90 protein-coding genes (2 of these 90 only partly in view) are annotated in these 115,343 nt (G+C 59.7%); 47 read left to right on the top strand and 43 right to left on the bottom strand.

Translation table 11 applies throughout. The features are described 5' to 3' along the window. The 4 genes from J0G10_RS13950 to J0G10_RS13935 all read right to left on the bottom strand — a co-directional run. On the bottom strand, nucleotides 1-705 hold the 5' portion of the coding sequence (locus tag J0G10_RS13950; protein ID WP_016774450.1) for a GntR family transcriptional regulator. Its footprint begins 48 nt before the window's first position; only the first 705 of its 753 coding nucleotides appear in the window; its start codon is at nucleotides 703-705; its stop codon lies beyond the left edge, outside the window. Nucleotides 706-926: 221 nt separating this feature from the next. After that, nucleotides 927-1,895, bottom strand: a complete 969-nt coding sequence (locus J0G10_RS13945; protein ID WP_220558711.1) for a Gfo/Idh/MocA family protein — start codon at nucleotides 1,893-1,895, stop codon at nucleotides 927-929. A 10-nt stretch (nucleotides 1,896-1,905) separates the two neighbouring features. Beyond that, on the bottom strand, nucleotides 1,906-2,793 hold the full coding sequence (locus J0G10_RS13940) for a Dyp-type peroxidase (RefSeq protein WP_095126454.1): 888 nt from the start codon (nucleotides 2,791-2,793) through the stop codon (nucleotides 1,906-1,908). 317 nt (nucleotides 2,794-3,110) lie between these two features. Next, the gene (locus J0G10_RS13935) at nucleotides 3,111-4,208 is read right to left on the bottom strand and encodes an AraC family transcriptional regulator (RefSeq protein ID WP_220558710.1); all 1,098 of its coding nucleotides are present in this window, start codon (nucleotides 4,206-4,208) and stop codon (nucleotides 3,111-3,113) included. Between the two features lie 210 nt (nucleotides 4,209-4,418). Between J0G10_RS13935 and J0G10_RS13930 the strand changes: the two genes are divergently transcribed. The 3 genes from J0G10_RS13930 (at nucleotide 4,419) to J0G10_RS13920 (ending at nucleotide 6,131) form a co-directional block, all read left to right on the top strand. Next, the gene (locus tag J0G10_RS13930; RefSeq protein WP_095049844.1) at nucleotides 4,419-5,366 is read left to right on the top strand and encodes a SphA family protein; all 948 of its coding nucleotides are present in this window, start codon (nucleotides 4,419-4,421) and stop codon (nucleotides 5,364-5,366) included. Nucleotides 5,367-5,668: 302 nt separating this feature from the next. Next, entirely contained in the window at nucleotides 5,669-5,863 is a 195-nt protein-coding gene (relB, locus tag J0G10_RS13925; RefSeq protein ID WP_095049843.1) for a type II toxin-antitoxin system RelB family antitoxin, read from the top strand. Beyond that, nucleotides 5,844-6,131, top strand: coding sequence for a type II toxin-antitoxin system RelE/ParE family toxin (locus J0G10_RS13920; protein ID WP_342593401.1), 288 nt, complete (start codon nucleotides 5,844-5,846; stop codon nucleotides 6,129-6,131). The genes relB and J0G10_RS13920 overlap by 20 nt, the downstream gene beginning before the upstream one ends. A 53-nt stretch (nucleotides 6,132-6,184) precedes the next feature. Here the strand turns inward: J0G10_RS13920 and J0G10_RS13915 are convergent, their stop codons facing one another. The 9 genes from J0G10_RS13915 to gspG form a co-directional block, all read right to left on the bottom strand. Beyond that, nucleotides 6,185-18,679 (bottom strand): filamentous haemagglutinin family protein, encoded by a 12,495-nt coding sequence (locus tag J0G10_RS13915; protein ID WP_220558709.1) that lies wholly within the window; start codon nucleotides 18,677-18,679, stop codon nucleotides 6,185-6,187. A gap of 191 nt (nucleotides 18,680-18,870) precedes the next feature. After that, nucleotides 18,871-19,980, bottom strand: coding sequence for a substrate-binding domain-containing protein (locus J0G10_RS13910; RefSeq protein ID WP_095049840.1), 1,110 nt, complete (start codon nucleotides 19,978-19,980; stop codon nucleotides 18,871-18,873). 612 nt (nucleotides 19,981-20,592) lie between these two features. Next, nucleotides 20,593-21,804, bottom strand: a complete 1,212-nt coding sequence (gene gspF / locus J0G10_RS13905; protein ID WP_016985711.1) for a type II secretion system inner membrane protein GspF — start codon at nucleotides 21,802-21,804, stop codon at nucleotides 20,593-20,595. Then, nucleotides 21,804-23,210 carry a type II secretion system ATPase GspE gene (gene gspE / locus J0G10_RS13900; RefSeq protein WP_122605145.1) on the bottom strand — a complete coding sequence of 469 codons (1,407 nt, stop codon included), beginning with the start codon at nucleotides 23,208-23,210 and terminating at the stop codon, nucleotides 21,804-21,806. The genes gspF and gspE overlap by 1 nt, the downstream gene beginning before the upstream one ends. A 151-nt stretch (nucleotides 23,211-23,361) precedes the next feature. After that, the gene (gspD, locus tag J0G10_RS13895) at nucleotides 23,362-25,734 is read right to left on the bottom strand and encodes a type II secretion system secretin GspD (RefSeq protein WP_220558708.1); all 2,373 of its coding nucleotides are present in this window, start codon (nucleotides 25,732-25,734) and stop codon (nucleotides 23,362-23,364) included. Then, entirely contained in the window at nucleotides 25,731-26,279 is a 549-nt protein-coding gene (gene gspM, locus J0G10_RS13890; protein ID WP_220558707.1) for a type II secretion system protein GspM, read from the bottom strand. Before gspM ends, gspD begins: the two co-directional genes overlap by 4 nt. Next, nucleotides 26,272-27,450 carry a type II secretion system protein GspL gene (gene gspL / locus J0G10_RS13885; RefSeq protein ID WP_220558706.1) on the bottom strand — a complete coding sequence of 393 codons (1,179 nt, stop codon included), beginning with the start codon at nucleotides 27,448-27,450 and terminating at the stop codon, nucleotides 26,272-26,274. The genes gspM and gspL overlap by 8 nt, the downstream gene beginning before the upstream one ends. Continuing rightward, a complete protein-coding gene (gspK, locus tag J0G10_RS13880; protein ID WP_220558705.1) occupies nucleotides 27,447-28,406 on the bottom strand; it encodes a type II secretion system minor pseudopilin GspK in 960 nt (319 codons plus the stop codon). The genes gspL and gspK overlap by 4 nt, the downstream gene beginning before the upstream one ends. A gap of 8 nt (nucleotides 28,407-28,414) precedes the next feature. Further along, nucleotides 28,415-28,873, bottom strand: coding sequence for a type II secretion system major pseudopilin GspG (gene gspG / locus J0G10_RS13875; protein WP_122660866.1), 459 nt, complete (start codon nucleotides 28,871-28,873; stop codon nucleotides 28,415-28,417). 147 nt (nucleotides 28,874-29,020) lie between these two features. On the opposite strand from gspG, the gene gspI reads away from it, so the two are divergent. Continuing rightward, a complete protein-coding gene (gene gspI / locus J0G10_RS13870) occupies nucleotides 29,021-29,407 on the top strand; it encodes a type II secretion system minor pseudopilin GspI (RefSeq protein WP_220558704.1) in 387 nt (128 codons plus the stop codon). A gap of 309 nt (nucleotides 29,408-29,716) precedes the next feature. On the opposite strand, the gene J0G10_RS13865 is transcribed toward gspI, so the two are convergent. After that, nucleotides 29,717-30,175: a winged helix-turn-helix transcriptional regulator gene (locus J0G10_RS13865; protein WP_220558703.1), complete on the bottom strand. Its 459-nt coding sequence runs from the start codon at nucleotides 30,173-30,175 to the stop codon at nucleotides 29,717-29,719. A 96-nt stretch (nucleotides 30,176-30,271) separates the two neighbouring features. On the opposite strand from J0G10_RS13865, the gene J0G10_RS13860 reads away from it, so the two are divergent. Further along, complete coding sequence (locus tag J0G10_RS13860; protein ID WP_220558702.1) at nucleotides 30,272-31,213, top strand: aromatic alcohol reductase; 942 nt, start codon at nucleotides 30,272-30,274, stop codon at nucleotides 31,211-31,213. A gap of 177 nt (nucleotides 31,214-31,390) precedes the next feature. Here the strand turns inward: J0G10_RS13860 and J0G10_RS13855 are convergent, their stop codons facing one another. Then, the gene (locus J0G10_RS13855; protein ID WP_220558701.1) at nucleotides 31,391-31,750 is read right to left on the bottom strand and encodes a DUF6124 family protein; all 360 of its coding nucleotides are present in this window, start codon (nucleotides 31,748-31,750) and stop codon (nucleotides 31,391-31,393) included. A gap of 591 nt (nucleotides 31,751-32,341) precedes the next feature. Between J0G10_RS13855 and J0G10_RS13850 the strand changes: the two genes are divergently transcribed. Next, on the top strand, nucleotides 32,342-32,683 hold the full coding sequence (locus tag J0G10_RS13850; RefSeq protein ID WP_245398046.1) for a hypothetical protein: 342 nt from the start codon (nucleotides 32,342-32,344) through the stop codon (nucleotides 32,681-32,683). A gap of 130 nt (nucleotides 32,684-32,813) precedes the next feature. Further along, a complete protein-coding gene (locus J0G10_RS13845; protein WP_220558700.1) occupies nucleotides 32,814-33,203 on the top strand; it encodes a hypothetical protein in 390 nt (129 codons plus the stop codon). Nucleotides 33,204-33,360: 157 nt separating this feature from the next. Here J0G10_RS13845 and J0G10_RS13840 read toward each other — a convergent pair whose 3' ends face one another. After that, complete coding sequence (locus J0G10_RS13840; protein WP_220558699.1) at nucleotides 33,361-33,720, bottom strand: DUF6124 family protein; 360 nt, start codon at nucleotides 33,718-33,720, stop codon at nucleotides 33,361-33,363. Nucleotides 33,721-34,555: 835 nt separating this feature from the next. Between J0G10_RS13840 and J0G10_RS13835 the strand changes: the two genes are divergently transcribed. The 4 genes from J0G10_RS13835 (at nucleotide 34,556) to J0G10_RS29975 (ending at nucleotide 37,451) form a co-directional block, all read left to right on the top strand. Then, complete coding sequence (locus J0G10_RS13835) at nucleotides 34,556-35,023, top strand: TIR domain-containing protein (protein WP_220558698.1); 468 nt, start codon at nucleotides 34,556-34,558, stop codon at nucleotides 35,021-35,023. Beyond that, nucleotides 35,017-35,649, top strand: a complete 633-nt coding sequence (locus J0G10_RS13830; RefSeq protein WP_245398045.1) for an Nmad2 family putative nucleotide modification protein — start codon at nucleotides 35,017-35,019, stop codon at nucleotides 35,647-35,649. The genes J0G10_RS13835 and J0G10_RS13830 overlap by 7 nt, the downstream gene beginning before the upstream one ends. A gap of 3 nt (nucleotides 35,650-35,652) precedes the next feature. Then, a complete protein-coding gene (locus tag J0G10_RS13825; protein ID WP_220558697.1) occupies nucleotides 35,653-36,789 on the top strand; it encodes a nucleoside triphosphate pyrophosphohydrolase family protein in 1,137 nt (378 codons plus the stop codon). 302 nt (nucleotides 36,790-37,091) lie between these two features. Beyond that, nucleotides 37,092-37,451 (top strand): uracil-DNA glycosylase, encoded by a 360-nt coding sequence (locus tag J0G10_RS29975; RefSeq protein WP_245398044.1) that lies wholly within the window; start codon nucleotides 37,092-37,094, stop codon nucleotides 37,449-37,451. Between the two features lie 159 nt (nucleotides 37,452-37,610). On the opposite strand, the gene J0G10_RS13815 is transcribed toward J0G10_RS29975, so the two are convergent. The 3 genes from J0G10_RS13815 to J0G10_RS13805 form a co-directional block, all read right to left on the bottom strand. Further along, nucleotides 37,611-38,180, bottom strand: coding sequence for an SLOG domain-containing protein (locus J0G10_RS13815; RefSeq protein ID WP_220558696.1), 570 nt, complete (start codon nucleotides 38,178-38,180; stop codon nucleotides 37,611-37,613). A gap of 2 nt (nucleotides 38,181-38,182) precedes the next feature. Beyond that, nucleotides 38,183-39,325, bottom strand: coding sequence for a toll/interleukin-1 receptor domain-containing protein (locus J0G10_RS13810; protein ID WP_220558695.1), 1,143 nt, complete (start codon nucleotides 39,323-39,325; stop codon nucleotides 38,183-38,185). 236 nt (nucleotides 39,326-39,561) lie between these two features. Then, nucleotides 39,562-39,993 carry a type II secretion system protein N gene (locus J0G10_RS13805; protein ID WP_220558694.1) on the bottom strand — a complete coding sequence of 144 codons (432 nt, stop codon included), beginning with the start codon at nucleotides 39,991-39,993 and terminating at the stop codon, nucleotides 39,562-39,564. Nucleotides 39,994-40,113: 120 nt separating this feature from the next. On the opposite strand from J0G10_RS13805, the gene gspH reads away from it, so the two are divergent. Together gspH and J0G10_RS13795 are read left to right on the top strand one after the other, a co-directional pair. Continuing rightward, nucleotides 40,114-40,560, top strand: a complete 447-nt coding sequence (gspH, locus tag J0G10_RS13800; protein ID WP_007913940.1) for a type II secretion system minor pseudopilin GspH — start codon at nucleotides 40,114-40,116, stop codon at nucleotides 40,558-40,560. Further along, a complete protein-coding gene (locus tag J0G10_RS13795) occupies nucleotides 40,557-41,165 on the top strand; it encodes a prepilin-type N-terminal cleavage/methylation domain-containing protein (protein ID WP_122843706.1) in 609 nt (202 codons plus the stop codon). Before gspH ends, J0G10_RS13795 begins: the two co-directional genes overlap by 4 nt. 739 nt (nucleotides 41,166-41,904) lie before the next feature. Here J0G10_RS13795 and J0G10_RS13790 read toward each other — a convergent pair. The 3 genes from J0G10_RS13790 to J0G10_RS13780 are packed head-to-tail and all read right to left on the bottom strand — an operon-like array spanning nucleotide 41,905 to nucleotide 44,088. Then, nucleotides 41,905-42,843, bottom strand: coding sequence for a FecR family protein (locus tag J0G10_RS13790; protein WP_220558693.1), 939 nt, complete (start codon nucleotides 42,841-42,843; stop codon nucleotides 41,905-41,907). Nucleotides 42,844-42,874: 31 nt separating this feature from the next. Next, the gene (locus J0G10_RS13785) at nucleotides 42,875-43,426 is read right to left on the bottom strand and encodes an RNA polymerase sigma factor (RefSeq protein ID WP_007913935.1); all 552 of its coding nucleotides are present in this window, start codon (nucleotides 43,424-43,426) and stop codon (nucleotides 42,875-42,877) included. Next, complete coding sequence (locus tag J0G10_RS13780) at nucleotides 43,423-44,088, bottom strand: secretin and TonB N-terminal domain-containing protein (RefSeq protein ID WP_220558855.1); 666 nt, start codon at nucleotides 44,086-44,088, stop codon at nucleotides 43,423-43,425. The genes J0G10_RS13785 and J0G10_RS13780 overlap by 4 nt, the downstream gene beginning before the upstream one ends. A 207-nt stretch (nucleotides 44,089-44,295) precedes the next feature. Between J0G10_RS13780 and J0G10_RS13775 the strand changes: the two genes are divergently transcribed. Continuing rightward, a complete protein-coding gene (locus J0G10_RS13775; RefSeq protein WP_220558692.1) occupies nucleotides 44,296-44,607 on the top strand; it encodes a hypothetical protein in 312 nt (103 codons plus the stop codon). 182 nt (nucleotides 44,608-44,789) lie between these two features. Here the strand turns inward: J0G10_RS13775 and J0G10_RS13770 are convergent, their stop codons facing one another. Further along, nucleotides 44,790-45,230, bottom strand: coding sequence for a carboxymuconolactone decarboxylase family protein (locus J0G10_RS13770; protein WP_095050123.1), 441 nt, complete (start codon nucleotides 45,228-45,230; stop codon nucleotides 44,790-44,792). A gap of 309 nt (nucleotides 45,231-45,539) precedes the next feature. Here J0G10_RS13770 and pdxR point away from each other — a divergent pair, with 309 nt between their 5' ends. From pdxR to J0G10_RS13750, 4 genes are all read left to right on the top strand, one after another. Then, nucleotides 45,540-46,973 carry a MocR-like pyridoxine biosynthesis transcription factor PdxR gene (pdxR, locus tag J0G10_RS13765; RefSeq protein ID WP_186624275.1) on the top strand — a complete coding sequence of 478 codons (1,434 nt, stop codon included), beginning with the start codon at nucleotides 45,540-45,542 and terminating at the stop codon, nucleotides 46,971-46,973. A 123-nt stretch (nucleotides 46,974-47,096) separates the two neighbouring features. After that, the gene (locus tag J0G10_RS13760) at nucleotides 47,097-47,390 is read left to right on the top strand and encodes a putative quinol monooxygenase (RefSeq protein ID WP_095125660.1); all 294 of its coding nucleotides are present in this window, start codon (nucleotides 47,097-47,099) and stop codon (nucleotides 47,388-47,390) included. A 226-nt stretch (nucleotides 47,391-47,616) separates the two neighbouring features. Further along, nucleotides 47,617-48,021 (top strand): cupin domain-containing protein, encoded by a 405-nt coding sequence (locus J0G10_RS13755; protein WP_095050121.1) that lies wholly within the window; start codon nucleotides 47,617-47,619, stop codon nucleotides 48,019-48,021. A gap of 216 nt (nucleotides 48,022-48,237) precedes the next feature. Further along, nucleotides 48,238-48,951 carry an ATPase gene (locus J0G10_RS13750; protein WP_220558691.1) on the top strand — a complete coding sequence of 238 codons (714 nt, stop codon included), beginning with the start codon at nucleotides 48,238-48,240 and terminating at the stop codon, nucleotides 48,949-48,951. Nucleotides 48,952-49,121: 170 nt separating this feature from the next. Here the strand turns inward: J0G10_RS13750 and J0G10_RS13745 are convergent, their stop codons facing one another. Then, nucleotides 49,122-54,017, bottom strand: a complete 4,896-nt coding sequence (locus J0G10_RS13745; RefSeq protein WP_220558690.1) for an NAD-glutamate dehydrogenase — start codon at nucleotides 54,015-54,017, stop codon at nucleotides 49,122-49,124. Nucleotides 54,018-54,521: 504 nt separating this feature from the next. On the opposite strand from J0G10_RS13745, the gene J0G10_RS13740 reads away from it, so the two are divergent. The 7 genes from J0G10_RS13740 to J0G10_RS13710 all read left to right on the top strand — a co-directional run bounded on the left by J0G10_RS13740 (nucleotide 54,522) and on the right by J0G10_RS13710 (nucleotide 62,011). Next, on the top strand, nucleotides 54,522-54,875 hold the full coding sequence (locus tag J0G10_RS13740; protein ID WP_220558689.1) for a hypothetical protein: 354 nt from the start codon (nucleotides 54,522-54,524) through the stop codon (nucleotides 54,873-54,875). Between the two features lie 290 nt (nucleotides 54,876-55,165). Continuing rightward, nucleotides 55,166-56,125: an AAA family ATPase gene (locus tag J0G10_RS13735; protein ID WP_007913915.1), complete on the top strand. Its 960-nt coding sequence runs from the start codon at nucleotides 55,166-55,168 to the stop codon at nucleotides 56,123-56,125. 5 nt (nucleotides 56,126-56,130) lie between these two features. After that, on the top strand, nucleotides 56,131-57,075 hold the full coding sequence (locus J0G10_RS13730) for a DUF58 domain-containing protein (protein WP_095050117.1): 945 nt from the start codon (nucleotides 56,131-56,133) through the stop codon (nucleotides 57,073-57,075). Beyond that, nucleotides 57,072-57,569, top strand: coding sequence for a DUF4381 domain-containing protein (locus J0G10_RS13725; protein ID WP_038369283.1), 498 nt, complete (start codon nucleotides 57,072-57,074; stop codon nucleotides 57,567-57,569). The genes J0G10_RS13730 and J0G10_RS13725 overlap by 4 nt, the downstream gene beginning before the upstream one ends. Further along, nucleotides 57,562-58,641, top strand: coding sequence for a vWA domain-containing protein (locus J0G10_RS13720; protein ID WP_095050115.1), 1,080 nt, complete (start codon nucleotides 57,562-57,564; stop codon nucleotides 58,639-58,641). Before J0G10_RS13725 ends, J0G10_RS13720 begins: the two co-directional genes overlap by 8 nt. After that, nucleotides 58,638-60,377, top strand: a complete 1,740-nt coding sequence (locus J0G10_RS13715) for a tetratricopeptide repeat protein (protein ID WP_220558688.1) — start codon at nucleotides 58,638-58,640, stop codon at nucleotides 60,375-60,377. Before J0G10_RS13720 ends, J0G10_RS13715 begins: the two co-directional genes overlap by 4 nt. After that, on the top strand, nucleotides 60,374-62,011 hold the full coding sequence (locus J0G10_RS13710; RefSeq protein ID WP_220558687.1) for a BatD family protein: 1,638 nt from the start codon (nucleotides 60,374-60,376) through the stop codon (nucleotides 62,009-62,011). The genes J0G10_RS13715 and J0G10_RS13710 overlap by 4 nt, the downstream gene beginning before the upstream one ends. A gap of 215 nt (nucleotides 62,012-62,226) precedes the next feature. Here the strand turns inward: J0G10_RS13710 and J0G10_RS13705 are convergent, their stop codons facing one another. The 3 genes from J0G10_RS13705 to J0G10_RS13695 form a co-directional block, all read right to left on the bottom strand. Further along, nucleotides 62,227-62,529, bottom strand: coding sequence for a hypothetical protein (locus J0G10_RS13705; RefSeq protein WP_150652190.1), 303 nt, complete (start codon nucleotides 62,527-62,529; stop codon nucleotides 62,227-62,229). A 36-nt stretch (nucleotides 62,530-62,565) separates the two neighbouring features. After that, nucleotides 62,566-63,006, bottom strand: coding sequence for a hypothetical protein (locus J0G10_RS13700; RefSeq protein ID WP_220558686.1), 441 nt, complete (start codon nucleotides 63,004-63,006; stop codon nucleotides 62,566-62,568). Nucleotides 63,007-63,335: 329 nt separating this feature from the next. After that, nucleotides 63,336-76,514, bottom strand: a complete 13,179-nt coding sequence (locus tag J0G10_RS13695; protein WP_220558685.1) for a hemagglutinin repeat-containing protein — start codon at nucleotides 76,512-76,514, stop codon at nucleotides 63,336-63,338. Between the two features lie 347 nt (nucleotides 76,515-76,861). Between J0G10_RS13695 and J0G10_RS13690 the strand changes: the two genes are divergently transcribed. Genes J0G10_RS13690 through J0G10_RS13680 form a run of 3 tightly spaced genes read left to right on the top strand, consistent with a single transcriptional unit; the run spans nucleotide 76,862 to nucleotide 82,325 of the window. After that, complete coding sequence (locus J0G10_RS13690) at nucleotides 76,862-78,106, top strand: exonuclease SbcCD subunit D C-terminal domain-containing protein (protein WP_093437857.1); 1,245 nt, start codon at nucleotides 76,862-76,864, stop codon at nucleotides 78,104-78,106. Beyond that, the gene (locus tag J0G10_RS13685; protein WP_220558684.1) at nucleotides 78,103-81,744 is read left to right on the top strand and encodes an SbcC/MukB-like Walker B domain-containing protein; all 3,642 of its coding nucleotides are present in this window, start codon (nucleotides 78,103-78,105) and stop codon (nucleotides 81,742-81,744) included. Before J0G10_RS13690 ends, J0G10_RS13685 begins: the two co-directional genes overlap by 4 nt. Beyond that, on the top strand, nucleotides 81,741-82,325 hold the full coding sequence (locus J0G10_RS13680) for a glutathione S-transferase (RefSeq protein WP_220558683.1): 585 nt from the start codon (nucleotides 81,741-81,743) through the stop codon (nucleotides 82,323-82,325). The genes J0G10_RS13685 and J0G10_RS13680 overlap by 4 nt, the downstream gene beginning before the upstream one ends. A gap of 126 nt (nucleotides 82,326-82,451) precedes the next feature. On the opposite strand, the gene J0G10_RS13675 is transcribed toward J0G10_RS13680, so the two are convergent. The 8 genes from J0G10_RS13675 to J0G10_RS13640 form a co-directional block, all read right to left on the bottom strand. Continuing rightward, nucleotides 82,452-82,709 carry a hypothetical protein gene (locus tag J0G10_RS13675; RefSeq protein WP_220558682.1) on the bottom strand — a complete coding sequence of 86 codons (258 nt, stop codon included), beginning with the start codon at nucleotides 82,707-82,709 and terminating at the stop codon, nucleotides 82,452-82,454. Further along, the gene (locus tag J0G10_RS13670; RefSeq protein WP_093437841.1) at nucleotides 82,706-82,918 is read right to left on the bottom strand and encodes a hypothetical protein; all 213 of its coding nucleotides are present in this window, start codon (nucleotides 82,916-82,918) and stop codon (nucleotides 82,706-82,708) included. Before J0G10_RS13670 ends, J0G10_RS13675 begins: the two co-directional genes overlap by 4 nt. Nucleotides 82,919-83,269: 351 nt before the next feature. Further along, the gene (locus tag J0G10_RS13665) at nucleotides 83,270-83,449 is read right to left on the bottom strand and encodes a hypothetical protein (RefSeq protein ID WP_007917967.1); all 180 of its coding nucleotides are present in this window, start codon (nucleotides 83,447-83,449) and stop codon (nucleotides 83,270-83,272) included. Nucleotides 83,450-83,605: 156 nt separating this feature from the next. Further along, entirely contained in the window at nucleotides 83,606-84,781 is a 1,176-nt protein-coding gene (locus J0G10_RS13660; RefSeq protein WP_220558681.1) for a lactonase family protein, read from the bottom strand. Next, entirely contained in the window at nucleotides 84,768-85,079 is a 312-nt protein-coding gene (locus J0G10_RS13655) for a DUF5629 family protein (RefSeq protein ID WP_220558680.1), read from the bottom strand. Before J0G10_RS13655 ends, J0G10_RS13660 begins: the two co-directional genes overlap by 14 nt. A 156-nt stretch (nucleotides 85,080-85,235) precedes the next feature. Then, complete coding sequence (locus J0G10_RS13650; RefSeq protein WP_220558679.1) at nucleotides 85,236-86,816, bottom strand: aldehyde dehydrogenase (NADP(+)); 1,581 nt, start codon at nucleotides 86,814-86,816, stop codon at nucleotides 85,236-85,238. Between the two features lie 9 nt (nucleotides 86,817-86,825). Beyond that, the gene (araD1, locus tag J0G10_RS13645; protein ID WP_220558678.1) at nucleotides 86,826-87,818 is read right to left on the bottom strand and encodes an AraD1 family protein; all 993 of its coding nucleotides are present in this window, start codon (nucleotides 87,816-87,818) and stop codon (nucleotides 86,826-86,828) included. 174 nt (nucleotides 87,819-87,992) lie between these two features. Further along, a complete protein-coding gene (locus J0G10_RS13640; RefSeq protein ID WP_077573249.1) occupies nucleotides 87,993-89,315 on the bottom strand; it encodes an MFS transporter in 1,323 nt (440 codons plus the stop codon). A 194-nt stretch (nucleotides 89,316-89,509) separates the two neighbouring features. On the opposite strand from J0G10_RS13640, the gene J0G10_RS13635 reads away from it, so the two are divergent. Further along, entirely contained in the window at nucleotides 89,510-91,246 is a 1,737-nt protein-coding gene (locus tag J0G10_RS13635) for an IlvD/Edd family dehydratase (protein ID WP_108226767.1), read from the top strand. 199 nt (nucleotides 91,247-91,445) lie between these two features. Further along, entirely contained in the window at nucleotides 91,446-92,165 is a 720-nt protein-coding gene (locus J0G10_RS13630; RefSeq protein ID WP_220558677.1) for a FadR/GntR family transcriptional regulator, read from the top strand. 382 nt (nucleotides 92,166-92,547) lie between these two features. Here the strand turns inward: J0G10_RS13630 and J0G10_RS13625 are convergent, their stop codons facing one another. Both J0G10_RS13625 and J0G10_RS13620 read right to left on the bottom strand, forming a co-directional pair. Next, nucleotides 92,548-94,932 carry an efflux RND transporter permease subunit gene (locus J0G10_RS13625; RefSeq protein WP_095050102.1) on the bottom strand — a complete coding sequence of 795 codons (2,385 nt, stop codon included), beginning with the start codon at nucleotides 94,930-94,932 and terminating at the stop codon, nucleotides 92,548-92,550. Then, nucleotides 94,929-95,972 (bottom strand): WD40/YVTN/BNR-like repeat-containing protein, encoded by a 1,044-nt coding sequence (locus J0G10_RS13620; protein WP_220558676.1) that lies wholly within the window; start codon nucleotides 95,970-95,972, stop codon nucleotides 94,929-94,931. Before J0G10_RS13620 ends, J0G10_RS13625 begins: the two co-directional genes overlap by 4 nt. Nucleotides 95,973-96,434: 462 nt before the next feature. Between J0G10_RS13620 and J0G10_RS13615 the strand changes: the two genes are divergently transcribed. From J0G10_RS13615 to J0G10_RS13585, 7 genes are all read left to right on the top strand, one after another. Further along, a complete protein-coding gene (locus J0G10_RS13615) occupies nucleotides 96,435-97,025 on the top strand; it encodes an amino acid synthesis family protein (RefSeq protein WP_007917992.1) in 591 nt (196 codons plus the stop codon). A 31-nt stretch (nucleotides 97,026-97,056) separates the two neighbouring features. Next, a complete protein-coding gene (locus J0G10_RS13610) occupies nucleotides 97,057-97,890 on the top strand; it encodes an alpha/beta fold hydrolase (RefSeq protein WP_220558675.1) in 834 nt (277 codons plus the stop codon). Then, on the top strand, nucleotides 97,887-99,368 hold the full coding sequence (locus J0G10_RS13605; RefSeq protein ID WP_220558674.1) for an aldehyde dehydrogenase: 1,482 nt from the start codon (nucleotides 97,887-97,889) through the stop codon (nucleotides 99,366-99,368). Before J0G10_RS13610 ends, J0G10_RS13605 begins: the two co-directional genes overlap by 4 nt. 12 nt (nucleotides 99,369-99,380) lie before the next feature. Continuing rightward, complete coding sequence (locus J0G10_RS13600; RefSeq protein ID WP_127652282.1) at nucleotides 99,381-99,866, top strand: flavin reductase family protein; 486 nt, start codon at nucleotides 99,381-99,383, stop codon at nucleotides 99,864-99,866. 131 nt (nucleotides 99,867-99,997) lie between these two features. Further along, nucleotides 99,998-100,387 (top strand): carboxymuconolactone decarboxylase family protein, encoded by a 390-nt coding sequence (locus J0G10_RS13595; RefSeq protein ID WP_095125671.1) that lies wholly within the window; start codon nucleotides 99,998-100,000, stop codon nucleotides 100,385-100,387. 58 nt (nucleotides 100,388-100,445) lie between these two features. Continuing rightward, on the top strand, nucleotides 100,446-101,198 hold the full coding sequence (locus J0G10_RS13590) for a GntR family transcriptional regulator (protein ID WP_220558673.1): 753 nt from the start codon (nucleotides 100,446-100,448) through the stop codon (nucleotides 101,196-101,198). Between the two features lies 1 nt (nucleotide 101,199). Then, a complete protein-coding gene (locus tag J0G10_RS13585) occupies nucleotides 101,200-101,763 on the top strand; it encodes an NUDIX hydrolase (protein WP_220558672.1) in 564 nt (187 codons plus the stop codon). A gap of 161 nt (nucleotides 101,764-101,924) precedes the next feature. Here the strand turns inward: J0G10_RS13585 and J0G10_RS13580 are convergent, their stop codons facing one another. After that, a complete protein-coding gene (locus J0G10_RS13580) occupies nucleotides 101,925-102,221 on the bottom strand; it encodes a DUF1330 domain-containing protein (protein ID WP_095050095.1) in 297 nt (98 codons plus the stop codon). Nucleotides 102,222-102,289: 68 nt separating this feature from the next. On the opposite strand from J0G10_RS13580, the gene ribBA reads away from it, so the two are divergent. From ribBA to J0G10_RS13555, 5 genes are all read left to right on the top strand, one after another. Further along, nucleotides 102,290-103,399, top strand: coding sequence for a bifunctional 3,4-dihydroxy-2-butanone-4-phosphate synthase/GTP cyclohydrolase II (gene ribBA, locus J0G10_RS13575; protein ID WP_095050094.1), 1,110 nt, complete (start codon nucleotides 102,290-102,292; stop codon nucleotides 103,397-103,399). Between the two features lie 446 nt (nucleotides 103,400-103,845). Beyond that, nucleotides 103,846-104,871, top strand: coding sequence for an ABC transporter substrate-binding protein (locus tag J0G10_RS13570; protein WP_095050093.1), 1,026 nt, complete (start codon nucleotides 103,846-103,848; stop codon nucleotides 104,869-104,871). Beyond that, nucleotides 104,868-105,815 carry an ABC transporter permease gene (locus tag J0G10_RS13565; RefSeq protein WP_220558854.1) on the top strand — a complete coding sequence of 316 codons (948 nt, stop codon included), beginning with the start codon at nucleotides 104,868-104,870 and terminating at the stop codon, nucleotides 105,813-105,815. Before J0G10_RS13570 ends, J0G10_RS13565 begins: the two co-directional genes overlap by 4 nt. A 6-nt stretch (nucleotides 105,816-105,821) precedes the next feature. Beyond that, nucleotides 105,822-106,631, top strand: a complete 810-nt coding sequence (locus J0G10_RS13560; protein WP_150693614.1) for an ABC transporter permease — start codon at nucleotides 105,822-105,824, stop codon at nucleotides 106,629-106,631. A 16-nt stretch (nucleotides 106,632-106,647) separates the two neighbouring features. Next, nucleotides 106,648-107,802 (top strand): ABC transporter ATP-binding protein, encoded by a 1,155-nt coding sequence (locus J0G10_RS13555; protein WP_220558671.1) that lies wholly within the window; start codon nucleotides 106,648-106,650, stop codon nucleotides 107,800-107,802. 192 nt (nucleotides 107,803-107,994) lie between these two features. Here the strand turns inward: J0G10_RS13555 and J0G10_RS13550 are convergent, their stop codons facing one another. After that, the gene (locus J0G10_RS13550) at nucleotides 107,995-108,720 is read right to left on the bottom strand and encodes a transporter substrate-binding domain-containing protein (RefSeq protein WP_220558670.1); all 726 of its coding nucleotides are present in this window, start codon (nucleotides 108,718-108,720) and stop codon (nucleotides 107,995-107,997) included. An 82-nt stretch (nucleotides 108,721-108,802) separates the two neighbouring features. Continuing rightward, a complete protein-coding gene (locus tag J0G10_RS13545; RefSeq protein ID WP_008088096.1) occupies nucleotides 108,803-109,378 on the bottom strand; it encodes a TetR/AcrR family transcriptional regulator in 576 nt (191 codons plus the stop codon). A gap of 149 nt (nucleotides 109,379-109,527) precedes the next feature. Here J0G10_RS13545 and J0G10_RS13540 point away from each other — a divergent pair, with 149 nt between their 5' ends. Together J0G10_RS13540 and J0G10_RS13535 are read left to right on the top strand one after the other, a co-directional pair. Beyond that, nucleotides 109,528-110,325, top strand: a complete 798-nt coding sequence (locus J0G10_RS13540; RefSeq protein ID WP_095111468.1) for a crotonase/enoyl-CoA hydratase family protein — start codon at nucleotides 109,528-109,530, stop codon at nucleotides 110,323-110,325. 30 nt (nucleotides 110,326-110,355) lie between these two features. Then, a complete protein-coding gene (locus tag J0G10_RS13535) occupies nucleotides 110,356-111,249 on the top strand; it encodes an alpha/beta hydrolase family protein (protein WP_220558669.1) in 894 nt (297 codons plus the stop codon). A gap of 210 nt (nucleotides 111,250-111,459) precedes the next feature. Here the strand turns inward: J0G10_RS13535 and map are convergent, their stop codons facing one another. From map to J0G10_RS13520, 3 genes are all read right to left on the bottom strand, one after another. Beyond that, nucleotides 111,460-112,251: a type I methionyl aminopeptidase gene (gene map, locus J0G10_RS13530; RefSeq protein WP_220558668.1), complete on the bottom strand. Its 792-nt coding sequence runs from the start codon at nucleotides 112,249-112,251 to the stop codon at nucleotides 111,460-111,462. Beyond that, nucleotides 112,248-112,475, bottom strand: a complete 228-nt coding sequence (locus J0G10_RS13525) for a ParD-like family protein (protein WP_003225727.1) — start codon at nucleotides 112,473-112,475, stop codon at nucleotides 112,248-112,250. Before J0G10_RS13525 ends, map begins: the two co-directional genes overlap by 4 nt. A gap of 64 nt (nucleotides 112,476-112,539) precedes the next feature. Then, entirely contained in the window at nucleotides 112,540-113,397 is an 858-nt protein-coding gene (locus J0G10_RS13520; RefSeq protein WP_220558667.1) for a LysR substrate-binding domain-containing protein, read from the bottom strand. A gap of 109 nt (nucleotides 113,398-113,506) precedes the next feature. Between J0G10_RS13520 and phnD the strand changes: the two genes are divergently transcribed. The 3 genes in view from phnD to phnE are tightly spaced (at most 2 nt apart) and all read left to right on the top strand, a layout consistent with a single transcriptional unit that may run on beyond the window. Next, nucleotides 113,507-114,373 (top strand): phosphonate ABC transporter substrate-binding protein, encoded by an 867-nt coding sequence (gene phnD / locus J0G10_RS13515; protein WP_220558666.1) that lies wholly within the window; start codon nucleotides 113,507-113,509, stop codon nucleotides 114,371-114,373. Next, nucleotides 114,370-115,161: a phosphonate ABC transporter ATP-binding protein gene (gene phnC / locus J0G10_RS13510; protein WP_220558665.1), complete on the top strand. Its 792-nt coding sequence runs from the start codon at nucleotides 114,370-114,372 to the stop codon at nucleotides 115,159-115,161. The genes phnD and phnC overlap by 4 nt, the downstream gene beginning before the upstream one ends. Nucleotides 115,162-115,163: 2 nt before the next feature. Next, nucleotides 115,164-115,343 carry the beginning of a phosphonate ABC transporter, permease protein PhnE gene (gene phnE, locus J0G10_RS13505; RefSeq protein ID WP_095050087.1) on the top strand. 639 nt of this gene lie beyond the right edge of the window, so 180 of the gene's 819 nt are visible here — the first part of the coding sequence; its start codon is at nucleotides 115,164-115,166; its stop codon lies beyond the right edge, outside the window.

The following is a 115,343-nucleotide window of genomic DNA, read 5'->3' as shown; positions in this document are numbered from 1 at the left end:
CGCATCGCCACGGTAGTAAAGGTGTTCGAAGTCCAGCGGTTGGCCTTGCGCGTCGTGGGTCAGACGCTCGATACGCATGATCGGTGAGCCGGCCTCGACGTTCAGCGCCTGGGTCAGATCGCTGTCAGCCAGCACTGCGTCGATGGCCAGATCGGCATGGCCGAGGGCGATGCCGCAGTCGTTTTCAAGGATCAGGAAGATGTCGCGGGTGACCAGATCGGCCTTCTCCAGCCGCTCGCCGACGGCTTTGGGCAGGTAGGTGATTTCCAGCGAGATCGGCTCACGATTGATCAGCCGTACACGTTTGATCTGCGCGACGATCTCGCCCTCAGCGACTTGCAAACGCTCGGCGACGCGCTTGTCGGCCGGGATGAATTTGAAGCTGCGCAGGCGGTTGATCACCTCATAGCCACGGCCGGTCATCGACTCGGCGAGGCCTTGCAGGCTGCTGACGTTCTGAAAGGTTTTCGGCTTGGCGACGAAGGTGCCTTTGCCGTGGATCTTGAAGATCAGCCCTTCCTTTTGCAGATCGCCCAGCGCCTGGCGCACGGTGATGCGGCTGACTTTGAACAACGCACCGAGTTCGCTTTCGGAGGGCATCTGGCTGTCTTGCGGGTATTCGCCGTCGAGAATCCGCGCACGGAGGACGTCGCGCAGTTGGGTGTGCAGCGGGACGCTGCTTAGGGAGAGAACGTTATCGGTCATCACGGGATCACTTGTTATAACGAGTTATGACGTGATCATAGAGATGTTATGACAAGGTTGAGAAATATTGTTTGGGCATAACCTTAGATGCATGACACACGCGATTCCCTGTGGGAGCTGGCTTGCCAGCGATGGCGTTCTGTCAGCCAACTGATTGGCTATCTGAACCACCGCTATCGCTGGCAAGCCAGCTCCCACAGGGGATGGTGTAAGACTGGAGGTCAGTGGCGTTTGAGGATCTGGTCCATGACCCAGTCGGTTTTGAGGGCTTGTTCGGCGACGGCGGGATGTTTGGAATCTCCACGAATATGCGCATTCATTCCGAGCACGTGATGCCACTGGATGTGCTCGTGATGGGGGATTTCCAGGCTGAGGTGTTCATCGGCATGCAACTGCACGGGATGCTCATCAAACACCGAAAAAATGATCCGCCCGAGACTGCCAATGATCTCGACCCGATCCTCACGCCGATCCGCCACAAAGCTCCAGCAACCCATGCCCAGCGCTCCGGAAGCGAACCGCCAACTGGCGCTGACGGCATCTTCCGCCGCGTACAAACCCGCCTGCCGCGCCGTGAATCCGGCCACTTCAACGATGTCGCCGAGCAGGTACTGGAACAGGTCAAAACCATGGCTGGCCAGATCAGCGAAGTAACCGCCACCGGCCACCGCCGGATCGGTGCGCCAATTGTCGCGCCCCTGCAGATCCGCCGGCGACGGTGCCTTGGTCAATGTCCAGCTCAGATGCCGAACCTCACCAATGCGCCCCTCCTCCAGCCATTGCCGCACCTGCGCAAAACGCGGCAATGAGCGACGATAGTAGGCAACGAACAAATGCAAACCGGCATCGGCAAACGCCTGCTGCATCTCGCGACTTTGCCCGGCATTCAGCGCCATGGGCTTTTCCACACAGCAATGTTTGCCGGCCGCAGCGACTTTCAGGCTGTAGGCGTGGTGGCTGTCGGGCGGTGTGGCGATGTACACCGCGTCCACCTCGGGATCGTTGATCAGCGCATCGACGTCGGTGTAAACCCGCTCGATGCCGTGGCGCGCGGCATAGTCAGTCACGGCCTCAAGGCGTCGGCCCATCACCGCCACCAACGCCGAACCGGGCGCCTTGTAGAAGGCCGGGCCGCTCTTGCGTTCAGCGACGCTGCCGCAACCGATCATGCCCCAGCGCACCACGTTCATGTCTCTTCCTTTAGCCGATGCGCAAGGCGCGCAGATCGAGGTGACCGTCCTTCAGCGGCGGGCACCAGTAATAGCCGCCAGTGATCGGCCGGCTGATGCGATACAGACCATCGGTGATGCCGTCTTCCAGGCCGCTCATACGGCGCAGTTGTGCTTCGAAGGCATCCAGCGAGAAGCCGAAAGCGAGGAACATCAGGCCGGCACGATCACCTTCGATCCACGGCATCGAGCGACGCACAACGAACGCTTCCGGCGCGAAGCTTTCCTGCGCGGTGCGTTTGACGTGGGCGGAGACTGGCGCGTCGTCGATCTCTTCGTTGTCACTGAGGCGACGGCCCATGATGTTGTCTTTGTCGTCGGCCGAAAGCTTGTGGAAACCCTTGAGGTCATGCTGCCACTGCTGGATCGCGGCGAAGCTGCCACCGACCATGCCGTCGGTGCCTGCGCTTTGCAGGGCGGCAGCGATGGCGGCTTCGTCGTGGGGGTTTTCGGTGCCGTCTTCATAGCCGGTCAGGTCGTGGCCGTCCTTGTGGCGGAAGGCTTCCTGCATCTCGACCAGACGCAGGGCTGGTGCCAGTGCGGCTTCGAGAGCGTTGCAGCGGTTGAGCAGTTCACCACGGTCGACGCCGTGCAGCCACACCCACAGCGCGTGCTGGGTTGACGGGTTCTCGACGCCAACGCCGGTCAGCGCCGGGAAGCTGCGCAGGCCGTCAATCTGCATGTTGAGCGCCTTAGCCAGGGATTCACCAAAACCGACCACCGCCGACTTGCCGTCCACCTGATTGAGCAGGCTGTCGAGCGCCTGCGGCAGGGCTTCAACCGACTCAAGGGCGAAAAACAGGTGACGCGCTTGCGCAGGAACAGGGGTGGCGAGAATGCCCGGCTGGTAGTAACTCATGTGAACTCCTTGGGAAAGTGCGCGGGAGTTTACCTGTGGCCGGAGGGTTTGTGGGGGTTTGGATGGAAGTCAAAAGCCCCTCACCCTAGCCCTCTCACGGGGGGAGAGGGAATTGATTGGGGGATATTAAAGATCTACACCGACTTGAACGTGCTGTACCGAATCCATAATCGACAAAAATCTTTCAGGTCGATGTAACTCGCAAGACGCCTCGGTCGGCTCCCTCTCCCTCCGGGAGAGGGCTGCAGTGAGGGGATGTTCGAGGTAAGACACTGAATTGAGCGTGCATCGGTGAATCCATAATCGACAAAGACCTTTCAGGTCGATGTAAGACGCAAGACACCTCGGTCGGTCCCCTCTCCCTCCGGGAGAGGGCTGGGGTGAGGGTGTGCGTCATTACGCCAAGCGCTAGGGCTCAGCCCCGTCCAGCGCTTGAACGCCCGGCGAAAACTGCGCACATCGCTGTAGCCGACTTCCTCGGTAATCCGCTCAATCGGCATATCAGGATTGGCCAGCAAACTCAGGGTCCGCGCCTGCCGCACCTGCTCCAGCAACGCCTCGAACGTCAGCGCATGCTCAGTCAAACGGCGGCGCAACGTACGGCTGCTCATATTCAAATCGCCAGCAATCTTTTCGATGTGACTGCCGCTACTCAAATCCCGCGCAATCGCCCGTTCCACAGCCTGAATCAAATCAAGTTTCTGATGCACCTGCGCCGCTTCCAGCTCCAGCAATGCCACCGCCTGACGCAACGCCAGCGAATGATGATTGGGCAGATTCACGTCCAGCCATTGCGCATCGATCAGCATGCGGTTGTGCAGGCAACCGAAGCGCACGTCCGGCCCGAGCAGGCGCTGGTATTCGCTGAGGTAATCCGGTGCGGCATGCACAAATTCCACGGCAATCGCCTTGAACTCACCCCCCACCAGCGCGCGGCCATACACCAGCAAACTGGCGAAGAACTCCTCGACCGCAAACACCTGCACATCGGCAAATGGCAGACGACATTCAGCATCGAGATGCACCTGAGCGCCGACCACATCAACACTGGACACCACAATCCCGCCCGAGGTGTGTTGATGACGAATGCCTAGCGCAAAGGCATCACGCAAGGTCTTGCACAGCGACAACACATGCCCAAGCAGACCCAAAGTACCGAGTACGTTCTGCGCGCCGACCCACAATCCCAACCCCTGATTGGGCAGCACTTTGAGCGCGCGCTGAATCATCGCCACGGCTTGGCGATAGGAAATCCGCTGCGCCGGATCCTGCAGATCCTCAAGGGTGAAACCCAGCCCACGGCACAGGCTCTGGGGATCGATGCCTTTGTTCTGCGCGACTTCGGCGAGGGTTTGCAAAAGAAACGGCGAGACCAGCGCCAGTTCGAAGGTCGGGTCTTGGACTTTTACGTTCATGGGGCTGACATTCCGGATCACGCTTGATTGTTATTTTTGTAACCGGTTGTGTCGATGGAAGTTAGCACAAGGTTTACGGACTGTCCGCAGATGCCCCCCTCGGTGTCCGCCAATACCCTGCCCCAACGTACGCCAAACGCTTATTTCTAGCGTACCGGCGCTCCGAGCGACCGGTACCAGGTCCCAATCACAATAATAATGAGGACAGTCATGAGCCAGAACCGTGCAACATCCTTCTTGCCGCTCGCCCTTTTCATCGCAGGTTGCACCCTGACGTTGCCCGCCCTGGCCACCGAAGCCGGGGTCGACAACATCGGCACCGGCACCGACGGCTTCTTCATGCTGCCGCTGGAAGTCGACAGCCTTCCGCAGAACATGGTCGCGTTCAATCTCTACTACAACCATTACAAGTCGACAAAGCTCAACATCAGTTCGCTGGGCGGCAAGGTACCGAAGGTCGAAATCGAATCCACTGCGGTGATTCCGCGTCTCGATTATTTAAGCCCCGTGCGCGTGTTCGGCGGGCGTCTGGCCGGTTACATCGCCCAGCCGTGGTTGAAGCAGGAAGTCTCGGTGTTCGGCTTGAGCGACACCCGCGAAGGCATGGGCGATACCACCATCGCGCCGATCATTCTGTGGGACATGGGCAAAAACCTGACCCTCGGCGCCGCCGTGGAAATCACCGTGCCCACCGGCGAATACAGCGTCGATCGACTGGCCAACACCAGCAACAATTTCTACACCTACAAGCCGCTGTTCTCGTTCACCTGGTTGCCGACTGAACGCACCGAAGTCTCGATGAAGACCACCTACAGCTTCAACGAGAAGAACAAGGACACTGACTACAAGTCCGGGCAGATCTTCCACTTCGATTATTCGGCCAGCTACAAGATCACCGACGACCTGATGCTCGGCGTCAACGGCTACTTCCTCAAGCAGACCACCGACGACAAACAGTTCGGCCACACCGTGCAGTTTGCCGGACAGGACGTCGATGATGGTGTGCGCGGCAAGGTGTTCGCGATTGGCCCGGCGCTGCACTTTACCTTTCTCAAGTACGCCAGTGCGGAGATTCGCTGGGCCAAGGAATTTGACGTGGAGAACCGGCCGGAGGGGGAAATGTTGTGGGCGAAGGTGAGTATTCCCTATGCGTTCTGAGTGCATTTGTAGGAAAGAACACCCGGTTTTGTAGCCTGAAAATCTGAAAATCTGAAAATCTGAAAATCTGAAAATCTGAAAATCTGAAAATCTGAAAAGCGGAGGGGAGGAATACGCCTACAGCGGCGGTCGAGATTACCGGACAACAGGGGGAAACGTCTGGCAGATTTAAAGGGTGCGCTTGCAGATACTGGGCTCCGTTATCCCATGGTTGCTCAAGGGTTCATGGGGTGCATCGTCAGCCAGTGACGACAACGGGCCGTTCCCCCCTTAGACTGCTTGACATTGATCACGGAGGTCATATGAGCATATTGCTTTCCCCGTTTTATTCTGAGTTCGAATCCGAAGAAGAGGCAGAGAGCTACGATCGCTGGTTTCGTGCCAAGGTGCAGGCTGCACTGGATGATCCTCGCCCAGGCATTCCCCATGAGGAAGCCATGGTGCGGCTCGACCAACTATTAGAAGAGAAACGCAAGAATCGACGCACTGCCGCTTGAATGGAGTGATCAAGCTCTGGACGATCTGGCTGACATTATCGATTACATTGAACAATACAATTCCAACGCTTCAGCGGCTCTGCAGCGCAAAGTGGGTGCAGCAACGCAAAGGCTTTCATCAATTCCCTATGGTCACAGATCCGGTCGAGTACCAGGCACTCGGGAAATGGTGGTCAATCCAAACTATCTACTGGTCTATCGAGTGAACGGGCGCATCAAAATCCTGACGTTAGTCCACACCCGACAACAATACCCACGAACCTCATAAATATAAAAAAAGGGCGACCAACCGGCCGCCCAAACGTACTACACGAGAGTCTTTTACAACGTCAGTTGCCCACGTTCTTCCTCGGTCAACTGCTGCTTCGCCTGTTCATCCAGCGCCCCGGCGCCCAGCACCTGCACCGGGCTGTTCGGGTTGTAACCCGGGGCCGGTGCACGGCTAGCGCCATCGCGGGACGGCGCAAGTTGTTCATTGCCGAAGCTCAACACCTGCACGGTGAACACCGACGCCTGATTCTGTCGCGAAGCCGCCTGCTGCTGACGCGCCACGTCTTCCGCCGCTTGGGTGGCCGACGATGCCGCCGAACTGGCCGAAGTAATCGCCCCGGTATTCACCGCCGACACCACCGGCACACCCGTCGCCTTGCCCTGCACCGAAATGTTCGCGGCGTTGACCACCGTCAGCGCGGCGATGTTGACGTTGCCCGACACGCGAATCCCCGCCTCGCCCGCATCGATGGTGCCCAGCGGCGCGATCAGGTCGATGTCGCCCGGCGCCACTTCGGCGATCGGGTTGAGCGTGGCGATACCGGCGCCGGTGCTTGGCACCGACGGCGACAGGGTCACGTTGCCCCAGGTGTCGTAGACGCGTTTCGGTGGGGTGTAGACCACGGTGGTTTTCGAGCCACGACCGGCGTTGATATCGCCCTCGGCCGACCAGCCGAGAATCGAGCCGCCGAAGGTGGTCATGATCCGGCTCTGGCCGAGCAAAATGCTGCCCTGCGAATAGAGCTGAATATTGCCCGAACCCTGGGTGATGATCCCCGCTGTCGATGGCGGCGCCGCGCCTTCGATGCCGAACACCTGACCGCCGCCCGGCGTGAGCATCTGGATGTCGCCGCCGAACAGGGTCTTGACCCCTGCCCCGCCGTACATCGTGATGTCGCCGTCGTAACGGATCGGATTGCCCGCCACATCAGTGGTCGGGAACAACGCAGCGATGGCGTTGCGACCGCGCAGATAACTGCCAGTACGCGGGCCATCGACATCGTTGTATTCCAGACCGCCGGCACGCAGTTCGGCGAAGTACACCTGGCGGGCGAAGATTGCCTGTTCGGCGCTCGGCAGTGCGGCGAAGAGGGCTTGCGCCTGTTCTTCGCTGCCGCTGAAGCCGTAGCCGAGGGTCAGCCAGCTCTGCAACTCGTCCAGGTAGGTCTTGACCACTTTGCCCGGTTGCCCGTTGAGGGAAGCGTTCGGATCGGCCAGGTTCTGCGCGTTAAGGTAACGCGCAATGAATCGCGTGTAGTCCGGCCCCTGCACTCCTGCGCCGGCCTGCAACACGATGCTTGCCCCCGATCGGCTGTCTCCCGCCGTGATCGGTCCGAGGCTGGTAATAGCGGCCTGATTCTCCATCAGGATGTTGCGCCCGGCATTGACATCCAAAAGGCCCGGGCCGGCGATATCGAAGCTGCTGTAGAGAATGTCGCGCCCGGCAGATACGCGCGAGACATCCCGCGGGTCGTTGTGAATGAACAGGTTGCCGGTCGAACTGACGTTTTGTCGGGTTCCGCCCAATTCCTCATTCGGCGCGATTGTCGGCTGCCCCAGGAAAGTACCGGACGCGACGATATCGCGACCGGCCATCATCCACACCGGCCCCGCCGCTTCATACCAGGTACGAGCGGACGGGGAAAAACTCAGCGTTTCGCCGCTGCGTAAACCGACCAGATCACCAGTCAAGGCATAGAAACGCGCCGGGCCCTGTACATCGCTTAACCCCGAGAAGGTGTCGGCGCCAAAGGCAAACAGCGGATAACGCAGGTTTCCCTTCGGGATCACACCATCGGGGCTGTAGTTGCTGACCAACGGCACGTTCGCGCTGGCTCCGTATCCCGAGAAGGCAGGCGCAAAGGGGGTCGCAATGGCTGCCGGGCTCGCGCCGGACTGATTGATCGCATAACCGCCGGCGTAGATGGAGTCACCGGCCAGCAACGACAGTTGCCCGTTTGTCGAAGGCGCCAGCAATAACGAGTACCCCACCGCCGGAAACAGATTGCTTGATGCACCGAAAGCGGCCGACGGTCCCGCATAGATGGAACCCTGGCCTGCAACGGCCCGAAGAATCGAGGGGTATACAAAGCGACCATCAGTCGGCGAGCTGTTCATTCCACTTACGGTTTGAGACGACGTCGTGATGACTTCAGCCATCTGTGTGCTCGGTGTGAGATTGCCTCCGGCGGAAAACAGATCGATGGCCGTGTGCCCGGTCCACAACGAGAAGCCGCTCAGTCCACCACCCGCATGGACCTCGCCATTGTCAGTGGTGAACGGCGTGGAGTTCTGCAGCCTGACCCGACCCGGATCCGCCGCGCCCCCTATCACCAGGTCGCCGCGTGTGCTGATGCGCATCCCCGAATCACCCGGTATCAAGACCACGCCACCGCCGGCCGCTCCGGTGCTGGCACTGAACAAATCGTAGGCTCTGGTTTCCCGGGCGTCCTGCTGGAATTGCTCGACGCCATATTGCAGGTTGATCGCACCCGCAGCAGCGCCGGTCAGCTGTGCCGCACCCCGTAGATTGATCAGGGCGCCTTGAAGGTCGTGTCGCGGCGGTGTCGTGCCGTTCTGCCCCGACCTCGCCTGCAATGACGGATTGAGCATGCCGCCAAGACGAATGTCCATGTCGCCACCGCCGGTCAACTGCAGGCTACCGTCAGCGCCAACGCGGCCGGTGCTGCCCACTGCCACGATCAGTCCCTGACTGCGGGGGTTAAGCAACTGATCGCCTATGGCCCTGAGCATGCCTGCATCCGCGCCAGCGCGCAGGCTGATATTGCCGCCGCCCAACGTGCCGAAGCCGGTGAACCCGACCAGGTACGACCCGGTGTCGGTGCTCTGGTCCGGCAAGGGCTGCGTGGCGTAGCTGCCGAAGTTGATCCACCAGGCCGTAGGAAGATCCGCCTTTGCGTCGCCCTGACGCCAGAGCCAGTTGCCCACAGCAACGCTGGGGACCTGTTCACGCAGTGGCGCGTTCATTGCGTAGCTGCGCCGCCCGAGCGTGTCCCCCGACACCGAACCACCGGCACCGATCGTCAGGTTGCCGCCCATCTGCGGATACCACGCCTGATACAGGCTTTCTGAACCGCCATTGACCCATTTTTCGTAAGCGCTGCCGGCGCTGCCCAGTACCGATCCATCGTCAGACAGGCGGCCGCGGGCCTGGTTGAAACGTGAATCGACATCGCTGGACTGAGTGCCCGCCGTATAAACGCCGAACGGTGAGTCCATGCGCAGATTGCCCGCAGCCATCAAATCCAGATCGCCAGTACCGGTGCGCAGCACGCTGAACATCTGCGAGTGGGGATTGGCGGTTATCCCGCCCTTGTTGGCCAGGCAGTTCCCCGGATCGATGTCGCACCAGAACAGATCGTCGTCACTGACCGGGGTTCCGGCGGGTATGCCCATCATGTTGCCATCCGCCCACAGGAACTTGGCCGGTGGGAGACAGACCCCGGGAATCAGATCGCACCAGAAACTGTCCTCATCGCTGACGACGCTGCCCGCCGGATACCCCAACGGGTTATCCGCCGACCAGGTGCTGTCGAGCTTTTTCTCGGTGACGATAATCCCGAGGTGAGTGTCTGCCAGCCGTAAGTCACCGCCACTGGTGACGGGTTTCACCACACGACTGTCAGCGGCTTCCAGGTCGGCACCTGCAACTATCCGCATCGACCACGATGCGCTGCCCGACGGCAACATGCTCGCGATCGCCCAGTTCGCGCCCTGGCGTGTACCGTTCAATGAACGAAGTTCGATAAAGGGTGTGTCGGCAGCCAGCACCACATCGGTCATGGACGGAATCAGGGAGCCGCGCAGCAGTGCCAGCGACCCACTCAACTTCGCCCCCACCGCACGCTGTTGGTCATCCAGAACACTGGGCAGCGGCACGCCTTTTGGCCAGAGCATGGCCTGCATCCCGGTAGCCTGAGCGAGTCGGGTCCCGGCGCCCAGGCGGCTGCCGGCCGGCAATATCACACTGTCATTGAGCAGCGTTCCGGCGCCATACAGCAGGTTACCGGAGGCATCGTGTACGGCTGCGCTCAACACGGTGCCGGCCGGCAACGTGTAGGGGCCGGCGAGCACGCCCTCGGTGGGCAACAGCGTACCGCTGGCGAGGACGGCGGCCTGGATCGGCAAGTCATAGTTCAGCTTGACGCCCGCTGGGAACAACGTGCCCTCGGCCAGCGTCACGCCCGCCCCCGGCACAATCAGATCGCCGCCAAACGGCTGGACGCCCGGCAGCAGTTTCCATCCCGCATCGTCCACGGTTTCCGGTGGCGGCGCGAAGCCATCGTTGATGCTGCCGTAGATGTCCAGGTCACCCCCGGCTCGAATCACCAGGCTCCCCGCCTCGCCAGAACCGTAGAGCGAAGTTTTGCCGGTGTTCGGGTTGAGACTGGCGTAGCGATAGCCGGACAAGTCCAGATCGCCCTGCACCACCATATCGCCGTCGGCGGTTTTACTCGCAATCTCTACACCTGGTCGCAAATGGAAGGCATCGGCATACCCCGCATTGTTCAACCCTGCCAGTTTGCGCTGCAACAGATCAGCGTTGCCCAAGGCTGCGTTGATGAACAGGTCGTTGTCACCGTGGATGCGGTTCAGGTAAGCCTGGTCGATGATTTGATAAGGCCGACCGCTGGCCGCCGGATCTACCCCGTCGGCGGCATCGGTATAGCGGCGCACGGCATTGAGCCCGATGGACCGCGCACCCTGGATGATCAACGCGCCACGGGCATCGATGGCGATGTCATCGGCGCCCAGTCGCGGTGCGTTCAGTTCCAGTGTGCCGCGCAGGCGACCGTCATTCTGACCCGCCAGGGTGCCGACTGCCGCGTCCGTGCCATGGCGCAGGTCTATCCGTGCACCGGGAGCGAGGGTCAGCAGGCCGTCGCCGGAGCTGAGCTCGACCATGGCCCGGTTGGGCGCGTCGATAATCTTGCCGTAACTGTCGACCCGCAGTACCCGACCGTGAGCATCCAGTACCGCGCCGCCCGCCACATTCAGGCCATGGGCGGCCGACAGGCGAATATTGCCGACACGTTCGCCGCTGGCATCGACCAGGCCGTTCACCGTCAGGCTGCCGTTGTCCACCGATACCGAGACCTCGCCCGCCTTGAGGCCATCGCCGATCACCAGGTCGCCCTGTTTGAACTGGAAGCTGCGACTGCCGAAGACTTGCCCGGCGTTCAAGCGTTGGTTGAGCGCAGCAAACTGTTCATTCAGCGCTCCACCCAGGTGTTGCGCGCGTATGTCCACGCCAGCGGATTTGTAGGGTACCCACGTGCCGCCGGCATCGTAATGCCCTGTACTGCTGCCACGGATTTCGCCTTGCAGATCGACCTCGCCCGCGGTGTCTGACAGTGCCACGACACTCAGATTGCCGGCCTGATTGTTCTGCGCTGACAGATCGATGCGCGAGCCGGCCGCCTGACGAATATTGCCGTCGCGGCTGTACAACGCCACGTCGCCGCCCCAGCTGTACTGATTGATATCGTTGAATGGCAGGGTGCGGCCCGCCAAGTCTAGGGTAGCCCCGCTCGTCAGGGTCAGATCGCCCTCGGCCTTGACCTGCAATTTGCCGCTGGCCAGCGCAATCCGGCCGTCGAGCACCACATTACGCCCCTCCAGCGTCAGTTCGGCACCCAGTGCATCGGCGGGCGCCACCCCGGTCGGCCCGCTCAATACCAGACTGCCGCCGGCCTTGAGCGCATTCACCGAGCCGCCCTCCCCGGTCAGCAGAGGTGTGCGCAGGTTCAGGTTGCCGCCGCTGTAGAGATAACCCTTGATCGGGTCGTAAGCCCCCTGCGTTTCATAAACCGCGAGGCTGCCCTTGTGGTTGGCGGTAATGCGGTCACTGGCGTTGAGGTTGACGTTGGCAAAGCCCAGCGCAAGACGAGCGTTCTGATCCAGGCCGTTGGGTTGGGAATAAGGGCCGTAGCCAAAATCGATGCGCTGAGCCTCGATGTTCAGCGTGCCGTGCCCGGTGCCCGCACCGCCGCTGGCCACGGCCCCGGGCGCCTGAGTGGTGCCGTTCCAGATCAGGTTGGCCGTGCGGATGGTCGCCACGTCGCTCGTATCCCCCAGGCCGTAGATGGCCGGGGTCGTGATCATCAGATTCTGCAACCTGCTGCGCCCGGTCTGAGGATCCAGAGTGTCCAGCGCGACGCTGCCGTAGAAGTTGAACGCGTCGCGAGTGGTCAGGCTGAGCGTTTCCAGGGCTGGCGCAGCAAACTGAGTATCGCCGCGCAGCAACCGGTCCAGCACGCCCTGATTCAACGTCAGGCCGGCAGGCAGGCGACCGACCGCCGCCAGTGTTTCAGTGGTACCGATGTTGACCGCACCCACAGCCAATGCCAGGTGACGGGTGCCGAAACGCACCGCTTCGGCCAGTTCGAACTGATTGTTGGTGGCCGCCGTAATGCTGCCATTCGAATAAAGCATCGCCGGATTGGCGCATGCCTGGCGATCGCAGGTACCGATGCGGATGCTGCCAGACGCAGTGCTGACGTTGACCTCTGGCGCCAGCACATTCGTCCAGCCGTTGGACACCACCAGCAGACTCGCGGCGCCGGGCTGATAGACGAAACCGCTCGAGGAGTCGTACGGCACCTCGCCGCGTCCCAGAGAGTTGACGCCGGCACCGGCCTCGACCGTGATGGCACCGTCCCCACTGTTGGTCCAGAGCAGCACTTCGGGTGCTGAAAGCAGCGCACCTTCACGCAAGGTGATGTTGTAGGTACTGCCCGTGAAACTGACGATGTTACCGGCCGTGCCGTAATTCACCGTCGGGGTCGCACCGATCGCCAGACGAGAAGCGCCCAGCCGGTTGAGCGTATCGGCATTCAGCGAGACACCGGCAAAGCCTTTCGTGGCTGACTGCCCGGTGGCGAGAATCTCAAAGCTGTCGCCACTGCCGCCACGAATCACCGCCGTCCCGGCCACGCCTCCCTTGGCGGCTGCGAAGGCGATCCGGCCGTTGAAGTCCAGTGCGGTATCCTGCTTGCCCCCCGCGATGACAAACAGGTTAAGCGCTTTAGCGTCCATGGGCGCCAGCGCACGCGGAACACCCCGGCGCGCCGCATCGCTGACGATGAACTGCTCCAGAGTGGTTTCGTTGTATTGCGAGTAACGCCGCAACACATCCGCCGATGTCACGATGACCTGGCTGGCGAGGTTGTCCCGCACACCGGTATTGGCAATCGACATCCGCGCACTGCTTGTCCACGAGCCGTTGCGCATTGCAACCGCGCCGTTGGTGGCGCCCGGGGCGGCCTGGCCGTTCACTTCCACCCGGAACGCGCCCGGCAGCAACGTGAAGGTGGAAGGCAACAATGTATAAGTGCCTGCCGCCAACCCTGGCACGCCGCTGCCCAGGGTGATCTGCTGACCGATGCGCGGATCGACCGCTCCCGCTTCCCCCAGTATCGGTGCGTATGCACTCTGATCGCCCGGGACAATGGCGTACACCGGGTTGCTGGCCAGCCCCGGCAGACTGAACGTTCCATCGCTGGCATTACGCACCAGTGGACTGAACCGCGCATCGGTGGAGCCACCGCGACCGGAGACAAACCCGGCACCGCGCAAATCTCCGCCGCCCGACAGGTCGATCAACGCGCCGGACTGCACATCCACGTACTGCGAGCGCAGGCTCACCCCGGCGCTGTCGCCACTGATGCCTTTCAATATGATCGGCGCGCCGTTGTAAAGGTATTCGATACCGTCGGTGGTGCCGCCATAAGGCATCACCAGACCGGCCGCACTGACCGACGTCGTACTCCCGGGCAGCAGGCGCAGTTCCTGGGTTTTGGTCAGCAGATCACCCAGACTGATGACGCCCAGAGGCGCACGCAGAACACCGCCCTGATCGATCCGGCTGGCGCTCATCGCCAGCGTGCCAAACACCGAGTACGGCAGCGCTGTCGGCGCCGGACCCTGGCCAGTGATGCGCAATGTCCGATGGGTATCGGCGAGAGAACTCTGACTCTGATAGCCGACCCGGACTTCGGCCGAGACCCCGCTCGCAGGGTAGATCTGCGCGGCGCGCAGATTCAGGTCCCCCGGTGTCCACAACTCTGACTTCACCTGGCCACTGGTGGGCGCAAGAAACCGCACGTCCCCGGTGCTGGTCAGCGATACCTGGTCAAAGCCGCGACGGCTGACTTCAACCGGGGCGTCGTTGTTCTGCAAGATCGACCCTTGCGCGCCGAACGACAGGCTGTTGGCAATATCCAGTACGTTGGCATTGACGTTGAACTGCGCCGGCGAAACTTGCGCAGTCGGACTGTTCAGGACCCGGGGACGAATGGTGCCCACCACACCGTAATAAGTCCCCACACCGGACAGCCGCACCGAAGGCGCTGATAGATTGACCCGCGTCGAGTCGCTGGAAGTCTGCGCCAGGGACAAGGCCCCAGCATAGAGATTCAGACTCTGATTCATGTGCAGGTCGACGTCGCCGTCAAATGACAAGAGGCCGTTGCTGAACACGCTCAGATTGTCGAATCCGCCCGACATCAACGTATCGGTGCTCAGGCGGGCATGCCCGTAACGAAGAGTGTTCGCGGCGTCACCGGGCTTGAGGTCCACGGGCAACACTGCATCGCCCGGTCCGTGACCAATGACGATTTCCCGAGCTCGCAGAACCTCGGCACCCGCCTTCTGCGTAGCGTACAGCGGGGTCTCCAGAGCTACCTCCAGCCGTCCGCCGGCAGCACCGCTGCCACCTGAAGCGGCGCGCAATTGACCATTGATCCACAGGCCGTTATACGAACTCAGGCTGATACGTCCGCCATCCGAGGCAACGCGGGTCGGACCCTGCCCGGAGATGTCCAGCACGGCCTGCGTCCCGGAGGCATCCAGACGTGCACCTTCGCGCACAATCAGAAATGCATCGGCCGCCGTCGCCGTCGCACGCTTGGGATCGATTTCGCCGCCGATGATAATGCTGCCGCCCTTGTCGACCTGACCGTAGACCCGACCCGACGCATCGACCGCCGTGTGGGCACGCCCCGCGACGTCCAGCAGCGCCTGCTCGCCGATCCAGATCGAGCGGTTGTGCGCCTTGCTGTCGGCTTGTTGCTGTGAAGTGGCAACGTCGATCGAGCCGAACTGTTGCTGACGTATATCCAGGGTTCCGCCCCAGGCCTGCAGTTCGCCTTCCAGGGTGATCTGCCCGGTCCCGCGCAGATTGATCCGTTGTCCGGGATCGACCGTGATGCGCGATCCGCGTCCCAGCGTCAGGGTGCTGGCGGTGTCGAACCGGTCGAGTTCACTCGAGCCGGCTTGCAGCGCCAGACTCGCACCGGCGCGCTGACTGAGTACGCCCTTGAGCGGGTCTTCCTGATAAAGCGTGGGTGTCCACCGCTCCATCGCCTGGCTCGGGTCGACCCCGCTGACCGGATTCAGCGTTGTGTCGGCAAAACGGTAGACCGGCATCGTCACATCGATTTGTGTGCCCGCCGTCACCTCCAGACCGTTCAGACCGGTAACCCGGTAGGCAGAGAAACCGTTGTCGAACAACTCGGGCGTCAGCTGCAAGGCATGTTCGGGCAGCGTGTCTGCGGACGCACCGATCCGCACCCGATTGGCCTGAATAGCGAGCGTACCGCCGCCCGTCACGCCATGACCGAGAATGTCGCCGGCCATCGTCAGATGCGAATCGCCCAGCGCAGAAATCGCGCTGGACTCAAGACTCACGTCGCCACCCTTGCCGCCCCGGGTCTTGCCATTGGCCAGAATCGCACCACCGGACGACACATCGATCAAGCTGCCCGTCGCCACATCGATATCGCCACTGCTGCGGATCGAGACCCGGCCTCCGTTCAGGTATCCGAGACTTGCCACATCGTCCGGATCGGTACGCAGATTGCTCCAGAGACCACGGGTGTCGAGGCGTACATCCCTGGCGATTGTCACCTGCACCGGTTCACCCGCCGGTGCAGCAATCAGCATGTCGTCAAGGGTGCTGCTGCGCAGCTGGTTCAGCACGTTGCCCAGATTCAGACTGCCGCCGCGCGCCGTCAGATCGGCCGCAACACGGACATCCGGTGCGTACAGCGTGATGTCACCCCCGGTGTCTACCTTGAGCGCGTCGTTGACTTCAATCCGCTCAAGCGCCGAAATCTTCAGTGCGCCGAGATCAAAGCCATTGAGCTGGCCGGCGTCGAGAAACAACTTGCCCTGACGGTCTTGCGCGACGGCGCCGTTCAGATCCCCGGTGAATTCCTCGTCCCGCCGTTCGCCGCCGATCAGAACCTGATCCAGCAGCGGATTGAGGGTGTAGCGCAATCCGCCGGACGCCGCCTGATAGCTCGGCAGATAACTGCCGACAATCAACTGCGCGCGCCGTGCCAGCGCAGTCTGGCTCTGCTCATAACCGTCGATGACCGCACGCGGCGCCTGAGTCTGTCGTTCACCCTGGAAAACCTCACCCAGCAGTTGCCCGTCCAGCACCGCGTTTCCAGTGCTGACCACCAGTTGCCCGGCATCGCGACCCACGGTGTAACCCGACTCTGTACGACTGGACGGTGCAATCAGCGGGTTGTAGAACGTGCGGGTCTGGCCCCACCGCTCACTGTGATCCTCGTAGCCCTTGTACAAACCGTTGTAGAGCTGATCCCCCGGCGCACGCGAGACTTCATAAAGACGACCGTCTGCACCGCGCAGCCAGCTCTGTCGAATCTCGCCGCTTTGCACATCGAGGGTGCCGCCGGACAGGTTGATCAGTGATCCTTTACGCGTGACCACGTCGTTGCCGGCAAAACTCACTGTGCCGCCCTGCGCCATCCACTCGCCGATGCCATGCCCCTGGGTGCCCAGATAACCGCCGACTTCCAGCAGGCCACCCGCGGTGTACCAACGGTCCGTCGCATAGCCATTGGTGCCGGCCGGCACGTAGACCAGTTCACGCACATCGACCCAGACATCGTTACTATTGAGCGCGCCGTTCTCGCGATTGACCGACGCATCGCGCTGCTCGTTGCCCTGCACGTTGATCTTGATGTTGTTCGATTCCATCGCCACCTTGACGCCGACAGCGCCGGCAACGTCGATCACCGCGCCTTCGCCAACCAGGCTGCGACGCTGCGCGGTGACAGCGACCTGCCCCCCGGTGGCCAGGGTGATCGAACCGTTCTGGAATTCGACACTGCCGCCGCTCTGGAGATCGATACGCGACTGATCGCCGCGAATCCTGTTATTGAGGTTGACCCCGCTCAGGGCCGCCTGATGCTGACTGTCCAGCGCCGTCAGGTCGCTGCTGTCGAGCATGACCGCCGTGACACTGCCGGGCGCCAGGGTGACGCTGCCGCTCGTGTCACTCGCCGGATTGAGCAGGTGAATGGTCCCGCGAGTGGCGACCGAGGTGCTGCTCAGCAACACGCCACCCTGCTCCACTTCATGCCCGGTCAGGGTGATGTCACCCGTGGCAGCCTGAATCAACCCGCTGTTGCTGACCCGGCCGCCACTCTCGCCAGCCTTGAAGCCGGGCGTGACTTCGTTGCCAAAGGTTGTCGAAAACGTGTTGCCTTCTGTGCCTGAGCCTTTGCGGATGTAAAAACGATCACCGGCACCCAGCACGGTCTGGCCTTTGGCGGTGTTGAGGGTGCCGTCATTGACAACGTCTTTGCCGAGCAACAGCGTATAGCCACCGGCGTCGGTCGAGACGACGGGCTTGTGGGTTTCAATCAGCGCACCGCGCTCCACCAGCACCTTGCCGGCGGCATCGCTGAACGTCGGCTGGCTGCCGTTGCTGTCGAAATACAGACCACGATCCCGGAACTGGATGTCGGTGATATTGGCGGCGGCGGCCACCAGGTTGCGCACATTGACCTGGCTGCTGCCGCTGAACACGATGCCGTTGCGGTTGATCAGCATCACCGTGCCGTCGCCCTTGATCTGGCCCTGGATCTGACTGGCGCGTGCGTTCGGATCGTTGACACGGTTGAGCACGGCCCAATTCGACTGCTGAGCAAATTCGACTGTGGTATTTCGCCCGACGTTGAAGGTCTCCCAGTTGAGAATGGCCTTGTCGGCCGTCTGCTCGATCTTCACGTTGGTCTTGCCATCGGCTTGCGTCTGCTGCGGGCCTTTGGCGTTCAGCCAACCCTGAGTCAGGCTGTTGTCGACCTTGAGGCCGCCCTCGCCCAGCCCGTCCGGAACGGTCTGCAGACTGCCCAAGGCCACCGCGCGCCCGGCAGCCTGAGCCGCCTGCTGTGCGGCAATGGCCGCCACGGTGTTGTTGAGGGTCTGCAACGAGCGTTGCAGTTGCTGGTTGGCTTTTTGCTGCTGCGCCAAGGGTGGCGTCATCCCCGGCAAACCAGCCGCACCGGGCCGGGCGGCCGCGGCTTGTTGCGCAGCGCCCTTGGCCGCGAACCAGCCAGAGCTGAACGCGGTCGCCGCCTCGGCACTGCCGGCTACCAGACACAATGCCACCGCGTGCGCCAGGGGCTTGAGCAACCACAGCGCCGGATCGGCAACGTCACGCCTGAAAGTCTGGCCGGGGATATTGCGACGGGATGGGCGAGCGAGCATCACTACGAGATCCTTTTTGATTGCCACACGAAGCTGCAGGCCAGCAAAAACCTGCTGTTACGACATAGGCTGTTGGCGAGGGCCACGACCGAACGGATGTCACACAAACTTCATGATTGAGGTGTAAATCGGCCAAAAAAAATGGCAGCAGCCCTAAGGCTGCTGCCATTTCATTGTGCGTGTAGCAGGACTTACAAAGGACGACCCACGCCGTTGCAGACGCTGGCGTTGTTGATGTCCAGGTTGTTGCCGGAGGAGTTGGTGATGAAGTTGGCGGTCACAGCGTTTTTCCAGTTGGTTGGAACCGGAATGAAGCCGTGGGCAGCGGTAGCAACAGCGTTGCCTGGAGTGCTGTAGTGCTGGGTCAGGAAGGCCTTCACGTCAGCGGCAACAGCGGCGTCCTTGTAGCACTGGCCGAAGATGAAGTTGGTGTAGGCCGCCATGGCATAGCCGGTCCCTGGGTTGGCTACGACCGGTACCCACTGCGCCGGGTTGGATGGAGTGGCTGGCAGAGCAGCCGATGACAGGGCAGCATTGACGTTGGCGCTGGTAGGCTGAACACCGTTGATGCGCGCCACTACGGCGTTGCTCGACGCGTTCACACCGTCCGGACCGACATAACCGATCGAACCGTTTACAGCGTTCACGGCGGTAGCGACGTCAGCCGTGTTGACCACACCTACCCAGTTGCCCGGCAGCGGAGAGCCACCCAGACGAGCGCTGGTAAAGGTAGTGTTGACGGCGAACTGGCCAGGGCACACCGAGTTCAGGTGACGAGTGAGAATTTCAGTGGTGCCGCTGGAAGCCGTGCGATAGACCACGCGGATCAGGGTCGGGTCGGTTTTGGCGTCGTTGTTGAGCAGTTCACCCCAAGTGGTCTTGGCACCGGACAAGGCGTCGCACAGTTGCGCGCTGGTCAGGTTGAGGGTGGTGTTGCCAGTCTTTTTGTAAGGGATCGCTACCGAGGTGGCAACCGATGGCAACTGAATCAGCGGGCCGTAGGAAGTACCGAAGTTGGCGGTGTAGTTGCTGAGTTCCGTAGCGTTGAGAATCGAATCGCTGGCAGCGAAGTGCACAGTGCCGGTGGTGCCGAATTGCGAAGCGGTGTTGGAGAGGAAAGCACTTTTGCCGATGCCGCTACCGGTTACGGCGTAGCTGAAGTTGGCAGGCAGGATGCTGTTGGCAGAACCTTTGTACAGAGCGGCAGGCAGTGAAGCGCCACCACCGGTTACGGCCATGGCCTGGGCGGATGCCAGAGCGGCGACGGTCAATGAGGCTGCGATCAGAGTGCGCTTGAACATGAAGAATCTCCTTTTCAACTAGGTTTGGGAACACAGGTTTTCGGGTGACTTGCATGACACTGGGAGGACTCACCGGGGCCCTCGCTAGCGTTGGCCTTGGTTAAGTCGCACTGAGAAATTCGCAGCTTCCGGTGACAGATAAAGGAAAAAACCTCGGGAGCTGAGAGCTGTTTCCGAAGGGATTTTCTCGGGTGTTTGTCGGATGCTGCGCAGCGTCTGGATCGGGGGTTTGGCGGAATCGGGCTGGAGGCGTTGGCGGGTGGTTGCAGATGACAGAAAGGAGAACCCGAGGATGGTTCTTTTGAGGGTCGGGTGATGCTGAAGTCCTGGAAAAAAGATTGGATTATTTGTTGCCCTGACTGGCCCCATCGCTGGCAAGCCAGCTCCCACAAGGAGCCATGTTGTCAATGCGATCTGCGACACAACACAAGAACCTGTGGGAGCTGGCTTGCCAGCGATGAGGCCAGGTCAGACACCCTAAAAACATCTGACACACCACTACTGGATCAACTCAGTGCTCTCAATGATCGAATGCAATTGACTTCACAACACAGAACACTGTGGGAGCGAGCCTGCTCGCGAAGGGGCCCGATCAGACACCATCAAAACCGGCTACTGGACCAGTTGGTTGATCTCAATGATCGGCAACAACACCGCCATCACAATCACCAGCACCACCCCGCCCATCACCACAATCATCAGCGGCTCCAGCAGCGCGGTCATGCCCATCGCCCGCCGCTCGATATCACGCGACAGGGTTTGCGCTGCGCGTTCGAGCATCGGTGGCAATGAACCGGTTTTCTCGCCACTGGCAATCAAATGAATCAGCACCGGTGGGAATACATTTTCCACGCGCAACGCTGCCGCCAGGTTCACACCTTCGCGTACCTTGGCCGTGGCCTCAGTGACACTCAAACTCAAGCGGTCATTGGACAAGGTCTGCCGCGCCGCTTCCAGCGCGCGTAACAACGGCACCCCGGCGCCGCCGAGAATCGCCAGGGTCGAGGCAAAACGCGCGGTGTTCAGCCCCAAGATGAAGCGCCCGAACAGCGGCAACTTCAGCACCCGATGATGCCAACTCAAACGCGCCGCCGGATTGCGCAGATACAGGCGCCAGCTCCAAAACGCACCCGCCATGATCCCTGCGCACAGCCAGCCCCAACTGCGGATGAAATCACTGGCGTTGAGCATCGCCAAGGTCAGCCCCGGCAAATCCTGCCGCGCCTGGGAAAACGCGCTGACCACCTGCGGCACCACATAACTGAGCAGGAAAATCACAATGCCGATTGACACCAGACCGACCACGCCCGGATAGATAAACGCCGTGAGAATCTTGCCACGGAGGTTGTTGCGCTCCTCGATGTAATCGGCGAGGCGTTCCATGACCTGCGCCAGATCACCGGATTCCTCACCCGCCGCAATCAGCGCGCGATAGATCTCGGGAAAATCCCGTGGCCGCGCCGCCAGCGATTCCGCCAGACGCATGCCACTGCGCACATCCGCACGAACAGCGCTGAGCGTATGGGCAATGTGCTTTTTCTCGGCCTGCTCGACCGTGGCACTCAGCGCTGCCTCCAATGGCAGACTCGCGCCCAACAGACTCGCCAGTTGCCGCGTGGCCCAGGCCAGGTCATTGTCCGAGAGCTTGGCGCTGAACAATCCACCGCCGCCGTGCTGGGCGACGTTGCTTTCCTTGTGCACCGATAACGCGGTCAACCCGCGCCCGCGTAATGTTGTGAACGCGGCAGCCTGGCTGTCCGCCTCAAGGTGCCCGGATTCGATCTTGCCGGTGGCATCGGCGGCTTCAAAACGATAGCGATTCATCAGGCGTCCCGTGTCACACGGAGGATTTCTTCAGGGGCAGTGGCGCCGCTGCGGATCCAGCGTTCACCGTCCTCACGCAGGCTGAACATCCCGGCCTTGGCCGCCGAGGCGCGCAAGGCCTGCTCCCCCGCCCCTTGGTGGATCAGGGTGCGGATGTCGTCGTCGATGCAAAACAATTCGTGGATGCCGGTACGGCCGCTGTAGCCGGTTTGATTGCACGCCGGGCAACCGACCGGGCGCCACGTTCCCGGCGCCGCCGGGTCTTCCTGTTTGCACTGATTGCATAGGCGCCGCACCAAGCGTTGCGCCAGTACGCCGAGCATCGACGAGGCCAGCAGAAACGGCTCGACGCCCATGTCGATCAAACGGTTGACCGCCGACACTGCGTCATTGGTGTGCAAGGTCGCCAGCACCAAATGTCCGGTCAGCGAGGCCTGCACGGCGATTTGCGCGGTTTCGAGATCGCGGATTTCGCCGATCATGATGATGTCCGGGTCTTGCCGCAGGATTGCTCGCAGCGCCAACGCAAAAGTCATGTCGATCTTGGCGTTGACCTGAATCTGGCTGATCCCCGGCAAGTCGTATTCCACCGGGTCTTCCACGGTGAGGATATTGCTGGTACTCGCATCGAGCCGTGCCAGTGCCGCGTAGAGGCTGGTGGTTTTGCCGCTGCCGGTTGGCCCGGTGACCAAAACGATGCCGTGGGGCTGGCGGATCAGGTGATCGAGTTTGGCCAGCACCTGCGCGTCCATGCCGAGGGTTTCCAGATGCAGGCGCCCGGCCTGTTTGTCGAGCAAGCGCATCACCACCCGTTCGCCATGGCCGGTCGGCACGGTTGAAACACGAATATCGATCGGTCGACCGGCCACGCGTAGGGCAATGCGACCGTCCTGCGGCAGGCGTTTTTCGGCGATGTCGAGCTGGGCCATGATCTTGATCCGCGACACCAGCGCACCGTGCAGAGCCTTGCGCGGAGAGACCACGTCACGCAGCGTGCCGTCGACGCGGTAGCGCACCACCGAATGGGTTTCGAACGGTTCGATATGAATGTCGCTGGCCTCGTCGCGCGCCGCTTGCGTGAGTAAGGCATTGATCATGCGAATCACCGGCGCGCCGTCCTGAGTGTCGAGCAGGTCGGTGATTTCCGGCATGTCTTGCATCAGGCGGTCGAGGTCGACTTCGTTTTCCGCCGCACCGACCACTGCCGCCGCGCTGCCCGTATCGGCATAAGCGCTGGCAAGCAAGCCATCCAGCTCATCATCGCGCACCCGCTGAATCGTGGTCGCGCCAAACTGACGCCGCGCCTCGCTGATCGACCAGCCCGGCGTCGACGGGCACACGGTCAACACGCCATCGCACAACAAAATCCGCTGCGCCTTGGCCCAGGCGTAAGGCAGCGCGCTCATCTCAAGCCCTCCCCAATCCCTGTAGGAGCTGCCGAAGGCTGCGATCTTTTGATCTTTGGACGTTTGGGTCCGTCGAAGAGCAAGATCAAAAGATCGCAGCCTTCGGCAGCTCCTACAGGTCCGTTTTCCAGATCAAGGGGCGATGGCGGAGTCATTGGATGGGCACCGCTTTGATAGTGGCGCGCGGACCCGACCCAGGTAACACCGCCGGCACACCCTGCGCCGCCGTCGGCAACTGCGGCGCTTGCATGTCTGGCATCGCCCAACTGCGCTCCGGCTGCAAACCGCCTTGGGCGCGGCGCATAAAGTCGTAGCGATTCAGAGTAATGCTGCGCCCCGCTTCGCTGTCGCGGATGATGTACGGCCGCAGAAAGACCATCAGATTGGTCTTGGTAATCGCCCGGCGCTCGTTGCGAAACAGCGCACCAATCCCCGGCAGGCTGCCCAGCCACGGCACCGAGTCATTGCTCTGGCTGTAGCCGTCCTGCAGCAAACCGCCGAGCACCATGATCTGCCCGTCATCAAGCAAGATACTGGTGTCGATCGCGCGTTTGTTGGTGACGATCCCCGCCGAATTGGCACTGGCCGAAGCCCGTTCATCAATGCTGCTGACTTCCTGATAGATATCAAGCTTGACCGTGCCGCCCTCGGAAATCTGCGGGCGCACATTGAGCTTCAAACCGACCTCTTCGCGGGTCACGGTCTGGAACGGGTTGTTGCTGGTCCCGCCACCGCCCGTGACATAACTGCCACTGACAAACGGAATGGTCTGGCCGACAAAAATACTCGCCGCTTCGTTATCCAGCGTCAGCAGATTCGGCGTCGACAACACGTTGGTGCCACCCTTACTTTTCAAGGCCCGGGCCAGCACCTTCAGGTCGAGAATCTTGCCGATGCCGGGGATGTCGACAGTGCCGTTGACGTAACCCAGGTTCAAACCCTGCGGCAGTACGTCGATGCTGGTTTTGCCGCTGACGTTGATCCCCGAGCCACCCAGATTCGCGCCACCGATCACGCCATTGCCACCGAGGTTGCCGGTCTGCCACTGCACGCCGAACTCACTGGCATCGTCCTCGCCGACTTCGACGATCAGGCTTTCGATCACCACTTGCGCGCGGCGTTGGTCGAGCAGATCAATCACCTCGCGCAGGTTGCGATACAACGGCTCCGGCGCGGAAATCAGCAAAGTGTTGGTGGTGGCGTCAGCCTGAATGGTCACGCCGCCGGCACTGAAGGCGACGTTCTGTTCGCTGTTCTGCGTACCGCCGCTGCCGGTTGCGCTGCCACTGCTGCCCTGCGCGTAACTGCCACCCGTGCTACCGCTGCTGTTGGTGGTCGAGGTGCTGCCGCTGGTTTGCGTGCCGCTCTGGCCATTCTGCCCAGCGCTGCCGCCGGTACTTGCGCCCATGGCACTGAGCACCGAGCGCGCACTGTCGCTGGTGCCGCTGTCGCTCTCACCGGTGAGCAAACCGCGCAGCGCCTGCGCCAGTTTCGCTGCTTGCGCGTTACGCAGATAAACCACATGCAGATTGCTCGGATTACTCTGCGCGTTATCCAGTTTGTAGATCAGGTTACGCGCCAGTTCCGTGCGCTCCGGGCTGCCGGCGCGAATGATGATGGTGTTGGAACGCGGGTCACCGATCACGGCGATTTTCTGCGTCGGATCATTGCCCGGTGCATCGAGCAAATCAGCCACCATCGGCGCGATGTCAGCGGCAATGCCGTTCTGGATCTGCACCACATCGGTGTCGATCGCGCTCGGCGAATCAATGCTCGCAATCAACTGCGCAACGCGGGTCAGGTTCTCAGCGTAATCGGTGATGACGATGGTGTTATTGCCCGGATAGGCATTGATCGGGTTGTTCGGCGAAACGATCGGGCGCAGCACCGGAATCAGGTTCACCGCGTTCTCGTATTGCAGGCGAAACGTGCGCGTGAGCATGCCGTTGCCCGCCGGTTTGTCGGCGCTGTAAATCGGCCCGCCAAGCAACTTCGCATCCGCCTCCGGCACCACCTGCGCCACGCCGCCAACATCGACCACACTGAAACCCTGCATGCGCAACGCCGCCAACAACATGTCGTAAGCCTGCCGCGCCGGCACCTGACCTTCCGAGACCAGCGTCAACGTGCCCTTCACCCGAGGATCGACGAGAAACTGCTGCCCGGTGGAACGCGACAACGCGCGCACCACCGCTTGAATATCGGCGTCGACAAAATTCAGCGTCACCGGTTGATCGCCCAGAGGATTACTCGGCAAGGCAATGCCCGACGCCGCCGCACCGCTGCGCGCACGCTGGGTGATGTTGTGCAATTGCTTCGGCACAGGTCGCGCCTGAGCCTGCGCGCGCTCGCGATCGAGCACCGCGTCGCCGCTGCGCTGGGTGTTGGCCAGCGGCCGGCCGAGTTCACTGTCGACCAGCAGCGGCGGCTGATTCTGCGGCGTGGTGGTGTTGCTGCACGCGCTCAACGCCATTAGCAGCATCGGCAACGCCAGACGTGCCGGTTTGGATCCTGACCCCTTCATGAAGCTTCCTTAGCGCCCAGCGCCTGATCCATGCGAACGGTGCCTGACAAAGTGCCGGCGGTGACTTCGGTCGAGGGGTTGTCTGCGCGTTGCAAACGGGCCTCGACCACTTGCAGAGAATGTTGTGCCGGGTTGCTCAACAGCCAGTCGAGCACGGCGTCGGCCGGTGCCGCGTCGAAGGTCAACTGCCAAGCGCCCGCCTTCCCGGCTTGCAACTGATAGTGCCCGGCGAGGCCGCTGGCCTGCAGAGTCTGCTCCAGCGACTGCGCCACGCTTTGCCCGGCGGGACGCACGCTGACTTCACGCAGCAATACTTCCAGCGCTTCAGTCTGAGCGCGCAGCTTTGGCGTCTCGGCTTCCCAATAAGCGATTTTCTTCAGCGGCGGCTGGATCAGCGCAACCCACAGCAGCAGGCCCACCAGCGCTACAGCCATACCGCCAACCATGCGTTTTTCGCGCAGCGCCAACGGCTGCCAACGGGCCTGCACCTGAGCGTTAAAGCGTTGCCACTTGGCGCGATAGAGCGCGAGCGAGGCCTTATTCATCTTCTTCTGCTCCGCCGTTGTCATCGCTGTCGCTTGGGCTGGCTTCAGTGGCCGGACGCAAGGTCCAGCCCTCGTCATCCGCCGTAACGCTGATACCGGCCTGGGCCAAGGTACTTTGCCACTCCTGATCATTGCCGCCGCGACGGGCTTCACTCAGCAGACTCAGTTGCAAGACGCCGTCGACAAACGTCAGCCGCTCGACACTGCCGGCCATCGACGGCATGCCGCTGCCGGCCTGCAACACCAAACGATTGAAGGTCTGCGCCGGATCATCCGCCGCGCCCTTCTGCCGCGCCGCCAATTGCTGGCGAGCCTGTTGCAACGGGTTGAGAATCACCGGCAACTCGGGAAACGCCTGCTTTACCCGCAGGTTCATCTGGGTTTTCAACTGCTGGCCCTGCCCGGCCTCGCGAGCGGCGTAAAGGTTCAAACCGATCACCCAAACCGCCACGGCCAACGCTGACAGAGCGATCGCCCTGCCCCAGCCGCGATGCTCGGTTTTTTGCTGCTGGATCGCGCCATGCAGTCCCCACCCCGGTAGCGGCCCGGTCCAGCGCTGCGTATCCGCCATCGGCAATTCGGCGCCCGGCGGCGGTTGATCACCGATCCAATGCAAAGTGACGCCCGGTTCCCACACAACACCGTCGAAACCGTCATCGAACAACGGCTGCACACGCGCCACTTGCACGCTATCGCGCAACAACAAATGCCCGTCCTGCACGCAAGCGACGGTGCCGGGCAACACCGGCAAACTGTACGGCGCCGGATAGAGACCGCGCAGGTTCAGCCCAGCGCTTTTCAGCAACTGGCCAAAGCGCAACAAGTGCTGCCGAGGCGCCCAGGCGATCTGCACCTGCCCGGCCTCGTCCCGCGCGCTGTGCGCGATGTGCATCTCACTGCTGTCGCCCAGCATCAAGGCCTGCGCCGCACACTGCACCGCCGCGACAATCTTGTTCGCAGGCAACGGCGGCAAATCGAGACTCGCCAACAGGCTGTCAGCCGGGTGCAGAAAACACACCAGCGGCGGCAGTTTCGCCTGCTTGCTCAACTGGCTCAGACTGTGGCGTTCTTCCCGCGTGACCTGACCCTGCCGATCCAGCCAGGCGCAGTGCAATTCACTGTGCAAATCCAGTTCCGCCAAGGGCGGCAACGCCACCTTCAACTGGCTCATACGCCCACCCGCGACCAGATCACCTGCGGTAAGCGGTCCTGACTGCGATGCAACAACGCCTCAAGACTGACCCGCCGCTGATCACGCCGCGCCTCACCGCGCAGGCGAAACCAGTCACTGGTAATGCCGACCTTGACGCTGGTCAGTTCCAATTGCGGCATGCGCAAGCGGTTAACAAAATCACCACGGTTGATAAACCAGCGCCCGGCATCGCGCTCGGCGATCAGCGCATTCGCGCGCTCCAGCGACAGCCCCGGCACATACGCGGCCAACACCGGCGCGGTGGCGGTGTTGCCGTTGAGCCAAGTGGTCGCGGGGATCACCGTCAGGTACGGCGCGAGTTTGCCGATCAGCGCTTCATTCACGCCGTCGACACTGCGCAGATCGTCGATACTGCGCAGCATCGGCATTGTCGGATTCTGCGGTTTGCGCGAGGCATTGGGCGAGGTCGCACGGCCGCTGTCGAAACCACTTTTCGGCGCCTCGGCAATCTGCGCATTCAGCAGTCGCGGGTAGGACGCGATCACCCGCTGACTGATGCGCTGACTCAACCCGGCACTGACCCCGATCAACTCACACAAGCGCTGAAACGCCGCCACCTGCGCCTCATCAACCCGCTCATTGGCGACCAGATTGCGCAGGTTGAACTTGCCCTGCTCATCCTCCAGTCGCCCCTCAAAACCTTGCGCGGAGAGACGTTGCGCCCACGGCTGATCGAGCCGCGTCAACGGATCGCGCTGACGTGCGTCCCAGAGCAATTGACGGCTGATCTCAAGCCCGCCCTGCACCAGCCAACGCCCCTGCACACGCTGCTGATCCGCCTCCAGCGCCCGGGTCGACACGCTCTGGCGCGTCAACATGCCCACCGCAATCACCGCCACCACGGCCGCAATCAACAACGCGCTGATAATCGCCATGCCCTGTTGCTTCGCCCCCTCAGGCGAGCGGCTGTTCATGGCCGGCCTTACAACTGCCAGGAACCGATATCGGCATTCACGCCGTCGCCGTCAGGCTGACCGTCGGCACCGAGGGAAAAGATATCGATCTCGCCATTGGCGCCAGGGTTGAGGTACTGATAAGGACGCCCCCACGGATCGTTCGGCAAGCGCTCCAGGTACGAGCGCCAATTGCTGTTCTTCGCATCCGCCGGCCGCTCCACCAACACCTTCAGCCCCTGGTTCATGCTCGGGTAAGTACCGTGATCAAGGCGATACAACTTCAACGCCTGCATCAACCCACCAATATCCTGCTTCGCCGCCGTCGCCCGCGCCTGATCCGGCCGGTCGAGCACCTTGGGCACCACCATCGCCGCCAAAATCCCCAAAATCACCACGACCACCATGATCTCGATCAGGGTAAAACCCTGCTGCCCACGCGGCGTGCGCATCGGTTGCTGGCGCGATTTGAAAGGTGCGATATCCATCTCGACATTCCCTGGCTTGATTCGATTCGACGCGCAGTGTTGCAAGAAGATATGTCAGTGATGTTGAAAATCCTCGGGTGTTTTCGTCGTCAAGCCGTCAAGGACGGGGGTTAGCGTCGAGGGCTGGGTTTTGGCTTTGGGCCGTTTATGTGTGCGCGTTCGCGGGAAGAGGGTTTCACGTTGATTGAGGTGCTGGTGGCGCTGGCGATTATTGCCGTGGCGATGTCAGCGGCTGTGCGGGTGGCGGGGTTGATGACGCAGAGTAGCGGGGTTTTAAGGGATCGGTCGGTGGCGATGATTGCGGCGCAGAGTCGGATGGCTGAGTTGCGGTTGGAAGGGAAGTTGCCGATGGGGATGAAAGCTCAGGACTGCGATCAGGGGCGGTTGTTGTTGCGCTGTGAACAGCTGATCAGCGCAGCCGAAAACGGCCGCTTACTCAAGATTGGCATTCAGGTATTTGACCGCAACCAGGATGCTCCACCGTTGGCCAGGTTGGAGACTTTAATGTCCCGAACCGAAAGCCCCTCACCCTAGCCCTCTCCCAGAGGTAGAGGGGACCGATTCGGGGATATTCGAGAGCTACACCGACTTGAACGTCTTTCATTGAATCCAAAGCTCACAAAACGAAATCGAAGATCCTTCCCCGAAGGCATCACCGCTGGAGTCTTTCACCAAAACCATAATCGCCAAAATCTTCCAGGTCGACGTACCCCGCAAGACAACTCGGTCGGCCCCCTCTCCCTCCGGGAGAGGGCTGGGGTGAGGGCCGCTTCTACTCGCAACCCCCAAACCCGACAACAGATTCGCCACGTTCTGCGCAATGGCCTGAACCAAAGCAACCAATCAATCAGACCCATCCAAATCAACCAGCCCCACCACCGGAACCTGCCACGAAGGCTTTTTCCCACTCTGACCATCAAACACCCGACGCGCCTCGCGAAAATCATCCACGTGCTGCACAACCCAAGTCCAAATCGGCGACATACGAACCAACAGCTCCATCCCCAACGCCGTCAACTCGTACTCAACATGGGGCGGCACTTGATCCAACTCCCGCCGTATCAGCAGACCATCGCGTTCCAGCGCACGCAGCGTCTTGGTCAACATGCGCTGAGTCACGCCCGTCATTTGCCGTTTGATCTCGGCATGACGCATCGTGCCGTACACACCCAGGGTATGCAGGATACCCAGTGACCAGCGGCTACCGGCGTGCGCCAGGACTTCGCGTCGCACGCCATCTTCGTCTCGTCTTAGCGTCTGGCAGATCGCTTCTGCCTGGCTAATGATTTCCTCATCGGTCATGTGTCCCCCTGGTATCACGCGTGTGCCTTCTTCTGAGCGCTGCGCAATCGTGCCAGCATCGACAAATCATACAGACGACGGATCTCAGGAAACATCATGACCGCAACGACCCACCCTTCCCCACAATCCATTCTCGTACTCGGCGCCGGCGAACTCGGACTGCCGGTGCTGCGCAACCTTGCGCGGGTAGCCAAGCGCTCGCCCGGCAGCACCATCAGCGTCCTGCTCAGGGACTCGACCATCAACACGCAAGCCCCCGAGAAAAAGCGGGAAATCGATGAACTGCGCAGCCTGGGCATCCAACTGGTCGCCGCAGACCTGGTTAACGATTCCATCGATCAACTGGCCGAAGTGTTCGCAGCATTCGACACCGTCATAGGCTGCGCCGGCATGGTCGCGGGCCGCGAAACACCGATGAAACTGGCGACAGCAGCGCTCAGGTCCGGCGTGAAGCGCTACTTCCCCTGGCAGTTTGGCGTCGATTTCGAAGTGATTGGCCGGGGCAGCCCGCAGGACTTGTTCGATGCGCAACTCGACGTGCGCGAGTTGCTCCGCGCTCAGGACAAAACCGAATGGGTGATCATCTCGACCGGCATGTTCACCAGTTTTCTGTTCGAGCCGGTCTTTGAGGTCGTCGATTTCGAGAACCACACCGTCAACGCCTTGGGCAGCCTGGAAACCAGCGTGACGCTCACGACGCCGGAGGACATCGGCAAGCTGACAGCGGACATCGTTTTCTTCGAACCGCGCTTTCGCAATGAGATCGTGTACCTGTCTGGCGACACGGTGACGTACGGGCAGGTGGCGAGCCTGCTTGAACGTGTGCTAGGGCGTCCGTTTAAGCGTAACGTCTGGACGGTTCCGTACCTGATGCACGAACTGGAAAAAGACCCCACTCACCACATCAAAAAATACCGCGCCGTATTCGCCCAAGGCAGAGGCGTGTCGTGGCCGAAAGCGGGGACGTTCAACGAACAGCAGTCGATTCAGGTCACTACCGCTGAACAGTGGGCACGGGACAACCTGGCAGTCGATTGACGCAAAGAAAGCCCTCCACTCGCAGGTACAGATACGCGCACATCGTCTCGACATTTATCGCGGCTGAAGAGCCAGCGCACTCCCACCTTGGAACACGCTCAAAGGTGGGAGCGAGCCTGCTCGCGAAGGCGCCAGAATGGACACCCGATCAATCACCAGGTGATCCCGACACCCGCATCACTCCGGCAACTGCAAATTATCCAACGCCCGATTCACCGCCAACTCCCCGAGCATGATCAACTGCGCAATCCCCGCCAGCGCATGGCGCTGCGATGCCGGCAACAGGCTGGAGACGTTCTGGGCGATGGTTTTGGCGGAAGCGAGTGTTTCACTGGCATCGACCAGCAGTTCTTCGGTTTTGTTGTCCGCCGTCACGGCGTACATCCCACGGTTTTTACGTGGAGGCGGCGTGGAACCGGGTGGACAGAGGTAATGGTCGAGCGCGCGGTCGGCGGCTTCGTGGAGTTTTTTGGAATCGATGGATTCGTAGGGAGACGTGCAGTTGGATTCGGGCGGGTTGGGTGTTGGTTTGATCATGGTAAAGCTCCTTGATGACTGGAGCCGCCACCGTTCGCGGTCAAACAAACAGGGTGGCAGCTGTACGCGGGTTGACCGACCGGACATCAAGGAATCCGGCACACCCGAAGGTGTCCCACGCACAGCCACCGCGACATGATTTCAGACAATGCCTGAACACGTGCAGAACGCTGGCGCGCCTTGATATTGGGCGGACGGTCAAATCCGATCGCTGATTCGTCAGCGACCGCACCACAATAGAACCCGCCCCCAAGGCGCACAAGCCGGCGGATTCTGGCGTAGCTGTAGGCAATGGCGCAAGGATGTGTAGCCTGGGAGAGTGTTTGGAGATGTCTTTTTAAACGCTGGTGTTTATCGAGACCTTACTGCGACACCCCCCCACTTAAACGAATCTGTCCCATTACCGGCAATTTTTCCCGCGCACAAAGCGTAAACCCAGTCAGGGCGTAAAGGCATTGCGAGCGACTCGACAGAAGCCACTTACCAGCAGTCATTCAAAGAACTTTAAGAAATGTTGAGCGCAACTTTTGCCTCAGGCATTCTGTGCGACGCAAATGTACATAGACGGTAGATTTTTGGCGGTACTGTTAAATGAAACTAAAAATATTAGCCATCAGCCTTTTATGTTGCGTCAGTTTATTTTCAAGCGCAGCAGACGTTCCTATCAAAGAGGGAATGCCATTTTCGAAAGCCCGAAAAGCTTTGATCAAAAATGGCTGGAAGCCGAATCCGTCCTACTCAGGTGAGTTCGGGGTTGAAAACGTCATCCAAAGAAAAGGCTTCAATGAAATCGAGTCTTGCACCGAGGGCGTCCGTTTCTGCAGCTTCAACTACATCAAGAACGGAGATTGTTTAGGTGTAGGAACTGTCGGCGAAGAAGTCAAAGACATGAAAGTTTATTCCTGGAACTTCAAATGCCCTGAAAAGGATTGAAACCAGAAATCGACAACAACGTGGGCGGCGCTTCCCGAAGGTCCAGGCAAGAAGAATCGCTATCCTCCGCAACCTTACGCCGAGTATCCGGACTTTTTATCGACCTACAAATCTGCGGAGGAACTGTCCAATGAAGGCCTCAACCCTCGTACTTGTCGCAGTTTATTGCATGGGTATCAGCGCAGCGTTTGCCGGTGGCTCACAGGCGTCACGCGAAAAGCACGGGCCAGCAGGCATCGTCGTTGGTGAGCGTTTAGTGGCGGCCAGGGCCAAGCTAGTCAAACAAGGCTGGAAGCCGACGCGGATGCATACCACCGATGGCTATGAATACAGTGGCGTGGAGAAGGAGTTGACTGCACGCAAGTTCTTCGAACTGGATGCCTGCTCGTTTGATAGCTCGCGTTGCATCTTGTACTACGCGAAGAAAGGAACTTGCCTACGCGTCGATACCATCGGAGAGCAATTCAATGACATGACGGTGACGCGATGGACCCGCGAATGTCCTGAAGCGACTCAATAACCACACGAAGACGGCATGGTAATAATCAACTGCTCCCACAGATGTCAGCGTCGTACACAACATCTGCCATCAGCATAAAACCCTGTGGGAGCGAGCCTGCTCGCGAAAGCGCCGGAATGAACACCCGATCAATCACCAGGTGATCCCGACACCCGCATCACTCCGGCAATTGCAAATTATCCAGCGCCCGATTCACCGCCAACTCCCCGAGCATGATCAACTGCACAATCCCCGCCAGCGCATGGCGCTGCGATGCCGGCAACAGGCTGGAGACGTTCTGGGCGATGGTTTTGGCCGAGGCGAGTGTTGCACTGGCATCGACCAGCAGTTCTTCGGTTTTGTTGTCCGCCGTCACGGCGTACATCCCACGGTTTTTACGTGGAGGCGGCGTGGAACCGGGCGGACAGAGGTAATGGTCAAGCGCGCGGTCGGCGGCTTCGTGGAGCTTTTTTGAGTCGATGGATTCGTAGGGGGAAACCGAGGCGGTTTCGGGCGGGTTGGGTGTTGGTTTGATCATGGTGAAGCTCCATATTTATACCTGGTGGAACCACCAACACCTGTCGCTAAACAAGTAAGGGTGGCAGCTGTGCGCGGGTTAGCGAACCGAGAGGTATAAGACCCGGCAGACCCGAAGGTCTCCCACGCACAGCCACCATATCGTCGTCGCAAACGGCTGCGACAAACTGGAGCGTCGTTGTACTTATACCTGGTCAGGTCGCTAAACCCGGTCGCTGGGTTGCCAGCGACACGTAGACGATAAAGACCAGGTACAAAGCGCACAAGCCGGCGGATTCTGGCGTAGCTGTAGGCAAAGGCGCAAGGATATGTAGCCTGAGAGAGTGTCTGGAGATGTCTTTTTAAACACTGATGTTTATCGCCTCCCCCGTCACGTCCTCTCTCACCTTATATCGATTAGGCCTCTCATCACCTGACGCTAGCGAACAGCCCAGATGGGCAAGAAGCCAAACGCTCAACAACCTCGCCCCTCCTCAACCCTAGCCACTCCAAACCGCCGATCCCCAATCGATATTGCAGTAATCAATAATCCATCCGCTCTACTCTGCAGTCAGGCGCTCAATCGCAACGGTAGCAAATACGTCGCCCGGATTTTCTCTATAGACCTAGAGCACCATTTGGATGGAAATCGGAACAACGCTATTGCGGCGTGGCGGTAGAACCACCTACCAGTTGACCTTCATGGTGAAAAAATCGGTCCGCCACGGCCCATAAGCGCTACGCATCTCTGCTGTGGCCAAATGACATTATTAGCGCTACATTTCTTTTCGTGGCGCCATGGACGAGGTTTGGAACCAAAAGGCGCAGAAACCATGCGATGCGAATGGAGGTGACAGGTGGTGGAGAAAAAGAACGTTTTTATCAGCCATGTTCACAAGGACGATCATGGACTAAAGAAACTCAAGGATTTGCTAGCTCCAAAAGGACTGGAGGTAAGAGACTCTTCCATCCATACAGGGAAATTCAATAATGCTACCGACGAGCACTATATAAAGACGCAGATCCTTGCTCCCGCTATCAACTGGGCAGGTATATTTATTTGCTACGTTTCCCCCCAGACAAAGAACAGTGATTGGGTTAACTGGGAGATCGAATATGCCGCAAAGCAAGGGAAGCGTATTGTAGGTGTTTGGGAGCATGGCGAAAAAGAGTGTGACCTCCCTAGTGCCCTGACAGAGTATGCCGACGCACTGGTTGGATGGAACGGAGATTCCATCATTGAAGCCATCAACGGCAAGGATTCTTGGGAAAAACCTGATGGGGGTGCGTGCGACCCGGTGCCATTGAAGAGGCATCCATGCTGATGCCTCGTATTTATTCTTATGTTGTTCGGTATGACAGTGGATTCGCTCCTAATCCCTTCTATAACTACTGCACGCTCGCAACCTGTAAGCCAAAAATCCGAAAAGGAGCTCAAATTGGTGATTGGGTAGTCGGTAGTGGTAGTAATGATCGAAATGTTCGACTTGGAGGGCATCTCGTTTACGCAATGCGTGTAACTGAGGCAATGTCATTCGATGAATACTGTTTAGACCCTCGATTTGAGTCAAAAAAACCCTTCCGCAAAGGTAGTCGAAAACAAAGCTGCGGAGACAATATATATTTCCGGGCTGCGGCTGGGGCCGATTGGCAGCAGCGAGATTCATTCCACTCCCTTCCAGATGGTTCGGTTAACCCGGATCACGTGGCCCGTGACTCAGGGGTCAACAGGGTGCTAATTAGTGAGGACTTTGTATATTTTGGGGGAGATGGGCCAGCGTTCCCCGACAACCTGAAAGACCAACAAGGTCGCGATCTATGTAAACAAGGCATCGGGCTCACCACTTTTGATGATGTACAACTAATTTCGAGTCTTGAAAAATGGGTTAGAAGCTTTGGCGTTCATGGCTATCAGGGCGCTCCATTCGAATGGCTGACTATTCGCAGGTGACCGATGAAAAAAGAAGGCTCTCTATTGCTCTCGGATTACGCTGCAGAAATTGCAGATACAGACGTGCTTGACTCAAGCGACTTTAATCCCATTCTTCAGGGCCTTTACGGGGAAGTCGGTGGAATAATGGCCACCGCCAAAAAGAGTGTTCGAGAGGGAACGGCTTATCCCGGCTTCAAAAAGGCAGCAGAAGAGGAGTTTGGCGATACACTCTGGTATCTAGCTGCAATTTGCAGGCGCTTGGATATTTCTCTTGAAGATATATTTTCGGAGGCAGCGAATCATGGACATTTCCGGAATGTTGGGGCCGCAAGTGATGTAGCTGATGGTGCGTTGGCTTATATAGCTGTCCCTGTAGATTCTACTACTTCTCTAGATGACACATTAGTTTGCCTTGGGCGATCGGCCGCGGCACTACTCGGAAACACTCCTACCCGTCACGATTTGACTAATTTTGCACGGGCTTTTCTGGACTCTATGCACGCGGCCAAGCTTGCATTTTCGGAAGTGGCTCGCGGCAATATCAAGAAGGCTCGCGGCGCGTTCTTAGAACCCCAAGCACAAGATTTAGTTGGTCTAGATTTCGATTGCAACTTTGGAATCGAAGAACAACTCCCAAGAAGCTTCAGAATACGAGTAAACCAGCGAGGAAGTGGAAAAAGCTATCTACAATGGAAGGAGGTATTCATTGGCGATCCTCTAAGTGACAACATTGCTGACAGTGACGGTTACCGCTTCCATGATGTTTTTCACTTTGCTTATGCAGCAATCCTGCACTGGTCACCTGTAACTAGAGCATTGATCAAGCACAAACGAAAGAGTAATCCGAAGTATGATGAAGAGCAGGACAATGGTCGAGCCACCGTTGTAGAAGAAGGGGTTTCGGCGTGGATATTCTCCAAAGCGAAAGATCTGAATTTTTTTGCCGACCAAGACAAGGTTTCGCTTGGCCTTCTTAAAACAATTGGCGAATTCGTGGCTGGTTATGAAGTAGAGAAATGCCCGCTGAAGCTCTGGGAAAGGGCAATTCTGGATGGCTATACTGTGTTTCGCCAGCTTAAGGCGAACGAAGGCGGTTGGATCATTGGGAACCGTGAAGAACGCACTATCACATACATGCCGCTAGAGTCTGAAAAATGAAGATCCACCCATTTGTTGGTGCAGTAGCGTCTCTGCAGTTTGAAAATTGCTTCAATCCGTATTCGGATCGTTGTGAAATTCATGATCGACGTGATGCACCGCGTCGCCGTGCGACCACTCTGTCCGCGGTGTTGCGTCGTGCACTTGAGGAACCCGTTGACGCCATATGGATTGGAAGAGACCTCGGATATCGCGGAGGGCGCCGTACAGGGTTAGCCCTAACTGACGATGTTCACATAATTGAGCACACCCGACGGTGGAATCTTGAACTGGTTCCTGAGCGACCGACTATAGGAAATGCTATGGCCGAACGAACAGCTGCGGTGATATGGGGAATGCTTGAAAATATTGACGCGCGCATCTTTCTATGGAATGTCTTTCCTCTACATCCGCATAAATCAGGGGATCCGTTCACAAATAGACAGCACAACGCTCGTGAAAGACAAGCAGGCGAAGAGCTACTCCAGCAGCTCATCACATTGCTTCGGCCATCTCGGATAGTGGCGATTGGTAACGACGCTGCGGCTGCGGCAAATCGTATTATTGATTCAGTGCCCGTGATCTGCGTGAGACATCCAAGTTATGGAGGCCAAACACAATTCCAAAAACAAATCACAGAACTTTACGGACCTTCCATAAAGAGTAACGGCTCATTGTTTTGATGGGACTTGATTTCTTTAGATTAGGTTTCCCCCATCAACCAAAATCGTTTCGTTCACGGCTATTATCTTTAGTGATTTCACCTAATCATGGATGTGCAAATGGGAGGATGGATTGCAACCACCCTCCCAATCCGCTTAAAAACTTCAATCCGCAACGCTTTAAATATTTCCCAAATGCGTATGAAATATTTGTGCAAAGTCCACATCATTAAGATCCGCACCTGAAAAACAGCCGAGACTCTTGGCTAAATCCAAAGCAGCGCCGCCAGGGGATGGTATAGGTAAAATCTTAGCTGTTGGATGGAAATTCTTGAACAGCTCAAACTCATGTACTACACCTTCCATACCGCCAATAAAGACAGCCGCAACTAAGTCATCGCGCGACAGCATCTTTTCTCGCATTAACAGCAAACTCGCATCTAACCCTTCAGGTTTTGCGTCGGTAAAAATAACATTTTTAAAGTGATCGTTTTCTTCCGGATAACGATCATCAAAAAACCTGCTCTGATACAGAATCACTGTCTCAGAATAATCAACACCCAAATCCTCGCATATACTCCAGATCATGGGGGTGATAGCTGGATGCCCTCCCCAAATAATTTTATGCTGACGAATAACGGATATAATGAGTTCTCTTACAGCACACTGAATTAGGAATGGATTGGCGGTTTCGTGATACGAGCCCCGGTTCACAAGTGGAACGCTGGCTGAAAGAAAAATTGCACCCACGTTTAAACCTCCCAGTCTGCAAATTGCCATCCGGCTTCGCTAGCTTTGACCCATCTTGCAGAGCGAATGTGCTGCCCAAGCCAGTCTAAATGACCCTGCCATCGGGGGTGTAATCCAACATGATCGTATACAACGGCGACTGATTGATCTGGCGAATTGCTGGACGCATCGTGCAACGTGGTCGACGTTGGAACACCTACTGTAGGATAAACGACAACATTTCGTCCGTCTGGAAGTTGGATATAGACCGCCTTGTTAGGCCCAACTCCGATGAACTGTCCGCCAATAGTTTGAATAGCGTTACGCAAATTACTCACTAAATTTAAGGAACGCACTGCATGGCTTTGACTACGAACCTCTTCGATCTGCAAGCAGATTCGCTCTACGGCGCTTTCTGCAAGGCGCCCTGTAGCATCATCCACTTCATCAGCTAACAACTCAGCACGACTGGCTGTGGATGTTCGCAAAGATGGCGTGCAGTCGGGCCAACCTACCCGTAATACGCTAATGCCTTTAGCCAAGGCCCGTCCAAACTCTGCGCTAGTCCATCGGCTTTCAAAATAGCCAGGTGTGTCAAGCATCACCAGAACGTCGGAATCGCAAAGTCGATGCCATAGCATCGTCTGAAAATCCTCCGCAGGTGCAATACCATGCGTATCGAGAAATACATCGAATAATCGAGCGGACAATGCATCGAATAGTTGTAACGCTGCCTCACGGGCCTCGCTTCGGCGGTAGCTTACAAATACTCGGCGCTGGCGAGGTAGTAATCCTGCACACTCGAGTAACGCGGTGGCGATTCTTTGTGGCCCATTTGGGGTATAGGCTAAACAGTTGATGGGACGCAGTACTTCAGGAATCTCGGCGTTCACGCTCTCAACGTTGGACGCTATTGGAAGTATCGGGATGCCTCGTTCCAGTAGCTTGACTATATTGCCGAGAGGAGGGCTCTCACCACCGAAAAACACCGCGGCAGACGAGCACTGTTGGTCGGGATTGAACGCTTCCGGGCGTATCTCCCACCCAACTTCATTGCCTAATCGTAGATTGAACATGCCAACCGCAGATTCGACGATTTCTTCGAGTTCATAAATCTGGGCGGGCGTGGGTGAGCCAAGCACTGCGAGTTGGTAGAGGGCGGCCATACTCTTCCTTGTGATTTCAGCGGCAACGTTGTTGGTCGAAATGCTTACCCATATGAACAAAGAAACAGAAAATCGGCAAGCAGGCTGAATCGACCCGAATTTGCTACGCAGATTCGAACAGCAGTGATCCGTCGAACAAACACACAAATAAACTTCGCTTCTCCATTCCCTTCATTCGTAGAGGTAATTGAACTATCACTCTAACCAGCAAGAGAACGTAAGTTCTGCCCCGCTAATCAGTGCCGAGTCATCTTCGGCAACTCTGGCCCCTCTCCCAACCTCTCCACCCCCAACCTTACCCTCTCCCCACCCTGCTCAATCACCACCCCATCCCCCTCCACCGCCACCAACTTCACCCCAGGCCCAACCTTCTCCCCCTGCAAAAAACTCCTCGGCGGCCCATCGTTCAGGCTCAGTATCGCCACCGCCCCCCGACTCCCCGCCATCACCCCGCTCACCTTGATGTCCACCGGCGCCGTTTGATTGGAAAACCACCGCAACGCCGGGCTATCACTGCGCGCCGCCAGCAACTGCGGGGCCGCTGCCGGGGTGTGGGATTCGGCGGTGGTCAGCAGCAGCGACGACCACGTCGCCACGCCGACCAGCGCTGCGAGCAGTGCGAGGGCCTGGACCATTTGGGGTGGGGAAAAGCGTGCGGTGAAGGTCATGGGTTGAATCTCCTTTTTATCCCTGCTGTCAGCCTACGCGGCAATTCTCTCCGTTTTATTTCACACGCCTTACATGTTGGCCGTGCACGATGGCGCAGGACGCAAAGGAGCGCGCGCGCGATGAACAGGCAACAGGGTTTTACGCTGATCGAGTTGATGGTGGTGCTGGTGATCATCGGCATCGCCAGTGCGGCGATCAGCCTTAGTATCAAGCCCGATCCGTTGCAGTTGCTGCGCAAGGATGCCGAGCGCGTGGCGCAGTTGCTGCAAGTGGCGCAGGCGGAGGCGCGCGCGGATGGGCGGCCGATTGTGTGGGTGAGTGATGCCAAGGGGTTTCGCTTTAGTCGGCGCAGTGACAGTGGCAAGGGGTTTGATCATTTCGCGCAGGATCCGCAGTTGCGGCCGCGTGCCTGGCAGAGTCCGAAAATGGAGGTGCGGGTGGAGCCGAAACAGAAGGTTGTGCTGAACGCTGAGTGGATCAATCCGCCGCTGCAATTGACGTTGTCGGATGGCTTGAATCGCTTGAGTGTGCTGCGTGATGGCAGTGGCAGGATCAGCCTGCAATGAAGCGCCAGCAAGGGTTTACGCTGATTGAGGTGATGGTCGCGATTTTGTTGATGGCGGTGGTGAGTTTGATTGCCTGGCGGGGGCTGGACAGTGTGACGCGGGCGGACAGTCATTTGCAGGCCAGCAGTGAGCAGAGTGACGGTTTGTTGCGGGCGCTGAATCAGTTGCAGCGGGATGTGGAGATGCGGGCGGGGATTGAGTTGACCGAGCCGAAGAAGGTTGGGGTGGATGATGAGCCGCCGAGCGCCCCGCCCGCTCTGACGGTGCGCAGTAGCGACAGTAAGGGTTTTCGTCTGGACATCATTCGCACGGCGGCGGATCAGCCGGGGGCGTTGCAGCGGGTGCGGTGGTGGGTCAAGGGTGACACGTTGTATCGGGCGGTGGCTGAGGCGCGGAGTCGGTATCCGTTGCCGGCGCCAGGGAATGGGGTTGCTGTTTTGCAGGATGTGAGTGATGTGCAGGTTCGGGTTTGGGAGGTGGATAAGGGGTGGCGGCAGTTGAGTGGGAATCGGCGGGAGGATCCGTTGGGGTTGGAGATTCGGTTGAGTCGGGGGACGGCGCAGGGGGTTGAGAAGTATCGGCAGGTGATTGGGCCGCTGGAGTGATACTGGCTGCAATGTGGATATCCGTGTAGGAGCTGCCGAAGGCTGCGATCTTTTGACTTTGAAGATCAAAAGATCGCAGCCTCCGGCAGCTCCTACATTGGGATTGGGTGCAGTCAGTTGGGGTTGGTTGGCTGGCAGGTCGTCATCGCTGGCAAGCCAGCTCCCACAGGAATTGGGTGAAGTCAGTCAGGGGTTGGTTGTCTGGTTGGTCGCCATCGCTGGCAAGCCAGCTCCCACAGGAATTGGGTGAAGTCAGTCAGGGGTTGATTGACTGGTTGGTCGTCATCGCTGGCAAGCCAGCTCCCACAAAGACTGAGTGCAGCCGGTAGATATTGGTCCGCTGGCAGGCCAGCTCCCAAAATTTCGACTCGCGAGCACAGCATGCGGCGAAGCCGCCCCCACTCAATGGCCGAGTGTCAGCTCGCCGAAAGCTTTTGATCTTGATCCACGGGCGACGTCGGAAGGCTGAGTGGAGGGATTCATCCGGGGGTGGGAGCGCAGCGACCGTTTGGCGCAGCCAAATGCATCGAGAGGAGGTGCAGCGAAGCAAACCGTAGGCGATGCGCCCGGATGGATCCCGCAGCGAAGGTACCCCGAGCTTTAGCGAGCGGGCCGTACGTAGGAGCAAGCGTTTTTTTGCTTACTTTTTTTAGGCGTTTGTAAAAAAAGTGAGTCGCCGTAAGGGCGAAACCCTAAGCGGCCTTTACCGCAGCAACGGATATGTACCCAGTCAAACCCACTAACTCAAAACGACAACGCCACCCGGCAACTCAGTGCATTTAACGCCATAAGCATCGCGAATCAGCAGCGCAACGCCGGCGAGCTGATCAAGGCTAAAGCGCGCCTGGACGCGGCGTTGGCCGAGTTCGCGGTTGAGCAGCAGCAACATCCCGGGGCGGTAGCGGTTGATTTCGTCGATCATTTGGCTGAGGGTCGCGCCATTGAACACCAAAACCTGCTGACGCCAATTCATCACCGCCGCCGTGTCGACACTCTGCACACTGCCAACCTGCCGCGCGTCGTAGGTCACCTGCTGCCCCGGTTCAAGCCGCAAACTACGACCTTCAACATCCACCTCAACCGCGCCATCAAGACAAGTCACACAGACTTGCTGATCAGTATTACGCAGGTTGAAACGCCCCTGACTCGCACGCAACCACCCTCCCCCAGCCTGCATCGCCAACGGCAACCGCGCGGTCTGCACTTCAACTTCACCACTGACCAGCTCAAAACCCTGCACACCCTCAGACACCGCACGCTGGTTGATCCGCGTCTGGGTATTCAGCTCCAGGCTCACACCCTGCACAGGTTCAAAACGCCGCTGCTGGCCAACTTCAGTAATGTAGTCCGCGCCCAGCCCTTCAAAACCACCAGGAATCGTCCCGCGCACCAGCAAAAACGCCGCCGACGCAGCAATCGCCCCACCGAGAAAAGCACGTCGACCAAACCCTCGTGGCGCCTGCATTTGCTCCACGGCCGGTTGCAGCTGCTGCCACAACCGCTTGGCCTCTTCGAACGCGCGGGCATGCTCGGCACTCTGTGCGCACCATTCGCGCAGAACGCGGGCGTCGGCCACGGTGGCGCGGCCGGAGGTCAGCAGGACCAGCCAGTCACGGGCTTCGCTGTGCAGATTGTCGGCCGCCGATGGCTCGGCAGGTGTCAGTCGAAAGATGTTCAAACGCGCAGATTCTCAACGAATTGATCGGGCACTATTCAGAAGACGGTTTTCCGGCCCCGCGACCGAACCGCTGAAACACTTTTCTTTCCAGCTTCGCAGCGCAGAAGCCCAACGCAGCTTTGATTTCCTTCTCGACCATGCGCGTGGAAATGCCGAAACGCTGGGAAATTTCCAGGTGCGGCGCCTCTTCGAGACGCGCCGCGATGAAGATCTTCCGGCGCCGTGCGGGCAACTCGTACAACGCACTGAGCAGTGACTGGATTTCCTTTTGCCCACCGACCACTCGCGCCGGGTCGAGGGCTTCGTCGCCGATTTGCAGCAGCTCTTCAACTTCCTCGCCGGTGAGCAGGCGCGCATCGGCCTGACGGCGGTCGGCGGCGATGTTCAGGGCCATGCGATAGAGGTAGGCATTGGGCCGCAGGACGTTCGGCGGCGTCTCCATGCGGTCGACCCGCAGGTAGGTTTCGTGTAGCACGTCGTTGGCCAGATCTTCCGAACCGAGACGCCTGCGCAGGCGCACCCGAAAGTCCTCGTAGGACGTCAGGAACAGTTGGACCATCGAACCTTGTCCGGTGTCTTTCATCCCCCGGAAACTCCTTCCCATTTGGTGCATTCCATGCGTTTCCCTGACGACTCCGGTAACAACAGCAACGTGACCGGCTGACGCAAGGCGCTGGGCGTCGGCCGGTCGATTTTGAGGTTGCGAAAACTTTCCACCAGCGCGTTGTCGCGCCGTACATCTCCGGTCGAAGTGACCAACCGGTTGTGCTGCACTAAGCCGTCGCGGCCGACCCAGACCTGCAACACCGCGCGATAACTGCCCGGACGGGTCAGCGGCGAACGGCACAGGTTGCGCTCGATTGCCGCTTGCACCGCCGTGGCGTAACTGCGGCTGACAGCCATGCTTTCGGGCGACTGCTTTTGCGGCGGCGCCGGCACGTCCTCGACCTGCGCCACTTGCAACGTAAACGCATCGTCGCGGGCATAACGCGCCATCAAACCACTGCCGCCAAGCAAGCGACGCAGGGCATCGGCGGCGGTGTATTCACCGTCCACCGCCAACGAGCGGCGACCGCGACTCAACTGACTGTCGACCAACACCGCAACGCCAGTAGCGTGGCTGTACTGATCCAGCGCGTGCGCCAGATCCTGTGCCGGAATGTGCAGCGTCATGCGCAAGTCCGCCGGCACCGCGTCGGCCATGGCGTGGCCCGCCGCACAGCCAAGCAGCCACCCCAGACACATCCGGCGCACAAGCCTCGTTGAACGCTGAAAACCGTCCGTGGAATTGCCTCGCTGCACGGCTGACGAATCCTTGGAAATCGTCATCCTGAGGGCTGTTTATGAATCTGGTGTGACGGGCGGTGCAAAAAAACCATCACGGGAATTGCGCAAGGCTTGCACTAGACTCAAGCCATAGCGCGGCCCCGTCGGGCCGGCCAGGAGGCGAGCATGAACACACTGTGGCGATTGAGCCTTGGCGGACTGTTGTTGATGGCGCTGTCGAGCGCTTATGCCGAGGAACCCTTGGGCTGTGTCGAGGTGACGGTCGGCGGCTACAAGGCGCCGAATTACGACTGTTTGAGCCAGCAGATGGGCAACAACCCGGAAGGCGCGGCGGCGGAAAAGAACCAGGAGGCGCTGAATGTGCCGGTGAACAAACGGCCGCCGAATCAGGTTGGACTGGCGACGCCGGCCGCGACCAGTACGCGGATGGGCAATACCTTTGGCACATCAGTGAAACCACAACGCCCACCGCAATGACACGCCACCGATCGTTCCTACGCTCCGCGTGGGAATGCAGCCCGGGACGCTCCGCGTCCCATCCAGAGCCGAACGCGGAGCGTCCGTTGCGGCATTCCCACGCAGAGCGTGGGAACGATCCTGTGGTGTTCAGTCGCTTACCGATCATTCCCACGCAGAGCGTGGGAACGATCAGGGCGGGTTCAATCGCTTGGGGTTTGGCGGAAGCTCACCGCAAGGCGATTCCAACTGTTGATGGTGGTCACGGCCATGGTCAGGTCGACCAGTTCGCCTTCGCTGAATTGCTCGCGCGCCTGCTGATACACCTCATCGGGCACACGGCTCTCCGCCAACAACGTCACCGCCTCCGCCCAGGCCAGCGCCGCACGCTCGCGCGGGTTGAAGAAATTACTGTCGCGCCACACCGCAATCGCATACAAGCGCCGATCACTCTCCCCGGCCCGTCGCGCATCCACTGAATGCATGTCGGTGCAGAACGCACAGCCGTTGAGCTGCGAAGCGCGGATCCTGATCAATTGCAGCAGCGGCTGTTCGATACTGAGGTGGGCGGTCAGCGCCTCCATGGCAATCATCGCTTTCATCGCTTTGGGCGAAGCGTTGTAGTAATCCAGGCGCGGGGACATGGCGGTTCTCGGTGGACGGAATAATGAGTGCACCGTAAACGCCGACAGCGATGCGTTACAGCCCCAATTCCACGGAAAACCGCTACACCACTGAATCCGGACACACACTGACCCTGTGGGAGCTGGCTTGCCAGCGATGGCGGTATATCTGCTGACACTATTGCTGGATCCGAAGGCCTCATCGCTGGCAAGCCAGCTCCCACAAGGTACGTGACCAATTCGAGTTTTTTACTCCACGCAACTACTGCCCCGCAAACAAACGGGAGTAATCTGGCGGGCACACTCAACTGCCCCAGGAGCCTCGTCGGTATGGAACTTCACGTCGTGATCAACGGCCGCAAGGATCTTGCCGGTCAGTTGTATCAGCAACTGCGCGGGGCCATTGAATCCGGGCGTCTGGCTGCCGGCACGCAATTGCCACCCAGCCGTCTGCTCGCCGAGCAACTGGGCATTTCGCGCAAGACCATTTCCGACACCTACGCGCAACTGACCTACGAAAACTTTCTCACCGGGGTGATCGGCAAAGGCACCTACGTCAACGCGCGCCCGGCGCAGATCCAGCGCAAACAGAGCCACACCGAACTGGCCGGCGCCGAGGTGATCGAGAGCTGGCGCAATCTGCCGGTGTTTCTGCGCCATCCGACGCTGGAAGGTTCGCTGCGCTACGACTTTATCGGCGGCGCCACCAGCAAGGGCCAGTTCCCGCAAGATGACTGGCGCCGCTGCGTGTCTCACGCGATGCGGCAGATGGCGCAGTCCAAGGGTTTCTACAGCCTGCCCGAAGGCTTGCCGGCGCTGCGCAATGCGATTGCCCGGCACATCGCGTTTTCCCGGGGCATCAACTGCCAGGATGAAGACATCGTCGTGTGCAATGGCGCGCAACAGGCGCTGGACCTGATCACCCGTGTGCTGATCCGCCCGGGCAGTCTGGTGGCAATGGAAGATCCCGGTTATCCGCCAGCGCGTCTGCTGTTCGCCACCCATGGCGCCGAGGTGGTCGGGATTCCGGTGGATGCCGAGGGCATTCAGGTTGAACATATTCCCGAGGGCACCCGCCTCATCTATGTCACGCCGTCGCACCAGTTCCCGCTGGGCATGCCGATGAGCCACGCACGCCGCGAAGCCTTGTTGGCTCGCGCGCATGAGTTGGGCGCGATCATCATCGAGGACGACTATGACAGTGAGTTTCGCTACGAAGGTCGGCCGACCGATTCGCTGTTCAATCTCGACCAGCGCGGCATCGTCGCCTACGTCGGCACCTTCTCGAAAACCCTGCTGCCGGAGCTGCGCCTGGGTTATGCGATTCTGCCGCCAGCGATCCTCGAGGCGGTGATCCGCGCCAAGCAACTCACCGATCTACACGCCTCGACCTTGCCGCAATGGGCGCTGGCCAAGTTCATCGCCGAGGGTTGCCTGCTCAAGCATATCCGCCGCTGCCACACCATTTATGCGCAACGCCGCGAGCGCATTCTGGCGCGCATGGCCGACGATCTTTCGCCGTGGCTGCAGGCGGTGCCGCCGAGTGCCGGGTTCCACATGACGGTGTTCTGCAAGGTGCCGATCGACCTGCCGCTGGTGATCGAACTGGCGAAAAAGGTCGAAGTCGGCCTGTATGCGATCAACGGTTTCTATTACCAGCAAACGCCGAAAAACGGCCTGTACTTCGGCTTCGGCGCCATCGAAACCCTGGACATCGATATCGCTCTGGATCGCCTGCGCGACATCCTCCAGCAGGTCGCCTGAGCGATTGGCCTAAAGATTTAACCGCCGATTGGTTATTGGTGATCCCAGGGTGCAGGCCTATTCTGCACAGGCGTTATCCCTCAATGAGCAGGATTCGTCCGGCCTGATTCAGGAGTGTGAGCAATGTCCAACGAAGTGATCAATACGGTGCAGGTGCAGGCTGCCGCCGGCCGCTCGGATGAACTGGGCAAGCAACTGCAGAAGATCGTCGAAACCCTGCGCGAAACGCCGGGCTGCGATTCCTACCTGGTCGACCGCTGCCCCGAGGACAGCCACCGCTGGACGGTCAGTGCCCGCTGGCAGTCGGAAGCGGCGATGCAGGCGCATTTCAACCGGCCCGAGGCGCAGGGGTTTATTGACCTGATCGATAGTCGGCTGGCCAATAGTGTGGATTTCAACAGCTTCCATATCGTCTGATCTGACGCTATCGCTGGCAAGCCAGCTCCCACAGGGTTCAGCGTCGTTCGATAATTTAATAAACGACACAAAACCTGTGGGAGCTGGCTTGCCAGCGATGGCGTACTCAAACACGCTGAATAACCGCCGATTGGTCACCCAATCTTCCCGAATATTGGCCGTTTGAATGCCCCGCCCTGCGGACTACTGTGATCAGCAACACCCCGATCATCACAGGTAACCCGCCATGAAAGCCCTGCCCTTCTTCGCCGCCGCCCTCGCCCTGAGCCTCTGCACCTCGGCCGTTTTCGCCCACGATCCCTCGGAAAAAGTCACCGTCCTGCAAGACCAGATGCTGAAAAACGCCCCCGGCAAAAAAGCCATGATGATCGAGGTTGATTACAAACCCGGCCAATCCTCAATCGCCCACAAACACGACGGCACGGCGATGGCTTACGTGCTGGAAGGTGAAGTGATTTCCCAAGTGAAGGGCGAACAACCGATCACCTACAAGAAGGGCCAGTTCTGGTACGAACCCGCCGGCTCCGAGCATCTGGTGTCGAAAAATGCCAGCCAAAGCAAACCCGCCAAGTTGCTGGTGTTCATGGTGCTGGCCCCGGATGAACAAGTGCTGATCCCGCTGAAAAACTGATGGCTGTTTAACCAGCCATAAATAAAAAGGCTCAAATCGTTGATTTGGGCCTTTTTATTTCCCGGGGCAATTAACCGCGCCGGGTTACAGCAAATGAACCTAATCAACTGTTGTTAGCTCAGCAAATTGTCAGGTTGACGGGTTTAGTCTGAATTAACGGTCGTGATTTACGACTTTTAAACTTTCCGACTGATGTTGTTTCACGGGAGAAACACCATGAAACTTGCGTTCACCAGTGTACTGGCGATATCGGTTTTAACCCTCTCTGCCTGTTCAGTGCCGACGGCCCCAAAAGCAGTTTCCTCTCTCGATACTCTGCTGCCTCATCCCACCGGCCGCAGTAGCGCCACTCAGGTAAAAAGCGGTCCCGGCGTATCGCTCGGCGTGGTCTACAGCCCAAGTACCCAGACCAACCGTGAATACCTGCGTGACTATCAAGCCAACGCCGGCACCGGTTTCGGCCAGAGCCTGCTGGTGCAGCCGATCCACGACGCCTATGTCGCCAGCTCGAAACCAGACATGGCGGTGAAATGGGTCAACGCGTCCCTGCAACGCCAATTCGGCTCGGTAACGGTGTATCCAGACATGCAAAGCCTGCGTGCAGCCAAGCCTGATGTGGTGGCGATTGTCGACACTCACAGCCAGTTGATCACTTCGCGCAGTTCCGACATCAAGGCCGACGTCAGTGCCGATTTTTATGATGCGCAGCTGAACTATATCGGTACGGCGAAAGGTTCGGATGCACGGGAATTGACGCCAGTGTGGGCGGACTTCAAACGGTCGGAAGAGATAGTGGCGGATATTAATCAGCAGCAGGATGTGCAAGTTCGGGCGTTGCAGAAGTTTGACCAGTCGCTCAACAATTTGGTCGCGGGGCCTGCAGATAAAGTGTCGATGCTGGATAGTAAACAAGGTCAGAAGTTGTATTGAATGTATGGGCCTCATCGCTGGCAAGCCAGCTCCCACAGGTATCGTGGTGCACCCGATCCTTGTGGGAGCTGGCTTGCCAGCGATGAGGCCGGAACAGCCACCACAAACCTCTCAGACAGAAAAAAACCCCGGCATCTCACGATACCGGGGCTTTTTCATTCAGCGCTTACTTATGCCAATTCAAGCTCGGCATTCGCAGCAGCCGCAGGCACGACCGCTTGCCCACTCAACGCCAGGTCCAGCAGTTCACGGTTCGCCACTGCATACATGGCGTAATCCGTGCCGCTCGCAGCGCGGATTTCCACCAGCATGGCGCGCCAGCGCGAGATCATGCTTTCGTGCTGTTCCATCCACAGCGCCAGACGTGCTTCCACGTCTTGAGTGCCGTCGCCCTGTTGCAGGACGGAGATGGTGATCGCCCGTTGCTGCCAGTCGACGTCATCACGGAACGCTTCACGGGCCAGGGCTTGCCAGTTGTTTTCAACCGGCAGCGCGCTGATCTGTTGCAGGTACCAGGTGATGTCCAGCGCACTGCCCACGGCGAAGTAGGCCTTGGCCACTTCGGCAGGGTTCTGTCCGGTCACGTCGGACGCTTCGATGATCGGCAGCAAGGTGTACAGGTGCGAGGTGCCCGCCACCATACGCGCCAGCAACTCCGGCACACCGGCTTCGACGTAAGCCTGATAACGCGCCTGCCAGTTTTCGCGGATTTCGCCGCTCAGCAGTTCGTCGAGCTTCAAACCCAGCTCTTTCAGGTGCGGACCGAAGTGCGCGGTGTCACGGGCAGCGTTCTGCTCGTTACGGCGGGCACGCAGGAACCAGCGCGTAGCGCGGCGACCCAGACGCATCAGCTCGTCCATCAGCTCCAACTGCACGTCAGCGCTGACTTGGTAGTCCAGCGCTTCGATCTGACGGAACCAGTGCGGGAGGTGGAAGATGTCACGCACGATCACGTAAGCACCGGCCACATTCGCCGGGCTCATGCCGGTCGACTCTTTGAGTCGTTGAACGAAGGTGATGCCCATGTGGTTGACCAGGTCGTTGGCGATCTGGGTGCTGACGATCTCGCGCTTCAGACGGTGACGACGCATGGCTTCGGAGAACTTGCTGACCAGGGTCGGCGGGAACGCCGTTTCCATGTCGCGGGTCAGGTAGTCGTCGTCCGGCACCAAGGAGCCCAACAGCTGCTCTTTGAGGTCGATCTTGCTGTACGAGATCAGTACCGACAGCTCAGGACGGGTCAGACCGTGGCCTTCGGCAATGCGCTCGTTGATCTGCTCTTCGGTCGGCAGGAACTCGATGGCACGGTCCAGCTTGCCACGGCCTTCCAGATCACCCATCAGACGCTTGTACTCAGCGATGCGTTCGTAGGCACGGCGCGCCGCCAGGGACAGGGCCTGAGTCTGCTTGTAGTTGTTGCCCAGCACCAGGTTGCCGACTTCGTCGGTCATGCTCGCCAGCAACTGGTTGCGTTGCTTATCGGTCATGTCACCGGCCTGAACCACTTCGTTCAGCAGGATCTTGATGTTCACTTCGTGGTCGGAGCAGTCCACGCCACCGGCGTTGTCGATGAAGTCGGTGTTGGAACCGCCGCCATTCAGACCAAACTCCACTCGACCCAGTTGGGTCATGCCGAGGTTACCGCCCTCGCCCACGACTTTGCAGCGCAGCTCGTTGCCGTTCACGCGCAGTGCATCGTTGGCCTTGTCGCCGACATCGGCGTGGCTCTCGGTGCTCGCTTTCACATAAGTACCGATACCGCCGTTCCACAGCAGATCCACCGGTGCCTTGAGCAAGGCGTTCAGCAGTTCGGTCGGGGTCAGCTTGTCAGCCTTGATGTCGAAGCGTTCCTGCATCTGCGGGGAGATCGCGATGCTCTTCGCGCTGCGCGAGAAGATACCGCCACCTTCGGACATGATGCTGGTGTCGTAGTCGGTCCAGGCCGAACGCGGCAGGTCGAACATGCGCTGACGCTCGACGAAGCTGGTCGCCGGGTTCGGGTTCGGGTCGATGAAGATGTGCATGTGGTTGAAGGCAGCGACCAGTTGCAGCTTGTCGGACATCAACAGGCCGTTACCGAACACGTCACCGGCCATGTCGCCGACGCCGACAACAGTGATACTGTCTTCCTGAACATTGATGCCGCGCTCGCGGAAGTGGCGTTGTACGCCAACCCACGCGCCTTTGGCGGTAATGCCCATTTTCTTGTGGTCGTAACCGGCCGAACCACCGGACGCAAACGCGTCACCCAGCCAGAAGCCGTAGTCGATGGCGATGCCGTTGGCGATGTCGGAGAAGGTCGCAGTGCCCTTGTCCGCTGCTACTACCAGGTACGGGTCGTCATCGTCGTGGCGAACCACGTTCAATGGCGGTACCAGCGCGCCGTCTTTCAGGTTGTCGGTGATGTCTAACAGACCGGAAATGAAGATGCGGTAGCAGGCGATGCCCTCGGCCGCGATCTCGTCACGGCTGCCGCCCAGTGGCAGGCGACGCGGCAGGAAGCCGCCCTTCGCACCCACTGGCACGATGACCGAGTTCTTCACTTGCTGGGCTTTTACCAGGCCGAGGACTTCGGTACGGAAGTCTTCTTCACGGTCGGACCAGCGCAGACCACCACGAGCGACGTTACCGAAGCGCAGGTGCACGCCTTCAACGCGTGGCGAGTAGACGAAGATTTCGAACTTCGGCACTGGCTTCGGCAGTTCAGGGATCGCGTGCGGGTTGAACTTGAAGCTGAAGTACGACTTGTTCTGGCCGTTGGCGTCAGTCTGATAGAAGTTGGTCCGCAGGGTGGCTTTGATCAGGTCGAGGTAACGACGCAGGATGCGGTCTTCGTTGAGCACCTGGACGTCGTCCAGTGCGGTCAGAATCGCTTGTTCCAGACGCAGTTGCTTGTCTTCCAGATCGTCGTCGCTGAGTTTGCGCGCCAGATAGAAGCGGGTCTTGAACAACCGGGTCAGTTCGCGAGCGATGTCGGTGTGGTTGTTCAGGGTGCTGGCGATGTAACCCAGGTCGAAGCCCAGACGAATCTGCTTCAGGTAACGCGCGTAAGCACGCAGCAGCGCGACGTCGCGCCATGGCAGGCCGGCGGTCAGTACCAGACGGTTGAACGCATCGTTTTCGGCGTCGCCGCGAACGATGTGGACGAACGCGTCCTGCAGGGTGTCGTTGAGTTGCTGGATGTCGAGGTCGAGGCCTTCAGCGGCAGTGAACGCGAAGTCGTGGATCCAGAACTCGCGGCCATTGGTGTGACGCAGACGGTACGGGAATTCGCCCAGTACGCGCAGGCCGAGGTTTTCCAGGATCGGCAAGACGTCGGACAGCGCCAGCGGCGTGTCGGCGTGGTACAGCTTGCAATGCAGCTCGCGCTGGCCGGAGACCTGACCGAGCGGCTGATAGAAGCTCATCACCAGCGGATTTTTTTCGTTGAGGCTCAGCAGGTGCTGCATGTCGACCACGGCCGAATGCGCAGCGAAACGCTCGCGGTAGCCGGCCGGGAAGCCTTTCGGGAAGTCCGCCAGTACGTTGGTGCCGTGGGCTTCGCCGAAGCTTTCGACGGTCAGTGCGGCGTAGTCGTCCTGCCAGCTGCGGCACGCTTGTACGACTTCTTTTTCCAGCAGCACGGTGTCGATGTCGAGACGGTTTTTCGGGTCGACACGCAGGATCAACTGCACGCGCGCCAGTACCGACTCAGAGAAGAATGTCCAGAATTCGCAATCGGAGGCCTTCAGGCGCTCCATCAGCACTTGCTGGATCTTCTGGCGAACTTCGGTGGAATAGATGTCGCGCGGCACGTAGGCCAGGCAGTAGCAGAAACGCCCGTACGGGTCTTTGCGCAGGAACACGCGGATCTTGTTGCGTTCCTGGATTTGCACGATCGACATCACGGTGGTGAACAGTTCGTCGACCGGGGTCTGGAACAGGTCATCACGCGGCAGCACTTCAAGCACCTGCGCCAGTTCCTTGCCCAGGTGAGCCTTGGACTGGAAGCCGGAGCGCGTTTCGATTTCTTCGACCTTGCGGCGGATGAACGGGATGACCCGCACGCTCTCGCCATACACCGAGGAGGTGTACAGGCCCATGAAACGGTGTTCTTTGATGACTTTGCCGTCGGCGTCGATTTCACGGATCGACACGTAATCCGGGTAAGCCGGACGGTGTACACGGCTTGGGTGCGCAGCCTTGGCGAACGACAGCAGGGTCGGTTCGCGCAGGTAGGCAACGGCGTAGTCTTCGATGCGCAGGTCTTCGTAGGTCAGGCCGGTGCGCAGCAGTTTGGTCAGGCCGAGGAAGGAGTTCTGGTCGTACTCGATATGGCCGCCATCGGCCTGATCGGTGACCACGAATTCTTCATAGCCGAGGAAGGTGAAGTGGTTGCCCACCAGCCATTCCAGGAAGCTTTTGATTTCGTTCTTTTCGTCGGCATCGACGGCGAAGGCGCTGTTGTCGAGTTTGGTGAGGATTTCCTGCACCTTGGCTTTCATCGGCTCGAAATCGGCGACCGCGACGCGGACTTCACCGAGAACCTGTTCCAGCTCTTTGCTCAGCACATTCAGTTCGGCCGCGTTGGCGCAGCGGTCGATTTCCAGGTACATCAACGACTCTTGCAGAATGCCGTCGCCCTGGGTGCCTTTCGGCAGGATTTCCAGCAACTCGCCCTTGCTGCCACGACGCACGCTGAGCACGGTGGTTTGCAGGGTGTGGATACTGTAGCCGCGGCGGTTCAGTTCAGTACGAACCGAGTCGACCAGAAATGGCAGGTCGTGGTGCAGGACTTCGACCGCGGTGTGGGTCGACTGCCAGCCATGACGCTCGTAATCAGGGTTGTAGACGCGCACTTGCGGTTGCGCGTGATCGAAGCGCTCAAGCAGGCGCCACGCGGAAAGAGTACAGCCAGCGAGGTCGGAGAGGCGACGTTGAGTCAGCTCGTCCAAAGAAATGATGCCGAAGAATTGTTCAGCGAACAGCGCCACTTGTGGCAGTGCCTGTTCACTGATGTGCTGCGCCAGTGCCGCTTGCAGTTGGTGCTGGAAGTCGGCTTTGCTGGCTGCGGTGAAGAACGCCATCTGTGGTACTCCGCTTAAGCTTGTTATTGATGGAAAGCGTCGCGTGCAACACCCCTTTCGGGGCTTGTGTCGCCCTGTTCCTGATTCTCGGGCAGAGGAAACAGGGGGACAGGTGGGTGAAGCTGGACGGGACACTCAGGTCACATTCACCTTCCATAGAATGAGCATCTGCAAAAGCGACTGCCAGCGGTGCCGACAATGCCTTTACGGGTGCTCATCCGTTGCGCAGCTTAAAGGGTGCGACAATGTGTCTGCTTGCGGTGCTGCGACATATTCGGTCATTGGCACGTAAACCGAGGGTCTGGCACCGGTAAACACTAGCAGTCGTGGTGGAAAATGCCGGTCTGAATGCCCGTTTTTACGGTACATGCGTGCCAGAAATGACCATTGATCCATGTCGCGTTCACGACACATCCTCTGACACTCTCACATGCAGAAATTCCCGAGGACTGGCAGAATCGCGCCCATTAGCGACCAACACGCCCCTCGAGGCAGGAATTGACCATGCAAATGACCACCGCCCTACTGATCGTCAACCCGTGCGATGACGAAGAAGACAACATGGCAATGCTCTGCTGCCACAGCGACAAGGGCGACATGTTCCTGATGAGCCGCTACCCGGATGAGGATGAGCTGGAGATCACTCTGGATGGCGAACCTTCGACGCTGGACGGGGTGAAAGTCACCCTGAGTTCGAATCTGTTGAAGATCGAGATTGCGGCGGCGGATGCCGATGCGCTGAACGGGGATGATGTGCTGGAGATCAGCTTTAACCCGGACATGGTGGATATGGATGAGGTGGTCGAGACCCTGACGAATATCCTTGATGGGACGGGTACCTTCATTAACGAAGTTTGATGGCGTCCAGACTGGCCTCATCGCTGGCAAGCCAGCTCCCACAGTGATCGATGTGTTGCACAATTCGCATGCACAACGCTGAACCTGTGGGAGCTGGCTTGCCAGCGATGAGGCCAGAACAGCCACCTCAACACTCCCCCACTACAAAAACCCAACAATTCCCCCAGTCATTTCCCGCACTTTGCGCAAAATGCCGTTAGTCGCCACCCCCCGCGATGGATTAAAGTAACGCCCCCAGCCCTAGCGTTATCCGAACGCCTGTGGCCACCCCTTTCCAGGAACAGTCACCGATGGAACATCGTGAAGCGCTGCTGGCGCTGCGAACCTTTCTTTCAACGCAGATTCTCGGCCAGGAAAAACTCATCGAGCGTTTGCTCATCGCCCTGCTCGCCGACGGCCACATGCTGGTCGAGGGTGCGCCGGGTCTGGCCAAGACCAAAGCGATCAAAGAACTCGCCGAGGGCATCGAAGCCCAGTTCCATCGCATTCAGTTCACCCCTGACCTGCTGCCGGCCGACATCACCGGCACCGAAATCTATCGCCCGGAAACCGGCAGTTTCGTGTTCCAGCAAGGGCCGATCTTCCACAACCTGGTGCTGGCGGACGAAATCAACCGTGCCCCGGCCAAAGTGCAATCGGCGCTGCTCGAAGCCATGGCCGAGCGTCAGGTCAGTGTCGGTCGCAGCACTTACGAGTTGTCGCCGCTGTTTCTGGTAATGGCCACGCAAAACCCGATCGAGCAGGAAGGCACGTATCCGCTGCCGGAAGCACAGCTCGACCGTTTTCTGATGCACGTGAAAATCGGTTTCCCGGACGCTGCCGTCGAACGCCGTATCCTGCAGCAGGCTCGTGGCGAAGCGTTGAACGGTGAAACCAAACCCGAACGCCGCGTCAGCCAACAGGCGATCTTCGCCGCGCGCAAGGAAATCCTCGGTCTGTACATGGCCGACGCCGTGGAGGAATACCTCGTGCAACTGGTCATGGCCACGCGCAACCCGGCCAAGTTCGACCCGGAAATGGCCGAGTGGATCGCCTATGGCGCCAGCCCGCGCGGCTCGATTGCTCTCGACCGTTGTGCCCGCGCCCACGCCTGGCTGGCCGGTCGCGACTTCGTCAGCCCGGAAGACATCCAGGCGGTGCTGTTCGATGTGTTGCGTCACCGCATCATTTTGTCGTTTGAAGCCGAAGCCGCCGGCATCGATCAGGATCGGGTGGTGCAGCGGATTCTCGACGTCGTAGCCGTCGCTTGACCCCCATGAACGCCACCCTGCCGTCCGAACCGGGCATCCGCGTCAGCCTCGCCGAGCTGATCGAGATGCGCCACCGCGTGCGTGAAGTGCAGCTGTTTTCCACGCCGAGCCAGCGCAGCCCGCTGATCGGCCTGCATCACTCGAAATTCCGTGGCCGTGGCGTCGACTTCGATCAGGTGCGCGTCTATCAGGCCGGCGACGACGTACGCACCATCGACTGGCGCGTGACGGCGCGTACCCAAGAGCCGCACACCAAGCTGTTCCATGAAGAACGCGAACGACCGATTTTCATCATGGTCGAGCAAAGCACACGGCTGTTTTTCGGCTCGGGGCTGATGTTCAAATCGGTACTGGCAGCGCAAGTAGCGGCGCTGATCGGCTGGGCCGCGCTCGGCCATAACGACCGCGTTGGCGGGCTGGTGTTCGGCGACAACGAGCACTACGAAATCAAGCCTCGACGCAGCAAACAGAGCCTGCTGCAACTGCTCAACCGTCTGGTCAAGGTCAACCAGTCGCTGCACAGCGAGCGCGAGCCGGATCGCGATGCGTTTGGCGTGGCGCTGCGCCGTGCCCGCGAAGTGCTGCGCCCGGGCAGTCTGGTGATCGTCATCTGCGACGAGCGCGCGTTGTCCGACAGCGCTGAACAACAATTGAGCCTGCTCTCGCGCCATTGTGATTTGCTGATGCTGCCGCTGTCCGATCCCCTCGATCACGCCCTGCCCGCCGCCGGTCTTCTCCGATTCGCCGAACGCGGCGCGCAACTCGAACTCGATACGCTGAATTTCGACCTGCGCCAGACCTATCGCGCCCAGGCCGAAGCACGCATCGCGCGCTGGGAATTGCTCGCGCAGAAGCTGCGGGTATTGCTGATGCCGCTGAGCACGCAAAGCGAAATGGTCGAGCAGATGCGCGAATTCCTCAATCCGCAGCGTCCGGGGAAAGGTCGATGAACGGCCTCGAACAACTGCAACCGCTGATCTCGCCGCCACCGATTGCCTTCTGGCCGCCGGCGCCGGGTTGGTGGCTGCTGCTTCTGTTGTTGCCGCTGCTGGGTTTCGCTGTGTGGAAACTTCGCCGTTTCATTCCGATGAAGAAACGCCCGATTGTCCGCGCCGAGCAGCCGCTCGACCCAGTGCGCATTGCCGCCCTCGCCGAACTGGCGCAAATGCCCAAACCCTACGACGGTGCTCCGGCCGGGGCGTGGTTGCAGCAACTCAACGGCCTGCTCAAACGCCTGTGCCGCAACCACTATCCCTACAGCCAGAGCCACACCCTCAATGGGCGTAAATGGCTGGCCTTTCTCGACAACCGTTGCCCGGCGGCGGGCCTCACCCGTTGGATGGTGCTGGTCGAAGGCGCTTACAAACCGGAATGCAAACTCGACGACAAAGCCATCGCCGGCCTGACCCAGGCTGTCGACACGTGGATTCGCAAACATGTTTGAGTTCGCCTGGCCGTGGATCTTTGTGCTGGTGCCGCTGCCGTGGCTGATGCGCCTGGTGCTGCCGGTCGCCGACAGTGGCGAGCCAGCCCTGAAAGTGAGTTTCCTCGCCGATCTGGAAGGCCTCGCCCGCCGTCGCGCTCGGGCTAATCTGCCGGCGTGGCGTCAACAGGCGCCGTTCATGCTGTTGTGGCTGTTGCTGCTGACCGCCGCCGCGCGCCCGCAATGGCTCGGCGAACCGCTGCCGATTGCTGCCAGTGGGCGTGATCTGCTGGTGGCGGTGGACGTGTCCGGTTCGATGGATTTCCCGGATATGCAGTGGCAGGACGAAGAAGTCAGTCGGCTGACGCTGGTGCAACATCTGCTCGGTGATTTCCTCGAAAGTCGCGATGGCGACCGTGTCGGCCTGATCCTCTTCGGCAGCCAAGCCTATCTGCAAGCGCCGCTGACCTTTGATCGCCACACCGTGCGCGTCTGGCTCGACGAAGCGCGCATCGGCATTGCCGGCAAGAACACCGCCATCGGTGATGCCATCGGTCTGGCATTGAAACGCCTGCGCCTGCGTCCGGCGCAAAGCCGTGTGCTGATTCTGGTCACTGATGGCGCCAACAACGGCGGCGAGATCGATCCGCTGACGGCGGCAAAACTCGCTGCGAGCGAAGGCGTAAAAATCTATCCAATCGGGATTGGCGCCAACCCTGAGGACAGCGGTTCGACCGGCCTGCTCGGCGTCAATCCGAGTCTGGATCTCGACGAGCCGGCGCTCAAAGCCATCGCCGAAGTCACCGGTGGCCAGTATTTCCGTGCCCACGACGGCAAAGAACTGCAAGCAATCAAAGATACCTTGGACCAACTCGAACCCGTGACCCAACAACCGACCCAGGCCCGCCCGGCACAAGCCTTGTATCACTGGCCTCTGGCGCTGGCGCTGTGGTTGAGCCTGTTGCTGGTCGCGCGTGAATTGTGGCCGGACAACCCGCTGCAACGCCTGTTCACCAAGGAGCTGTATCTGCAAAGTCCGCTGCCTGACTGGCGTGAGCGCCTTAAGCGCTTGCGTCTGCGGAGGCGCCGATGATCGCGCTCTGGCCGCACTGGTTCCGTCCGTGGTGGTTGCTGTTGCTACCGCTGCTGGGCTGGCTGATCTGGCAACTCTGGCATCGGCAGAAGCGCGCCGGGCGCTGGCAGATGATTTTGCCGCCGGCGTTTCATGCCACCCTGCTCAGTGGCGGCAATGGTCGCGACAGCAAACTGCCGTGGGTTGCCCTTGGCGTGGCGTGGCTGCTGACGGTTCTGGCGCTACTCGGGCCGAGTTGGGAGCGCGTCGAACAGACCAGCCAGAAACCCGCCGATCCGTTGGTGGTGGTACTGGAACTGACCCCGGAAATGCTCGCCACCGACTCGCCGCCGACGCGACTGGAACAGGCCCGGCGCAAGCTGTTCGACCTGTTGCAGGCGCGCAGCGATGCGCAGACCGCCATCGTCGTCTACGCCGGCAGCGCACACACGCTGGTGCCGCTGTCGGATGACCTGGCGACCAGCCGCAATCTGCTCGATGCGCTCAAGCCATCACTGATGCCGGAAAACGGCCATCGCGCCGATCTGGCCGTGAGTAAAGCACTGGCCTTGCTCAAACAAGGCGCGCTCGGTCAGGGGCGGATTCTGCTGATCGGCTCGTCGCTCGATGATGAAGAGCGCCAAGGCATTCGCCGCGCCCTCAACGGTGAGTCGGCACAACTGCTGATGCTCGGCGTCGGCACCGCCGAAGGTGCGCCAATCGCCCAAGAGGACGGCAGTTTCCTCAAGGACGAACAAGGCGCGATCCGCGTGCCGCAACTCGACAGTCCGGGCCTGAGCGCTTTCCTCAACAGCGTGGGCGGCGAATACCATCCTGCACGCCTCGACGAAGCGGATCTTGGCGCGCTCGGGCTGCTCAACGGCCCGCGCAGTTTGCGTGACGATGGCCAGACCGTGCGCCTCGATACCTGGGCCGATCAGGGTTACTGGCTGCTGTTGCCGCTGTTGTTGCTCGCGGCGTGCGCCGGGCGACGTGGCTGGTTGTTCTGCCTGCCGCTGCTGTTTTGCTTGCCACAGCCGAGCTACGCTTTCGACTTCGAAGACCTGTGGCTGCGTCCCGACCAACAGGGCCTGCATTTGCTCAAGCAAAAGCGCCCGGTCGAAGCCGCCCAACATTTCGAAGATCATCAGTGGCAAGGGGTGGCGTTGTACGAGGCCGGCGACTACAGTGGCGCCGCCCAGCGCTTCGCCGAAGGCAGCGATGCCCGCGCCCACTACAATCGTGGCAACGCCTTGGCGAAAAGCGGTGAGCTGGAAGCGGCGATAGACGCCTATGAACAGGCCCTGGAACTGCAACCGGATCTGCGTCCGGCGCAGACCAACAAGGCGCTGGTGGAAAACCTGCTCAAGCAGAAAAACACACCGCCGCCCGCCGAGCCGGACACCAAACCGAGCGAACAGCAAAGTCTGCCAGGCGACGAACCACCGCCAGCAACCGCACCGCCACCGGCGGTAAAAAGTGAAACCCAGAGCGAGGCGCAACCGACCGAATCGGCCAGCGAACCGCCACCGACCACGCCGCCGCAGCCAGGCCCGAACGAAGTGCCGGGCAGCGATGAGGAAGAACAAACGGACACCGTGCCGACGCTGCGCCCGAGTGAAGACAACCTCGAAGGCGAGCAACGCCAGGCACTGGAACAATGGCTGGGCAAGATCCCGGATGATCCGGGCGAACTGCTGCGACGCAAATTCTGGTACGAACAGCAACAACATCAGGATCAGGAAAACACTCGATGACCCGCTTCACCGCTCTCTTGCTGCCCCTGCTGCTCTGCACGGCCACCGCCCAGGCGGCCGAGCTGACCGCCAGTGTGGATCGCAGTCGCCTGAACTCCGGCGAGACGGTCGAACTCACCCTCGAAACCAGCGACGTCACCCAGTTCGGCAAACCCGATTTGACCGCACTGGAAGCGTTGTTCGAAGTGCGCGGCACGCGGCAGGTCAACCAGCTCAACACCCTAAATGGCGACAACCGCGCAACCACGCGCTGGATCATCACCCTGCTGCCGAAGGAGAACGGCAGCGTAGTGATCCCGCCGCTGCAACTGGGCGACGCGCAGAGCCAGCCGATTACCGTGCAAGTGGTCGAAAGCGACACCCGCGAGAACCAGAACAGCCTTGATCCGGTGTTCATCGAGGCCAGCCTCGATCAGTCCAGCGTGTATGTGCAGGCGCAGGCGATCCTGACGTTGCGCATCTACCATTCGGTGTCGCTGTACGACGACAGCAGCCTGACGCCGCTGCAAATCGCCGATGCGCGCATCGAACAGCTTGGCGACACGCGTACCTACGAAAAAGACCTCAACGGTGTGCGCCATGGCGTGATCGAAATGCGCTATGCGATCTACCCGCAGCACAGCGGTTTGCTGACCATCGCGCCGCAGACCTTCAGCGCCACACTGGTCGACACGCAGCCGTCTCAGGACGCCAATGCGCAGGGGCCAAAGCCGGGCAAACTGATGCGCGTCAGTTCTGCTGAAATCCCCCTGACGGTGAAACCCAAACCCCTGACTTATCCGGTCGACGCACCATGGCTGCCCGCGCGCAGCCTAAGTCTCAGCGAAAGCTGGAACCCGGAACCGGAACACACTCAGGTTGGCGATTCCCTGACCCGCAGCCTGACATTGAAAGTCGAAGGCCTGGCCGCCTCGCAACTGCCGGCGCTGCCCGCCACAGACGTCAACGGCCTGCGCCGCTACCCCGATCAACCGGTGCTGAGCAACCAGAGCACTGACCGTGGCATCGTCGGCAGCCGCGAAGAACGCGAAGCGCTGGTGCCGAGCCGTAGCGGCGCCATCGACTTGCCGACGGTGGACGTGGTCTGGTGGAACACCTTCGAAGACCATCTGGAACACAGCAGCCTGCCCGCGCGCACGCTGCAAGTGGCCAACAACCCGAGCCTGCAAGTCGACACCCCGGCCGGCAACCTGCAAGTGAGCGCCGTCGATAACGATGTGTTGTGGTGGTGGAAACTCAGCACCCTGATCCTCGCCTGCACCACCCTCCTCGGCTTCGGCCTGTGGTGGCGCGCACGCTGGCAACCGGCAGTGCACCGCGCCGCACAAACCGGCCCGAGCCCGCGCACGCTGATGGATGACATCAAGCGTGCGAGCCAGGCGAATGATCCGCAGGCGACGCGGCAGGCCTTGGATGCCTGGGCGCGGCAGCAACCGGAGACACTGGCAGACATGGCGGCGCGGTTTGTGCCGTTGTCGGATGCGCTGGATGGGTTGAATGGTGCGCTGTACAGCGAGACGGGGCAGCATTGGCAGGGTGAGGATTTGTGGCGGGCGATCCGTACGATTCCGGCGGCGGAACGGGTGCAGGATCCGGTGGGTGATAGTGGGTTGCCGCCGCTTTATCCGAAGTGAACCCACGATCCCTCAACGAACACTTGAGGGATGTATCGGCAGGTCTGAATTGCAACAAGCTGACGCTCGCCTGCCGAAGGGCACTAAGAAACTCCCCCTTCGGACTGGATAGACAGGCATCACTCTGGGTCTGTCTTGCTGCGCTGGTCAGATAAACGACAGGTGGCCAGAGCCACCCGTTCGTTTCCCGGAACGCGGAAATTCGGCGTCCCCGATCAATACTTGAATTTCGTTTTCACCTGTTCGCCTTCGCGATAAGAGAGAACAAACGCCTTCCAGGGTTCACCGCGTTTGACTGCGTTTGCCTGCAATTGATCGACCAGACGAAGAATTATCGCCCCGTTTATATCGGTTTCGGCGTTCCAGTCCTCAATCCCGTCTTTCTCGACGGCTAATTCCGTTTCTATATAGCCCTCACCCAACTCAACACCGTATCGGAACGCGTCATAACCATGGATTATGCCTGCTTCGACCAATTGGAAAATCTCTTCGAAAATTTTTATATCTTCAGTGATCACTAAATAACCTCCGGAATTTGGTGGGGGTTGGATCCCTCAGTGATCGAACACAGAACGAACATGTCCCGTCAGTCCAATTAAATCCTCGTATGCCACTGGACCAAGTAAAGGTTCATGAATAGACAAATAGACCGCTGCCGTCATGTTTGCTTGCAAAGCACATTCACCCACCTCCCACAACCTTGACGGTGCAATCATCCAGTTAATCCCGGGTAGCCCTTCGCGTGACCGGCCAACAATCGACCATGATAAAGCTCCCTTGTACCCCTCCACGGCAGCCTTCAACTTGTCGCTATCAACCGTGCTAATACACTCAAATCTGAAAGCGATGAAGGGTGGCAGCGCTGAATGATCCTCCCGCTGCATTTCATTCCCAACCCTTACTTTTGGAAAACGCTGTTGATACTTTTGCCACTCCAATACGCCAATTTCAGCAATAACAGTCAGGAGATGGCCTTCTTCATTCTCAACTGTCATAAATTAAAGACCTTTGATCCCTCGAGACAGACCACGTTTATTTAAACGTGGCCTGTCCCATTATCCTCCGTCCTATTATTCTCCTTAGTTGCTACTGGCCCCCAATATCCGCGAAAAGGAGGTTCCGGCGCAACCAATCTCCAAACCTCTGCGGAATCACAACATTTGAACCAAAACTCATCAAATCCAGGTCCAGCGTAATTATCTAATACGCGAACACTTTCTGCTCGACCATTTACTACTTGGTTGTTGATCCAAACAACAAATCGACGGTATTCGTCCGGCGAAAAAAAGCTCTCTATTACTTCCCAGCCACAGCCCGCCATACTTTATCTCACCCAGGATGGATCAATTTTGAAGTCTTTTGGAAAAAGAACCTGACTTCCCCCTCCCACAAGCCCTCCCTGAGGGGCGGCTACACCTTCAAAATACTTAGTACCTGCTGGAACTTCAATCTTCACCACATTTACCGCCGTATTTCCCCATTGAGGATTCAAAGCACTGTCTATGATCGATTGCACAGGGCCTGTCGGTTTTGTCGCGGTCCAATAAGCCCCAAGCTCATTAGCCGAGCCTCCATATACCCGATACAAAGTTGTCGGTTTCTGAGTTACGACCTCTGCGTAGGTAGCGCTCCGGAACGTGTCTGCAATCGAAGCTGGCAGAGGACCTTGATTGAGCGGGTTGTATTGATTGAGTAGTTTCCCGCCGCTAGGCATGACAACTGACTTCAGATTGCCCGCGCTGTCCAATTCCAAACGCGCGATTGTTGCTCCAATCTCTGCTCCATCTTTTCCTAAAAGTTGGCCCAAAGTTTTACTTGAAACGGTTACTCCCACCTTCCCTAAAGCGGCGGCTCCCTTTGCCAGACCACCTACGTCCGATACAACGCCACCGACGGTATACAAAAGCAAACCTAGATCGCGTCCAAGCTGCAACGCCTGATCGGTTCCACCAAACTCCAGTGCGTACTCCATCCTACCAATAGTTGCGAGCAAACTGTCCACCGCGGCATTACCAAGCTTGGCTCGCAGCGCTTCGCTTTCGACAATTTGTCGTAGACCGCTGAGACTCTCCAACGGACTTGCCAAGAAGCCCGATAGGCCGTCCAGATCCTTCCATCCCCCTTCCTGCAGGCCAATGATCACACCAAGGCCTGTAGCCATATCTTGGGTGCTATCAACGCTCGCCCACTTCCGCCATATCTTTATCTTTTCAATAAGACTTGGCGCTGCTTCCAGCTCTTTATCTCTTTGTATCTTCTGCTGCGTTGCCAACCAGTTGTTATCAACGTTTGCAATCGCAGCGTTGTTGGCCGTGGCTGCACCGCTTGGATCGCTAGCCGCAGCAATAGCGGTCACCAGGCTGGTGATGAGGTTGCGCTTGGTTTCGCGATCCGCAGCTGTTTCGTTTGGATCTGGGTCCGCAAACAGTGCTGTCAGCACACTGGCTGCCGCTCCACCCAACGCACCCGCCGAACAGCTTTGGCTACTGGCAGCAGCGCCTGCGCAACCAAGAATCGCATGCAAGCCTGCGTGTACCGGGCTGCCCTCTTTGAGTCCCTTGAGGACCAATTGCCCGATGTAATCCGATCCCTGCTGCTGGACGTAATTGACCACCATGTTTTGCGCGAACTGCGCGCTAGTACCGGTGACACCGCCGGTGATCCCGGCGACCAACGCGGTAGTGATCTGCCGATAAGTGCCTCCAGGCCCCCAGTTCTTGTCGATGTCTTTGACTTGCTGGGTGAGTTCTAAATATTTTTCACGGTGGATAGCCCTTTTTTCATCCGGAAGGCTTTCGTCATGTGCTGCGAGGTACTCTCTTTCAGCTTCCTTCTTCTTGCTATCGGCTTCGTTCGCACGGTTTTCGATGAACTGCGAGACGTTCTGCACAAACTTGCCGACGATTTCGAAATCCACGCCAATTTCCTCGGCGTCGAAAATCGGCTTGAGCTTGTTGCTGCCGTCACGCTCGCTGGAAACATTGGTGTTGATCGCTGCAATGGTCTGTTCAGCAGTTTTGCCGGTCAGTTCCTGTTGCTTGGCATTGTTGGTGATGGTGACTGCAGCACCGCTGATCCCGCTATGGGTGGTGCTGCTTGAATCGCCGCTGGCGAACAGAACGACCGGTGTATTGGCGTTTGCACCTTCCTTGGTGGTGACAACTGGCCCGCCTCGGGTCGGCGTGCCACTGGCGTTACCACCGCCCTTCATATTGAAGCCATAACCACCACTAAGATTGATGCTACTGGCGTCGTACTCAGCCTTGTTCTTGATATCAGAACTCGTCAGCGTGCCGGTGCTCAAAGTGTTCTTACCGTCAGCGACCGCTTTGTCGGTGCTGGCGATTATCGCCCCGACCAGATCAGTATTGCCCTTGACCTCAACCTGGAAGCCGCCGTCGCCGGCCTTGATGCCCGATTGCTCGGAAACACTGGCGTACTCGCTTTGCATGTGCTGCGCAGCAATACCGCCGCTGACGCTGCTGGTGCCGTAGCAGAATGGAGGGATGCAGACACTCAGCCCGACGTTTGCACTCAGCTGTTTGGAGGTATAGGTGCTGGTGTCCTGCTGACTCTCGACATTGAGGTCACCGCCGACTTTTACCTTGACCGTTTCACCGGTGGCGACAGCGCCTTTGATGTTGGTGTCGCCACCGCTCTCCAGGTTGAGCGTATGACCGGACTTGATCGAGGTGTTGGTGTGAGTGACGTCGTCGCCATCGCTGTTGCCACGTCCCACGTTGGCGGCGAGTTCAAAGGTAAAGCCGTTGCTTTCACCGAAGCCAAAACCGATGCCTGCGCTCCAGCCGCTGTTGCTGTTGGCGCTTTGTTGATGTGCGGTGTTTTGTGCGGACAACAGATTGATTTCGCCGTCGGCTTTCAGGCTGACATCGCCGCCGCCTTCGATTCGGCTGCCCACGACATTGATGTCACTGTCAGCACCGTCTCCCGTTGCAACGATGTTGACGTTGCCGCCCGCGACTACATCGCTGGCAACCACATTGCGGCCGCTCTGGCTGCTGTTCATTTTGCTCTGGCTGTTGCTCAGATTGACGCTGACCTTCACCCCACCCACCGGGTTCTGCATCATCGCCTGTCCGGCATCCAGCGCCTGATTGGCACTCATGGCGGCGTTCACCGCTGCCAGTGCGACCATTCGATCATCGCTGGTTTTCTGCGCGGCTTCGCCCATTTGCTGAATGCCACGCAGGGCATCGACCAGAGGAATGCTGACGGTGCCGCCGATTGCCGTGCGGCTGGTGCTCGCAGTTTTGTTGGTGTTGAGCGTGTCGAATCCTGCCTCGATATCAACGTGCTTGGCTTTGATGTTGATATCGCCCTGAGGGGTGACCAACTGGCTCGCGCTCTGGGTGTAATGATCCCCGGCGGTCAGGGAAATATTGCCGCCAAGGGAGGCAATTTGGCTGCCCGACTGGCGCGTTGAAGTGCTGTCATCGGTTTCTTTGGTTTTGACGATCCCGGTCGCGCCCTGCCACCAGGAGCCCACCTCACCGACTTTTTTACTGCCGGATTTCGAGCTGGACGACGCAGAGTTCTCTGCACTGGTGATTTCCAGATTTCGCCCGGCATTGATGCCAATATTCTTGTCGGCCACCAGCGTGCTGCCTTCAACAACAGAATCGCGGCCACTGTTGATCTGAATGTTGCCAGCGCTGATATCGCTGCCGATGCTCTGTGTAGATGATTGCTGTGATTGCTGGGTTTTCTGCGTATTGGAGAGCCAGCCGGTAACTGTCATCCCGGTCTTGCTGGAGCTCTTGGACTGACTGGATGTCTGGGTTTCTTCAGCGGTGCCGATCAGAACATCATTGGCCGCTGTCAGCTTCACCTCGTTTTCCGCGCGCAGGGCAGCCGCTTGCAAAGTGATGTCGTGACTCGATTTGAGCTCGATATCCTTGGCGCTGAGTTCGGTGCTGTTCAGACGTGTCTGCGTCTGCTCACTGCTGCTGGACTTGCTCTTGTTCCAGCTTTTCTTCGATGACGCGTTGGCTTGGCTGTAAGAGTCTTCAGCAGCCAACAAGTTGATGTCGCGACCCGCGGTAGCAAGCAAAGTCCCATCACTGTTGAGCTTCGCTCCGGTCAGATTAATATCCTGACCTGCCGACACCACCAACTTGGTACCCGCCTCGACCGTCGAGCTGACGGACAAGACCGTCTCGCTTTCACTCATTGTCGACTTCTTCTTGCCGAAGGAGCCCTTTTTGGTTTTCGAGTAGTAGTCGTAATCGACGTCTTCTGCCGTCGCGATATTGACGTCATCACCAGCGAACAAGTACGCCTCGTTGCTGGCGCTGATGCGACTGGCAATCAGGTTCAGGTCTTTGCCGGCGCTGGCAGCAATGTCACGGCCCGAGCTGATAACGCTCGATTGCTGGGAAACATTGAGGGATTCGGCCTGCGTGCGTTTGCTGCGCGCTACATACTCGCTTTCATTCGCCGCGGAAGTCACCAGCAAATCGTTGCCCGCATTCAGGTTGACATCGCGCTTGGCATCCAGCCGACTGGCCACAATCGCCACGTCACGATCAGCACTGATCGACAGATCCCGCCCGGACTTCACTTCAGCGCCGTGCTGAGTGATCGTCTGATTGAGAAAATTGCTACCCCGCGCATCGGTGCTGCGATTCTGCACCGAGGTGATGTTCACATCGCGATCAGCATCGAGCGTCATGTCCCGACCGCTTTGCAGCACTCCGCCGATGTTGTTGATGTCTTTGCCGGACTTGATCGTCAGGTCGTTGGCTGCCTCGATCCGGGCTGCGTTGTCCAGGTAGTCCCGGTGCAACACGTTGCCGCGTCCGGTGAGGTCGAAGCCGGTCACGTCGCGCTGGTTGATCACACTGCCGTTGGTGGCGGTCAGGCTGACGTCCTTGCCGGAGATGATGCCGCCGGACTTGTTGATGATGTCGTTACCGGCCTTGAGCGTGAGGCGTTCACCGGCTTCGATCAGTCCGGTGTTGGTGAGGTTATTGCCAGCCTCGGCCGAAAGGTTATTGGAGGCTCGCAACGTACCGGCGTTGTCCAGATCGCCACCGGCAATCAACGTCACATCGTTGGCCTGAATCAACGCCCCGTTTGGCGCCAACCGGTTATTCGCCTGAGCCAGATACAGCACCGGCACCAGCACTTTCTCACCATTCACTTCGTGCTCTTCGAGCCAGACGATGTCGTGGGTCAGTGCCGCCACTTGTTGTGCAGTCAGCGTGACGCCCATCGACAGGTTGAGCTGATCCTTGCTGGCGATGGCGTTGTTCATCAGGTACTTGAACATCGCTTCGTCGGAGGTCTGGCCGTCGATGAACCGCTGTCCCGTACGCTCGACGACCGCTTGCTGGATCATCCGCTGTTCGAAGAAACCGTCACCCAAGCGCTTGGCGCTGATGTCCGGGTCATAGCCGAGTTTTTGCAACAGATAATCCGAGCTCTCGAATTTCTTCAGGTCGGTGAGTACCGGGTTGGTTTCGATCAGGTATTTGTGCGGATTGGAGCGCACGCTGGTGTCGGGCAAGCCTTGTACGCGTGGTACATCAAAGGCAGGGTTGCCCCGAGCAGGCACCAGCACGCCGACTGGCCCGTCAGCGGCGGTTGCACCCACGTTGAACTGAGCCGTTCTGTCGTTAAGATTCAACGACGCGGCATCGCTCAGCGCCAGATCGCGTTTTTTTATCGACACCGGGTCGTTGTTGTCGAACTGGAACTGGGTGGACGGCCGAGCGGGCATGCCGACCGTATGATGGGTCGACTCGCCGGACAGCGTACCGATGGTCCAGGACGGCGCGGGCACCGAGGATTGTTCGCTGCCACCCTTGCCGCTCAGGCGGAATAGGCCGTTATCACCGACCGGCAGGCTGAAGCCGGGTAATGTCAGCGGGTTGACTTGCTGTTGGGCCAAGTCCGGTGGCAGTTGACTGTTGAGGCTGATGATGGTGGTTTTACCGGTGCCGCCAGCGCTGGTATTGGCATTGCGCGAGGTACCGGCAGCGCCTGAACTGTAGGCCTTTTCAACACCGTTGCTGATTTTGTTGGTGGCGTTGATGGTGACGTTGCCGGATGCCTGGATGATGGCCGAGGCGAAACCTGAAGGATCGGAGGTGACGATCTTTTCATTGAACACGGCATTCTTTATGAAGTCTGGAGCTTCCGTTCTGACTCCCGAGGAATAGAGAGAATCTCCGAACTTGACGGCCTGACTCTGTTTATTCAAAGAAATGATGGTCGAGCCGAACGTCTGGAACCAGTTGTCAGCCTCACCCTTGGCACCATATCTGACGACCTTGGAAACTACCCGTGAGTCGTCTTCGTTGGCATTCCAGAAGTGCAGATCCTTGTTGTAGTCCGCGTCGTTGTACATGTTGTACGCAACGACTTCGTTCCACTGGGCAACGGAGAGCCCGCCATTGACGTATTTGCGGGAAACGTAATCGCCAGTGGCAGTACCCGAGTTCTCGAAGTTGGCCACGTTGATGTTGATGTTTCCAGAAGCGGCGATGGACGAGTTCGAGTTCAGGAACGATCCACCCACAGCATCAAAGTTTTTTCCGGCAGTGATAGACGCGGCTTTGGAACTTTCCCCCTCCGAAATGCTTACCTTGAACTTTTGTTCCCAGACCAGGTGAGACGGTAGTTTGCCTCCTTGCAGATCTGTCCAGTTAAGCGGGATCTGATCACACGAATAGCAACGCACTCCAATATCCGACGAGTACATCTCGGAAACCGTTTTGAACTGATCTCTACGGTTAACAATCGAGTCGGCTTTGATCGAGAAGTCGCCGGTGCTCTCCATCGTTCCGGAAAGGTTCTCCACCAGCGCCGCGCGATTACCGGCATCGTCCCGCGCAATATCGATTGCGCCGAGGCTGTAAACATCGGATTTCTTGTTGCTGAGGCTGCCCGCGCGAAGCTTCATGTCGCCACCGCTGAACAGGAACCCGCCCTGATCGTTGAGCAGTGATGATGCCGTCAGCTTCATACCCGACGCGCCTGCGAGCGTGCCGTAGTTGTTAACGGTGCCAGCATTGAGGATCAGACTATTGGCAGCGGTGAGGCGGCCATAGTTGTTGACGATCGCCAGGCCACCGCGTGCGCCTACGGTCGTATTTCCTCCGGCCGCGATACTCGTAGCGCTGGTCAGATTGAGGGTGGAGGCGTCGAGTTGCAGATCGCCCAGACTGCTCGTGCGCCCGTTGCCGCCGTAATTGCCGCTCACCTGAATATCGACGCTGCCATCGCTGGCAATCAAGCCCTCGTTGCTCCAGTTGCCGCCACGCCCCACCAGTTGATTGGAAGCAAGCAACTGCCCGCTCGCAGTCTGCACAAAATTGCCGACATTCACCGTCAACCGCCCGGCCTGAATCACGCTGCTGTTGGTCCAGCTGTCGGCGTTCAGCGTCAGGCCGCCACGGGTCACCAGCGAGCCGCCGGCGTTCATCACGTTGGCGGTGGAAATGCCGAATTCACCGAGGCCGACATGCGTCACCGAACCGCCGGCGTTGAGGAAGCTTGGTGCGGCGAGAGTGAAATCGGTGTTAGCGGTTTCCACCAGACCATTACGGTTATCGAACTGGCTGCCGATCTGGAAATCGGTTTTGCCGCTGGTGCCGAGCGCGCGCAGTTTGCCGCCCTGGTTGTCGAGATTGGCCGCGCGAATCGCCAATGTGCCGGCGCTTTCGATCAGGCCGCCGCGGTTGCTCAGGTTGCCGTCGGCACCCAGCTCGATGCTGCTGCCGCTGATCTGGCCGTTGTTGTTGCTCATCAGGCCGGCGATGGTTTTCACCACGCCTTTGGCATAGATCCCGCCGCCGCTGTTATCGAGGGTGTTGCCGCCGGCGTTGAGCAGGATGTTGCCGGTGTTGGCGGCGATTCGCCCGCCGTCGCTGTAGATACCGCCGAGCGCTTGCAGGTCGAGGCGGCTGCCTTCGATCTTGCCGCCCTGGCCGTTGCGCAACACGCCGCTCAGGCGGGTTTGCAGCAGACCGTTGAGGCTTGAGAGCACACCGCCTCGGCTGTCAAGGCTGGCAGCGTTGAGGGTCAGGTCGCCGTTCTGGGCGATGATCTTGCCGCCCTGGTTGTCGATCGCACCGTTGCCGGTGTTCACGCTCAGCGCGGTCATGCTTTGCACCGCGCCTTTGGCGTTGTTCAGCGCGGCGGCGCTGAGGGTGACGCCGGCATCGCGGCTGGAAAGCAGGCCGTCGGCGTCGTTGCGCAACGTGCCGCCGGCGGTGAGGTCCAGTTGGCCGTTGGCCGAGACGGTGCCGCGTTGGCTGTTGTTCAGATCGCCGCTGGTGAGCAGGCTCAGCAGGGTCTGGCTAATCAACTGGCCGCCCTGATTGTCGACGCTGGCAGCGCGTTTGATCAGCAGCGCGGCGCCGCTACCGAGTGCGCCATTGACGTTGGTCAGAGCGCCGAGCAGATCGAGGGTGACGCTGTCGTCACCGACCAGACTGCCCTTCGTATTGTTCAGCGGGCCACCGGTGAAGGTCAGGGCTTTTTTCGCCATGACGTTGCCGCTGCTGTTGTTCAGGCTGGCCGCGCGGATCTCGAGGGTGTCGCCGCTTTTGATCAGGCCGCCCGAGGCGTTGCTGATCGCGCCGGTTATGGTCAGGGTTTGTTTGCCGTCACTGCTGACCGTACCGCCGCTGTTGTCCAGGCTGGCGGCCGTGATGGTTACTTCGCCGAGGCCGCCGATGCCGCCCTTGCTGTGGTTGAGCAGCGCGCCGCTGAGGTCGATGTTGACGTTGCCGAGCTGGCTGGAGATCGCGCCTTCCAGGCTGTTGTCGAGGGTGCCGCCGCTGAGGTTTACGCCCTTCCAGCCGGAGAGCAGGCCGCCCTGGTTGTTCAGGTCGGCCGCTTTCACGGTCAGTTGATCGTTGCTGATCAGGTTGCCGCCACGGTTATCGAAACGGTTGCCGGTGAGGCTGAAGCTGTTGACGCTGGAGATCTCGCCTTGCTGGTTATTCAAGTCACGCAGGGTGGCGATGCTCAGCACGCCTTTGCTGTTGATCACGCCGTTCTGGTTATTCAGGTCGCGCAGATCGGCAATGCTCAACCGACCTTTGCTGCTGATCACACCGTCCTGGTTATTCAGATCCTGCGCGGTGGCGCCCAGGTCCATATTCAGGCCGGAAACGCCGACCAGTGTGCCACCCTGATTGTTCAGACCGGTGCTGTTGAGGGTCAGTTGTTGCGCGGCGCGAATGCTGCCTTTGTTGGTGTTTGTCAGCAGGCCATCGACAGTCACCTCGATGTCGCTGTCACTGAGCAACACGCCGCCATCGCTGTTATCCAGACTCGCCGCGCGAACCTGCAACGCCGCAGCGGCAATCGTGCCTTTGATCGAGGTCAGCGCCTTGTCGAGGGTCACGGTGAGTTTATGGTTGCTCAGCAGTTGGCCGCCGCTGTTGTCCAGCGATGTGGCGATCAGTTCAAAAGCCTTGTCGCTGGAAATCTCGCCGCCACGGTTGTTCACGTCGGAGAGGTTTTTCAGTAGTAACTGGTCCGGCGCGTTGATCACGCCGCCCTGGTTATTCAGCGCGCTGCCGTTCAGATCGACACTGACGGTGCCGCCGCTGAACAGTTTGCCGCCCTGCTGGTCGAGGCCTTGGATATTGGCGGTCAGCGTCTTGCCCGCGCCGAGGCTGCCTGCGGTGTTGGTCACCTGACCGGCATTGATCTCAACGTGGTCGGCCGCGTAAATATTCGCTTGGCTGTTGTTGAACTCGCCAGTGCTGATATTGAGGTTGGCCTTGCTGCTGATCACACCTTTTTGCTGGTTATCCAGCGCATCGCTGTTGACGGTCAGATCGCCATCGGTCAGCAGGCTGCCGCCCCGGTTGCTGATGGCGCCGCGCGTATCGACGGTGAGCGCTTTGGCGCTGGAGACCGTGCCGGCGTCGTTGTTGAGGCTAGCGGCGTTGATCGCCAAGGCGCCTTCGCTGACGACGCTGCCCTGTGCGTTGTTCAGCTCCCCGGAGAGGTTGATCACGAGGTCTTTCTGGCTGGTCAGGCGACCACTGTTTTCCAGTGTCTTACCGGTCAGTGTCAGCCCTGTGTCACCGGACAGCAGGCCTTTATTGCGGTTGATGACGTCGTTGACGGTCAGAGCCAGATTGCCTCCCGCGAGCATGTAGCCGCTGTCGCTGTTATCGAGCCAGGCGCCGATCAGACTGACATCGCTCTTGCTCGACAACTCGCCGCTGCGGTTGTCGACGCGAGCGACGTTGAGGTTCAGCGCTTTTGTTGAGCCGATCAGACCTTCCTGACGGTTATCCAGACTGGCGGCGGTAATCTTCAGGCCGTTGTCGGCGATGACCACGCCGTTCTGGTTATCGAACATGCCAGTCACGCTGAAATCGACATCACCGCGTACGCGAATGTCACCGCTGCTGTTGTTCAAACTGTCGCTGCGACTGTCGAGGCTGGCGGAAGCGATCAGGCCTTTGACGTTGCTCAACGCGCGCTCGATGACCAGAGTGAGCTTTTCATTGCTCAGCAACTTGCCGCCGTCGTTGTTCAAGCTTTGCGCGTTAACGCTCCAGGCCTTGGCGGCGGAGATTTCGCCGACGCTGTTGTTGACGTCCTTGAGGTTTTTCAGCAGCAACTGGCCCGGCGTATGGATGTTGCCGCGCTGGTTGTCGAGCAGACCGTTGTTCATGTCCAGGGTCAGGTCGCCGTTGCTGAACAACTCGCCGCCGTCCTGCGCCAGCGAAGTCACCGAGACTTCGAGTTTCTGCTGACTGCCGAGGCTGCCGCCCGAGTTGTCCAGGTGCGCGGCGGTCAATAATAGTGAGCCATCGGTGGCGATACTGCCGCCCTGGCGGTTCTTCAACTCACCGGTAGTCAGGGTCGAATCAGCCTTGGCGCTGATGATGCCGTTGTCGCTGTTGTCCAGACTGCCACTTTTAAAGGTCAGGCCTTTCTGCGAAACGATCAGGCCGCCCTGACTCAGCATGGCACCGCTGGCGGTCAGTGCCATCGCTTCAAGGCTCGACAGTTTGCCCAGACGGTTATCGAGGCTACCGGCGCTGAGGGTCATCTGCCCTTCGCTACTGATCAGGCCTTGCTGGTTGTCCATGGCCTCGTCGAAGGTCAGCCCGAGCGTGTTCTGGCTGACGATGCGCCCGCCAACGTTGCTCAGGCCGATGCCGCTGAGGGTGCTCGCGCCTTTGCTGAAAATCAGGCCGTTGGTGGCGTTGATGATCTGCGCGACTTTCAGCGCCAGTGTGGTGTCGGACAGCACCTTGCCGCCATCGCTGTTGTCCAGGCGCGAACCGTTGATGTGCAAATCCAGCTGGCTGGACAGTGTGCTGGCGCGGTTGTCGATCTGCTCGACGTTGACGGTCAAAGTCTTGAGCGAACCGACCAGACTGTCCTGATGGCTATTGAGGGTTTTGCCGGTCAGCAGCAGATTGCCTTCGGCGACCAGTTCGCCGTGTTCTTGATTGAGGGTGTCGACGTTGGCGTCGATATCACCCTTGGCGGAAATCCGTCCGCCATCGTTGGTGACTGCTTTGGCTTTGAGGCTCAACAGACCGGTCGAAGTCAGCAGGCCGCCATTGCTGTTATCGAGTGTGTTGCCGTCGAAGCTCAGCGCCGTCTTGCTTTCGAGGCGGCCCTTGTCGCGGTTGTCCAGGTTGTCGATCAGCAGTTTGGCGGCCTGGTCGGCGCGAATCGTCCCGCCACGGTTGTCGGTGTTGGCGCTGCTGACGGTCAGGGTATTGAGGCTGGAAATCTTGCCGGCGCGGTTATCCAGGCGCGTGGCCTGCACGTCCATGGCGCCGTTGGCCTGGATCAGGCCCTTGTTCTGGTTGTTCAGTTGCTCGCTGATCCGCGTGGTCAGCGTGCCTTCGCTGGTCAACTGGCCTTGCTGGCTGTTGTCGAGTTGTTGGGCTTTTACCAGCAAGGTCTGTTTGGCGCCGATCTTGCCGGTGCGGTTGTTGATCGCGCCGATCGCATTGATATCGAGCAGACGGCCAGCGCTCATCAGGCCGGCAACGTTATCCAATGATGTGACGTTGAGAACCACGTCGGTCTGGCTGCTGAGTTCGCCGTTGCTGTTGATCAACTGGCCGATGTTGGCGGTGAGGCTGGCGTTGCTGTTGATCACACCCTGACTGTTCAGCACCTGAGCGGCGTTGAGGTTCAGGGTGGTGTTGCTCTGCACTTTGCCAGCGTTGCGGTTGTCCAGCGTGCCGGCGCTGATCGCAACGGTTTGGCCGCTGAGCGTGCCTCCCTGGTTGTTCAGGGTTTGTGCGGTATTGATGGTCAGATTGCGGCTGGCAGTAAGGCTTTTGCCGGTGTTGTCGAGGTTTTGCGCGGTGAGGCTCAGATCGCCGCTGGCATTGCGGCTGCCGTCGGCGTTGACGCCGGCTTCGATGGCGCCGGCGTTGGTCAGTTGGCCGCCGGCGCTGAGGGTGAGGCTGTCGCGGGCCGCGAGGGTCTGGCGGTTGGTCAGGTTGCCCTGGGTTTGCACGCTCAGCGCGGTGCCGGCGTAAACCGGGCCGCGTGCGTCGAGGCTGGCCGCCTTGACGTTGACCGCGCCGGTGGCCGAGGTGTCGGCCAGACTCAGTTGGCCGTTGGCGTCGAGCTGGATATCGCCGCCGCTGGCAATCAGCTTGCCGTCGAGTTTCACCCCGACCCCGGCCTCGGTGCCGACCAGTTTGATCGCCCCGGCGTACATGCCGCCGAGTGCCGAGGAGTCGATGGCCAGTTGCGGCTTGGTGCTGCCGTCATCGGCGCGGGCGGTGGCATTCAGGGTTTGTGCGTTGACATCGTTGCGACCGGCGACAATCGTCAGGTTCTGCGCCTGAATCTCGGCGTTGATCTTCGCGCTGCGGGTGATGATTTCGAAACGGTCGACGTTGGTCGCGTTAAGGCCCGCACCCTCAATGGCGATAGAACCCTGATCCACCTGAAAGCGATCCAGACGACCGTTGTCGAGCACCGGTTTACCGGTAGTCAGCGTCACCCGCGGCGAGTTGATGAAGCCGCAACCGTTGCAGGTGATGCCATAAGGGTTGGCGACGATGACCCGCGCCGACTGCCCCGCCACTTCGGTGTAACCACGCAACTGGCTCGGATTGCCGCTGATGACTTCGTTGAGAATCGCCTGCGCCGAACCGCTGTTTTTCAGGTTCGGGTTGTCGATGATATGCCCGCCCAGCTGGGTGAGATTATTCTGCGTCGAGCCGTTGTTGAGGATCAGACCCTGCGCACCGACGTTGTAGTCGTGGAACTGGTTATGCGACAGACCGCTGGCATTGGGCGTGGCGATGTTGATGATCGGCACGCCGTTGCCGGCACGATCCAGCGAGGTATTCGGGTTGGCCACCACAATGCCATCGGCCTGCGCCCACATCGGTTGCCAGAACATTACGTTTGCCAACAGGAACGCCAGGCCGCGCTTGGGCATGCCCAAAAAACGTTCACGGTCTTTCACGACCGCAGAAGGTTGGAGCGCAGGAAAGGCGTACTGGCGAACATCCATGTTGAAGGTCTCTTAGAACGGGCAACGATAGTCGGATTGAAGGCGAGCGCGATGCTTCCTGAACGGCACGAACCTTGATGCCGATCTGCGAAAAGCGGGAAAAGGGGGAGCAGCGCACTAGTATCAAAATAGTGGCGCGATATTAGATGGCCACTATTTTGGCGTCAATTTTTGAATCACCTGAACCATCGTTGCCGACGATCGGTATGAGTAAAACCTGGTTCCGCTTAACAGTCGCTCACCTGCACAACAAGCCCTCCCGCCGCAATAATCTGTAAACTCTCCCCTCTTTCGCCGCCCTTCATTTCCTCGCGGCCATCACCTCTTTAAATGTTGCGGAGTCCACCTTGCGTCTGTTCCACACCTCCGACTGGCACCTTGGGCAAAACCTGCACGGCCAGGAGCGCGATTTCGAGCATGCGTGCTTCCTCGAATGGCTGCTGCGCCAACTGCAACTGGCGCAGCCGGATGTGCTGCTGATTGCCGGTGACATCTTTGACACGGTCAATCCGCCGGTCAAAGCTCAGGAACGCCTCTACGACTTCATCGTCAGCGCCCACGAACAGCAGCCGTTGCTGACCATCGTGATGATCGCCGGCAACCACGACTCCGGTTCGCGGATTGAATTGCCCGCGCCGTTGATGCGCCGTTTGCGCACCCACGCGCTGGGTCGGGTGCTGTGGCTGGATGACGGGCAACTGGACGCCGACCGCTTGCTGTTGCCACTGCCAAATGCCCAAGGCGAAATCGCCGCGTGGTGCCTGGCGCTGCCGTTCCTGCGTCCGGCAGAGGTGACGGGCGCGCATCTGGGCGACAACTATCTGCGCGGCATCGGTCAGGTGCACGAATGGCTGATCGAAGCGGCCAACGCCAAGCGCCAACCCGGTCAGGCGCTGATCGCCATCAGCCACGCACATATGGCCGGCGGTTCGGTCTCGGAAGACTCCGAACGCAGCCTCATCATCGGCAACGCCGAAGCCCTGCCCGCCAGCCTGTTCGGGCCGAGCATCAGCTATGTCGCCCTCGGCCATTTGCACAAGCCGCAGAAGGTCAACGGTGAAGAACGCATTCGCTACAGCGGCTCGCCGATCCCGTTGTCGTTCTCGGAGATCAGCTATCAGCACCAGATTCTCGACGTCACCCTCGACGGCGAAACCCTGGTCAGCGTCGAGCCGAAACTGATCCCGCGCTCGGTCAATCTGCAGCGCATCGGCCCGGCACCGCTGGCCGAAATCCTGCTGCAACTGGCCGATCTGCCGAACATCGATCTGCTCGCCGAAACCCAGCGGCAACCGTGGCTGGAAGTGCGCGTAACCCTCGACGAGCCACAGCCGGATCTGCGCCATCAAGTCGAAAGCGCCCTGCAAGGCAAAGCCGTGCGCCTGGTGCGTATCGCCGCTGAATACGCCGGTAATCGTGGTGCTGACGGAGTCGAAGACGGCACAGCGCTGATCGAACTCGACCAGCTCACTCCGCAGGAACTGTTCAGCCGCGCTTGGCTCGACAACTATGGCAGTGAGGTCGACGAGCAAACGCTGAAGGACTTCGCCGAACTGCTGCAAGACGTACAACTGGAGGGCGAGCAGCCATGAAGATTCTCGCCATTCGCCTGAAGAACCTCGCCTCGCTGGCCGGGCCTTTCGAAATCGATTTCACTGCTGAACCGCTGGCCAGTGCCGGTTTGTTTGCGATTACCGGCCCGACCGGCGCGGGTAAAAGTACTTTGCTCGACGCCTTGTGCCTGGCGTTGTTTGGCGCGGTGCCGCGTCTGAACAACACTGGCCGTGACGCCAAAGTCCCGGATGCAGACGGCGAAATTGCCACCGGCGACCCGCGCACCTTGCTGCGTCGCGGCACCGGCGAAGGTTATGCCGAAGTGGATTTCGTCGGTGTCGATGGCCGTCGCTATCGGGCACGTTGGGAAGCTAACCGTGCGCGCGAGAAGGCCGGCGGCAAGTTGCAGGCCAGCCGGCAGAGCCTGCGCGACATCGATCAGGATCAACTGCTCGCCAGCCAGAAAGGTGAATACAAAACTCAGCTGGAAGCTGCGCTCGGCCTGAACTTCGAACAGTTCACCCGCGCCGTGCTGCTGGCCCAGAGCGAGTTCAGTGCGTTCCTCAAGGCCGACGACAACGACCGCAGCGAACTGTTGGAAAAACTCACCGACACCGCGCTGTACACCCGTCTCGGCCGCCGCGCCTTCGACAAGACTAAAGAAGCCCGCGAAGCGCATAAGCTGTTGCAGGATCAGGCGACCGGCGTGACCCCGTTGGCGCCCGAAGCGCGGGCCGAGTTGGATGAGCGCTTCAATGCCGCGCAACAGCAAATGAAGTTGCAGCAGGCGCAGCTCAAGCAGCTTGAGCAACAGCACGGCTGGCTCAAGGATTTACGTGTGTTGCAGGACGCGCAGCAAGCGGCCGCCGAGCAACTGCACAGCGCGCAACAGCATTCGGAAAGTCTGGCCGGCGAGCGGGTGAAACTGACGCGACTGGAGCAGCTCGGCACGCAGCGGCATCAGTTCGCGCGCAAAAGCGAACTCGATGCCCTGCTGACGCCACTGGCCGCGCAAATCGCCGCGCACACCCGGCAAAATGCCGAACTGACTGAGCGCCAGACGCAACTGGAGCAAACTCTGGAAGCGGCGAAAGTTGCCCTGAGCGAAGCGCAGCAACGGCAAAGTGAAAACGCGCCGCTATTGCGTCAGGCCTTCGAAGAGCAAAGCACCCTCGCCCGTCTGGCCAAGGATGTCGCGCAAAGTACCGAAGCCAGGCTCAATGCGCAGCAGGCTTGCACCGAAGGCCAGAACGCCATTCAAGCCTTGCTGGATAAACAGACCCAAGTCGCCGAACGCCTGCAACGCATCGCCGCTGAGCTGGAGCAAAGTACCCATCTGGCACCGCTGAGTGATGCGTGGAATGCCTACCGCGATCGCCTGCAACAGTTGATGTTGATCGGCAATCGCCTGAACAAGGGTCAGGCGGAACTGGCGAGCCTCGAAGAAAACGCCACGCGCAGCGCCGCAGAGCTGACCACGCAAAAGCAGCAACTGGAAGTACTATTCAAGGAGGCCGGCGCCGAACCTGATGCCGTCGCTGAGCAGATCGGTATCCTCGGCACGCTGTTGCAGGACAACCGTAAACAACTGCGCGCCTTCGAAGACCTGTCGCGCCTGTGGTCCACGCAACAGGATCTGGACAAACGCAGCGCCGAGTTGCAACAGCGCCAGCTCAGCGCCCAGCAGGAACGCGAACGCCTGACTCAGGACGGCGTGAAAACCAAAGCCGAACTGACCGTCGCCGAGCAAACCCTCAACGTCACCCGCGAACTGCTTGAACGCCAGCGTCTGGCGCGCAGTGCCAGTGTCGAAGAATTGCGCGCGCAGTTGCAGGACGATCAGCCGTGCCCGGTCTGCGGCAGCAACGAGCATCCCTATCATCAGCCCGAAGCGCTGCTGCAAAGCCTTGGTCGTCATGATGAAAGCGAGCAGGCCAACGCCCAGAAAGTCGTCGATCAGCTCAAGGAAAAACTCACTGAACTGCGCGCCGAAGTCGTTGGCGTCATTGCTCAGCAGAAAGAACTGCTGCAACAGCAAGAACAACTGGCCGCCCAGCAGCAAGCGTTGGCGCCGAGCCTCGACGCGCATCCGCTGTCCGCGCAGTTGTTCAATCAGGATGCCGACAAGCGCGATGCCTGGCTCGCCCGGCAAAACGAGCAACTGAACCAGAGCATCACTCAGGACGAACAACGCCAGAGCGCCCTGCTCACCCTGCAACAGGATGCCGCGCGGCTGACCCAGCAATTGCGTCAGGCCGAAACCGCGCATCAGCAAGCGGCGCAGCACCTGAGCAATCAGCAGCGCGAGTTGAGCAGCGATCGTCAGCGTCTCGATGAAGAGCTCAGCGCGTTCGGCAGTTTGTTGCCGGCCGACACCCTGGAAGCCTTGCGCCAGGAACCGGCCGCGACCTTCATGCAGCTTGATCGGCAGATCGCCGAGCGCCTGGCGCAAGTCGAGCAGCAGAAGGAAGAACAGGCCGAGCAGCAACAGCGCCAACAGACGCTGGAGAAAGAGCAGGATCGCCAGCAGACCCGCGCACAGCAATTGCTCAGCGCCGAACAGCAATTCACGGCACTCACCGAGCAACAGCAAGCCTGCCAGCAAAAACTCGCCCAGTTGCTTGGCGAGCACAGCAGCGCCGAGCACTGGCAGCAGCAGCTTGAGCAAGCGGTCGAACAGGCGCGCAATGCCGAAACCGCTACCGCGCAGGAACTGCAGAACGTGCGCACGCAACTCGTGCAGATCGCCGCAGAACTCAAGGCGCAGCAAGAGCGTTTGCAGGCACTGGAAAACGAACAGCAGGACCTGGCCGGCAAGATTGCTGACTGGCGCGCCCGCCATCCGGAGCTGGATGACGGTGGCCTCGAAGATCTGTTGCGAGTCGATGACGGGCAAGTCGCCGAACTGCGCCAGCGCTTGCAGCACAACGAAAAAGCCATCGAACAGGCCAAGGTGTTGTTGCAGGAGCGGGATCGCTTGTTGCTCGATCATCAGGCGCAGCACAACGGCAACCTCGATGCCGAACAACTGGCCAGCGCCCTCACCGACCTGCAGAACCAGTTCACCGTCAGCGAACAGCAATGCGCCGAAATGCGTGCCGAACAGGTCGAAGACCAGCGCCGGCAAAACGCCAATCAGGCGCTGGCGCAGCAGATCGCCTCGGCCTATGCCGAATATCAGCGCTGGGCGCGATTGAGTGCCTTGATCGGTTCTGCGACCGGCGACACCTTCCGCAAGATCGCCCAGGCCTACAACCTCGACCTGCTGGTGCATCACGCCAACGTGCAACTGCGGCAACTGGTCAAACGCTATCGCTTGAAACGCGGCGGCAGCATGCTCGGCCTGCTGGTGATGGACACGGAAATGGGCGATGAGCTGCGTTCGGTGCATTCGTTGTCTGGCGGCGAGACGTTCCTGGTGTCGCTGGCGCTGGCGTTGGGCCTGGCATCGATGGCGTCGAGCACGCTGAAAATCGAATCGCTGTTTATCGATGAAGGCTTTGGCAGCCTCGATCCGGAATCGCTGCAACTGGCGATGGATGCGCTCGATGGTTTGCAGGCGCAGGGGCGTAAGGTCGCGGTGATTTCCCATGTGCAGGAAATGCACGAGCGGATTCCGGTGCAGATTCAGGTGCAGCGCCAAGGCAATGGTTTGAGCACGCTGGAGGTGAAATGAACACGCTGTATTCCTTCCGCCGTTGCCCGTACGCGATGCGGGCGCGGATGGCGCTGCGTTACTCGGGTGTACCGGTGGACATCGTTGAGGTCAGTCTCAAGGCCAAGCCAGCGGAGATGCTGGCGATCTCGCCGAAGGGCACGGTGCCGGTGCTGGATGCTGGTGGGCGGGTGATTGATGAGAGCCTGGAGATCATGCGCTGGGCGTTGGCGCAGAATGATCCGCAGGATTGGTTGCTTGATGGCGACTCGCGGATTGCTGAATTGATCGAAGCGAATGATCAAGGGTTCAAAGTGCATTTGAATCGCTACAAGTACGCCGAACGTTACCCGGAGCAACCGATGGAGATTTATCGGGCTGAGGGGGCGCTGTACTTGCAGAGGCTGGAGGAGCTGCTTGAAGGTCGCGAATATTTGCTGGGCGATCATCCGAGCCTGGCGGATATCGCCCTGCTGCCCTTCGTGCGGCAGTTTGCCCATGTTGATCGTGAGTGGTTTGCGCAGACGCCTTATGTTCGCTTACAGGCCTGGTTGCTGCGCTTCCTCGAATCCGAGCTCTTCACTTCGATCATGAAGAAATAACCCTTACCTTCCTGCTTTGATCGTTCCCCACGCTCTGCGTGGGAATGCCTCAAGGGACGCTCTGCGTTCCAATCGGACGCGGAGCGTCCGGGGCTGCATTCCCACGCGGAGCGTGGGAACGATCAGTCAGGCCAGCGCTTGGCACATGCCGAGTGCCATGCAATCGACTTCGAACGGTCCGAGAAAATCAGCCGAAACCTTCACCGGCGGATTGCCGGCCATCAGCCCCAAGGTATTCGCTCGTTCGATGTTGTGCGCGATGTTGTGATTGGCCTCTATGGCCCGGGCCAGTGCGCCCACCGAGCCTTGGCCGATTCCCAGTAATGAAGCGCCGTTGGTGAAGAACGCTAAACCGGCGACAACCCAAAGTCTGTAGCCTTTCATGCTCCGCCAACTCCTGCGAGTTCAGCCCGGTCGACCATCACGCTTTGCGAGCGAACTTCGAACTGTACGCCGGGGTGGGCGACTTGAATCGGCGCTTCGAAACTGTGTTCCATCTGCGAGGCGATGCTCACGACCAACACCACGGCCAGATAAAGACCGATGGCCAGGTAAGCGCCGCGTTTGGCTGAATGAAGGATTGCGCTGGCCATGGTGTTCTCCCGTGGGCATGTTTCGATGTCCACAGAATCGATCAAAAAAGCCGTGGCAACCACTCAGGGTTTGCCATAGTAAACATCAGCTTCGTTGATTATTTAGCCAGTCTATTTGCGTGTTTGAACAAAACTATCGTGCTGCGGAAAACACACGTGCAGGAGCTGCCGAAGGCTGCGATCTGATCGTTCCCATGCTCAGCGTGGGAATGCCTCTCGGGACGCTCTGCGTCCAGTGACGCGGAGCGTCACGGGCTGCGTTCCCACGCGGAGCGTGGGAACGATCCCAAGGGCAAGATCAAGACTGCAGCCTTCGGCAGCTCCTACAGGGAGTTGTGCAGAACGGGCATTTCAGTGTTGGGCTTTGTGATCCAGGGCGGCGTAGAAGTTGGCGCTCTGTTGCAGGTATTTCTGGGTGTAGCTCTGGGTGTGGGATTTTTTGCTGTTGATTTCAACGTTGGCACTGGCTGGCAGCACAACGGTAGCGGAGATGGCGGAAGCGGCAATCACGGAGAAGAGATTGAAGTTCATGGCGGTAACCCTCGTGTTCGGTTGGCTTGTTTGCCCGGTTGGGCCGTGAAGCAAACTTAACGCTCGAGGGTTGATCGCTTGAAATGCTTTGTAGCATTACCGGATATCAGCGCGATTAATACAAAGAGGCAGGCCCCGTAAACCGGGGCCTGTGGCTTATTGTCGCACTAGAAACTTGAGGTCGCTCGGCGCATCCATCGGCAGTTTCTGCACGGTTTTGCCGAGCAGACCGGTCTTGCCATCGCGCTCGACGACGACAATTTCGTTGCTCTTCTGGTTGGCGATCAGCAGGAACTTACCGCTCGGATCGAGGCTGAACTCGCGCGGGTGATCACCTTCCACCGAGCGCTTTTGCAGTTCTTTGAGCTGGCCACTCGCCGGATCGATCGCGAACACCACCAGCTGATTAGCGGTGCCACGGTTGCTGACGTAGAGGAACTTGCCATCCGCCGAAGCGTGCAGCGCCGCCGCAGCCTTGTCCGAAGTCGGCTGGCCGGCGGCCAGATCGACCAGTTGCGTCTGGGTCAGCACGCCGTCGTGGTAGTCGAACACCGCGACCTGCGCGCTCATTTCCATGGTCAGCCAAGCGTGTTTACCGTCAGCGCTGAACAGCAAATGACGCGGGCCGCTGCCGGCAGGCAACGCCACGGATGCAGCTTTCGCTGGGGTCAGCGGCAGCTCCGGGTTGGCTTTCGGATCGAATTGATAAATGAAAACCTTGTCCGCGCCCAGATCATTGGAGAACACGTAGCGGCCGTCCGGCGAAGAGACCGTCGAATGGACGTGGTTGGAGGCCTGGCGCTCCGGGTTGACCCGGCTCGCCGGGTGCGCGCTCATCTGCACCACCGGTTTGAGTTTGCCGTCAGCACCCACCGGCAGTACCGCCAGCGTTCCACCCGGATCTTCCATCACCGAATAGTTGCTGACGAACAAGTGGCTGGCGTCAGCGCTGAGGCTCGAATGGGTCGGCTCGTTGCCCAGGCTTTGAACTTGATTGATCAGGGTCAGCGTGTGGGTTTTCGGATCGATCGAATAGCTGCTGACACGGCCGACCGGGTCTTTCTGGCCCGGGCCGTTTTCGTTGACCACGAACAGGCGACGCTGGTCTTTGGACAGGGTCAGCCATGACGGATTTTCGCTTTTGACCACTTGCAGCGGTTTGGCGGCGATCTGGCCGGTGGCACTGTCGAAGTTCATTCGATAGATGCCCTGGCTGGTGCCAGCGGTGTAGGAGCCAACCAGCAACTGGAAGCTTTCGGCGTACGCCGTGGACAGGCCCATGGCGCCGACGCTGCCGGCCATCAGCAGCGGCCAGAATTTACGCATTTTCATCAATTTCGTCCTCGTCGTCGCTGCTGCTGACTACGTCGCCATGACAAACCAAGCGGTGTTCGCCGATCGCTTTGGTTTCATTGAAATAGCCGACGATCAACCAGCTCTGCAAAGAGTCGTCGAAGGTTGCAGCGGCAACCTGAGCCGGCGTGAATTCCCAATGCTTGGCCGCTCGGCCGTCGATGCATTCGATGTGCAGGTTGTCGTCTTCGTCGAGGGCGAATTCGAAGGCATGCAGGCCGTCGATTTCGACCATACCGCAGTGTTCGAGGGCGTTGAGAAGGGTTTGGGCAGTCATGGCAAACAGTCTTTCTAGGGGGGAAAGGGCCAATGATAGCTCATGGCGCTCGACTCCCCGAGTAGGAGCTGCCGAAGGCTGCGATCTTTTGATTTTGTTTTTTAAGATCAAGATCAAAAGATCGCAGCCTTCGGCAGCTCCTACAGGGGCAGCGTGTCAGAGGGCGTCGCGTGAGGGCTTGCCGTCGACGAGGCGCTGGATGCGCAGCGGGTTGGCGTTCTTCAGCGGCTCGGGCAGCAAGCTGTCCGGGTAATTCTGGAAGCACACCGGACGCAAGAAACGGTCGATGGCCAGCGTGCCCACCGACGTGCCACGAGCATCAGACGTTGCCGGATACGGCCCGCCATGCACCATCGAATCACACACCTCGACACCGGTCGGATAACCGTTAAGCAGGATCCGCCCGACCTTCTGTTCCAGCAACGGCGTCAGCTCAGGGAAACGTTCAAAGTCCGCCTGCTCGCCAATGATCGTCGCGGTCAGTTGCCCATGCAGGCCGTGCAATGCGGCACTCAGTTGCGCCTTGTCCGCCACTTCGACAATCACCGTGGTCGGGCCGAACACTTCTTCCTGCAGCACTTCATCGCCATCGATCAACAGGCTCGCATCGGCCTTGAACAATTGCGGCTGAGCCTGATTACCCTGCTGCGGATTGCCGGCCAGATGCTCAATGGCGGGATGCGCCAACAGTTTCTGCAAGCCATTACCGTAGCTGCCGAGGGTGCCGGCGTTGAGCATGGTTTGCGCCGGTTGATCACCGATCAAACCCGCAACCTGCTGCACGAACGCGCTGAACTCTGGCGAGCGGATGCCGATGACCAGGCCCGGATTGGTGCAGAACTGACCGCAGCCCTGCACCACTGAAGCAGTCAAGTCGCGGGCAACCGTTTCCGAACGCTCGGCAAGGGCCTGCGGCAGGACGATCACCGGGTTGATGCTCGACATCTCGGCAAACACCGGGATCGGTTGCGGGCGTGCAGCGGCCATGTCGCACAGCGCACGTCCGCCTCTGAGCGAACCGGTGAAACCGACTGCCTGAATCGCTGGGTGCTTGACCAGCCATTCACCGACGCCACCGCCGTAGATCATGTTGAACACACCGGCAGGCATCGCGGTTTTTTCCGCTGCACGAATCACCGCGTCAGCGACCAGCTCAGCCGTGGCCATGTGACCGCTGTGGGCCTTGAACACCACCGGGCAACCGGCGGCCAGCGCCGCAGCGGTGTCGCCGCCCGCCGTGGAAAACGCCAGTGGAAAGTTGCTTGCGCCGAACACCGCAACAGGACCGAGGCCGATGCGGTATTGGCGCAGATCAGGACGTGGCAATGGCTGGCGATCCGGCAACGGCAGATCAATCCGCGCACCGTAGAAATCACCCCGACGCAGAACCTTGGCGAACAGACGCATCTGCCCGCTGGTGCGTCCGCGCTCGCCCTGAATGCGTCCGGCGGGCAACGCCGTTTCGCGGCAGACCACGGCGACGAAATCATCACCGAGGGCATCCAGTTCATCGGCAATTGCGTCGAGAAACTGCGCGCGGCGTTCGGCGCTGAGGCTGCGATAAGCCGGGTACGCGACAGCGGCAGCTTTGGCCGCTGCGTCGACTTCCTCAACCGTGGCCTGAATGAAATCGTGCGGCAAGTGTTCGCCCGTCGTGGCATCGACGGAGTGCAGTTTGACGTCGCCAGCGGCGCTGCGCTGACCACCAATGTAGTTGTGACCGAGAATCTGAGTCATGGGATCTCCTTAAAGGGTGCCGATGCTGTCCGGTTCAAATGCCGCCGGAACCGGGACGATGCCGTTGACCAGCGGGGCGCCGAATTCGGCCTGGCTGATTTCGAAGACGTCGCCCGGCTGGGTGCGGATGCCATCGGCGAACGACAGGGTCGCGGTGCCGAAGAAGTGAATGTGCACATCCCCCGGACGCAGGAACTGGCTGTACTTGAAATGGTGGTATTCGAGGTTGGCGAGGCTGTGGCACATGTTCGCCTCGCCGCTGAGAAACTCGTTCTGCCAGAGCACTTCGCCGTCACGCAGGATGCGACTGGTGCCTGCCAGATGTTGAGGCAGTTCACCGGTGCGAAGTTCCGGGCCGTAACTGCAACTGCGCAATTTCGAGTGCGCGAGGTACAGGTAATTCTTGCGCTCCATGATGTGATCGGAGAACTCGTTGCCCACCGCAAAACCCAGGCGATAAGGCTTGCCGTCGTTGCCAATGAGGTAGAGGCCGGCCATCTCTGGTTCTTCGCCAGCGTCTTCAGCAAACGGCGGCACCGGGAACGGCTGACCCGGGCGAACGACAATACTGCCGTCGCCTTTGTAGAACCATTCTGGTTGCACACCGGCCTGCCCCGCCGCCGGTTTGCCGCCCTCCACACCCCATTTGAAGATGCGCATGGTGTCGGTCATCGCCACTTCGTCGCCGGCCTGCTGGTGCATCTTGTCGCGGGCCGAGGCGCTACCCAGGTGAGTCAGGCCAGTACCGCTGACCAGCATGTGCGCCGGGTCCGGGTGATCGAGGGGCGGCAGGATGCGCAGTTGCGCGAGCAGTTCGGCGTAGTCGTGGCTGATGCCGAGGCCGAGGATCTGCACTTGCTGTTCCAGCGTGTTGCCGGCTTCGATGGCGGCGAGCGCCAGATCGCGCACGCTGCGCGCGTCTAGCACTTCGCGCACCAGATCGTTGTCGACCACGCCGACGCGGCGTTCGCGGTTGCTTAATTCGAATTGAACCAGATGCATATGTCCTCTCCTTTACACAAAACTTCGAAACACTGCAAAACCCTGTGGCAGCTGGCTTGCCAGCGATGACGGCGGCACATTCAGCATTAATGTGTCTGACAGATTGCTATCGCTGGCAAGTCGAGTCGTCGCACCGCAGCTCCCACAGGTTCGGTGGTGATGGGTCGATGGGGTTCAGGTTCGGGTAGCGCCACGGGCGCTGGCGGCAAATTGGTCAACCGGGAGCACGTGTTTGCGTTCCAGCACGCGGTAAACCACGCCCGTCAGGATCAAGCCGAACACCATCACGCCCGACAGGAAATACAGGCCGGACGCGAGATTCCCGGTGTACTCCTTCAACGCCCCGATCACGAACGGCCCGATGTATCCGCCCAGGTTCCCTACCGAGTTGATCAACGCGATCCCCGCCGCCGCACTCGCGCCGGCAAAGAAGCGCCCCGGCAAGGTCCAGAACACCGCTGTGCAGGAAAACAGCGCAAACGCCACCAGACACAACGCCGCCAATTGCGCCACGGGCAGCGACAGCCACGCACTCAGGAACAAGCCAATCGCGCCCAGCACATAAAGAACAGCCAGATGCCCGTAACGATCATTTAAACGATCGGAACTGCGCGGGATGATGAGCAAGCCGATTATCCCGAAGATATACGGCACCGACGACACAAAACCGGTGACCAGATCACTGCCGCCGAACTGTTTGATCAGCGTCGGTAACCATAGACCGAGGCCATAAATGCTCAACGTCACCGGCAGATAAAACAGCGCCAGCAGCAACACACGTTTGTCTTTCAGCGCATGCAGCGGGTTGCCGTGGCGGGTCTGGCCGTACTCCTGCAGATCCTTTTTCAGCTCACCGGTCAGCCAGTCTTTCTCGGCTTGATCCATCCATTTCACTTGTTGCGGACCGTCAGGCAACCAGCGCAGCACTGGCCAGGTCAGGAGGATCGCCGGGGTGCCGATGACGATGAACAGCCACTGCCAGCCGTGCAGGCCAAGGACGCCGTCCATGCCGAGCAAACCGCCGGACACCGGGCCGGTGATCATCATCGCGATCGGCTGGGAGAGGATGAACAGGCCAAGGATCTTGCCGCGATGGCGCACCGGGAACCATTGGGTGATGTAGTAGAGAACGCCGGGGAAGAACCCCGCCTCGGCCGCGCCGAGCAGAAAGCGCATCACGTAGAAACTGTGCGGGCCCTGAACGAAGGCCATGCCGATGGTGATCGCGCCCCAGGTGATCATGATCCGCGCAAACCAGCGCCGTGCGCCGAAGCGTTCGAGCATCAGGTTGCTGGGGATTTCGAGAAGGAAGTAGCCAATGAAGAACAGCCCGGCACCGAGGCCGTAGGCGGCGTCGCCGATGCCGATGTCAGCGCCCATGTGCAGCTTGGCGAAGCCGACGGCGGAGCGATCCACATAGGCGATCAGGTACAGCAGGATCAGGAAGGGAATCAGTTTCAGCGTAATGCGCCGGATTAGCCGCAGTTCCTGGCTCATGAGATCGGTCTCCGATTGTTGTTTTTATAGAACCTCGGGGGACGCCTCTCACGGAAAAACCGTCAGGGCCATCCCTCCGTCGAAAACGACTATATAGTAATACTAATTCACCAACAACACTTCCAAACCTAGGATTTTGCGCTTAGATTAGGCCGTAGCTGGAACACTATAGTCATACAATAAGAGAATCGATCATGTCTGATAAGAAACCCACCCTGCGCTCCGCCCAATGGTTTGGCACGGCCGACAAGAACGGCTTCATGTACCGCAGCTGGATGAAGAATCAGGGCATCGCCGACCACCAGTTCCATGGCAAGCCGATCATCGGCATCTGCAACACCTGGTCGGAACTGACCCCGTGCAACGCGCACTTCCGCCAGATCGCGGAGCACGTCAAACGCGGGGTGATCGAGGCCGGTGGTTTTCCAGTGGAATTCCCGGTGTTCTCCAACGGCGAATCGAACCTGCGCCCGACCGCCATGCTCACTCGCAACCTGGCGAGCATGGACGTTGAAGAGGCCATTCGCGGCAACCCGATCGACGGCGTGGTGCTGCTGACCGGTTGCGACAAAACCACTCCAGCGCTGCTGATGGGCGCGGCGAGTTGCGATGTGCCGGCGATTGTTGTGACTGGCGGGCCGATGCTCAACGGCAAGCACAAGGGCAAGGACATCGGCTCGGGCACCGTGGTCTGGCAGCTCAGCGAGCAGGTCAAGGCCGGCACCATCACGATTGACGATTTCCTTGCGGCCGAGGGTGGCATGTCGCGTTCGGCAGGCACTTGCAACACCATGGGCACGGCGTCGACCATGGCCTGCATGGCTGAAGCACTGGGCACTTCCCTGCCGCACAACGCGGCGATCCCGGCGGTGGATGCGCGACGTTATGTGTTGGCGCACATGTCCGGTATGCGTGCAGTGGAGATGGTTCGCGAAGATTTGAAACTGTCGAAGATCCTCACCAAGGAAGCCTTCGAAAACGCCATCCGGGTCAACGCCGCCATCGGTGGTTCGACCAACGCGGTGATTCACTTGAAAGCTATCGCTGGACGCATCGGCGTTGAACTGGATCTGGACGACTGGACCCGTATCGGTCGTGGCATGCCGACCATCGTCGACCTGCAACCGTCGGGGCGTTTCCTGATGGAAGAGTTCTATTACGCCGGTGGTTTGCCGGCAGTGCTGCGGCGTCTCGGTGAAGCCAATCTGATCCCTAACCCGAATGCACTGACGGTCAATGGCAAGTCGATTGGCGAGAACACCAAGGACGCGCCGATCTATGGCGAGGACGAAGTGATCCGCACCCTAGACAATCCGATCCGTGCTGACGGCGGCATTTGCGTATTGCGCGGCAATCTGGCGCCACTGGGTGCCGTGCTCAAGCCGTCCGCCGCGACCCCGGAATTGATGCAGCATCGCGGCCGCGCGGTAGTGTTCGAGAACTTCGACATGTACAAGGCGCGGATCAACGATCCGGAACTGGATGTCGATAAAGATTCGATTCTGGTGATGAAGAACTGCGGGCCGAAGGGTTATCCGGGCATGGCCGAAGTCGGCAACATGGGCTTGCCGGCCAAGTTGTTGGCACAGGGTGTGACCGACATGGTGCGCATTTCTGATGCGCGGATGAGCGGCACGGCGTACGGCACGGTGGTTTTGCACGTGGCGCCGGAAGCGGCGGCCGGCGGGCCTTTGGCGACGGTGCAGGAAGGCGACTGGATCGAGCTGGATTGCGCCACCGGGCGGCTGCACCTGGATATTCCGGATGCCGAACTGGCGGCACGCATGGCGGATCTGCAGCCGCCGCAGCAGTTGTTGGTGGGCGGGTATCGTCAGTTGTACATCGACCATGTGCTGCAGGCGGATCAGGGCTGTGACTTCGACTTCCTGGTAGGCTGCCGCGGCGCTGAAGTCCCGCGCCACTCTCACTGACCTTCTCCACCGATCGTTCCCATGCTCCGCGTGGGAATGCCTCAAGGGACGCTCCGCGTTCCAGCTCTGAAATGGGACGCAGAGCGTCCCGGGCAGCATTCCCACGCAGAGCGTGGGAACGATCATTACCCGCCTCAAGATTGTCTGGTGCCTGCTATGATGCGCGGCATCTCCATCGCTCAGGATCGCGCCACTCCCCATGGATTACCGCAAACCTTCCGACCGCAAAAGCATGCATTCGCGCATCGTCCAGGAACTGGGCATGCAGATCGTCTCCGGACACTTCTTGCCCGACGACAAACTGCCCGCCGAAGCCCTGCTCTGCGAGGAGTACGCGGTCAGCCGGCCGGTGTTACGCGAAGCCACGCGGGTGCTGGTGGCCAAGGGGCTGGTGTATTCCAAGCCTCGGGTTGGCACGGTGGTCAAGGCCCGGCGCGAATGGCACATGCTCGACCCGGACGTGCTGCACTGGCTGATGCAAAGCAGCCCGCAGAATGAATTCTTCAATGTGCTAACCAGTGTGCGCAGCATCATCGAACCGGCGGCTGCCGCCCTCGCTGCTCAACATGCGACCGAGGCTGATATTGCCGCGATTGGCGAGGCGTATCAGCGCATGGAAGCGGCGCCGACGCCGGAAGCGTTGTTGCAGCCGGATCTGGATTTCCATAGCCGGATTGCCGATGCGACACACAACGACTTGTTGGCGAATCTGTGCAATATGTTGTCGGTGGCGATTGCCGAGGCGTTGAAGCATTCGAATCAGCGGCCGAATCTGCATGAATTGGCGTTGCCACGGCATAAGGCGATTTTGACGGCGATCGAGAATCGTGATGCGCTGGGGGCTCGGCATGCGACGTTGGTGCAGCTGGATGATGCGCGTAGTGCTTTGAGTGTCGTGCTTGGCGCTGAACTCACTTAAGGCTTGAGACTGCTTGCCCTCACCCTAGCCCTCCCGAAACGTCGGACCGCCCAGAGGTAGAGGGGACCGATTGGGGGATATTCGGGATTTACGCCGACTTGAACGATTTGCAGTGAATCCATAACCGACTGGCATCTCAAGTCGAATGATTTGCTTTAAATCCATAATCAACTCGGTATCTCAGGTCGAATGATTTGCGTTAAATCCATAATCAACTCGGTGTTTCAGGTCGATGTATCAAGCCGCACACCGCGGTCAGTCCCCTCTCCCTCCGGGAGAGGGTTAGGGTGAGGGGGCTCTTGATCTTAAAACACAAAAAAGCCGCAACCCTAAGGTTGCGGCTTTGTCGTTTCAGCCTTTCAGATCAATTCAGCCTTTCAGATCAATGCGCAAACAGCGAATTGCCCTTCTGCCCCGCCAGCTTCTCCGGCTTGATCAGGAACTTCGCCAGTGCCGGCAGCAGCCACAGCGCCCCGAACATGTTCCACAGCAGCATGAAGGTCAGCATCAGGCCCATGTCGGCCTGGAACTTGATCGCCGAGAAGATCCAGGTGCACACACCGATCGCCAGGCACAGACCGGTGAACAGCACGGCTTTACCGGTGGATTTCAGCGTCTGGTAATAGGCTTCCTGCAACGGCAGCCCCGCACGCAGGAAACTCTCCAGACGGCTGTAGATGTAGATGCCGTAGTCGACACCGATCCCCACACCCAGCGCCACCACCGGCAAGGTCGCGACTTTCACGCCGATGCCCATGAACGCCATCAGCGCGTTGCCGAGTACCGAGGTCAGCACCAGCGGCAGGACGATGCACAGCGTCGCCGCCCACGAACGGAAGGTGATCATGCACATCACTGCCACGCAGATGTACACCAGAATCAGGATGGTCAGCTCAGCCTGCTTGATGACTTCGTTGGTGGCCGCTTCGATGCCGGCGTTACCGGCGGCGAGGATGAATTCCAGACCGTCCTTGTTGTTGTCCTTGGCGAATTCCTGCACCGCGTGCACCGCACGATCGAGGGTTTCAGCCTTGTGATCGTTGAGGAACACCAGCACTGGCGCCAGCGAGCAACTGTTGTTGTACAGACCGTCGGCGCGGGCAATCGAGTTGTTCAGCACGTCCGGGTTGCGCGACAGGGTTTCCCACTTCAGGTTGCCCTCGTTCATGCCCTTGATCATCTGCTTGGACACGGTCACCAGCGAGATCGCCGACTGCACGCCCTCGGTGTTCTGCATCTTCCACATCAGCTCATCGATCGGCGCCATGGCCTCATAACGCGAGCAACCTTCAGCCTTGGTCTTGACCATCACCACCAGCACGTCGGAACTGGTCGAGTAGTTGTTGATGATGAAGTTGTTGTCCTTGTTGTAGCGCGAGTCCGGACGCAGTTCCGGCGCGCCCTGGTCGAGGTCGCCGATTTTCAGGTTCTGGCTGTACCAGAGGCCGCCGCCGAAGGCGATCAGCGCCAGCACCACCGAAATACGTGCGACTTTCGGGTTGGCGAAGTTCGACAGCAGGCGCCAGAACGGGTGTTCGCGGTTGGCGTCCTTCTTGCTCTTGGCAATCGCGCGCTTGCTGATACCGACATAGGAAATGGCGACCGGCAGCAGGATCAGGTTGGTGAACACGATCACCGCCACGCCGATCGACGCGCCGATGGCCAGTTCACGGATTACGCCGATGTCGATGATCAGCAGGGTGATGAAGCCCACCGCATCCGCAAGAATCGCGATCATCCCCGGCAGGAACAGTTGGCGGAAGGTGCGCCGCGCTGCAGTCAACGCGTTGTCGGCCTCGCTCGATTGCAGGGCGATGCCGTTGATCTTCTGCACGCCGTGGGAAATACCGATGGCGAAAATCAGGAACGGCACCAGCATCGAATACGGATCGAGTCCGAAACCGAAGAAGTGCATCAAGCCGAGCTGCCAGACCACCGCCACCAGCGTCGTACTCAACACCGCGATGGTGCTGCGTACGCAGTTGGTGAACCACAACAGCAGAATCAGGGTGATGACAAACGCGATGCCGAAGAACAGCACGACCATCACCAGACCGTCGATCAGGTCGCCGACCTTTTTGGCGAAACCGACGATGTGGATTTTGACGTTGGGATTCTGCGCTTCGAACTTGTTGCGGATCTTGTCTTCGAGTTCATGGGAGAACTTGCGGTAGTCCAGCGCGAGCAACTTGCCCTGGTCTTCCGGGTCCGGGTAGGACTCCAGCAGCGGGATGTCAACGATGCTCGACTTGAAGTCGTTGGCCACCAGACGCCCGACCTGACCTGACTTGAGTACGTTGTTGCGCAGCAGATCGAGACTGTCTTGCGAGCCGTTGTAGCTCTGCGGGATCACTTCACCGCCGGCGAAACCCTCTTCGGTCACTTCGGTCCAGCGTACGCTCGGGCTCCACAGCGACTTCAGGCCAGAACGGTCGACGCCGGAGATGTAGAACACCTCGTCGTTGATCTGGCGCAGAGTCTCCATGTACTCCTTGGAGAAGATGTCGCCGTCCTTGGCTTCCACCGAAATGCGCACAGTGTTGCCCAGGTTCGCCAGATCGTTGCGGTGCTCCATCATCTTCTCGATGAACGGATGCTTGAGCGGGATCATTTTTTCGAAACTGGTCGACGGCCGGATCAGCGTGGCCTGCCAGAACAGGAAAATACTCACCACCAGGCAGATAAGGATCACTGCCGGACGGTTGTTGAAGATCAGGCGCTCAAGAAACGTCGCCTTGTCCTGCTGAGGAGTGATCAAGGAAGTCATAGCCCCGCCTTCTTATTATTGATCTCGGCACCGTTTGGCAGCGTGGTGTGAACGCCACCCTGCCCGCTCAGAATCAGGTTGCCGTCGCCGGCAGCGGTGACCGACGACAGGGAAATACGATCCGGACGGTTGAACACGCTGAAGGTCTCGCCGTTGTCGCTGCTGCTGATCACCGAACCGCCGTTGCCAACGATCACGATCGAGCCATCTTCAAGCAGGGTCGCGCCGGACAGGCCGAATTCCAGCGATCCGCGCGCAGCTTTCAGCTCGACCTGCTCCCAGGTGCTACCGAAATCGGTGGAGCGGTAGAGGTTGCCGCGCAAGCCGTACGCCAGCAGGGTCTGCGGTTGCGCCGTGCCGATCACGCCGAACAGCGAACCTTCGTACGGGCCTTCGAGTTTTTCCCAGGTCTGGCCGTCATCGGCGGAGCGGAACATGCTGCCCGACTCGCCGACGATAAACAGCCCGGCGTCCTTCACCGCTGCGATGGCGTTGAGGTGGAATTGATCTTCGTTGTCGAGGCGGTCACTGACGTCTTCCCAGTTTTTACCGCCGTCGGTGGTTTCCATCAACGCGCCGTACGCGCCCACGGCGAGGCCGCTGTTGACGTCCTTGAACCAGACGTCGAGCAGCGGCGATTCACGTTTGAGGTCTTCGAATTGCTTGGCCCAGGTCAGACCGCCGTCTGCGCTGGCGAGGATTTGCGCGTCATGGCCGACCGCCCAGCCGTGTTTGTCGTCGACAAAATACACAGCCGTCAGCAGTTGCCGGCTCGGCACCTTGGCTTGCTTCCAGGTTTTGCCCTGGTCATCGGAATAGAGAATGTGTCCGCGATCGCCGACCGCGACCAGGCGTGCGCCAGCGTGGACGACATCGAGTATCAGGCTTTTCGCGGCTTTGGCGGATTCGGTGGCATAGACCACATCGGCCGGCGCCTCGGCGGCAATCACAGGTGCCGATAACGTGGCCAAGCCCAGCATGGAGAGTGCTGTGGCCAGCAACGCGGTGTTGCGTAACGCCGGCGGGCGGCAACGACTCATAGACCTTCCCCTCTTTATTATTGTTAGGCCATCTGGCCTTCAAGGGCGCCGCAAGTGTGCTCCGCTGATGGCTGGTCAGAAGCATAGTCCTGAAACCCGCAATCCAGAGCCACTTCGGAAGCTGGCTCATCCTATCGGGCTTTCGAAACGTCTGACAATCGGCGCCACGTTATCTTTTGTTAACCGAAAGCGGCCCTCTACCGACGCTGATTTCCATTGTGGGAGCGAGCCTGCTCGCGAATGCGGTGCACCAGTCACCCAGTTTATTGGCTGACCCACCGCTTTCGCGAGCAGGCTCGCTCCCACAGGGGTTAGAGGTGGTCTTGGAATTTGTGGTTGTCAGTGAATGCAGCGCCATTCGCCGGATGTATGACGCAATTCTTGCGAGAGGGACTTGCACGATCGGTATTATGGTATACCATCAGACGCACAGACACTCTCAATCCCCCAACGGAGCAGCTCATGAGTTTCGAAATTCGCAAGATCGTCAGCTATGTCGAAGAAACCTTCATCGAAGGCGGCAAAGCCACCGACAAGCCAGTGACCATGGTCGGCCTCGCCGTGGTGATGAAAAACCCTTGGGTGGGCAACGGTTTCGTTGAAGACCTCAAGCCGCAGATCCGCGCCAATTGCTCCGACCTCGGTGCACTGATGGTCGAGCGTCTGGTCGGCATCATCGGCGGCGCGGAAAAGATCGAGGCCTACGGCAAAGCGGCTGTGGTCGGCGCCGATGGCGAGATCGAACACGCCTCCGCCGTGATCCACACCCTGCGCTTCGGCAACCACTACCGCGAAGCCGTCAACGCCAAGAGCTACCTGAGCTTCACCAACAAGCGCGGAGGCCCGGGCACCTCGATTCAGATCCCGATGATGCACAAGGACGATGAAGGCCAGCGTTCGCACTACATCACTCTGGAAATGCAGATCGAAGACGCGCCGCGTGCCGACGAAATCGTTGTGGTGCTGGGTTGCGCCGACGGTGGTCGCCTGCACCCGCGCATCGGTAACCGCTACATCGATCTGGAAGAACTGGCCGCCGAAAAGGCCCAGTAATCACAATAAAAAGGCACTGCAGGAGCGCTCCATGATTCGGCTCACCGCTGAACTCACCCCGGCTGGCACCAGTTACCTGGCGACCGGCCAAGGCCAGCCCGTGGTTTTGATCCACGGCGTGGGCCTGAACAAAGAAATGTGGGGCGGGCAGATTGTCGGCCTGTCCAGCCAGTACCGGGTGATCGCCTACGACATGCTCGGTCATGGCGCGAGCCCGCGACCGGCCAGCGGCACCAACCTGCTCGGTTACGCCGATCAGTTGCTGGAGTTGCTCGATCATCTGAATCTGCAACAGGCAGCGGTGATCGGTTTCTCAATGGGCGGGCTGGTCGCGCGGGCTTTTGCCCTGCATTACCCGGAGCGCCTGCAAAGCCTGGTGGTCTTGAACAGCGTGTTCAACCGCAGCGAAGAACAGCGTGCCGGGGTCATCGCCCGTACCGCGCAAGCGGCGGAACATGGCCCGGACGCCAATGCTGAAGCCGCGTTGTCACGCTGGTTCAGCCGCGAGTATCAGGCGGCCAATCCGGCGCAGATCGCCGCATTGCGCCAGACCCTCGCCAATAATGATCCGCAGGGTTACCTGACCACTTATGAATTGTTCGCCACCCAAGACATGTACCGCGCCGACGATCTGGGCAGCATTCAGGCGCCGACGCTGATCGCCACCGGTGAACTCGATCCGGGTTCGACCCCGGAAATGGCCGAGCAACTGGCCCGGCGCATTCCCGGTGCGAAGGTTGCCGTGCTGCCTGAGCAACGGCATATGATGCCCGTAGAGTCGCCGCGTCTGGTCAATCAGACGCTGCTGGAATTTCTCGAATTCGCACACTCCCGACAAAACCATATAAAGGGGATCGTTGCATGACACTCGCACGCTTCCAGATGTGCATCGGCGGAGAATGGGTCGATGCCCTCTCCGGCAAGACCTTCGAAAGCCTCAACCCGGCCACGGCACAAGCCTGGGCCGAACTGCCTGACGCTGATGAGGCGGACGTCGAACGCGCCGTGCAATCGGCACAGACGGCATTCGACAGCCCGGCGTGGCGTGGTCTGACCGCCACCGCACGCGGCAAACTGCTGCGCCGTCTCGGTGATCTTATCGCCGAAAATAAAGAACACCTGGCGCAGCTGGAAAGCCGCGACAACGGCAAACTGATCCGCGAAACCCGTGGCCAGGTCAGCTATCTGCCGGAGTTCTTCCACTACACCGCCGGCCTGGCCGACAAGCTCGAAGGCGGCACGCTGCCGTTGGATAAGCCGGATCTGTTCGCCTACACCGTGCACGAAGCCATGGGTGTGGTCGCGGCGATCATTCCGTGGAACAGCCCGCTTTATCTGACCGCAATCAAACTCGCCCCGGCCCTCGCCGCTGGCAATACGATTGTGATCAAGCCGTCCGAGCACGCTTCGGCGACCATTCTTGAGCTGGCACGTCTGGCCCTCGAAGCCGGGATTCCGCCGGGTGTGGTCAACGTCGTCACCGGTTACGGCCCAAGCACAGGCGCCGCCCTCACCCGCCATCCGCTGATCCGCAAGATCGCCTTCACCGGCGGCGCGGCGACTGCACGGCATGTGGTGCGCAGCAGCGCCGAGAACTTCGCCAAGCTGTCGCTGGAACTGGGCGGCAAGTCGCCGAACATCATCTTCGCCGACGCCGATCTGGACAGCGCGATCAACGGCGCGATCGCCGGGATCTACGCGGCCTCCGGGCAGAGCTGCGTGTCGGGTTCGCGGCTGTTGGTGCAGGACGAGATCTACGACGAATTCGTCAGCCGACTGGTCGAACGCGCCCAGCGCATTCGCATCGGCAACCCGCAGGAAGACCACAGTGAAATGGGCCCGATGGCCACCGCGCAGCAACTGGCGGTGGTCGAAGGTCTGGTCGCCGACGCCATCGCTGAAGGCGCGCGTTTGCGCACTGGCGGCAAGCGTCCGACCGATCTCGGCGAAGGCTGGTTCTACGAGCCGACGCTGTTCGAATGCGACCGCAATTCGATGAAGATCATGCAGGAAGAAGTCTTCGGCCCGGTGGCGTCGGTGATCCGCTTTAAAGATGAAGCCGAAGCACTGGCGATCGCCAACGACTCGCAGTTCGGCCTCGCCGCCGGCATCTGGACCCGTGATCTCGGTCGCGCCCATCGCTTGGCGCGTGATGTTCGCTCGGGGATTATCTGGGTCAACACTTACCGCGCGGTGTCGGCGATGGCGCCGATCGGCGGCTTCAAGAACAGTGGCTATGGACGCGAAAGCGGCATCGATTCGGTGCTGGCCTACACCGAACTGAAAACGGTGTGGATCAACCTTTCCCAGGCGCCAATGCCTGATCCGTTTGTGATGCGCTAGGAGTCCTGCGAAATGATCGAACCCGGCATTTACAAAGACGTCATGAGCTCGTTCCCGTCCGGCGTCACGGTGGTGACTACCCTGGACCCTGCGGGCGGCATCGTCGGCATCACCGCCAGCGCCTTCAGTGCGCTGTCGATTGACCCGGCACTGGTGCTGTTCTGCCCCAACTATGCTTCCGACACCTACCCGGTGCTGCGTGACAGCAAGAAATTCGCGATCCATTTGCTGTCGGCTGACCAGACGGCTGAGGCCTATGCATTTGCCGGTAAAGGCAAGGACAAGGCCAAAGACATCGAATGGCATCTGAGCGAACTCGGTAACCCGATTCTGGCCAAGGCCACGGCGATCATCGAATGCGAGTTGTGGCGTGAATACGATGGCGGTGATCACGCGATTATTGTGGGCGCGGTGAAGAACCTGATCCTGCCCGAGCAACCGGTGACGCCGATGATCTACCACAAAGGCAAGCTCGGCCCGTTGCCGACCCTGGCCTGAAGCGACAATGCAAAACCCTGTGGGAGCTGGCTTGCCAGCGATGAGGGCTTAACATTCAACATTGATGTTGGCTGATAGTCCGCTATCGCTGGCAAGCCAGCTCCCACAGGGACTGAGGTGAGGCAAAGAATATGAATAACGAAAAGTACGAAAAAGGTCTGAAGATCCGCACTCAGGTGCTCGGCGAAGCCTACGTTCAGCGTTCAATCGACAACGCCGACGACTTCACCCGTCCGCTGCAGGAAATGGTCACCGAATACTGCTGGGGCCATGTCTGGGGGCGTGAGGGTTTGTCGCTCAAGGAGCGCAGCATGATCAACCTGGCGATGATCTCGGCGCTCAACCGTCCGCATGAACTCAAGCTGCATGTGCGCGGCGCCTTGCGTAACGGCCTGAGTCGTGAGCAAATACGCGAAATTCTGCTTCAGGTCGGCATTTATTGCGGCGTTCCGGCAGCCGTGGACAGTTTCCGGCTGGCCCGTGAAGCCTTTGCCGAAGCCGACGCCGAGGCCTCCAGTTAACCCCTCGGCTGTTTAGATGCCCGTCTGGCATGGACAGCCAACCGAATGAGCGGACCCCATGAAACGCCAGCCACTCGACGACAGCTTCAAGGTCAATCGCAACCCCGTTACCCTGCGCGAAATCGTGCTGGATAAACTGCGTAGCGCGATCATGAATTTCCAGCTCATGCCCGGCGATCGTCTGGTCGAGCGCGATCTGTGCGATCGCCTCGGTGTAAGCCGTACGTCGGTGCGTGAAGCCTTGCGTCACCTGGAATCCGAAGGTCTGGTCGAGTTCGCCGATGCCAAAGGCCCGCGCGTGGCGATCATCACCCTCACCGATGCGGTCGATATCTACGAGTTGCGCTGCGTACTTGAAGGACTGATCGTGCAGTTGTTCACCCTGCGCGCCAAAGCCAAGGACATCAAAGCCCTGGAAAAAGCCCTCGACGACAACCGCAAAGCGCTCAAGGACGGCGAGTTGCAACAGGTGATCGACTCAGTGCAAGGCTTCTACGACGTGCTGCTCGAAGGCTCGGGCAACCATGTGGCGGCGACTCAATTGCGCCAGTTGCAAGCGCGCATCAGCTACTTGCGCGCGACCTCGGTTTCCCAGGAAAACCGTCGCGGCGCGAGTAATCAGGAAATGGAAAAAATGGTCGAAGCGATCAAGAGCGGCGATCCGCTGGTGGCGCATCAGGCCTGTGTTGATCACGTTCGCGCTGCCGCTGCGGTAGCGCTCGACTATCTCAAGCGCAAGCAGGAAGAGACCGGCGCAACCCCGGCCATGACCCTGCCCATCGCGCTGAAAGAACCCCGTATAGGTCACTGATATGTTCAGCCCGAGCTATTGCCCGAAATGCGGTGGCCCTGACCTTGGTCAGCAGGTGCCGCCGGGCGATACGCACGAGCGCCTGATGTGCCGTGGCTGCGGCTACATCCACTACGTCAATCCGAAGATCATTGCCGGCTGCATCATCGAGCAGGACGGCAAATATCTGCTGTGCCAACGCGCGATCCCTCCGCGCCCGGGCACCTGGACGCTGCCCGCAGGTTTCATGGAAAGCGGCGAAACCACCGAGCAAGCGGCCATCCGCGAAGTCTGGGAAGAAAGCGGCGTGCGCGCGGAAGTCGTCTCGCCGTATTCGATTTTCAGCGTGCCGAAGATCAGCGAGGTGTACATCATCTTTCGCGCGATCGCGCTGGAGATCACCGGGCAGTACGGGCCGGAAACCCTCGATTACAAGTTCTTCGCGCCTGAAGACATTCCGTGGGAGCAGATCTATTACCCGGCGATCCGGCAGATTCTCGAGCGCTATATCGAAGAACGCCAGGCTGGGGTGTATGGGATCTACATGGGCAATGATGACAGCGGCAAGATCCACTTCATCCGCTGATCACCACCTATACCCCTGTGGGAGCGAGCCTGCTCGCGAATGCGGTCGTTCTGATCGTTCCCACGCTCCGCGTGGGAATGCCTCTTCGGACGCTCCGCGTTCGGCTTTGAAAGGGGGCTGCGTTCCCACGCGGAGCGTGGGAACGATCAATACCCTAGGCTTCAGAGTGGGGCGATGCCTTCGACGATGATGATTTCCGCCTTCGCCCATTCCTCGCGATAACTTTTCGCTTCCTGATACGCCGCCGAGTGGTAGCACGCCACGGCTTTTTCGTAGCTTTCGAATTCGATCACCACGCTGCGCTGTGGCGTCTCGCGTCCTTCCATCGCTTCGCTGCGCCCGCCCCTCGCCAGAAATTTCGCACCAAACTCAGCAAACGCCACCGGCGCGCGCTGGGTGTATTGGCTGTAATGATCGGCATCGGCTATATCCACATGAGCAATCCAGTACGCCTTCATAGTGACCTCATTGTTGATTTTGTATTATGGTATACCAATATATTTCCAACGAACCCTGAGAGTCCAGCATGGCCTTCAACAGCATCGAAGAAATCATCGAAGATTATCGTCTCGGCAAAATGGTCCTGCTGGTCGATGACGAAGATCGCGAGAACGAGGGCGACCTGCTGCTGGCCGCCGACCGTTGCACGCCCGAGGCGATCAGCTTCATGGCCCGTGAAGCGCGCGGGCTGATCTGCCTGACCCTGACTGACGAACATTGCCAGCGTTTGGGCCTGGAGCAAATGGTCCCGGCCAATGGCAGCGTGTTCAGCACCGCGTTTACCGTATCGATTGAAGCAGCGGTGGGCGTGACCACCGGCATCTCCGCAGCAGATCGCGCTTGCACCGTGGCCGCCGCCGTCGCGCCGAATGCCCGCGCTGAAGACCTGGTGCAGCCGGGCCATATCTTTCCGTTGCGCGCCAAGGAAGGTGGCGTGCTGACCCGCGCCGGCCACACCGAGGCCGGTTGCGACCTGGCACGTCTGGCCGGTTTTACGCCGGCCTCGGTGATCGTCGAGGTGATGAACGACGACGGCACCATGGCCCGTCGCCCGGATCTGGAAGTGTTTGCGCGCAAGCACGGGATCAAGATCGGTACCATCGCCGACCTGATCCACTATCGCCTGAGCACCGAACACACCATTGAACGCATCGGCGAACGGGAGCTGCCGACGGTGCATGGCACGTTTCGCTTGATCACCTTTGAGGATCGCATCGAGGGCGGCGTGCACATGGCGATGGTCATGGGCGATCTGCGCCGTGAAGAACCGACGCTGGTGCGCGTGCATGTGATCGATCCACTGCGTGATCTGGTCGGTGCCGAGTACAGCGGGCCAACGAACTGGACGCTGTGGGCGGCGTTGCAACGGGTGGCGGCTGAGGGGCACGGGGTTGTGGTGGTGTTGGCCAATCATGAGTCGTCGCAGGCGCTGCTGGAGCGGGTGCCGCAATTGACTCAGCCGCCACGGCAGTTCAGCCGTTCGCAATCGCGGATTTATTCGGAGGTCGGGACTGGGGCGCAGATTTTGCAGAATCTTGGGGTTGGCAAGCTGCGTCACCTGGGCCCTCCTCTGAAATACGCCGGGTTGACCGGGTATGACCTGGAAGTGGTCGAGAGTATTCCGTTTACCGAGTGAAGCGGCCCTCACCCCAGCCCTCCCGAAACGTCGGACCGCCCGTAGGGAGAGGGAGCTGACCGAGGTGTTTAGTCGCTATACGCCGACCTGAAATACCGTGTCGAACTCAGATTTTGAACAGCACAAAGATCGGCTCCCTTTCCAATGCCGAGTCGAGCGCGGTTTTGAACGACATGAAGATCTGCTCCCTTTCCCCCTCTCCCATTGGGAGAGGGCTGGGCGGGCGGCGTTCCGATGAGGGGCTGGATCTAAAATTTCTACACATCTCTCAAGTGAAAAACCATCAGCCTCCAGATAACTGGTAAGGCAAAGTGCTTGCACAAAGTTTGGAATACCATAATATGATATTCCATAGACCGGACATTCCAACGAAGGTCCATCTACTGCTCCCGACAGGCGGGCAACAACGCAAGCCCGCTCAAAAACACAACAATGAGGGCGTAAAAATGGTGTTGAACAAAGCTGCAACCGCGATCTTTTTCGCGGGACTGCTCAGCGTCACCGGTCAGGCTGCAATGGCTGCCGAGAGCGTGAACTTCGTCAGCTGGGGCGGAAGCACCCAGGATGCGCAGAAACAGGCCTGGGCCGATCCGTTCAGCAAGGCCAGCGGCATCACCGTCGTGCAGGACGGCCCGACCGACTACGGCAAACTCAAAGCCATGGTCGAGAGCGGCAACGTGCAGTGGGACGTGGTCGATGTCGAAGCCGACTTCGCCCTGCGTGCCGCCGCTGAAGGCCTGCTCGAACCCCTCGATTTCAAAGTCATCCAGCGCGACAAGATCGACCCGCGTTTCGTCAGCGATCACGGCGTCGGCTCGTTCTTCTTCTCCTTCGTCCTCGGCTACAACGAGGGCAAACTCGGCGCCAACAAGCCACAGGACTGGAGCGCCCTGTTCGACACCAAAACCTACCCGGGCAAACGCGCCCTGTACAAATGGCCAAGCCCTGGCGTACTCGAACTGGCGCTGCTGGCCGACGGCGTGCCTGCCGACAAGCTTTACCCGCTCGACCTCGATCGCGCCTTCAAGAAACTCGACACCATCAAGAAAGACATCGTCTGGTGGGGCGGCGGCGCGCAGTCGCAGCAACTGCTGGCGTCCGGTGAAGCGAGCATGGGCCAGTTCTGGAACGGTCGCATTCACGCCCTGCAAGAAGACGGCGCACCGGTCGGTGTGAGCTGGAAACAGAACCTGGTCATGGCCGACATTCTGGTCATTCCAAAAGGCTCGAAAAACAAGGACGCGGCGATGAAGTTTCTGGCCGCCGCCAGCAGCGCCAAGGGTCAGGCCGACTTCTCCAACCTGACTGCCTACGCCCCGGTCAACCTCGACAGTGTGGAGCGTCTGGATTCGACGCTGGCCCCCAACCTGCCGACTGCCTACGCTAAGGATCAGATCACTCTTGATTTCGCGTACTGGGCCAAAAACGGCCAGGCCATCGCGACACGGTGGAACGAATGGCTGGTCAAATGAAAATGGCGGCCACCGCGCCCCGTCCCTCCACTGCCACCGGGGGCGCCACCGGCGCTGCCGGTTCGGCCCACGGAACCCAGGCGGTTGCGATGCAGCAAGCCCCGTCCCTCAGACAACGCTGGCGCGGCGCCGGCAACCTCGCCCCAGCGCTGCTGTTCATCGGCCTGTTTTTCCTCGCGCCGTTGATTGGTCTGCTGTTGCGCGGCGTGCTTGAACCGACGCCAGGCCTTGGCAACTATGAACAACTGTTCGCCAACTCGGCTTACGCCCGAGTGCTGCTCAACACCTTCTCGGTGGCCGGGCTGGTGACGCTGTTCAGCTTGCTGCTGGGCTTTCCACTGGCCTGGGCGATCACCTTGGTGCCACGCGGCTGGGGGCGCTGGATCCTCAACATCGTGCTGCTGTCGATGTGGACCAGCCTGCTCGCCCGCACCTATTCGTGGCTGGTGCTGCTACAAGCGTCGGGCGTGATCAACAAGGCTCTGATGGCGATGGGCATCATTGATCAGCCGCTGGAAATGGTGCACAACCTCACCGGCGTAGTGATCGGCATGAGCTACATCATGATCCCGTTCATCGTGCTGCCGTTGCAGGCAACCATGCAGGCCATCGACCCGATGATTCTGCAGGCCGGCTCGATTTGCGGAGCCAGTCCGTGGACCAACTTCTTCCGGGTGTTCCTGCCGCTGTGTCGGCCGGGTCTGGCCTCCGGTGGCTTGATGGTGTTCGTCATGTCGCTCGGTTACTACGTCACCCCGGCACTGCTCGGCGGGGCGCAGAACATGATGCTGCCGGAGTTCATCATTCAGCAGGTGCAATCGTTCCTCAACTGGGGCCTGGCCAGTGCCGGCGCTGCGTTGCTGATCGCGATCACTTTGGTGCTGTTCTACTTCTACCTGAAGCTTCAGCCGGAATCCCCGGTTGGCGCCAGTAACGCGAGGTAAGCCGACATGCTCCTGACCCCCAATGCGATGAGCCGGCGCATGCGCTTCGGCCTCTACGCCACCACCGGGCTGATCGGTCTGTTCCTGCTGTTGCCGATCGTCTTCATCGTGCTGCTGTCGTTCGGTTCCTCGCAATGGCTGGTGTTTCCGCCACCGGGCTGGACGCTGAAATGGTACGGCCAGTTCTTCTCCAACCCCGACTGGATGAACGCCGCAGCGGCCAGCCTCAAGGTCGCCGTGCTGACCACGATCTGCGCCGTAGCCCTCGGTTTGCCGACCGCGTTTGCGCTGGTGCGCGGGCGTTTTCCCGGTCGGGAAATGCTCTACGGTCTGTTCACCCTGCCGATGATCGTGCCACTGGTGATCATCGCCGTGGCGGTGTACGCACTGTTCCTCAAGCTCGGTTACACCGGGACGATGTTCGCGTTCGTCGTCAGCCATGTGATCGTCGCGCTGCCGTTTACCATCATCTCGATCATCAACTCGCTGAAACTGTTCGATCAGTCGATTGAAGACGCGGCGGTGATTTGCGGTGCTTCACGCCTGCAAGCGGTGTTCAAAGTGACATTCCCGGCGATTCGTCCGGGCATGGTCGCCGGCGCCCTCTTCGCTTTCCTCGTTTCTTGGGACGAAGTGGTGCTCAGCGTGATGATGGCCAGCCCGACCCTGCAAACCCTTCCCGTGAAAATGTGGACCACCTTGCGCCAGGACCTGACGCCAGTGATCGCCGTCGCTTCGACGCTGCTGATCGGCTTGTCTGTTTTGGTCATGGTCATCGCCGCCGCGCTGCGCCGGCGTAACAACATCAGCGCCTGAGCGCCAGGAGTACGACATGAGTGCCGTGATCAAAGACGCTTCCCAGCAGAATGACAAACCCCTGGTCAGCCTGCGCAACCTGAAAAAGCACTACGGCGACTTTGCCGCCGTCGACAACATCTCGCTGGACATCAAGGACGGTGAGTTCCTGACCTTCCTCGGCTCCAGCGGCTCGGGCAAAAGCACCACGCTGTCGATGCTCGCCGGGTTTGAAACGCCGAGCAGCGGCGAGATCCTCGTCAACGGCCAGTCGCTGGTGAATGTGCCGCCGCACAAGCGTGATATCGGCATGGTGTTTCAGCGTTATTCGCTGTTCCCGCATTTGTCGGTGCGCGACAACATCGCGTTTCCTTTGGCGATTCGCAAACTGGCCGCCGCCGAGCGCGACAAGCGTGTCGATGCAATGCTGAAACTGGTGCAGTTGGAACAGTTCGCGCATCGCCGCCCTTCGCAACTGTCTGGCGGCCAGCAGCAACGTGTCGCCATTGCCCGGGCGCTAGTTTACGAACCACGCATCCTGCTGATGGATGAACCGCTCGGTGCGCTGGATAAAAAGCTGCGTGAAGATCTGCAGGACGAGTTGCGCCAACTGCATCGTCGCTTGGGCATTACCATTGTTTACGTGACCCACGACCAGGAAGAAGCCATGCGTTTGTCGCAGCGCATTGCGATTTTCAGTCATGGCAAGATTGTTGGATTGGGCAGCGGTTATGACCTTTATCAGAATCCGCCGAATGCGTTTGTGGCGTCGTTCCTGGGCAATTCGAACTTCCTCAAGCTTAAGGCGCAGGGCAATGCAGCGGCTTCGTTTGAAGGACAGTCATTGTCGATTCGCCTGACGGCGGGATTGCACACCGATCAGGATGTTTTGCTGATGGTGCGGCCGGAAAAGGCACTGGCGTTGAGCGTGGCGCAGGCGATAAGCGAACCGCTGCCGTCGGGGTGGAATGAGGTTTCAGCGAAGGTGGTGGAAGTGTTGTTTCTCGGTGAGAGCCAGACGTGCAGTGTGGTCAGCTCCGGCGGAACCTCAATGACGGTGAAAGCATTGTCAGCCGCCGGCATGCCGCTCAAGGCTGGCGACCCAGTGCAAGTACGCTGGGCCACCGCTGATGCCTGCGTCTACACCGAATGGACCGACAGCGACCTCAACAAAGCCGCCGGCTCCCACTGAAATCCCCTGTAGGAGCTGCATTCCGAATGTGGGAGCGAGCTTGCTCGCGAAGGGGCCGTGTCAGTCACCAGCAATGTTGAATGACACACCGCATTCGCGAGCAAGCTCGCTCCCACAGGGTCTGCCGTCATTTCAAGAATGTCCCCCTCAGGGCCACCCCGGCGTCGGGCTGCGGTGGCTCTTTTTTTGGTCTCAAGGCGCCACCGTCACATCGCCCTGTCCACTCTCGGCCAGCGCTGCAGCGACAAACCCCTCGGCCTTCTTGCGCTCGACAAACGCCCGCACATACGCCGCGCCTGCCTCTCGCCCACGGGGCACCGCCATGGCCTGGCGAATCGCCGTGAACGCGCCGTCCAGCACGCGGTAACGCGCGTCGGCATCCGCGACTTTCTGCAATGGCTGACGGACACCGGCGGCGGCATCCAGGTGTTGCTCGATAAACAGGTCAACGGCACCCGCCGAGGTTTCGGCACGCTCCAATTGTGCGTGCTGCAGCGTGCGACTGAGGAACAGGTCGTAGGCTGCGCCTTTGCCAACGGCCAGTCGCAATCCTGGCTGATCGAGATCCTCGACCTGGCGATACGCCGACTGCACCTCGACCAGATAAGTCCCCTCGATGATCACGTACGGCTCGCTGAACGCAATCTGCGCCTCACGTACCGGCTCGATGGCGAGGAATGCCAGATTCCACACGCCCTCCTCCAGCGCCGCAAAAACCTTGCCCGCCGCATCAAAGGTGCGCATCTCCAATTCGACACCCAGCTCGGCAGCCAGCGCGATCGCCAAAGCCACCGAAACACCTTGCGGCGCACCATCTGCTCTGCGGTGCGCCAGCACCGGGTTACCGAAGTTGATGGCGGCATGCAGCACGCCGTCGGGCGCGAGATCGGCCATCACGGCCGGGGTGATTGCACTCATCGTGTTGCTCCCTGATTGGATAAGAAATCAGTGTGTGTCGTGACTGACAACTGTCGAGGACACAACACCCAGCGGGTAAGCCTTATGTCGGTGCCTGACAGGCACTCAAATGTTCCAGCGCCCGACGCGTCACCGCATCAATGTAAGCCGCGTCACCATAGACCCGCGCCAGCAGAATCGCCCCCTCGTAATCCGCCACCCATTGTCGAGCGGTCAGCAAGGCTTGTCCCTCATCGACCTGACCTTCCAGCAAATGCGCAAACGCCTTGGCCCATGCATCGAAAAAGCCGCGAATCGGCTCCAGCAATTCACTTTTACCGTACGCCGCATCGACCGCCACCACGCCCATCAGGCAACCAATCGAGTCATCCTGAAACAGCCGCGCAGCCTTGCGGCCCATTTTGCTCAGGCGTTCTTGTGGAGTGAGTTTTTCGTCGAAGGCCACGGCAAACAAGGTCTGGTTGATGACCTGATGCGTCCAGTCGAGCACGTCACGCAGCAAGGCCTCCTTGTTCGGATAGTGGTGATAGAACGAAGCCTTGGTAAAGCCGCAAGCGGACGCGAGTACGTCCATGGTGGTGCCATGGTAGCCAAGGCGTTTGAAGGTATTGGCGCATCGCAGGAGCAGCTCTTCACGGGGGATTTTCAACGGTCGCACGGGTATTTCCTGATCCGGATAACTGGCGGTGATTCTATGACATAAGCCTGCCCTTCTCAATTTGACGGTTACCAACTGTTCGTTTAGTTTCTATTTACCGAACAAATGGTCAGTAACTGGCCGCCGACAAAAAATCAGGGAGAGTAGAGATGAACGAAGCCAACAGTGGCCCCGGCCGAGTCACCCGCGAACAACGCGGTCAGTTGTTTTTGATCGGTCTGGATCGCGCCGGCAAACGCAACGCATTCGACAGTGCAATGCTGACGGACCTGGCATTGGCCATCGGCGAGTATGAGCGCAATGACGAACTGCGCTGCGCCGTGCTGTTCGCGCATGGCGAGCACTTCACTGCGGGTCTGGACTTGATGGAGCTGACGCCGAAACTGGTGTCAGGCGCCTTCAAGTATCCTGAAGAAGGCATCGACCCATGGGGCGTTTCCAAACCACGCAGGCGTAAACCGGTGGTGGTTGCCATTGAAGGCATTTGCTGGACGGCAGGCATCGAATTGATGCTCAACGCCGACATCAGCATTGCCGCCACCAATGCCCGTTTCGCTCATCTGGAAGTGTTACGCGGGATCTCACCCGCCGGCGGTTCCACCGTGCGCTTCACCCGTGCAGCGGGCTGGACCGCCGCCATGCGCTACATGCTCACCGGTGAAGAGTTCGATGCCACTGCCGCCCTGCACATGCGCCTGCTGACCGAAGTGGTCGCACCCGGCCAGACTCTGGCACGCGCCATCGAATACGCCGAACGCATTGCCAAGGCTGCGCCTCTGGCGATTCAGGCGACGCTGCAATCGGCGTTTCTGGCGCAGGATCAGGGAGACGATGCGGCACTGTCGAAGCTTGATGAACAACTGCTGGCCCTGATCAAAACCGAGGATGTCCGCGAAGGCGTCATGGCGATGATGCAAAAGCGCGAACCGCAGTTCAAAGGTCGCTGAAGGCTTGCTCAACTCACTCGGAACAATTTCATGAACACCATGGCCGCAGCCTTTGCCGAATCGATCCAGAGACAGGACATCACCCTCATTGCCCGCGATGGTTATCCGTTGTCAGCCAAGCGCTACAGCGCGGCGGGCGCGGTCAAAGGCAACCTGATCATGGCCGGCGCCACCGGGGTGCAACAGCGCTTTTATCGGCGTTTTGCCGAGCATGCAGCGCGCCAGGGCTTCAATGTCCTGACCCTCGATTACCGGGGCATCGGTGAATCGAAGCCGGCTTCCCTCAAAGGCTTTGAGATGTCTTATCTGGATTGGGCTTATCAGGATCTGGCGGCGGCAGTGGATCTGCTAAGCCAGGAAGCGTTGCCGTTGTATTGGGTCGGCCATTCGTTTGGTGGTCACGCGATTGGTCTGTTGCCCAATCACCACGCCCTGACGGCTTGCTACACCTTGGGCAGTGGTGCGGGATGGAGCGGCTGGATGTCCAGAGCCGAGGCCTGGAAAATCCGTCTGATGTGGACGTTTGTGCTGCCGGTGATTGTCGCCCGCAAAGGCTACATGGCCTGGAGCATGCTGGGCATGGGCGATGATTTGCCGCTGGGCGTTTACAACGACTGGAAACGCTGGTGCAAATTCCCCCACTACTACTTCGACGACCCCGAGATGAGCCATCTGCATGCGCTCTACGCCGAGGTCACAACGCCATGCGTTTTCGCCACGTCGGTCGATGATCCGTGGGCGCCGCCGCGTTCGCGCGATGCGTTTGTCAAAGCCATGGTGAATGCACCGTTGACATTGCTGGATCTGCAGCCGCCACTGGGCAGCAAACTGTACGGGCACATGGGTTACTTCCGCGAAAGCGCACAGCCGTTGTGGGATGAGGTGCTTGATTGGCTGCAAAGCGTCCCTGCACACACCACATAACCTGAGCTGCCGCAGGCTGCGATCTGTTGATCTTGCTGTTAAAAACAAGATCAACAGATCGCAGCCTCGTTTCACTCGACAGCTCCTACAGGAGTGCATTCCAACTATGGGAGCGAGCCTGCTCGCGAATGCGCTGTGTCATTCAATGTTGATGTTGACTGACACGGCCCCTTCGCGAGCAAGCTCGCTCCCACAGAGGGTTTATGGTGCTTAGGTGATCGGGGAGTAGCCTTCGATTTGATCGGGCCAGGCGGTGAGAATTTCAAACCCGGTCTCCGTCACCGCCACCATATGCTCCCACTGCGCCGACAACGAGCCATCCCTGGTCAGCACGGTCCAGCCATCCGGCATGTTTTTCACATGACGCTTGCCAGCATTGAGCATCGGCTCCACGGTAAAAATCATCCCCGCCTTGAGCTTCATCCCTTGATCGGGAAAGCCGTAATGCAGAATCTGCGGCTCATCGTGATAGACCTTGCCGATACCATGCCCGCAGTACTCGCGCACGACGCTGAAGCCTTCCTTCTCCGCCAGGCTCTGGATCGCATGGCCGATATCGCCCAATGTCGCGCCCGGTTTCACCACACGAATACCCGCGCACATCGCCTCGTAAGTGGTCTTGATCAGGTGCTGCGCTTCAGGCGTCGCCTCACCGACCACGTACATGCGACTGGTGTCGCCGAACCAACCGTCCTTGATCACCGCGATGTCGAGGTTGACGATGTCACCATCCTTCAACGGCGTGCCCGACGGGATGCCATGGCACACCACATCGTTGACCGAGGCGCAGACGGTTTTCGGAAAGCCGTGATAACCGACGTTGGCCGGCACGGCTTTCTGTACGTTGACGATGTAGTCGTTGCACAGTTGATCGAGCTGATCAGTGGTGACGCCCGCCTTGACGTGCGGCACCAGCATCGCCAGCACTTCAGCGGCGAGTTTGCCGGCAGCGCGCGATTGCGCAATGTCGGCCGGGGTGTTGATCTTGATCTGGTTTCTCATGCGCTGACGGCTTCCTGAGTCAGTTGATGCAGATCCAGCCCGCCGTTCTGTTCGGCGCGGATCAGCAAGCGGCAAATGGCGCTGTGGTCGAGGTTGGGGTGCAGTTCGGCGAGCATGCCGATGCGCATCCAGTGCTCGGCTTGCGCGTTGATCGAGCGGCTGAGGGCGTTGCTGGAGATCCGCAGGTTCTCGTGCATGTCCTCTGAAATCTTTACGATGCCCATATATGAATCCGATACGATGTGTATATGGATCGTATATTAGCCAAGCCTCACGCGAAATTGCAAATCAACCCAGCGCCGCGTCGAAAAACGATGAGATGAGCCGACTGGAACGCCGCTCCGCCAAGCAGTACAAATAAGTCTCGGTAAACAGTTCTTCGCCCTCGATTCTGATCGTGCGGATGTTCGGGTCGGCAATGAACTCCGCTTCTGACACCACCCCCAACCCCAGCCCACGCACCACCGCCTCACGTAGCGCCTCGCGACTGCCGATTTCCATGGCGATACGCGGTTTGACCTGCGCCGCATTCAGCGCCTGTTCCAGCACCAGTCGTGTGGTCGAGCCTGGCTCGCGTTGCAGCAGCCGCTGCCCTTCCAGTTCCTCCAGCCGCACGCTGCGACGATTGGCCAGCGGATGTTCATGGTGCGCGAACAAAATGATCGCGTGCCGCGCATAACGCACCGAACACAACGCCGGATCATCCTGACGCCCCGCCAGCACGGCGATGTCGGTCACATAGTTTTCCAGATCCGACAGCACCTGTGCCGAGTTACCCACGCGGATCGACACGTCGATGTTCGGGTGTTGTTGCAGGTAGCTGTCGACCATCTCGATCACATGAAACGGCCCCACCGCACCAACCTTGAGCTGGCCGCTGTCGAGCCGTCCAGAGTCGCGCAGCAGGTTGTGCGCTTCCAGTTCCAGCAAGGCAATCCGTTGCGCGATCGGCAGCAACTGCCGCCCGACATCGGAAAGCTCGATCCGCCGCCCGCGCCGATGGAACAGCTCAACATTGTGCTGGCGTTCCAAGGCTTGTACTTGCGTGGTCAGTGTTGGTTGGCTGAGCCCTGTCGCCCGCGCACCGGCACTGAAACTGCCGTGACGGGCAACGGCGAGAAAGGCCCGCAATTTCGCGCTGGACATCCATAGACTCCATCAATAGTTAGCTGCTGTTTCCCATATTGAATTGATTGAATGACTGTCACGTGACAGACCTAGCCTGTGGCAACTCCCAACCACACCGTGGAATGCCATGAAAACAATCAAACAGTTTCTGCGTGTCGCCAGCCTCACCGTTATTGCCTTGGGCGCCAGCCAGGTCTGGGCCAAGGACAAACTGACCATTGGCCTGATCCCCTCCGAAGATTCCCAAGCGATGATCGAATCGAGCAAGCAAGTGCTCGACGATCTGCAAGCCAAGATCGGCATGCCGGTGGTGCCCTTCGTGGCCACCGACTACAACGGCATCATCGAAGCGCTGCGTTCGGGCAAGCTCGACGTCGCCTACCTCGGGCCGTTCTCGTATGTACTGGCGACCTCGGTGGCAGATGTTGAAGCGTTCTCCGTAGCCGTAACCAAGAAGACCGGCCAGAGCGCTTACAAGAGCGTGATGCTGGCGCGCAAGGACAGCGGCATTCACTCTCTGGCTGACCTCAAGGGCCATACGTTCGCGTTCGTCGACCCAAGCTCGGCGTCCGGCCATTTGTTCCCAAAGGCAGGACTGGAACAGGCAGGGTTTGTCCCGGACACGCTGTTCAAACGGGTGATTTTCTCCGGCTCCCACGACGCCAGTATCCTCGCGGTGGAGAACAAGAAAGTCGACGCTGCAGCCGTGGCTGACCGCATCTTCGCCAGTGCCGTGGCCAAAGGTGTGGTGAAGCAGGATGACTTCGAAATCGTCTGGAGTTCCAGGCCGATTCCCGAATCACCGATGGTCTGGCGCAAGGCGCTCGACCCGGAATTGAAGAAGAAGATCGCCGACGCGCTGGCTTCGATCAAGGACGTGCCGTGGGGTGATCAGGGCGTGCTCAATGGTTTCCAGCCGACCACCGACGCCTCTTACGATGTGGTGCGCGAAACCGCCAAGGTGCTCGATCTCGATTTGCGGAGCATGAAATGATCAGCATCCGCCAACTGACCAAACACTACGGCAGCAACCCGGTGTTGCGTGGCATCAACCTGGAGGTCGCGGCCGGCGAGTTCGTCGTGGTGCTCGGTCAGTCCGGCGCTGGTAAATCGACCTTGCTGCGTTGTATCAATCGCTTGGCGCAGGCCGACAGCGGCACGCTGAACGTGGCCGGCATCGACGCCCTCGCCTGCCCTGACACCAGCGTTCTGCGCCGTGAAGTGGCGATGATTTTTCAGCACCACAACGTCGTGCCGCGCCTGAGTGTGCTGAAGAACGTGCTGACCGGTCGCCTCGGTTCCGTCGGTACCCTCGCCTCGATTCTGCAACTGTTCCGCCGTGACGATGTGGCGCTGGCCATGCAATGTCTGGAGCGCGTCGAACTGGCGCACAAGGCTGGCGAGCGCACCGATTCGTTGTCTGGCGGACAAAAACAGCGCGTCGGCATCGCCCGCGCCTTGGCGCAACGACCGCAGGTGATTCTGGCCGATGAACCGATTGCCAGTCTCGACCCGAAAACCGCTCGCCTGGTGTTGCAGTACTTGCGCGATGCCACCCGCGAACTGGGCATCACTGTGCTGTGCAATCTGCATCAGGTCGAATACGCCCGTGAGTTTGGCGACCGCGTGGTCGGCTTGGCCAATGGCAGCCTGGTGTTCGATGGCAAAGCCTTGAGCATGACCGACGCCGATCTGGCGCGAATCTATCCGGGGCAATCGGCGCAATCCCCTGCTGACGTGCCCACGCCCACCCTGTCCTACTGCACTGCATCGAGGGCCTGAGCATGCAATCGCAAAACTATCAGTGGGTCGGCGACCGGCCCCGTGGCCCGCGCAGTTGGCTGACCACCGGCGCCGTCGTCCTGATCCTGCTGTGGACGCTGAACTGGAGCGCACAAGGCGCGCAGCTCAGCCTCGGTGAACTGGCGGCGGGGTTGCCACAGATCGGTGATTTCCTTTCGCGC

The organism is Pseudomonas germanica, assembly GCF_019614655.1.
GTDB lineage: Bacteria > Pseudomonadota > Gammaproteobacteria > Pseudomonadales > Pseudomonadaceae > Aquipseudomonas > Aquipseudomonas neuropathica.
This window is presented reverse-complemented; position numbering and strand designations above follow the sequence as displayed.

Bases quoted from the DNA above. Each gene is read 5' to 3' on its own strand.
- J0G10_RS13945 (WP_220558711.1), bottom strand. From the start codon at position 1,895: ATGAACGTGGTGCGCTGGGGCATGATCGGTTGCGGCAGCGTCGCTGAA.
- J0G10_RS13940 (WP_095126454.1), bottom strand. From the start codon at position 2,793: ATGAGTTACTACCAGCCGGGCATTCTCGCCACCCCTGTTCCTGCGCAA.
- J0G10_RS13935 (WP_220558710.1), bottom strand. From the start codon at position 4,208: ATGAACGTAAAAGTCCAAGACCCGACCTTCGAACTGGCGCTGGTCTCG.
- J0G10_RS13930 (WP_095049844.1), top strand. From the start codon at position 4,419: ATGAGCCAGAACCGTGCAACATCCTTCTTGCCGCTCGCCCTTTTCATC.
- relB (WP_095049843.1), top strand. From the start codon at position 5,669: ATGAGCATATTGCTTTCCCCGTTTTATTCTGAGTTCGAATCCGAAGAA.
- J0G10_RS13915 (WP_220558709.1), bottom strand. From the start codon at position 18,679: ATGCTCGCTCGCCCATCCCGTCGCAATATCCCCGGCCAGACTTTCAGG.
- J0G10_RS13910 (WP_095049840.1), bottom strand. From the start codon at position 19,980: ATGTTCAAGCGCACTCTGATCGCAGCCTCATTGACCGTCGCCGCTCTG.
- gspF (WP_016985711.1), bottom strand. From the start codon at position 21,804: ATGAATCGCTATCGTTTTGAAGCCGCCGATGCCACCGGCAAGATCGAA.
- gspE (WP_122605145.1), bottom strand. From the start codon at position 23,210: ATGAGCGCGCTGCCTTACGCCTGGGCCAAGGCGCAGCGGATTTTGTTG.
- gspD (WP_220558708.1), bottom strand. From the start codon at position 25,734: ATGAAGGGGTCAGGATCCAAACCGGCACGTCTGGCGTTGCCGATGCTG.
- gspM (WP_220558707.1), bottom strand. From the start codon at position 26,279: ATGAATAAGGCCTCGCTCGCGCTCTATCGCGCCAAGTGGCAACGCTTT.
- gspL (WP_220558706.1), bottom strand. From the start codon at position 27,450: ATGAGCCAGTTGAAGGTGGCGTTGCCGCCCTTGGCGGAACTGGATTTG.
- gspK (WP_220558705.1), bottom strand. From the start codon at position 28,406: ATGAACAGCCGCTCGCCTGAGGGGGCGAAGCAACAGGGCATGGCGATT.
- gspG (WP_122660866.1), bottom strand. From the start codon at position 28,873: ATGGATATCGCACCTTTCAAATCGCGCCAGCAACCGATGCGCACGCCG.
- gspI (WP_220558704.1), top strand. From the start codon at position 29,021: ATGTGTGCGCGTTCGCGGGAAGAGGGTTTCACGTTGATTGAGGTGCTG.
- J0G10_RS13865 (WP_220558703.1), bottom strand. From the start codon at position 30,175: ATGACCGATGAGGAAATCATTAGCCAGGCAGAAGCGATCTGCCAGACG.
- J0G10_RS13860 (WP_220558702.1), top strand. From the start codon at position 30,272: ATGACCGCAACGACCCACCCTTCCCCACAATCCATTCTCGTACTCGGC.
- J0G10_RS13855 (WP_220558701.1), bottom strand. From the start codon at position 31,750: ATGATCAAACCAACACCCAACCCGCCCGAATCCAACTGCACGTCTCCC.
- J0G10_RS13850 (WP_245398046.1), top strand. From the start codon at position 32,342: ATGAAACTAAAAATATTAGCCATCAGCCTTTTATGTTGCGTCAGTTTA.
- J0G10_RS13845 (WP_220558700.1), top strand. From the start codon at position 32,814: ATGAAGGCCTCAACCCTCGTACTTGTCGCAGTTTATTGCATGGGTATC.
- J0G10_RS13840 (WP_220558699.1), bottom strand. From the start codon at position 33,720: ATGATCAAACCAACACCCAACCCGCCCGAAACCGCCTCGGTTTCCCCC.
- J0G10_RS13830 (WP_245398045.1), top strand. From the start codon at position 35,017: ATGCTGATGCCTCGTATTTATTCTTATGTTGTTCGGTATGACAGTGGA.
- J0G10_RS13825 (WP_220558697.1), top strand. From the start codon at position 35,653: ATGAAAAAAGAAGGCTCTCTATTGCTCTCGGATTACGCTGCAGAAATT.
- J0G10_RS29975 (WP_245398044.1), top strand. From the start codon at position 37,092: ATGGCCGAACGAACAGCTGCGGTGATATGGGGAATGCTTGAAAATATT.
- J0G10_RS13810 (WP_220558695.1), bottom strand. From the start codon at position 39,325: ATGGCCGCCCTCTACCAACTCGCAGTGCTTGGCTCACCCACGCCCGCC.
- J0G10_RS13805 (WP_220558694.1), bottom strand. From the start codon at position 39,993: ATGACCTTCACCGCACGCTTTTCCCCACCCCAAATGGTCCAGGCCCTC.
- gspH (WP_007913940.1), top strand. From the start codon at position 40,114: ATGAACAGGCAACAGGGTTTTACGCTGATCGAGTTGATGGTGGTGCTG.
- J0G10_RS13795 (WP_122843706.1), top strand. From the start codon at position 40,557: ATGAAGCGCCAGCAAGGGTTTACGCTGATTGAGGTGATGGTCGCGATT.
- J0G10_RS13785 (WP_007913935.1), bottom strand. From the start codon at position 43,426: ATGAAAGACACCGGACAAGGTTCGATGGTCCAACTGTTCCTGACGTCC.
- J0G10_RS13780 (WP_220558855.1), bottom strand. From the start codon at position 44,088: ATGTGTCTGGGGTGGCTGCTTGGCTGTGCGGCGGGCCACGCCATGGCC.
- J0G10_RS13775 (WP_220558692.1), top strand. From the start codon at position 44,296: ATGAACACACTGTGGCGATTGAGCCTTGGCGGACTGTTGTTGATGGCG.
- J0G10_RS13770 (WP_095050123.1), bottom strand. From the start codon at position 45,230: ATGTCCCCGCGCCTGGATTACTACAACGCTTCGCCCAAAGCGATGAAA.
- pdxR (WP_186624275.1), top strand. From the start codon at position 45,540: ATGGAACTTCACGTCGTGATCAACGGCCGCAAGGATCTTGCCGGTCAG.
- J0G10_RS13760 (WP_095125660.1), top strand. From the start codon at position 47,097: ATGTCCAACGAAGTGATCAATACGGTGCAGGTGCAGGCTGCCGCCGGC.
- J0G10_RS13755 (WP_095050121.1), top strand. From the start codon at position 47,617: ATGAAAGCCCTGCCCTTCTTCGCCGCCGCCCTCGCCCTGAGCCTCTGC.
- J0G10_RS13750 (WP_220558691.1), top strand. From the start codon at position 48,238: ATGAAACTTGCGTTCACCAGTGTACTGGCGATATCGGTTTTAACCCTC.
- J0G10_RS13745 (WP_220558690.1), bottom strand. From the start codon at position 54,017: ATGGCGTTCTTCACCGCAGCCAGCAAAGCCGACTTCCAGCACCAACTG.
- J0G10_RS13740 (WP_220558689.1), top strand. From the start codon at position 54,522: ATGCAAATGACCACCGCCCTACTGATCGTCAACCCGTGCGATGACGAA.
- J0G10_RS13735 (WP_007913915.1), top strand. From the start codon at position 55,166: ATGGAACATCGTGAAGCGCTGCTGGCGCTGCGAACCTTTCTTTCAACG.
- J0G10_RS13730 (WP_095050117.1), top strand. From the start codon at position 56,131: ATGAACGCCACCCTGCCGTCCGAACCGGGCATCCGCGTCAGCCTCGCC.
- J0G10_RS13725 (WP_038369283.1), top strand. From the start codon at position 57,072: ATGAACGGCCTCGAACAACTGCAACCGCTGATCTCGCCGCCACCGATT.
- J0G10_RS13720 (WP_095050115.1), top strand. From the start codon at position 57,562: ATGTTTGAGTTCGCCTGGCCGTGGATCTTTGTGCTGGTGCCGCTGCCG.
- J0G10_RS13715 (WP_220558688.1), top strand. From the start codon at position 58,638: ATGATCGCGCTCTGGCCGCACTGGTTCCGTCCGTGGTGGTTGCTGTTG.
- J0G10_RS13710 (WP_220558687.1), top strand. From the start codon at position 60,374: ATGACCCGCTTCACCGCTCTCTTGCTGCCCCTGCTGCTCTGCACGGCC.
- J0G10_RS13700 (WP_220558686.1), bottom strand. From the start codon at position 63,006: ATGACAGTTGAGAATGAAGAAGGCCATCTCCTGACTGTTATTGCTGAA.
- J0G10_RS13695 (WP_220558685.1), bottom strand. From the start codon at position 76,514: ATGGATGTTCGCCAGTACGCCTTTCCTGCGCTCCAACCTTCTGCGGTC.
- J0G10_RS13685 (WP_220558684.1), top strand. From the start codon at position 78,103: ATGAAGATTCTCGCCATTCGCCTGAAGAACCTCGCCTCGCTGGCCGGG.
- J0G10_RS13680 (WP_220558683.1), top strand. From the start codon at position 81,741: ATGAACACGCTGTATTCCTTCCGCCGTTGCCCGTACGCGATGCGGGCG.
- J0G10_RS13675 (WP_220558682.1), bottom strand. From the start codon at position 82,709: ATGAAAGGCTACAGACTTTGGGTTGTCGCCGGTTTAGCGTTCTTCACC.
- J0G10_RS13670 (WP_093437841.1), bottom strand. From the start codon at position 82,918: ATGGCCAGCGCAATCCTTCATTCAGCCAAACGCGGCGCTTACCTGGCC.
- J0G10_RS13665 (WP_007917967.1), bottom strand. From the start codon at position 83,449: ATGAACTTCAATCTCTTCTCCGTGATTGCCGCTTCCGCCATCTCCGCT.
- J0G10_RS13660 (WP_220558681.1), bottom strand. From the start codon at position 84,781: ATGAAAATGCGTAAATTCTGGCCGCTGCTGATGGCCGGCAGCGTCGGC.
- J0G10_RS13655 (WP_220558680.1), bottom strand. From the start codon at position 85,079: ATGACTGCCCAAACCCTTCTCAACGCCCTCGAACACTGCGGTATGGTC.
- J0G10_RS13650 (WP_220558679.1), bottom strand. From the start codon at position 86,816: ATGACTCAGATTCTCGGTCACAACTACATTGGTGGTCAGCGCAGCGCC.
- araD1 (WP_220558678.1), bottom strand. From the start codon at position 87,818: ATGCATCTGGTTCAATTCGAATTAAGCAACCGCGAACGCCGCGTCGGC.
- J0G10_RS13640 (WP_077573249.1), bottom strand. From the start codon at position 89,315: ATGAGCCAGGAACTGCGGCTAATCCGGCGCATTACGCTGAAACTGATT.
- J0G10_RS13635 (WP_108226767.1), top strand. From the start codon at position 89,510: ATGTCTGATAAGAAACCCACCCTGCGCTCCGCCCAATGGTTTGGCACG.
- J0G10_RS13630 (WP_220558677.1), top strand. From the start codon at position 91,446: ATGGATTACCGCAAACCTTCCGACCGCAAAAGCATGCATTCGCGCATC.
- J0G10_RS13625 (WP_095050102.1), bottom strand. From the start codon at position 94,932: ATGACTTCCTTGATCACTCCTCAGCAGGACAAGGCGACGTTTCTTGAG.
- J0G10_RS13620 (WP_220558676.1), bottom strand. From the start codon at position 95,972: ATGAGTCGTTGCCGCCCGCCGGCGTTACGCAACACCGCGTTGCTGGCC.
- J0G10_RS13615 (WP_007917992.1), top strand. From the start codon at position 96,435: ATGAGTTTCGAAATTCGCAAGATCGTCAGCTATGTCGAAGAAACCTTC.
- J0G10_RS13610 (WP_220558675.1), top strand. From the start codon at position 97,057: ATGATTCGGCTCACCGCTGAACTCACCCCGGCTGGCACCAGTTACCTG.
- J0G10_RS13605 (WP_220558674.1), top strand. From the start codon at position 97,887: ATGACACTCGCACGCTTCCAGATGTGCATCGGCGGAGAATGGGTCGAT.
- J0G10_RS13600 (WP_127652282.1), top strand. From the start codon at position 99,381: ATGATCGAACCCGGCATTTACAAAGACGTCATGAGCTCGTTCCCGTCC.
- J0G10_RS13595 (WP_095125671.1), top strand. From the start codon at position 99,998: ATGAATAACGAAAAGTACGAAAAAGGTCTGAAGATCCGCACTCAGGTG.
- J0G10_RS13590 (WP_220558673.1), top strand. From the start codon at position 100,446: ATGAAACGCCAGCCACTCGACGACAGCTTCAAGGTCAATCGCAACCCC.
- J0G10_RS13585 (WP_220558672.1), top strand. From the start codon at position 101,200: ATGTTCAGCCCGAGCTATTGCCCGAAATGCGGTGGCCCTGACCTTGGT.
- J0G10_RS13580 (WP_095050095.1), bottom strand. From the start codon at position 102,221: ATGAAGGCGTACTGGATTGCTCATGTGGATATAGCCGATGCCGATCAT.
- ribBA (WP_095050094.1), top strand. From the start codon at position 102,290: ATGGCCTTCAACAGCATCGAAGAAATCATCGAAGATTATCGTCTCGGC.
- J0G10_RS13570 (WP_095050093.1), top strand. From the start codon at position 103,846: ATGGTGTTGAACAAAGCTGCAACCGCGATCTTTTTCGCGGGACTGCTC.
- J0G10_RS13565 (WP_220558854.1), top strand. From the start codon at position 104,868: ATGAAAATGGCGGCCACCGCGCCCCGTCCCTCCACTGCCACCGGGGGC.
- J0G10_RS13560 (WP_150693614.1), top strand. From the start codon at position 105,822: ATGCTCCTGACCCCCAATGCGATGAGCCGGCGCATGCGCTTCGGCCTC.
- J0G10_RS13555 (WP_220558671.1), top strand. From the start codon at position 106,648: ATGAGTGCCGTGATCAAAGACGCTTCCCAGCAGAATGACAAACCCCTG.
- J0G10_RS13550 (WP_220558670.1), bottom strand. From the start codon at position 108,720: ATGAGTGCAATCACCCCGGCCGTGATGGCCGATCTCGCGCCCGACGGC.
- J0G10_RS13540 (WP_095111468.1), top strand. From the start codon at position 109,528: ATGAACGAAGCCAACAGTGGCCCCGGCCGAGTCACCCGCGAACAACGC.
- J0G10_RS13535 (WP_220558669.1), top strand. From the start codon at position 110,356: ATGAACACCATGGCCGCAGCCTTTGCCGAATCGATCCAGAGACAGGAC.
- map (WP_220558668.1), bottom strand. From the start codon at position 112,251: ATGAGAAACCAGATCAAGATCAACACCCCGGCCGACATTGCGCAATCG.
- J0G10_RS13525 (WP_003225727.1), bottom strand. From the start codon at position 112,475: ATGGGCATCGTAAAGATTTCAGAGGACATGCACGAGAACCTGCGGATC.
- J0G10_RS13520 (WP_220558667.1), bottom strand. From the start codon at position 113,397: ATGTCCAGCGCGAAATTGCGGGCCTTTCTCGCCGTTGCCCGTCACGGC.
- phnD (WP_220558666.1), top strand. From the start codon at position 113,507: ATGAAAACAATCAAACAGTTTCTGCGTGTCGCCAGCCTCACCGTTATT.
- phnC (WP_220558665.1), top strand. From the start codon at position 114,370: ATGATCAGCATCCGCCAACTGACCAAACACTACGGCAGCAACCCGGTG.